Origin of the sequence: Alkalihalobacillus sp. MEB130, assembly GCF_032335535.1 — a bacterium.
Classification (GTDB): Bacteria; Bacillota; Bacilli; order Bacillales; family Bacillaceae_D; genus Halalkalibacter.
Genome location: NZ_JAOANA010000001.1, coordinates 286400 through 377791, shown reverse-complemented (window position 1 = coordinate 377791; position 91392 = coordinate 286400). Strand labels below are relative to the sequence as shown.

Genomic DNA, 91392 nt, shown 5'->3' with positions numbered 1-91392 from the left:
CTTTTGACTTCTATAGATGTCGTTAAGTTCAACTGTACATGCATCTTCTCCACCTCAGACTTAAGTATGCATGTACACCAGCAAACTGTACATTCTTATGTAATCATATCTGTACATTATTAAATTAGCATTTATAGTTATGATTCCCAAAACTTTGGTGGAGTGAGTTTTCGAGAAACATTAGGGTAATATGATTCCTGAAATTTTGAAGGAGAGTGTTTTCGGGAAACATAAGGGAATTATGATTCCTGAAATTTTGATGGAAAGTGTTTTCGGGAAACATAAGGGGATATGATTCCTGAAATTTTGAAGGAGAGTGATTTCGGGAAGTAAAGGGGAGATATGATTCCTGAAATTCTGATGGAGCTTTTTTTCGGGAAACAAAGGCGAGATATGATTCCTGAAATTTTGGTGGAGTGAGTTTTCGGGAAACAAAAGTGGGGTGTGATTCCTGAAATTTTGGTAGAGAGAGTTTTCGGGAAACAAAAGTGGGTTATGATTCCTGAAATTTTGGTGGAGTGTGTTTTCGGGAAACAAAAGTGGGTTATGATTCCTGAAATTTTGGTGGAGTGTGTTTTCGGGAAACAAAAGTGGGTTATGATTCCTGAAATTCTGATCGAGAGTGATTTCGGGAAACAAAAGTGGCGTATGATTCCTGAAATGCTGATGGAGAGTGTTTTTCGGGAAACAAAGTGGGTTAAGCTTCCTGAGACTCTGAGGGAGAGAGTTTTTGAGAAACAAAAGTGAGATATGATACCTGAACTTCGATCGTAATTAAAAAAGACGACTTATTGTTAGATTTTTTGCAATATTTGAAAATAACTCTTTTCTAAAACTTGCATCTATGATAAAGTGTACCTATCAAACTACTTCTATGAGAAATACAATATTCCATCAACAACCCTTCACCTTAGTAAAACTCACCTTATACATCTCAAGTTAATCCAAATAAAAGATTATTTAATATTTATCATGCATATTTTTTACTCAGCAACTGTATAGTAGATTATCAAAGTTTTTATTAACCTTTTTTTTTGAAACCGGTTTATTACTTGCCTTTACCTCTTTCCGGTAACGTTACCGGAAAAGGAGAACGACGATAATTATTTTTTTACACAATCCTGGAAACGTTCTCGGTAACGTTTCCGGTCGGACCGGTAACGTTACCGGAATAACAGGAGAGGAATTCGTTTATGGTAACGATAAAAAATATTGCAAAGGAATTAGGCGTTTCGGTTTCTACTGTTTCGCGTGCGATTAATAATCATCCAGATATTAATTACGATACGAAACAAGAAATCTTAGAAACAATTAAACGTTTGAACTATACACCTAATGCGTTGGCTAGAAGTATGATCCAAAAGAAAACGTACACCATTGGTTTGATGGTTCCTGATATTACAGATCTCTATTTCTCCGCAATTGCTCATGATGTCGAGGAAGTATTATCAGAGGTAGGGTATCAGATCATCTATGGAAACACAGGGAGAAACCCTGAGAAGGAAAAGAACTTTCTTTTTAATTCGTTAGCTAGGAAGATGGATGGGTTAATTGTGACACCGGATTTTGTTGATGACGATATGATCAAATGGTTTCAACAAATTGAAATACCGGTCGTGTTTTTAAGACGTCGGCCGCCAGCTGAGTTAAACATTCCGTTTGTGGATGTGGATCATTATAAGGGTGCTTGCCAGGCGATGAATTATCTTCATTCGCTCGGTCATACGAATATTGGGTTTATCCGAATGCCTGAATACTCTTTTACAGGTCTTGAAAGGTATATGGGATTTAAAGATTCACAAGAACAAAAGGGGATCGCTCCTCCGTACCATGTGGCTATAGCAGAAGGGAAAGGCATGGAAGACGGGGCAAGAGCAATGGAACAGTTGCTAGAAATGAACCCTGATCTCACCGCTGTTTTTGCAGGGAATGACCAGTTGGCCATTGGAGCGATGGAGTGGATGGAGCGAAACGGGATAAAGGTACCTGAGCAGATTAGTATTGTTGGGTTTGATAATCTTGAATTAGCGAACCTTCACTGGGTGCAATTAACGACCGTAGCGCAACCGTGTCAAGATATGGGGAGAAAGGCCGCCTTGCTATTATTAGATATGCTAAATGAGAAAAATGAGAGACCTGATTCAGAAATTTTGGCAACAAGTTTAGTTGTAAGACGATCCTGTAAATCATTAGTTTGAGTATATAACCCTGTGAATAGATCATTGAAGGAGGTGCTTCCAATCGAGTAGGTATCGCAGGGTTTTTGCTATAGATATAGGCTTAAAATGTAAACGCTTACCAAATTAAAGGGGGATATTGCAGATGAGGACTAAAAAGCTAGGTATGGTTATGATGGGAATTATTTTAAGTATGTTATTGGCTGCTTGTGGATCAAGTTCAAGTTCAGAACCAACGGATTCAAATAGTACGGGTGCAGAGACAGAAACGAAACAATCTGATAGCTTAACGATTTATACCGCTTTCCCGGAGCAAGAAGTTTTGGCTTATGTTAGTGAATTTGAAAAAGAAACAGGAATTAAAGTGAATTTTGTTCGACTGTCAGCTGGTCAAATTTTAGCAAGAATTCAAGCAGAAGGAAATAATCCTCAAGCTTCCGTTTGGTACGGTGGACCATCTGATACGTTAATTGCGGCAGCGAATAGTGGATTGCTTGAGCCGTTTGAGCCGAGTAATTCAGATATTCTTCCAGAGGAATTCTCTGATAGTGAGTGGAACTGGACTCCGATCTATGTTGGGGCATTAGGGTTTGCATCGAACTCTGATTGGTTGGAAAGAGAAGGAATTGATCCACCAACAAGTTGGGCTGACTTATTAAAACCTGAGTTTGCTGATAATGTAAGTGTGGCTCATCCTGCATCATCTGGAACGTCGTATACGGTATTAGCGACTCTTGTTCAACTGATGGGAGAAGAAGATGCAATCGATTACTTAAAACAATTGGATGGAAACATTCGTCAATATACTCAATCAGGATCGGCTCCTGCTAATAATGCAGGTCTTGGAGAAGTGGGTGTAGGGATTGCCTTTGCTCATGATATTTTAGCACCTATGAAAGAAGGCTATCCTATTACACTATCGTTCCCTGAAGATGGAACAGGGTATGAAGTAGGGGCTGTTGGGATAATTAAAGGTGGCCCAGCTGATGAAGTGGAAAATGCGAAGAAATTTATCGAATGGTCTGTAAGCAAGGAAGCGCAAGATTTATATGATAAGGGTGGACATTACCGTCTTCCAATTAACCCAGAAGCAATTGTTCCAGAAGGGGCTACTCCTTTAACAGAGCTTGATGTGATTGAATACGACGCTGTTTGGGCTGGAGAGAGCCGTGAAGAATTGATTAATAAGTTTGAAAACGAAATTAGAAATCAAAGTGCCGCGCAGTAAGAAAAAGAATCCGTAAGTGGTTCATTTCAAGAAGAACATGTAAATGAAAATTCACATCACAAAAGAAGGAATCTAGCTCCTTCTTTTGTGAGAGGAGGTAGGAACTTGCTATGGCAGAATTGTCATATGAACCACAAAAGAAACTAAACAAACAACCAAGCAAAACGAAACAGCTTTTAAAACAGCCATTTTTATTAATGATTATCCTTTCGATTTTTGCCTTCTTCATTATCTTTGCTGTTTATCCTCTCTACCAAGTACTAAAGGTTGCCGTAACTGGTCAAGAAGGGTTTAGTTTCTCTCATTTCTTCGAGATGGTGACGAATCAATTCTTTTTGCAAACGATGTGGAATAGTGTTCGCTTAGGAATTTTCTCTGCCGTATTAGGTACAGCTGTTGGGTTTCTCTTTGCCTTTGCGATAACGAGAACGGAAATGAAGGGAAAGAAATTCTTTCATTTAATCGCGTTACTTCCGATTATTTCTCCTCCTTTTGTTATTGCTCTATCAATGATTTTATTATTCGGTCGAAATGGAGCGATTTCAAATGGAATCTTTGGATTAACGAACTCAAATATTTACGGGTTAAGTAGCTTGGTTTTCATTCAGACTCTAGCGTTTTTCCCGATTGCTTATCTTAGTTTACGAGGGGTATTAGAATCAATTGATCCAGCCTTGGAAGACGCAGCTCTTAACATGGGGGCTTCAAGGTGGAAAGTGTTTCGGACAATTACGTTTCCATTAGCATTGCCAGGTATTTTTAGTTCATTGTTGCTCGTCTTTATTAAGTCGATTGAAGATTTCGGAAATCCGATGATTATCGCAGGAGAGTACGAAACATTAGCCGTTCAGGCTTACTTACAAATAACAGGAATGTATAACTTAAATACAGGTGCCTTTCTAGCGCTTGCCTTGCTTCTTCCGTCTCTTACGGCATTCCTTGTTCAGAAATACTGGATTAGCAAAAAGTCGTATGTCACGGTTACGGGGAAACCGAGCCAGGCATCGATTAAAATACATGAGAAATACATTGTGTATCCGCTATTTGGCTTATGTATCCTTGCTACAGGAACGATTCTATTATTCTACGGATCTGTTGCATTTGGTTCTTTCGTAAAAGTGTGGGGTGTGGATCATACGTTAACATTAGATAATTTTAGATACGTGTTAACACTAGGATTTAACTCGATTAAGAACTCGTTAATTCTAGCAACCGTTTCTACTCCTATCACAGCTATATTAGGGATGGTGATTGCCTACCTTATTATCCGGAAGCAATTTATCGGGAAAAAGGTATTGGAAGTATCAACGATGTTATCGTTTGCGGTACCAGGAACCGTTATTGGTATTGGATACATTTTAGCGTTCAACCAATCTCCATTTTTACTTACGGGAACAGCGGCTATCTTGATTATTGCCTTTACTGTTCGAAATATAACGGTAGGGATTGAAGCAGGAACGAATAGTTTAAGACAGGTTGATCCGTCGATTGAAGAAGCTTCTACTAACTTAGGGGCAAATGGATTTCAAACCTTCTTTAAAATTTCCTTGCCATTAATGCGTTCAGCTCTATTCTCTGGGCTTGTCTATTCATTCGTTAAGTCCATGACACAAATTAGTGCGGTTATCTTCTTAGTTTCGGTGCATTGGAACTTAATGACAGTTTCCATTCTTTCTCAGATTGAATCAAGCCGAATGGGTGCTGCAGCTGCGTATGTGATGATCCTAATTTTTATAATCTTAACGGCCATAGGAATTCTTCAGCTATTTGTTAATAAGCTAGGGCCAAACCAAAAGAGGAGGAAGTAAATATGTCTACGATTAAATTAAAAACCTCACCAGTTAAGATGAGCAATCTAGTGAAAATTTTCCCTGCCCATACAGGTTCTGATGAACATGTGGCGGTCGATAATATTGATTTAAACATTGAATCAGGGGAATTGGTTACCTTATTAGGTCCGTCCGGTTGTGGAAAGACAACAACATTACGAATGTTGGCTGGATTTGAAATTCCGTCAAGTGGAAGCATTTATATCGGCGATGAAGATGTGACGAATGTTCCCGCTAATAAACGAGACGTCGCGATGGTCTTTCAGAGCTATGCCCTCTTTCCGCATTTAACAATCTATGAAAACATCGCGTACGGGTTGAAGATTAAGGGAGTTCCTAAAAAGGAAGTCATTGAACGTGTCGATCGTGTGATGGAGCTGATGCACTTAGAAAGATTCCGTGATCGTCAGCCATCTCAATTATCAGGTGGACAGCAACAAAGGGTCGCTCTTGCGCGTGCAGTTGTAACAGAACCAAAAGTATTGTTATTTGATGAGCCCCTGTCCAACTTAGATGCCAAATTACGTGTGTATATGCGTGAAGAGTTACGAAAATTGCAACAACGATTAAATATTACGAGCCTCTATGTAACCCATGATCAAACCGAGGCAATGGCGATTTCTGATAAGGTTGTCATTATGAACAATGGGGTAATTGAGCAAATCGGATCTCCAGTTGAAATCTACACGAAGCCTGTGAATCAATTTGTTGCCAACTTTATGGGGAAAGCCAATTTCTTAAAGGCAACCGTTAAAGAGATCAACAATGAAAAAATCGTCCTAGACTTTGAAGGCTATACGATCGAGATTGCTAACGACCATAGTCATAAATGGAGCGAAGGAAGCAATGTTCATGGAGTATCGAGGCCTGAGTTTTGGTATGTGAGCGAAACTGGCTACTATCAAGGGATCATTAGAAGAGCGATCTATTTTGGAAACTTTGTTGAGTATGAAGTGGAAATTGGAAATCAGCGTATTACCTTTGAAGACTACAATCAGAGTGTGAACGGAATTTATCAAGAGGGAGACTCCATTTCATTGGATCTTAAAGAAAATACAATCAACGTTCTCCCGGTGGATGTGGCTTATGAGGAAGAGTGAGGTAGCATTGGATCATAAGGATCTAGCTCTTAGTGTAGCTAGAGAAGCAGGGGAACTCATTAAGAACTATGTGGGAGGGCAATTTCAAGTAGAAGAGAAGTCATCTGTTTTTGACTTAGTAACAGAAGTGGATCGGGAGTCCGAGTTGCTTATTAGGAAACGGATTAACGAATACAATCCTGCTCACAAAATAATCGGAGAAGAAGGCGTGGATCAAGAGGATATCTCCATCCTTCTTGAGTCAGATGATTACATTTGGGTAATCGATCCCATTGATGGCACAACGAATTTTGTTCATGGGTTACCTGGATATTCTGTTTCGATTGCTCTTGTCCATAAAAAAGAAGTCATTCTAGGTGTGGTGTATGATCCGAGTTTAGATGAAATGTTTTCTGCGGAAAAAGGGAAAGGCGCCTTTTTAAACGGGGAAAGTATCCACATTTCCAACATTCATCTATTGGAGCACAGTGTCTTGTCGACGGGATTTCCGTCTGATATAGAAGGGGCACGAGCAAACGTGATAAAAGGGATCGATGAAATTGCGCCTGTCTGTAGCAATTTACGCTCGTTTGGCTCAGCTGCCTTGCATTTAGCGTACGTAGCGACAGGGAGATTAGAAGGTTTTTGGGAATACAATTTAAATGCGTGGGATATCGCTGCTGGTTATTTATTAGTGAAAGAAGCTGGAGGTAAGGTATCCGATCTATCAGGATCCCCTTACCACCTCACAACAAGAAATATTCTCGCCACAAACGGTCAAGTCCATGAGCAATTACTGGGACGCTTATAGCGAGAAATGAGGGAGGAGTAGATGAAGGGATACTTATTTATTACGGACTTAGATGGAACGTTACTAAACTCGAAACAAGAAATTAGTCTCGAAAATAAAAAGGCAATTCAAGAGTTTCAAGAAAACGGTGGCTTGTTCACCATAGCGACAGGCCGTATGGAAAAAGCCGTTGAAACGTTTGTAAAAGAGTTGAACATTGATATCCCGATGATTTTATACAACGGAGCGAAAGTCGTTTGTCCTTTATCGGGTGAAACGTTGATGGAAAAACATTTGGATGTCCCTAGCGAAGTGATGCAGAACGTGAATGAGCTTGCTAAGGATGAGGTAGGAATGTTGTTTTATCAAGATAAAAAGGTATATACAACGACGAAAAACCAATACATCTATGAATATGAAGCAAAAGAAAAAGTGACGGTTGAAATCAATGAGGATGTTTTTGAGAAGCCAATCACCAAGGTGCTCTTAATTGGAGAGTGTGAGAGATTGAGAAGCGTGGAAACTACCATTGAGGAGTGGAATGTGCCAGTTGACTTAATCTACTCTGAAGCTACTTATTTAGAAATTTTGCCAAAGGGTAGCTCAAAAGGCGAAGCGGTTCGTTTTTTGAAAAACCACTTAAATCATTCGACCATCTATACGATTTGTATTGGTGATAACTTAAATGATTTATCGATGATACATGAGGCAGATCGAGGAATTGCGGTCGAGAATGCCCATCCGGAACTGAAAGAAAAGGCTGATCATGTCACAGTTCATCATGAGCAGCATTCTCTAGCAAATGTATTAATGGGGTTAGGCAAGTAAACTATTCAGAGATTAGGAGAGGGTTATATGTCAAGTTTACGAGTAGGAATAATCGGTGCGGGCCGGATCGGTCAGCTACATGCGAAGAACATTTTACAATCTAGTTCAGTGGAATTAAGAGCGATTTCAGATGTTTTCTTGGACGGAGTGAAAGGATCCAGCTTAGAAAAAGAGGTTGCTTATTTAACGACTGACTACAAGGATTTGATTAAAGATCCCGAAATTGATGCGGTCCTGATCTGTTCTCCGACGGATACGCACGTCGATATTATTGTAGAAGCGGCAGCTGCGGGTAAGCATATTTTCTGCGAAAAGCCGATTAGCTTTAGCATCGATGAAACGAAAAGAGCTCTTCAAGCTGTGGCAAAAGCAAATGTGAAGTTCCAAGTAGGTTTTAACCGTCGATTTGATAAGAACTTCCGTAAAGTTTCTGACACCGTTCGAGCGGGCCAGATTGGAGATCCGCATATCATTCGCGTAACTTCAAGAGATCCTGAAGCCCCACCTGCTTCCTATATTCAACGATCAGGCGGCATGTTCATGGATATGACGATTCACGACTTTGATATGATTCGCTATCTATCTAATAAGAATGTAGTGGAGGTCTATGTGAAAGCTGCCAATCTTGTAGACCCAGTCATTGGGGAATGTGGAGATGTGGATACCGCTATTATCACACTTACATTTGAAGATGGCTCACTTGCTGTTATTGATAACAGTCGAAAAGCCGTTTATGGATATGATCAACGTGTCGAAGTATTCGGCAATAACGGGGCTGTATCCGCTAATAACGAAAGACTTTCCAGTGTTGAAATTAGTACCGACCAATCGGTCCTACTTGATAAGCCGAAAAACTTCTTCCTTGATCGATATGAGGATGCGTATGTGGATGAGCTGAACTCTTTTGTAGAAGCCATTCTTGGTAATAAAGAAGTAGAGTGTACGGGGGAAGATGGGTTTCAAGCTGAGATTTTGGCACATGCAGCACGGAAATCATGGGAAGAAAAGCGAGCTGTGGTGGTGAGTGAGTTGGTGGAAGAGGTGGTTGGGTAGGTAGGGGTGCCCTTTTGGGGGTGCCTTTGGGGGTGCCTGTCACCACCCGAACTTCCTCGATTTTTGTCGATACGTTCTACCTCAAATTGTCTATGAAAAAGCTGACTGCATGTGTGTGCAGTCAGCTTTTTGTGGATAGCGCAAGACAATAGGAGGTGTCGGGCACCAGGGACGTTATCGATCGAGTATGTTTTCTGGAACGAAAGCCAGATATGATTCCTGAAATTTTGATGGAGAGTGATTTCGGGAAACATAAGGGAGTTATGATTCTTGAAATTTTGATGGAGAGTGATTTCGGGAAGCAAAGGTGAGATATGATTCCTGAAATCTTGATGGAGAGTGTTTTCGGGAAACAAAAGCCAGATATGATTCCTGAAAATCTGGTGGAGAGTGATTTCGGGAAACATAAGGGAGTTATGATTCTTGAAATTTTGATGGAGAGTGATTTCGGGAAGCAAAGGTGAGATATGATTCCTGAAATCTTGATGGAGAGTGTTTTCGGGAAACATAAGGGAGTTATGATTCTTGAAATTTTGATGGAGCGTGTTTTCGGGAAACAAAAGCGAGGTATGATTCCTGAAAATTTGGTGGAGAGTGATTTCGGGAAACGAATTGGAATATCAGAATGCGTGTGCACCAATGGATTATAGAGGACACATGGTTTAAATTTTTATTGCAAAAGTCCTCAGCATGAGTGGATTCAGGGATTAGGTACAAGGAACTTGTATCTCTGTACAGGACATAGATATCTGTCCGCTCCTGACATAAAAAAGAGTGCATATAGCACTCCTCTAGTTATTGTTTTTATTTTTTAAAATATATAATTCTTTCTCCATTTTATTTACTTTATCGGCGATAAAATCTACGTCAATAATCCTTGATTCATTCATTAATTCAAATTGTCCGCCAACACCTTCGAGTTTTGCTTCAATCGTATCAAATCGATTATGCATGTCTAATTTTAAATCATAAACATCTGATTTCATATTTTTCATTTCTGATTTTAAATCAGTCATATCCAATTTCATACTTTTCATTTCTTTACTCATTTCTTTAAGTAAATCAAGAATTTGCTTATCCACGTTATCACCTCTACCATGATTATAATAGATGTTTAATAAACAAGCATCACATTTCTGTTATATAGAATTGCTGCTTTGTAGCGTGGCGATTTTTAGGAACTCGTTACAAAATATGAAGTATAAGTAGTTAACTCAATTGTTGATTGTTCACAATAATGCTGTAATTAGGTCAAAATAATGTCGATAAAAGGAGATGTTAATTTGCCTGAAATACGTCCAATAAAGGTTTTGAGAAATACAACAGAGATCTCTGAATTGTGTCATAAAGTAAAAGAACCTATTTTTATTACGAAAAACGGCTATGGAGATTTAGTTGTGATGAGTATGGGAACGTACGAAAAATCTTTAGGAAAATTGGAATTATATCAAAAGTTAGCTGAAGCGGAGACGCAAATCACAAACGGAGAAGAACTTTTAGATGGGGAAGAAGTCTTTAAAGACCTAAAGAAAAAGCATGGTAGAAAATGAGTACAAAATTAAATTTACACAGATAGTATAAATTTTTGAATAGCCGGAGAAGCATGGGGACGTTTTGGTTCTCATGCTTCCAAAGCTGATTTTAACAAAGGGAGCAAGACTAGATTTTTGTTAGGGGTAGATAGCATAAACAGTGCAAGAACGTCCCTTGTCATTACAGAACATAGTCAGCTAAAACACTTTGAACTTCATAGATATTTAAGCTTTTATTAAATTGTTTTTGAAGAGGCGCTGAACTTCCAGAGACCCAAATTTTTAATTCCGCATCTAAATCAAAGTTTCCAGCTGTTTCAATACTAAAGTGGGTGATGTTTTTATAGGGGATGGAGTGAATCTCAACTTTCTTTCCTGTAACACCTTGTTTGTCGACTAATATTAAGCGTTTATTTGTAAAAATAAATAAATCACGGATCAGTTTATAAGCCTTTTCAATTTTTTCATTGGCAGACAACACCTTGCTAAATTCTTTCTCTACTTCATTCACATTCACTTCTGACGCATTACCCATAATTCCATCAAAAAATCCCATAAATATACGCCTCCTAAAAAATAGTAACCTTTTTGAAAATAATACCATACTTCTGAGTCCTTGGGGGCGGAGGGACAGAGCATTCAATCTCGTTTGTGGATTAATAAAAACCATTAAGTATAAAGGAGATACATCTTCATAAGCAAAAAAGTGGATAAACTCTTATTTATACAGAGGGTTATCCACCTTTTTGAGTTATGCACAAGAGTTTTCTCGATTTTTTGCTGAAAAAGGTAGATATCCACACAGATTCAATGGGACGATGGGGATAGGTCCGACGTCCCCTTATTTTGCTTATGACGAATAAATTTCTAGTTGCGTTTAAAGGGTGTCATCTATATTTGGGACCTCCTCCTCTACTGTAACAATTGAAGAATCCCTTGTGGCAATTGATTTGCTTGGGCTAACATAGCTGTTGCTGATTGGTTAAGAATGTTTCGTTTTGTGAACTCCGTCATCTCTAAGGCCATATCGGCATCTCTAATTCTTGAATTTGCTGCGGTTATATTTTCAGTATAGTTAGCAACATTACTGTGAATGTGTTCGAGTCTATTATGATAGGCTCCAAATTTAGCTCGTTCAGAGGAAATCCGTTGAAGAGCTTGATCAATTAATTCAATTGCTTCATCGACATTGGCTTCAATTGTTAGATGTTCCAATCCTAATGCTTCTAATCGCACATCTGCTAAAGGAATCTCGAGATGATTTCCCTTATTAGCCCCCGTTTGTATGACAACAAATGGCAAGTCTAAAAGTTCAGAAGAAGATGAATCAGCTCTGATGTAATCAGCTAATTGTTCCAGATTTTCACTAAAATTACTACGGATATCAAAGTATCGATTTGTGCTATCGGTAGCTGAAATCGGACTAGATAACTGTGAAAGTTGAGCGAATTCATCTGAGGATGGGTCTGTATCACTAATAATTGTAGTATGGACACCTGAGAATTGGAGTGTCTCTGCTACTTGGGAAGTCGAATAAATGGACCTACCTGTACCTTCAAGATCATGATTTATGGCATCAGTTATAAGAATAAACTGTTTTGAGGCACCTTCGGAAAAATCAAAAGACATCGCTCCATAAGTAGGATCCATTATAGCTTCTAAGCCTGATTCTGGTAAGTCTCCACCCCAAGATAAATTGATGTTATTTATTTGTTGTTGAAACAGTTCAACATTATCAGTGAAATCATATTTTATTAACGGAGGTTCTTCTTCAATATAGTTAATATCTGAATAAGTGACTAGTCCGTAACGAGCTTGAATGTTATGATTAGCTAAGCTTTGAGTGAAAGCTTGTAGGTTGTTAATCACATTATTAATAGGTCCACCCATACTTCCTGTTCGATCAATAATAAAGATGATATCTGCTTTTCCTGTCCCACCCGAGCTCCCTTCTCCAATTCTTTGTGCTTCGATAAGCGGTAAAATCCCATTAAACTCGGTGTTATATGCTGTTTCATCAATTCCCTTTTTTAATTGATCAATCTCAAGTTGGATTTGTTGCTTATCAAAATCGGTTAACGTGTCGTTTCCTGCCTGTATAGCTAATTCTCTTATTCTTTGCAACTTGTCTTGAATGGAATTCAGGCCACCCTCTGCTGTCTGAATAAGTGATATGCCATCTAGAATATTTCGATCTGCCTGTTTTAAACCTCGGATCTGTGACTTCATTTTTTCTGATATGGCTAAACCTGCAGCGTCATCAGCTGCGCGATTAATTCGTAAACCTGAAGATAATTTTTCTAGTTTTTTTGCAGTGTTAAAATTATTTTTATTTAACTGATGATATGTGTTCAAAGCCACGACATTATTGTTTATTTTCATAAAGCACCTGCCTATAATATCTACTCTTTTATATATCGGTTTGTCTTTTTAGAAATTTAGGAGAATTGGCTTATAAGATTAAAAATTTTTTCCATGTTTGACTAAGTTATAAAATTAAATGTTCAGCGTAAAATAAGTTATTTATTGGGGGCTTTAATGGTGCCTGTCCCCCCCGAACTTGTATTGCTTTAGTGGCTGTTCCTACCCGAATTACCATCCGAAATACTCAACGACTTACCTGAAACTGGGACGAGGAACCTGTCCCTATGACCCAAGGAACCTGTCCCTATGACCCATACAGCTAGGGAGTCCTGTTTTGTGCTGAGCACAAAACAATTTTCATAGAAATGATGGTATAATTATGAAAACCTTTTCTTATATTTAAATAATCAGTTAAGAAAAAATGAAAATTTGTCATGTTATTAAAGTTGAGTTAGTACACGTGCTTAATTTCCTGAATATTGGAATAATTAGGGAGTTGAAGGGTGGAGGGTATATGAGTAGAGGATGGAAAAAAGAGATCTATGTATTTATTGTGGTTCTGGTTTTTGCTGCACCTCTTATAACTGCTTGCGGGACTACCGAGGGTGTAAACGCCCAACCGGTGAATAGTAGAGAGTCAACTGGACCGAGTTACACTCTCAGATTAGCTGAATCCCAGACAGAGGATTATCCCGTTACGTTAGGGAATAGAAAGTTCGCTGAAATGGTTCATGAACAAACAAATGGAAGAATTAAAATAGATGTGTATCCATCAGGTCAATTGGGGGATGAGCGTTCAACGATTGAGCAGCTTCAGTTAGGGGTGCTTGATTTTTCTCGTGTTAGCTCGAGCCCGCTTGCTGAATTTAATCGTGATTTTGGTGTATTTAGCTTGCCGTACGTTTTTGAATCAGGTGAACATATGTGGGCGTTTCTTGACGGGGAGACTGGAACGGAGCTGTTAACAAGTTTGCATACATCGAGTTTAGTAGGACTCACGTATTATGATGCTGGTGGCCGTAGCTTTTTTACAAAGGAGCCAGTAGAAACAGTGGAAGATTTAAAAGAATTAAAGATACGGATTCCACAAAATAAAATTAATATTGACTTAATGACAGCTTTTGGTGCGGAGGCCGTTCCTTTGCCATATGGTGACGTCTATCAAGCACTACAAGAAGGCGTGATTGATGGCGCTGAGAATAATTTGCCAAGTTATTATTTCACGCGGGCGTATGAAGTTGCCCCGAACTACATTAGCAATGTCCATCAAACACCACCTGATGTTCTCCTTATGAGTAAAACAACCTGGGACAAACTGACAGAGGAAGAACGGATGATTTTGAAAGAAGCTGCACATCTATCTTCTCTTTATCAGCGAGAAATCTGGAAGGAAAGTGAAAAGAAAGCTATAAAAAAATTAGAGGAACATGGAGTGACGATTATGGAAGTTACTGATTCCTCCTCATGGAAAGAAGCGGCAAAACCAGTAATGGAAAAGTACCAACTTCACTTTCTAGAGGTGTTAGAAGGGGTTGAAAGAGCGAAATAACGAAAAATGGATAAGGTGGACCTGCAGATGAAATGGAAGGAAAAACTCAATTCAATAGTGCGCATTATTCTTTTACGAGATTTTTCCCTTATGGTCAAGCTCTGTATTTATTTTGCTCTATTAATTCTGATTCCCATGTGTACCGTTGCGATTATTTCTTATAAGCATTCTGCAAACATACTAGAAAAAGAAGTAGAACAATATAATAGTCAAATTATCGAGCAAGTACAGAAGCATGTTGAGTATTATGTTAGGGATTTGAAGCTTGATACGTTAAAAGTCATTCATCAGCCCGATGTGTTGCGTTTTTTAGAAATGGGTTCTAAGGAGGAAGTGGAGGCAAGCGGGATTGCCAAATCGATCCGAGCCTTGTTCAGAGATGCGGCAGGGTTTCGTGCAGATATTAATAATATAACGATTGTCTCAGAAGGAATGGAAACCATTGATCTAATGGGAAGTACTTTTTCAAATGCAGATCTTGAGGAAGAATTGTGGTATTCTTCCGTACCTTTGACAGGAGAAACGATTCTTTTCAGTCGAAATATACCGTGGCATAATCGGATGGAACCTGTTGTTTCAATTGCCAGACGGGTAGCCAATCCACAAACGTTAGAGCTAACGGGCATGATTATTGTGGATGTTAATTATAAACGATTTCAAGAAATAGCTGAACGCGTTCAGGTCGGGCAAACTGGTTTCATGTACATTCTTGATTCTCAAGGAAATTATCTTTATCATCGAAATCTAGCAAGTTTGGGTCAGCAAGCGGAAGTTGAGGATTCTGGACGCTTATTAGATGGACAAGGTTCTTTGATTGTTAACAATGGAGAAAGACAGTTTCTTACGTACAGTCACTCTTCTTTTTTAGGATGGACGCTTGTCATCTCAACTCCTTATAAGGAAATGACTAAAGGAATAAGAGAGATCGGGAGAACCATTCTTTTCACCTCTATTATTGCCCTTGTTGTTGCCAGTTTACTAGGGATGGCCCTCTCAAGGAGTGTCATTCGCCCGATACGTAAGCTGCAAAGCTTTATGCAACGGATTGAAAAAGGTGACTTTTCTTCAAGATTAAAGGTAGAGTCTAGAGATGAAGTAGGTCAGTTAACAGAAGGTTTTAATGTTATGGTTTCGAAGTTAGCTCAATTATTAGATGAGATTTATATCTCTAGGCTAAATGAAACACAAATGTCTTTAAGACATAAGGAGACCGAACTGAAGGCCCTTCAGTCACAAATCAACCCTCATTTCCTATACAATTCTTTAGATACAATACGGGGAATGGCTCTTGAACAAGACATGGATGATATTGGAGATATGGCTGGCTCATTAGCACGTTTGCTCCGCTACAATTTAAAAAATCGTTCTTTTCTCGTTCCTGTGAAAGAGGAGGTACGTGCTTGTGAAGTCTATTTGCGTATTCAAAAGTATCGTTTTGGTGATCGCTTAGACTATCAGTTTCATATAGATGAATGGGCACTGGAACAATCAATTGTGAAGTTTTGTCTCCAACCTTTAGTTGAGAATAGTATGATTCATGGAATTGAACCATCCACTGGAAAGGCAAAACTATCGATTGCATCAAGACTGGACACTTCCTCTTCTTTTATCATAGAAATTGCTGATACTGGGGTAGGGATGACAGAGGAGAGTCTTCAAAAAATAAACGAGAATCTAAGTAACAATGAAATGTCGCATGAAGGAAAGCATATTGGGTTAATAAATGTCCATAAAAGGATCGTTTACTTGTTTGGTGAAGACTATGGATTACAAATTGAAGGGAAAGAACAAGAAGGAACCACGGTGAAAATCCGACTTCCTTTGAATCGATCTTTAGAAGATAATGAGTAGAGGCTGTCTCAAAAGGTCTAAGTACGGACCTTTTGAGACAGCCTCATTTTTTTAGCTTGCTAAGACGTAAGTCCCGAACAAAACCTAAAATATATACAAATTAATCTAAAAATTATGTCTAATGATTCATAAGTTAACGAGGTTACAATAACAAATGTAAACACTTTCATTAATTGAGTAATTGAAAAGTCAACGGTTATCATGTTGTGTATTTCTAACACAATTGAGATAATCTTGCTGACGTGGTTTGTGAACAGTAAAAACGTCAATTCCTAAAAAAGAATGAGGTTCCTATGTATACAATCCTATTAGTTGAAGATGAAAGATGGGTACGTACAGCCATTAGAAAAACTATTGAGAAAACGAACTTGCCCTTTAAAACCGTTCACGAATGTGAAAATGGGTTAGAAGCGATTGATTGGCTAAAAGAGAATTCAGTAGATTTAATTATGACCGATGTGAAGATGCCGGTAATGGGGGGGATCTCTTTTGTTCAAGAAACTCGCAATAAGAACGCGAATCTAGACATTATATTTGTAAGTGGGTATGACGATTTTCCATATGTTCAATCAGCCTTAAGAAATGGTGCAATCGATTACTTGTTAAAACCTGTAGACCTAGAAGATATGACGTTATGTCTAGAAAAATGGTTGTCTAAACGACCGCGGATAGAAGAAAAGCCTAAAACGAAGCTTATGCCATCAGACATGTCAACCATTGAAAAAGTCATTCAATATATTGAAGAATCGATGCCAGGTGAGGTTACATTATATGAGGCTGCCGAGAACGTTCATTTAAATCCAAGCTACCTTAGCCAGATGTTTAAGCAGAAAATGAACATGAACTTTTCCGATTATGTTCAAACGCAACGTATGAACGAAGCAATTAAACTATTATGCCATACGTCTCTTCCGATAGCAGAAATCGGTCATCGGCTTGGTTATACAGATACCGCGCATTTTAGTAACAAATTTAAAAAAGTCACAAGCCAAAGTCCATCTGCGTATAGAAAGTCTTATTTGCTTTCAGAAAGTCAAAAATAAAGCTTATTCTTTGAGGGAGGTGATAACTTTATCTTTGACCAGGACCAGCGTTAGTAGTTGTTGACAATTTTATAAAAGGGGAGAAGTTATGATGAAAAAGTTATTTCTAGTTTCACTTTTTATGTTGAGTATGATTATGATGTTAGCTGCATGTGGTAGTAGCTCTTCATCCAATTCCGCACCAGAATCTACGGAATCTGAAAATGAAAGTAGCACACCTCAAGAAACAACAAATGAGCAAACGGTAGATGAGGTTACATTTGATATTAGTCTAAGCTTAGGTGAAGGTAGCTTTGCAGATGTTGGCGTACAAAAATTTAAAGAAGAATTGGAAGCGCTTTCCGGTGGGGCGATGTCTCTAAACCTTCATTATAACAATACATTTGGTGGAGAACGTGAAGTTATTGAAATGATGGGGATTAATTCATTAGATATGGCAACAACATCAAGTGGTGCGTTAGGCACATGGTCAAAAGAGTTTAATATGTTTGACTTGCCATTCTTATTTAGAGATCACGAGCATGCGTATCAAGTGTTTGATAGTGAAATTGGAGAAGAATTGGCAACGAACTTCGAGCAGAGCTCAAATGTAAAAATTTTAAGCTTCTGGACTGCTGGATATCGTTACTTATCAAGTGCTGAAGGACCAATTAAACATGTTGACGACGTAGCTGGGATGAAACATCGCGTTCAAGAAAATGAGGTTCAAATTGATACTTGGAGAGCTTACGGAGGAAATCCAACTCCAATGGCATGGCCGGAAGTTTACACGGGATTACAGCAAGGAGTTATTGAAAGTCAATCAAACCCATTAGATTCCATTTATACGATGAAGTTTTTCGAGGTACAAGACTATGTATCGAAACTACCAGAAATCTATCAACCTTATTTATTACTCATGAGTGAGACACTGTTTGATTCCTTGACCCCGGAACAACAAGCAATCGTCCTGGAAGCAGCAGATAACTCAGTTCAACATGCTAGAGAAGGTTTCGAAAAATTAGATGCGGAAGCAACGGAAATCTTGAAGGAAAAAGGGATGGAGATCACAGAGACGGAAGACATTGATGTAGAATCCTTCAAAGAAAAAGTGGAGCCGGTTTATGAGAGATTTGCTCCTGAATTTGGAGAAGAATTGATCAATAGTATTAGAAACTCTTAACGAGGTGAAAGGACAGTTGAGATCTTCTCAACTGTCCTTCAAAAAAAGGAGTTGAGAAAATGAGAATGCTGTTTAACACATACGTAGGAGCAGTTGACTTTATCAACCGAATGGTAGGCTACGTTTTAGCGTTGATGTTATCACTAATGAGTATCTTTATTTGCTGGCAAGTATTTGCACGTAAAGTGATCGGATCTTCGCTTTCCTGGTCAGAAGAAGTTTCACGCTTTCTCATGGTGTGGGTTGTTCTTTTAGGTGCAGCCTATGCACTAAAGCGGGGAGAGTTAATTGCCGTTGAAATCTTGCCAGAGTACTTAAGTGACAAAGGGAAGAAAATCATTTTTTTAATTGTGAGCCTAATTTCCTTGGTCTTTTATGTAGTGCTTATGTTTTTCGGTTGGCAAATCACTCAGTCAGTGGCTGTTCAAATTGCTCCAGGTACGGGCATCTCGATGTTTTGGGTATACCTCTCTTTACCAGTAGGAGGAGCTTTGCTGATCTTAAATACACTCTATTTAATGATAAAGAAATTCACATAGAAAAGAGGGGGTTCGTTTGCTACCATTATTTTTCCTTTCGCTCTTTATTCTTTTATTTTTAAGTGTTCCAGTAGCCGTAGCGCTAGGATTGGCTACGACCATTGGAATTATGATGCATGATACGATTCCATTAATGACAGTGGCACAAAGGATCTTTATTTCCATTAACTCGTTTCCTTTAATGGCGATTCCATTTTTTATTCTAGCGGGAAATCTCATGCAAGTTGGGGGATTGTCCAAACGTTTGGTTACATTTGCTAGTTCCTTAGTAGGTCATATGACAGGGGGATTGGCAATGGTTGCGATTTTAACTTCTATGTTTTTTGCTGCCATTTCTGGATCGGGAGCAGCAACGACAGCTGCTATCGGCGCCATCTTAATTCCTGCAATGGTCGCACAAGGGTACAGTAGGGAATTTGCAAGTGCAAACCAAGCTGTTTCGGGGGCATTGGGTGTTATTATTCCTCCAAGTATCTCACTTATTTTATTTGGGGTATCGGCTAATGTCTCTGTAAGTGATATGTTCATCGCAGGATTTATGCCCGGACTACTCATTACCTTCTCTTTGCTAGTTATGGCTTACTTTGTAAGTAAAAAGAGAGGGTATATAGGAATTGAAAAAAGCACAACGAAAGAAGTGTTAATCTCGTTCAAACAAGCTATCCTAGCTCTTTTAATGCCAGTTATTATTTTAGGAGGGATTTATGGAGGCATTTTCACTCCAACAGAAGCAGCTGTAGTGGCTGTGGCGTACTCTCTTCTTGTGGGAGTTGTGATTTACCGTGAGATTACGATGAAAAAGTTGGTATCTACACTGATCGATTCAGCTGTTACAACGGCGATTGTCATGATTATCATTGGAACGGCGGGGCTATTTAGCTTCTTTGTAAGTATCACTGGGGTTCCAGGTATTATAATGGATTCCATATCTGGAATTATTACAAATGCGATTATTTTCATTTTGATCCTGAATCTCATTTTACTGATAGCAGGGATGTTTCTAGAAGGAGCAGCAGCCATTCTTATTTTTACACCATTATTGCTTCCAGTGGCGGTCAACCTTGGAATTGATCCTATTCACTTTGGCATTATCATGGTTGTCAATTTAGCAATTGGATTGGTCACGCCACCAGTTGGGATTAATTTATTTGTTGCTGCGCAGATATCGAATCTAACCTTTAATAAGTTATCAAAGGCCGTTATTCCATTCCTTTTCGTGTTAGTTATTGATATTTTAATTATCTCTTATATACCAGCGCTCTCTACTTGGTTGCCGGAATTGTTGAAGTAGGAGGGACGGGGGGACAGGTCCCTCGTCCCACCGTCTAATAAATTAATCGATGAACAAGAAGGTTTTTCGTTAAGAAAATCGAAATTATTTTTAAGCTTCTCATTTTTTAGCTCATCCTCTGATAGTCATCTTCTTTCTTGACAACCCACTAGGTAGAGCAGCATGAATTTCATGCCCTCTTTACGGTATTTAGCCTCCCTATATCTAGAAACTTCGAATACTCCATCCTATCTTTTATCCAGATGCAAATAAAATCATCAACCTTGAGGTGATTCAAATATGCCAAGAAAAGCAAGGACAAAAAGCAGAAGTGGCATCTATCACATTATGCTTAGAGGAATTAATAAACAACTGATCTTTGAGGACGATGAAGACAAAAGAAGGTTTCTTGAAGTATTAAAACGATACAAAGAACGGTGTCATTTTCAACTTTATGGTTACTGTTTGATGAACAATCATGTTCATCTCTTAATGAGAGAGGGAGATGAGCCTCTTTCCTTGATTTTAAAGAGAATCAGTTCAAGCTATGTTTACTGGTACAATAATAAATATGACCGGTTTGGGCACCTTTTTCAGGAACGCTTTAAAAGCGAGAATGTAGAGGATCGTGCCTATTTTCTTACCGTTCTTAGATATATCCACCAAAACCCCCTCAAGGCAGGCCTCTCCCCAGATGTCTTCGACAGTAGTTGGACAAGTATACAAGAATATACTCAAAAGGCGACCATAGTGGATGTCGATCTCGCACTTAATCAATTCTCAGCAAATAGAAAAACAGCCTTGGTAGGATTTAAAGCTCATATGCAGCAAATCACTAATGACCGATGTTTAGATGAAAAAGTCATAGTCAGAATCTCTGATAGCGAAATCATGAGTTATATGCGCGAACTTGGGATTTCAAACAGTAGTGTTTTGCAACAACTAGATAGAGAAAGCCGAAATGACATACTGCGGGAACTAAAAAAGCTCAATGGTATATCGATCCGACAATTATCGAGAGTTACTGGTGTGTCCAAAAGTGTTATTCAACGACTCACCTGAAGTTGGGACGAGGAACCTGTCCCCCCGTCCCACCCGTCCCACCGAAGAAATACTGTAACTAAATCTTACAGATCTACTGATAAAGATTTAGGTGGATGGTATCTTCTAAATAACAAATAAATTAATGGAACCGGTCCCGCGATACGGAACCAAGGTTGAGGAGGTGGAGAAAATGAGTTCTGAAGAAAAAGATATTGTTAAATCTGTTGAAAGGTCGTTAGATATTTTAGGGTGCTTTACGATGGAACAACAAACTTTAACTATTAAAGAAATAACAACAAAACTTTCGTTACCTAAGAGTACGGTATTTAGATTACTAAATACATTAAAGTCTAAGAATTTTATAGAGCAGGACCCTGAGACACAGAAATATCAACTAGGTTATAAATTATATGATTTGGGTAACATTTACGCTGATAAATTGGATTTACGTAAACTTGCGTATCCTATCATGATGGAGCTTAGTAAGAAAACAGCTGAAACTGTACATTTAAATATTTTAGATATGGGCCAGAGGGTATGTATAGAAAAGGTTGAAAGTACCCACCAAATTCGAAGTTCTATTAAGGTAGGAGCAAGAAGTTCTCTATGTTTTGGAGCAGCTGGGAAAGTACTATTAGCATTTCTACCTGAAAATGAAATTAAACAAGCTATTATAAATGAACAATTAAGTTCTGAACAAGAGGAAATACTTAGAAAGGACTTAAAGAAGATTCGTGATACAGGGTTTATTGTAACAGTTGGAGATCGTGTTATAGATAAAACTTCTATATCAGCCCCCATCTTTGACTCTACAGGAAAAGTCATTGCAGGTCTCTCGTTATCAGGTCCAATCGAACGACTTAAGTCAAAGGTTGGATGCTTAGTAGAGGAACTAATTGCTGCAGTTGAGTTACTTTCCTTAAAGTTAGGTGGAAATTATCATTTGTCTAGTTTTGCTTCAATTAAAGAGAAGACGTGGGAATTGTATTAAGGGGGGTAGAGATTGGAGTAGATAATGATCTATGAATAAAAATCAGAAACCTTGGCAGTTGCTGTTAGTAACAAGTTTAGGAGTATTACTTGTTATGCTAAATATGAGCACATTAAATGTTGCTCTCCCGGAGTTAGCTACACATTTTCAATCTGGACCAACAGAGACAAGTTGGATATTACTTTCCTATATGTTATTTAATACCGTATTAATATTAGTCTTTGGGAAGATATCTGATGTATATGGAAGACGGAATTTGTACTTAGTTGGTCTTGTTAGCTTTACAGTTATCAGTTTATTGTGTGGCTTCGCTCCTAATGTTTGGTTTCTAATCATTCTGCGAATATTACAAGCAGCTAGTGGAGCCCTTATTATAACAAATACAACCCCTATGATAGCTGATGCATTCTCAAAAAAAAATTTAGGAACAGCGTTAGGAGTCAATGTTCTTGTTTCCTCTGTTGCCCAATTACTAGGTCCTGTTATTGGAGGGTACCTAACTTATGTTCTTGATTGGAGATGGCTATTTTGGTTTAATGTCCCGATTGGAGTTATTGGTATTCTATGGGCGCTATTCGTCATTAAAAAGACCTCGAGTAATGGGAAGGGGGAAAAAATTGATCTTTTAGGCAGTTTATTTATCTTATTTGGCCTTGGAGGATTAATTATTGCTTTCTCACAAGCCGGAACGACGGGGTGGTTACACTCAGTTGTTATTGGAGGATTTGTGGTATTCCTTGTATGTTGTATTTGTTTTATATGGGTTGAGAGAAAAGTGGAGTTTCCTATTGTTGATTTCTCTATGTTTCAAAATTGGGAGTACTCAATGGCTAATCTAGCAACTTTTTTAAATTCATTAGCTCGCTCATCCATCGTTTTGTTGATTGCTCTATATTTTCAATTGATTCATCAGGAAAATACGTTTGTTGCTGGATTGTTTGTCCTTCCGATTACGGGAGGGGTTATTCTGGCATCAGCTATTATCGGTTTTCTGAGTGGGAAATTCAGTATATTCGCACTTTCGACATCTGGATTACTTTGTTCTGCGTTGGGGATGCTGCTTCTTGTTTTTAATACGGACGCTAACTCTTCAATATACTATATGCTCATTGGACAGTTGCTTATAGGTTTTGGTTCAGGAATGTTTATGACCCCCAATACACAATCGATTATGTTAACTGTTGATAGAAAAAAGAGAGGCATGGCAAATGGCTTACGTTCTATGCTGCAAAATATGGGAATGGTCATAAGTACGGCCTTATCACTTATGCTTGTCACATTTAATTTGCCAAGTCACTTACAGAGTGAAATCTATGCAGGGGCCAATGCTCAAGTCTCAGGTAACGAGCTACATTTAATTTCTCAAGGCTTTCAGCTTGCCTTTGGGGTGATGTTATTTATAACAATATTGGCCATCATATCATCTTATCTACGCAAGGGTAGGCAAAAGGAAAATATTGAAGTGGAAGTAGAGAAAAAAACCGTCAAGCAAAAGGCGCTATAAAAGATAAACCATAGATGGAGGATAAACATGAATATTGAAGAGATCTGGAAAGATGTGTTGCTAGAAGATGATGAACAAGTTATTAGCAAAGGGGGATTCGGAAAACCGAGAGGATTAGGGTCACGACCAGCTTTAATCGTGATTGATGCGCAGCCTAATTACGTAGGCGATAATAAGCCGATTCTTGACCAAATTGAACAATTTCCTACTGGAGTTGGCGAGAAGGCTTGGACTGCTTTAGAGAAAACACTGCCTGTCATTAAACTGTTTCGTGAAAAGGAATTGCCTGTTATTTTCACTCGTCAGATTGCAAAATACACACAATTTGATAATTTTGCTGGAAAGAAAGCTTTACGTGATCGTTCTATTTATGAAGCTGGACATTCTTATACAGAGATAGTGTCAGCAATAGAAAATCATCTTAGTGATATTATCATAGATAAGTCTTACGCAAGTGCTTTTGTCGGGACCCCGCTTGTGAACTACTTAATTAAATTACAAGTGGACACTCTTATTTTCTGCGGTGGGGTTACATCCGGTTGCGTAAGAAGTGCCGTGGTCGATGCGGCATCCCTTAATTATAAAGTCGGCATCTTACATGAATGCGTCTTTGATAGAATGGAAATTTCTCATAGAATTAGTTTGTTAGATATGTGGATGAAATATTCTGATTTACTATCTGTAGATCAAGTGTTTGATTATATAACTACTGGGAGGGATCAGTAATGGATACGATAATTAGAGGTGGCAAGGTTGTTATTCCTTATGTAGGGGTGAAGGAAGTAGATATTGGAATCAAAGATGAAAAAATAGTCGCCTTTGGAAAAAATTTGGACTTCGCAGGGGCAAGTATGATTGATGCTACTGGTAAACATATCTTTCCTGGAGCAATAGATGGACATAGTCACTATGGTCTATATAGAGAGTTAGCTCAAGACTACCATGTTACATCAAGATCTTCTGCCATAGGTGGTGTTACAACCGTTATTAACTTTATTAGAAGTGGGAGGTCTTACTTAGAACAACAACCGGAAGAGTTGGCGATCGCAGAAAAAGAAAGTGTAATCGATTTCTGCTTTCACTTAGGGATTGTACTGGATAAGCATGTCAAAGAAATGCGAGACTATGTGGAGAAACTAGGAACGACTTCTTTTAAATTATTCTTGGGTTATAAAGGAATGGAAAAAGAAAGATATGGAACGGATCGAACGATAGATGATGAATTAATGCTAGATATCTTTCAAGAAATGAATGATATCTCTCCTGATCTAACTTTAGCAATTCATTGCGAAAATGTAGAGATGGGAAGGCACTACTATAAGAAGTATCAACATATCGAGGATCGAAACGAATTAGTTTTTTGGGATAAATACAATCCTGATATTGTTGAAACTGAGAATGTTGTAAGAGTTTCATATTTAGCGAAGCAATTTAATAGTAGGATTAGCATCGTTCACTGCAGTGCAGGAACGAGTGTTAATACTTTAAAAGGAATGCCTTGGTTTGATCCAACGTTAGTTCATGTTGAAACGTGTCCGCATTACTTAACAGAGACAGTTGATAATAAGAAAGGTTTAGGAGCAATTGTTAAGCCGCCTATTCGCTATAAGCATGATAATGATCAGTTATGGGATGGTATTAAAGATGGGATCGTAACTTTTATTGGGACGGATCATGTTTCTGTATCATGGGACGAAAAGTTTAAAAAAGGAAATCAGATTGACCAAATCCAATTAGGATTTGGTGGGGCTGAGTTTATGTTTCCTTTAGTACTAAGCGAAGGGCATTTCAATAGAGGATTGCCGTTAGAGAAAATTGCAGAAATTACATCTGCTAATACAGCCAAAACATATGGACTCTTCCCGGAAAAGGGAACGATTGATATAGGTTCAGATGCAGATTTAGTCATTGTGGATTTAGATAAAATGGTCACGATTGACCCGGACACGATCCCAATTAATTCCGACTACTCAATTTATGAAGGCCGTGAAGTAAGAGGATGGCCAGTGATGACAATCAGAAGAGGAGAGGTTATCGCTGCCGATGGGAAAACGATCGAACCAAAAGGGAAAGGGAAATATTTAAGAAGAGAAGCAACTCCAGCAAAGGAACATAGAGTTATAGAAGAAACCACTGTTTTTTCTTAAAGTAATAAAATAATAGAAAAAGAAAAGATGAAAATGGATAGGAAAACCACTTATAAAAGGAGAGAATCCAATGAGAAAAATTTCAAAATTAAAAATGTTTTCACTTTTATCTGCCCTGCTAATCATGTTAACTGCTTGTGGAGCGGAGGAATCAAGTTCAGAAAGTTCAACTACAGAAGGTAGTGACAGTAGCACGGAGCCAGCAGAAGAGTTAATTTCATTTAAAATTGGAATTAACAAAATTGGGGCTTTAACAAATGTTTGGGCAGCTGAGCAATTAGGAATCTTTGAAGAATATGGACTAGATGTTGAGTTGATTGAATTTAGGTCTGGAGCAGAGGCAATTAACGCACAACGTTCAGGAGAGGTACATGTAGTAAATTCATTTCCGGGTGCAGCAATGGTAGCCAATGAGCAAGGCTTTGATTTAGTTGCAGTAGCTCAAAATGAAACGGCTAAGGCTGAAGGACCAGATTCAGGGGCCATCATTGTACAAGAAGATTCTGAGATCCAAAGTTTAAGTGACTTAGCTGGGAAAAAAATAGCTGTTTATAACTTACGCAACCAGTTAGTCATCGCGTTAAATAATCTTATAGAAGAGGCAGGGGTTTCACCGGATGATGTTGAGCTTGTTGAAGTTCCTTTCTCCAGTATGTATGATACCTTGATCAATAATCAAGTTGATGCTGTATCCACAGTAGATCCTTACACTACACAAATTCTTACCAGCGGTGAAGGCAGAGTGATTTCTTGGAACTATGTTGAGAGTATCCCTGAACAACCTCTTGGAGCATGGTTTGCAAGAGCGGATTACGTTAATGAAAACGAAGAAGCCATTTCAAGATTTAATGCTGCAATTTCAGAGTCAATGGAGTATATGTTAGAAGATGAAGATCGTGCTAGAGAGCACATTGTAGAGTTTACGGGAATTGATGCTGATTTAGTAAATGAGATGCCGATGATTGGCTGGAGCAATAATATTAACGTTGACGTTTGGCAAGAGATCGTTGATATGTTTGTAGAGGCAGGCGAGTTAGAAGAACAGCTCAATGTAGAAGATTATATAGCTAAAATCGCAAAAAACAAATAACTCTCTAGGGAGAAAGGGTGGATAAGAATGTCTTTACAAAATTCTCTTGCCTTATATCCGAAAACTGAAAAAGCAGACGTAAAGAAGATTATAGAAATAAATAATATTACTAAACAATTTAATGTTAATAAAAAAAGGATTACTGTATTTAATGAGTTTTCATACGGAATTAAGGAAGGGAGTTTTTTATCCATTGTGGGCCCTTCTGGGTGTGGAAAATCGACATTGTTAAAAATGATTTCAGGTTTGGAGCAACCAACAGACGGAAAAGTCATGTTTAATGGAAAAGCCATCTCAGGGCCACCTAAGGGAATGATTTATGTTTTTCAACAATATTCAAAATCTATCTTTCCATGGTCTACAGTGCTAGAGAATATAGAATTTGGATTGAGAAGCCATAAAAAGGTTAAAAGCAAGCAAGAAGCAAAAGAGAAGTGTATGGAATACATTCGATTAGTTGGCCTGGAAGGATATGAGCATCATTATCCTTCCCAGCTTTCGGGTGGAATGCAACAACGTGTGGTGATAGCAAGAGCATTAATCTGTGAACCAGAAGTATTACTCATGGACGAACCATTTAGTGCAGTCGATGCAATGACCCGTGCGATTTTACAAGAGCTATTATTAAAGATTTGGGAGTCCATTCCTATTACAATTTTGTTTGTTACTCATGATGTAGACGAAGCGGTTTTTCTGTCTAGTCAAATTATCTCTCTCGGAAAAGGAGATGAGGGAGTGAAAGAAGATTTAGAAATTACATTGCCTTATCCTCGTGATCAAGTTGAAACGCGCAAGAACAGTAAATTCACAACTATTCAGAGTAAGTTATTCTCAAGTATTTTTGAACAGGAAAAACAAGCATAGTCTCTTTAGAATCTTGTTATAAAAAAAGGGGGAGGCAATTTGAAGAAGAGTTGGTCAGGTTTTTTATTAATTATTATACTATTAATCCTATGGGAGTTGTCTTCACGTAATGGATGGGTAGATTCAGTGAGTGTTCCTCAAGTAAGTCAGATTTTAAAAGCTTGGGGAGGCTTAATTATCACCGGTGAGTTATTCAATCAACTTCTACCAAGTTTGGCACGAGTGTTTATTGGATTTTTACTAGCTGCTGCCGTAGCAATTCCATTGGGGATTATTATGGGCATGTTCTCTCCAGTATATCGCTTGCTAGAACCGATAACTGAATTTATCCGTCCGATTCCAGCTTCTGCATACATTCCCATTGCTATATTATTTTTAGGAATCGGGGATGAAATGAAGGTGTTTGTTATCTTTCTCTCTTGTTTCTTTCCGATATTATTAAACACGTACAGTGGGGTGCGTGGGGTTGATCCAGTGTTAATTGATACTGGTAGAACGTTCGGTGTACCAAAAGTTCAATCTCTCTACCAGATCATCTTACCGGCTTCCTTACCAACTGTCCTTACTGGGTTACGAATCTCTATAGGGATTGCCATAATGGTTGCTGTTGTGGCCGAGATGATTTCTGGAAATAACGGCATTGGTTATTATATTCTTGATATGCAACGTATATTCCGTGTAGCAGAAATGTTTGCAGGTATCTTTACATTAGGAATCTTAGGGTATACGATCAATTATTTATTCTTGGTGTTGGAGAAATATTTACTAAGATGGAGAACAAATGAAGTTTAGAAAGTCGAATGGGTAGTGAATTGTAATTTCCTACTGGGACTTAAATCTATTAAAGTGATAAGTACCTATATTTTGATCTGGAGAGAAGGACGATTCGTATTGGAGTCGTCCTTTTCTCAATTAGTAAGAGACTTGAACAGGTAATTGTGAGACGATCCTTTACCCTGTGCCTTATCCTGTGCCTGTCACCACCCGATATTTGTCGACAGGCATTTTTATATGGAATGAAATTGTAAAATGATGTATACATATGAAAAGGTTTATGAGATTCTGAATGTAATTAAAGCGTTTTAATTTTGTTGTTGGGGGGAGGGCGAAAGATGATTCGTGTGTATCAGGTGTGTTTAATTCTGCTTTTGACAATGGTAGTGGGGTGTTCATCTACGGGAGAAACGACAATTAAGGTAGAGGTTAGTCCGGAAAATCAAGTGCAGGCAAATTGGATCTTTCAAGGGACAGAGGAAAATTATACACCTTCTGCTGGTGTGGTTGAAGAGGGGATTCTTTACATTGGAGATTCTAACAAGAATTTTTATGCGCTTGAGCAGGACACGGGAAATGTTGTTTGGATGTATGAGAGTCACACAATTAATCCATTTCGTCCAGTAATAGCGGGGGAAATTGTTTTGTTTTCGAATTATGGAGGCCGATTATACGCGTTAAATAAGCGAAATGGAGAGCGTATATGGGATTTTCAAACGGAAACGGGAATGAGTAATCAAGCAACGGTGATTCAGGATAGTGTGTTTATCGGTGATACGAGCGAAACAATATATGAACTTGATTTGAAGTCAGGAGAAGTACTGAGTAATCAACCAGGGTACATAAAAGATGAAGGAATACAAGTGGTAGACGGTCTTTTTTATCTTTATGATAACTTTGACAATCTCATCTACTCTATGGAGCCGGAGACAGGAGAGCGAGTTTGGGAGTTTCAATTGGAGGAAGATCTGACACCGAGCAAACCTATCATTCATAATGGGAAAATCTATGTAACAGCTGGAGACATATTCGAGAAGGTTGGGAGTTTGTTTGTGCTGGAACTGGAGACAGGAGAGGAACTTTGGAGAAGTGATTATGATGGGGTGATTTATTCCTCACCTGTTGTTACAGACGAGTCTATTACGTTCGCTGTTGGAGAGAAGGTGGTTACACTCTCTCACGAACGAGATGTTTTATGGGAAGTAGCGCTTGATGACGAGGCGTATACATTTGCAGGTAGCCCGTTAGATGGGGTTATTTTTGTTGGGACAGAAGGAAAAGTTACGGAGTTTCTTTTGAAAGATGGAGAGGTTCAGTCTACTTATTTATTTGATGTTCCGTATATTGAGAGATTCACTCTTAGTAGAAAAACTCTTACTCTGTCAGGGAAAGGAAAAGTGGCAACTTTTTATAGTGAATTATTAGGGCAGCAGGATCGCGATTATTATGAGGGCTTCGAAGATGTGGAGCTTATGCTTGAGGAAAGGAAGCCGGAAGAAGAAGAGGCAGAACAAGAAGAGCCAGTGAGTCAGGTTCCTGCGAAGCAATTTGAAGCAGGGGAGTATGTCTCTTATCTTGGTACCCTTGTTATCTCGAATGTGACAGATGGCGAATTGGATTTTGATATTTATGTGAGTTCCAATTTGCATACAGGGGAACTTGCCGGTAGGGCCCAAATTAACAATCATAAAGCCGTTTTTTTTGACGATGAACATGCGGAGTTTATGAGTGGAGAAGCGTGTGAATTAACGCTAACCTTGATGGAGGGGTATATTGAAGTGAGCCAAAATTTTGGATGTACCGCTTATCATGGCGTGGCTGTTTCGTTTGAGGGGAGTTTTTATAAAGAGGAAAGTCAGGCAGTAGAGGAAGAGGAGCCTGTAGTTTCGACTAATTCCGGCGCGAAGAGTTCTGATGATAGCTTTTTAACAGCTGCTGCTAACGGTGCAATGACAGGGTGTGAGTATTCATTAAACGCTGGCGTTACAGGTGAGGACATCATTGATGAAAAAGGGGTCCCTGAATGGGAAGGATACTTTGATGGAGGATACGGAATTAAGTATGGATCATGTATTTACTATGTTGCTAGTTATTTAGATGAAGTGATTAGTACGATTGATATGGCTGGAGCATCCTTGGATCTAACGCCTACTCAGGCTAGGGATCGATTTGGATTGCCTATAAGTGAGGGAGTTAGCGATATTGATGGTAGTTATATAATGATCTATGAGTCCAATGGGTTTAGGGTGTATCTGTATTTTGCGGATAGTGAAACAAAGTTGGAGATGGTGAGGTTACAGTAGGTGGGGAGTGTGAAAGAGACGAGGGAGCAGGCACCTCGTCTTTTTTGCTTGAGAAAATAACAGGCCTCTGACATTCCGAAAACTAGGTGCAGATACACGAAAAATAGTTTATAATAAGTTGTAAGTAGTAGTTCTTTTTACCTAATTAAAATCAAGTGGAAAGCAGGAGCTCTGTATGAAAAAGAGTAGCAATAAGGTGATTCTACTAAGTATTTTTGTTTACATATTCGTGTATTATGCTGTTATATTATTTGGAAATGATGAAGCTTCGTTTACTCGCCTGACTCGTAACGTTATATCGTCCGTTGGTCCATTCATATCAATGATTTTATTATATTTAGCATATAAAAGAACGACGGGGAAGGAACGGACATTCTGGTTATGGTTAACGTTAGGATCAGCCAGTTATTTTCTAGCCGAGTTAGTTTGGATGTACTATGAAAGTATATTGCAAGTGGATGTACCTTTTCCAGGCTTAGCTGATGTCTTTTATATATTTCAAATCTTCTTCTACTTTACCGCGCTTATTTATTATTTTTCTCGTTTTACTTCGTTTGCGAAATCAATTCAGTTTGTTTTTGAGTTGTTGATTATTATGGTTGTTACAACGACCTTAAGCTATTATTTTATCATTGAAAAATTGCTTATCGATCCTGAACTAACTGGGTTGTTTCTTTTTGTTTCCTTGGGGTATCCACTGGGGTGCTTGGCTTTAATTTTTCCAGCTTTGTTGTTGTTCTTTGGGTTGAGAGAGATCCGTTATAAAAAGGCTATGTCTATTATTTTACTAGCTGTCAGTATTCAGGCTGTTTCCGATTCAGGTTATATGTATCTTCAATTAACAAATCAATACAAAACGGGGAGTTTAGTTGATCCGTTGGTTACGCTTGCGATTTTGTTAGTTGGGTATTCTAGCTTGCAAACGAGGAAAGAAGCTGCCATTATTGATTCTCATAATATAGTTAGAATAAAGATATTTAGATTTCTTCTTCCTTATGTGAGTTGTCTTGGGCTTATTTTGTTCATTATATTATTTGACAGGGAGCATACGGTTTTAACGATTGGTGGTTTTCTATCTGTTGTGTTGGTCATGGTCAAGCAAATCTTCGTTCTCCTTGCAAATAAGCAGCTAGTTGCTGATTTAAATGAAAGCAACCAAAGGTTTCAGTCTCTCTTTTATAAGCATCCTGATGCAGTCTATTCTTTGAATCTAGATGGTGAGTTTATTAAAGTGAATCAAACGGCTGCTGAATTGGCTAATATGACTCAAGACGAATTGTTAGGTCAATCCTTCTACTCTTTTCTAGAAGAAATAGATCGGGATAAAGGAGTTGAGCATTTTCGCAGAGCTTGTGCAGGGGACCATCAACATTTTGAAGGTAAAGTGAAAAGTGGAATTGGCAATTTGTTAGATGTTTCATTGACCATGATTCCTACGTATGTAGAAGAAAATGTGGTTGGGGTTTATTTGATTGTTAAGGACATTACCTTGCTGAAAAAAGCCGAAGCGAAAACAAACTTTTTAGCTTATCATGATTCGTTAACTGGATTGTCTAATCGAGTCTTTTTTGAAGGATGCTTGCAACATGAATTGGGTAGGAGGAAGGAAGATGGTAGTGGGTTCGCTGTCTGTCTAATTGATCTTGATCGGTTTAAGTTAATTAATGATACACTTGGACATGATGCCGGGGATGAATTGCTGATTGAGATTGCGAATCGACTCAGGTCTAGTGTGAGAGATGGGGACGTTATCGCAAGACAAGGTGGAGATGAATTTACCTTATTGCTTAAAAATATTACTCAAAAGGAAGACATCTTGACGATTGTAGAGAGATTAATGGTTCATTTAAGTGCTCCTTATGAGATTCGAGGATACGAGTTTTTTACGACCCCGAGTATTGGGATTTCCTTTTACAAAGAGGGAAATGAGACGGCAGTAGATGTTATGAAACAAGCAGATGTCGCGATGTATGAATCAAAAAGAAATGGGAAAAATCAATTTACGTTTTATCGGGAAGGGATGGGTGGGGGTGCCTGTCACCACCCGAAATTACTCGATAATTGTCGAAAGTAGATATGTCTGATTTGGAGGCAATGAAAAAAGAGTGAACCAATGAGGTCCACTCTTTTTGTGATTGATTTTTACTCTTATCAATCTTCTTCCATAATTCTTTCGCAAAGGCTTGATAACCCTTCTTCGCTAAATGGATATTTTCAGGGTTCGGGAGCGGGAAGTGTGTTTCGTAATTTTTCGAAATGACTTTATCGGTTGGGATGTACGTGTAGCCGTTGGCTGTTGTAACTGCCTTAAGGATGGTTAGATTTAATAGAGGAGAGTCCGAACAGGTCTGAAACGCATAAATTTCTGATTATCCGCATTGGAAGGCGATTTATCCGCATAAATTTTTAGCTAGCCGCATATTACTTCGAATTTGCCGCATATGATCTTCGTTTTGGCGCAAATCTACTAAATTGATGCTAGTGCCTTCAGATTCGGCGCGACTATTGAGGTTTTTTTTGCATATTTCCAATATTATAATCATTGCAGAGATGGTTTTTCCTAAAATACGAACACATACCACCTTCTCTTTTACTGTCATACAACAAATTATTTCTCAGGTAGATAAAGTTGATAACTCACACTTTATACACGCTTTTTTCCACATTACGGAGATATTCACAGATGAAAGCTGCATGAAGATTAATGGTGACCAATTATTCATCATAATTAGAATTTATATTCTTGAGCGAGTTAAGGAAGGGACGAGGAACTTGTCGCCTGGCTCAAATATATCAAATTGTTGCATTTTTATAAAAATAAGTTCCGGACATCCTATTTTTTTGATATATTTATAATAAGATGTTTAAAAACGCAACAGAGGGTGATGACGTGAAGATTGTAGCAATTGCACCTTATCCAGGATTGAAGGAACTGATTGAATCTACCGTAAATGAAGAAGTGAATATAGAAGTGCAGGTTGAAGTAGGTGATTTGCAACAAGGTGTGGAGATTGCCAAAAGGGCAGAAGCGAATGGTGTAGATGTTATCATTAGCAGAGGAGGGACCGCAGCTCTTATTCGGGATGAAGTCAACATTCCGGTAGTCGAAATTGAAGTTTCGGCTTTTGATTTGTTGCGGATTTTCACACTATTAAAAGATAATCCGGATAAAAAGGGGATCGTTGGGTTTCAAAATGTTATAGAAAATGCAACAACGATTTGTTCATTATTAGATATTGATATAGCTGCATTTACCGTTTATCGAGAAGAGGATGTTCTACCTAAGTTAATGGAGTTGCAGAAAAATAACTACCATATAATTGTTGGTGATGCGATCACCGTTCGGCATGCTGAGAGCTTAGGGATGAACGGGTTTTTGCTTACATCGGGAAGAGAAAGTGTTGTAGAGGCTATTGAAGAAGCTAAAAAGGTGAGTAATCTGTTCTTTCCTTTTATGACGGAGGCAATGATACCTAAAGAGATTGTGGAGCAAAGTGAAACGGCGTTTGTCGTCATTGATCATAGTGGTGTTATTGTATATTCGAATAGCTCGGCGGACCGGATAAAAGACGCTCTTGAGCAGTCGAACATGATAGATTGGTTCAAACAAGTCATGGCTAATGGTGAAATGACTATAGTCGTCGAAGTGAACAAGGAAGCTTGGGAGCTTAAGGGGACTATATTAAAGTTGCCAAAACAAACATTTGTCTTACTTTCTTTAGCTCTTATTACTAATCTACAAGGTAAGAAATTAGAAGGAGTACGGATTAATACTCCATTTCATGGTGCTTCGCTGAAATCCTTGAATTGGTTTTCTGCTCAGAATCGTTTTATGAAGCAAACGATTGAAAAGGCAAAGGCGCTCAGTCTTCAAGATGAACCAGTTTGGATTTTGGGAGAAAGTGGAACGGGAAAGGAACAGATGGCTTATTTAATGCATCTTGGAAGCGAGAGGTCAACTTATCCTTTTCTAGTTGTAGAATGCGATTTAGTTTCTGAGGAAAATTGGGACGTATTGCTTAGCGGGGGGATGAGCAGTAGAGGAGTCTTTGGTGCTAACGAAAATGGAACGATTTACTTAAAGAAAATGGATCAGCTTACAGTGAATGTTCAAAGCAAGCTGATAGATTTTCTTAGGCAGGATCGTACGCCGTACCGCATGATAGTTTCTTCTACGGTCGACATTGAAAAAAGAGTAGAACAAGGTGAGTTTAACCATGAACTTTATTATCAATTATGCGAATTGAAACTAATCATTCCTCCGTTACGTGAACGGGTTGAAGATTTGGATGGTTTGACTCATCTATTTATTAATAAATTTAACTATGAATTTGGAAAACAATTGGCTGGTATTCGCGCTGACGCTATGCAAGAGTTGAAAGATCATAGATGGCCTGGTAATGTCGATCAGCTAAAACAGGTTTTGAAAGAGTCGGTCATCCTAGCGGAAGGTCCTTTTATTGAAAAAGAAGAAATCGATCATATTCTTCAAACGAACTCATTTGATGAGAGCTACGGGGCTTCTGTTAATCTGACTGGAACGTTGAAGGAAATTGAAATGGACATTATCAAACAAGTATTCACTGAAGAAGGAATGAATCACTCAAAGACGGCAGAAAGGTTAGGGATTAACCGATCGACATTGTGGCGTAAGTTAAAAGGTGAGTAGGATTTTTAATAGAAGACCCTTTCAGCTAATAAGTTGAAAGGGTCTTCTATTTTTGGTGCAGTGGTTAAGTGGTGTGATGCAAAAAAGCACACGTTTTTTATTTGTTACGAAATTATTAAATTTATAGTTGTAAAATAAAACGTTTTCAAATATAATGAGCTTATAAACAGGTTTTCAAGATAAGTTTTGTTTAAAAATGAAACAAATAAGTATCGTGAATTGTTTTGTGATGTGATCGGTTGAAAGGTTGCGGTTACATTGTATTGGAGGTGGAACATGCTTTTAAAAAACAGAGTTGCTATAGTAACAGGTGCTAGCAGAGGGATTGGAAGAAGCATTGCTTTAACATTAGCTAATAATGGAGCTTCTCTTATCATCAACGGCACGAATTTAGATTTATTAGATGAAGTCGCTGAGGAAGTGAGCAGTCTTGGACACCAGTGTTTCATTCATTCCGGGGATGTTACGGATCCGGAAACAGCAACAAAAGTAGTTGAAAAGGCGATTGACCAATTTGGAAAAATCGATATTTTAGTCAATAATGCAGGAATTAATAAACGAAGTTCTACTTTAGATATGGACTTAGAAAGCTGGCAACAAGTAATGGATGTCAACTTAAATGGAAACCTGTATTTTTCTAAAGCTGTATTGCCTCACATGATGAAGCAGAATTACGGGAAGATCGTGAATATGAGCTCTACCAAAGCGAAATCCGGCCACCAAAATGCAGCTCCATCCTACGGGGCGTCTAAAGCTGGCGTGAATTATTTGACACGTCATCTCGCTTTGGAAATGGCTAGCTATAACATTTATGTAAATGGTGTGTGCCCTGGCCCTATAGAAACAGACATGATTACACAATGGTCTGAAGAATACTATCAAAAAGTAACTTCGAGCATACCATTGAAAAAACTAGGAACACCTCAGAATGTAGCTGATACGGTTTTGTTTTTGGCTTCTGATATGTCTGATTTTATTACTGGTGAAATTATTAACGTAAATGGTGGAACCTATATGGACTGATACTTAGTGCGTTGCAAAAAGCAAGAAAATTCTAAAAAAACTTGTGGAATTATGCATGTTTCCTTTATAATTGACTAAGTTTTTACAAGCGCTTTCATACCCATAAAGTGGGAAGTGAAAAATGTTGCAAAAAGAAACGGATATGATTAGCCTTGGATAAGTTAAAGAGAGATGAAGTGCAAGCCACTCAAAATCTCTTGATCTTATAAAAAATAACTAGGGAGTCGGTGAATCATGAATAAATTAGAAGAATTAGGTACGAAAATTCCAAGTTTGTTTCCGCACAATCATGCATCTAACATCCTGCCACTCGGCAATGGAGATCTGTTATGTGTATGGTTTGGAGGATCGAGGGAGGGGAAGCCAGATATCTCTATTCTTTGTTCGAGATTAAAGCAAGGTGCAACGGAATGGAGCAAACCAGTGGTCCTATCCGATGATTCAGAAAGGTCAGAACAAAATCCCTTACTCTTTGAAAATCCGAATGGGGAGCTTTGGTTAATTTATACTGCGCAAAATGCCGTCCATCAAGACTCTGCAGTTGTACGCTATCGTACATCGATTGATAATGGTGAAACATGGAGTGGGATAAAGACCTTATTTGATAAACCAGGTTCGTTTGTTCGCCATCCTCCTGTTATTTTAGAAAATGGAGATCTATTACTTCCGGCTTACTATAGTTTGAAATCGGAAACAGGATTTTTAGGAAATGACTATAGTGTAGTGAAAATATCCTCAGATAATGGTACGACTTGGGAAGAGTATGAAGTGAATAACAGTAACGGACTCGTCCACATGAGTGTGGTGAAAGTAGATGATGGAAGGTTAGTAGGTTTCTTTAGAAGTAGAAAAGCTGATTATATTTATAAAAGTGAATCAAACGATAATGGAAGAACGTGGAGCGAGCCTAAAAAGACCGACCTCCCAAATAACAATGCTTCCATTCAATGTGTCAAACTGAAAAATGGCCATCTTGCTATGATTTTTAACAACATCAATGCAGAAATGGCTCCGCCAGAAGAAAATAGACCACCATGGTTTGATAAAAGCGATATGGATGAAGTCGGAGTGAGGAAAGATATCAAACATGATTCTATTTGGGGAGTTATCAGAGCTCCTTTAGCAGTAGCGATTTCCGAAGATAATGGAAACACATGGCCATATATGAGAGATATTATAGCAAAGGAAGGCTTTGAAGGTTCACCGGAATTTTCCTACCCTTCTATCAAACAAACAGAAGATTTACAAATTCACATTACCTTCACATACTTACGACAATATATTAAACATGTAACGATCACTGAAGATTGGTTGAAAAATAAGTAGAACTACAAAAAAATTAGTGAAAATTGAGGGAGGTAGAAAGAATGAAAGGTCTCAATAAGAAAGTTTTGAAAGGGTTATCATTCACACTACTAAGTATTATGCTTGTCTCTTTAATGGCGTGTTCGCAAGGTACAGCGGAAAACTCATCTTCTGAAGATGGAAATGAAGGAACGGTTGAATTAGTGGCAGCAACGATAAATCCAAGTGATTCACATCTGGCACAAACTTTAACTGCCTTTGCAGAGGAGATTGAAGAACAAAGTGATGGTGCAATCACAGTGAGGGTTCATACGGGTGGTACAGTTGGAAACGCTTCAAGTTTATATCAGTCTGTTATCTCTGGTGACATCGATTTCATTTATTCAGATACGGGATGGTTTGCGGAGCATAATCCTGTTTTCAATATTTTAAGTACAAACTATTTGTTTGAAGGTCAAGAGCATTTTGAGTCAATTGTGAATAATGACGGGAAATTAGCTTATTTTGAAGATGCACTCGTTGAAAATCCAGGACTAAAAACAATTATGTACGCTGGAGGATTAGAAAGAGACATTATTAGTACATTCCCAATTGAATCGGTTGAAGACCTAAAAGGGAAAGCGATGCGTAGTGGTGGGTCTTCTGCAGAGTTAGATTGGTGGCAGAACTTAGGGGCAAATCCTACGTCAATCGATTTCAACGAAGTTTATTCAGCTATGCAAACAGGGGTAGCGCAAGGTTCGCAAAATAGTTTAGATGCCATGATTGAACAACGTTTTGGTGAAGTGGGAAAGTATGTAGCAAGAACACAACATAATTTAACACTTGGATTTGTTGTTATGAACAACGATCGCTATGAATCTCTTAGCCAGGAGCATAAAGATGCGATTCAAAGAGCAGCAGACATTATACAACCAGAATATATTAGCAAAGCATTTGATTTGGCAGATGAAAGCATGGAGACATTAGAGAATGACTTTGGTGTAACGTTCACGAATCCGGATCGAGAAGAATTCATTGAAAGATCACGAATCCAAACAATGGAACTAGCCGAAGAGTACGGTGTTGTGGATATCGTTGAGGAGATTTTCTTTAAATAACGTAACAACTGAACTGAGACTGTCTTATAAAGTTCTGTCCCCCGTTCTGAGATACAAGATATGGTATGGATATTATGGTCATACACACGGTCGATCGTATCCTTGGGGGTCAGAAACTCTCAGACAGAAACAGGTCAACTAAGTGATTGCTGGAGGGGTCCTAATGGTTAGAAAAGTGCATTCTGCTATAACAAAGATTGCAGAATCAATAAGTATAGTAACGTTAATTTTACTCGCAGTAGCCCTTTTCGCTGGTGTTATAGCACGATATGTGTTCTCTTATTCTATTCCTGAAATAGAAGTCATCCGGAAATTTTCAATCATGTGGCTTGTTTTTATGGGATCAGCTATTGCTTTGAAAGAAAAGGTGCATTTGGAAATTGATATTTTTTCAGATTACTTAAGCAAAAATGCGATTAAAATCAAAAACATGATTGTCTATATCCTAGTATTGTTCAGTCTTATTATTCTCGTCTTTGTTGGGATTGCTGCTTTTGAATCAGGATTAAATAGAAGAGAATTGGTTTCCATTCGATTTCTTACCTCTCCTCCATCTTTAATTTACTATTATTCAGCATTTTTAGTAGGAGTCCTATTCATGCTTTATTTCCATCTTGCAAGTGCTAAAGAATTGTTTATGAAAGAGAGAAAAGAGGTGAAAAAGAAATGATTCTCCTATCGGTTGTAGGGATTTTCCTTTTCTGCTTATTATTGGGTGTTCCTGTTGCGTTTAGTATCGTAATTGCTTCAGCTATTCCCATCCTGTTAGAGCCATTGGTCAGTTTAACACAAGTGAGCTCGGTTATGATTGAATCGTTTTCTAGTTTTACCTTATTAGCCATTCCCCTTTTTATTCTTTGTGGGGGGCTTATGAATTTAACCAAGGTAACCGATGACTTAATTTATATTTCAAAAGCTTTGGTCGGGAAAGCTAAAGGTAGTTTAGCTCATATGAACATCCTGACGAGTATTTTCTTTGGAGCTATTTCAGGTTCATCCGTTGCAGATGTCGCCTCATTAGGGAGAATCTTAATTCCTGCTATGATTAAGGCGGGTTACAGTAGGGAGTTTGCTGCTACTGTAACAGCAGCATCTTCAACGATAGGTTCGATTATTCCTCCAAGTATTTTATTAATTGTCTATGGTGCATTGGCTCAGACATCTGTTGCCGCTTTATTCATAGCTGGAATAATTCCTGGTATTCTGATCGGTTTAACGCAAATGGCCTATGCGTGGTATTATGCTTCGAAAAACAATGTGGGTCCGATTGACAACGAATTAATCGGTTTAAGTAATGATGATAAGTTATCAAAAATAGTGGCAATAAAGAAATCTGTTTTTCCGTTAAGTTTATTTTTAATCGTAATTGTTGGGATTATGGCAGGAATATTTACCGCTACGGAAGCTGCTGCAATTGCTGTTTTTTATGTATTCATTGTCGCTTTCTTTCTTAAAAAGCAAAGAAACTTCAAAGAGTATATGGAGGTTATTAAGAAAGCAGCTACGGATTCAGCAACAATTTATATATTAATTGCTGCAGCCGCACTTCTTTCTTGGGTACTAACATACTACGAAGCAATGCAACCATTAATTGATTTCTTATTAGTAAATGAATTTAATCCAATTCTTTTCTTATTAATATTAACGGTTTTATATGTCATTTTAGGAACGTTTATGGAACCAAACTCAGCTATGCTGATTTTCGTACCGTTACTACTTCCGGTTATCCAGGGATTAGGAATTGATCCGGTTGTTGCCGGGATTGTGACGGTAATGGCGATTCGACTTGGAACCGTTACGCCGCCATATGGATTATCAAGTTTATTGGCAGCAAAGGTAGCGGGAACAAATGTATTAAAAATGATGAAGCATATTCTGATCTTTGTCGCCGTTTATTTGGTTTCGATTATACTCATTATTCTTATTCCTAGCATTGTGACGTTCTTACCAAACTTAATGATGAAATAAATAATAGATCAAAAGTAGCAAGGAGGTGACGTGTTGAAGATTGCATTAATAGCCGATGATTTAACAGGTGCTAATGATACAGGTGTGCAATTTGCTAGATCTGGATTAAAAACATCGGTTCTCATGCAAAGAGAGGATGTTTCTCTATCAGATTTAGATGTCGTTGTCATGGATACTGACAGTAGGTCCGTCTCATCGGCCGATGCCTATGACAGAGTGAGGCGGGCATCAGAATTTCTCAATCGCTTTTCCTTCGACCTCATCTATAAAAAGGTGGATTCAACGATGAGAGGGAATGTCGGTAGGGAGTTAGATGCGGTCTATGACGTGTTCCAACCGGATTTTGTTTTAATGGCCCCTGCTTATCCTAAGAATCAACGGAAGGTAAGGGATGGGAACCTTTATGTAGGACAAAAATTGCTACATGAAACAGAAATTGCCCATGATCCGAAAACACCCGTGAACGAATCTTTTATTCCGGATATCTTATCAAAAGGTACAAAGAGGAAAATGGGTGTGATCACAAATGGAGATTTGGCTCAGGGCAAAGATTTTATAAAAGAAAAGCTAGCTCTTTATTATGATGAGAATATTCCATATATCGTTTTTGATTCAACAACTGAGGAAGACCTAGCACAAATCGTTGAATGTGTGAAGGAAACACCGTTTCACGTAGTTTGGTCAGGTTCTGCAGGCTTAGCAAACTATTTAACTAGTTGTGGTCAAAGGAAAAATCATGTGTTCAATGTTGAACAACTTGACCAAGAAAAGTCAATTTTAATGGTAATTGGTAGTGTTAATATCCATTCACGTCAGCAATTGGAGCGTGTGTTAAAGGAACCTTCTACGATAGGAATTAAATTGTCTTCTCACCTTGTAGTGAGAGATGAGAAATCGTTGAATAATGAAATGGCACGAGTTCTTAGAAGAGTAGAAGAGGCCATTCAGCAAAACTTAAATATTGTTCTTTTCTCATCTGGAGATAAGGAAGAGATTCATCTAGCCAATCACTCAGGCAGTGAATATGGACTCACGCCTAAAATGGTCAGTGATCAAATTTCTCACACTTTAGGGTTGTTAACAGCAAAAATAGTTAGTGAGTTTCAGATTAGAAGGCTTTTCCTCACAGGTGGAGATACGGCTAAAAAAGCATGTATTTCGATGGGAGTACCAGACTTTAGATTAATCGACGAAGTAGAGATCGGGATTCCAATTGGAAAACTTGTGTGTAAAGGGGAAACGATATTAACGATTACAAAAGCAGGTGGCTTTGGGTCACAAGATGCACTCGTGCAATCATTACGAATATTGAGAGGAGAGGAAGAAACATGCGTCCAATAATTGGAATAACTATGGGAGATGCGGCTGGAGTGGGTCCGGAGATCATTCTAAAAGCATTGCAAACTCCAACAGCATTTGAATTGGCAAGACCCGTCGTGATTGGAGATTTGAAAATTCTACAAAGAGAGGCGAAGCAATTAAATCTTGCTGTGACCTTTAATGCCATCGAAGATCCTAAGGAGGGAACGTATGAGTTAGGAACGGTTGATTGTATTGACTTAGATTTAATCCCAATTGACCTACCTTATGGAGCTGTATCGAAAGAAGCTGGTCATGGGGCCTATTGCTTCATTGAAAAAGCGGTACATCTGGCGTTGGATCACAAGATTGATGCGATTTGCACGGCTCCATTAAATAAAGAAGCATTGCATAAAGCGGGACATATGTATCCTGGTCATACGGAAATTTTAGCAACATTGACAGAGACAGAAGATTACTCGATGATGCTATCAGCACCAAACTTGAAGGTGATCCACTTAACGACACATGTTGGTTTAATTGAAGCAATTCATCGAATTAATCCAGAGCGTACGTATAAAGTGATAAACTTAGCTCATGAAACCCTAACAAGAGCAGGCTATCAAAAACCGAAGATTGCCGTATGTGGGATTAATCCACATGCAGGGGAAAATGGACTTTTCGGAAATGGAGAGGAAGAGGAAAAATTAGTTCCTGCCATTGAAAAAGCAAAAGCGGAAGGAATTGAAGTAACCGGTCCTTACCCAGCGGATACGTTGTTTTTCCGAGCGGCTCGGGGTGACTTTGATGTAGTGGTTGCGTGCTATCATGACCAAGGACATGGACCTATTAAAGTACTTGGCATAGAAGCAGGTGTCAACATTACTGTAGGATTGAAAGATGGAGTGATTCGCACGTCAGTAGACCATGGAACAGCCTTTGATATTGCTGGAAAAAATCTAGCAGATGAGCGTTCGCTTTTAGAGGCGCTTTCTATGGCAGCAGATCTTGCGCCAAGACGACTTGTAAAAGGAGAGAAGTCAGATGTTTAAACCTGAAGGAGTAGTACCCGCTTTAGTCACGCCGTTTGATGAAAAGGGTGAAATCAATGAAGGGGTGCTTAGACAGTTAGTAAGAAGAACCATTGATAATGGTTGCCATGGCATTTTTGCGCTGGGAAGTAACGGGGAATTCTTCGCCTTGAGTTATGAGGAAAAAGTGAAAATCGCAAATATTTGCGTTGATGAAGCCAAAGGTCAAGTTCCTGTTTACGTGGGAACGGGTTGTAATAGTACAAAGGAAACGATTGAGCTAACAAAAGAAATGGAACAGTTAGGGGTAAGCGCTGTTTCTGTTATTACACCATATTTTGTTAAGTTATCACAGAGCGAGTTGATCGCTCACTATGAAGCTCTTTCTGAAGCAACGAACGTGCCGATTATTCTTTATAATATTCCTGGATTAACACAGAATGCTTTAGCTCCGGAGACGGTTGCTCATCTATCAAAACGCTCTAATATCGTGGCAATTAAAGATAGTAGTGGGAATTTCGATAATATTTTGCAGTATATTGAATTAGCCGATCCTGACTTTTCTGTTATGGCCGGTACCGATTCTCTTATTCTTGCAACCCTTATGGCAGGTGGAAAAGGGGGCGTAGCAGCAACGGCTAATTTCCTACCAAAAGCCGTCGTATCCATTTATGAAAAATGGAAAGCTGGAGACATTGAAGGGGCTGAACAGGAACAAAGAAAACTACGAGCCATTCGGAACGCATTTAAATTAGGTTCACTTCCTTCGGTTCTGAAAGAATCGTTAAATGAGATTGGGTTAAATGTTGGAAATCCTAGATTGCCAGTTTCTCCATTGTCAGGACAGACAAAAGCACAAGTACAAACTATTGTGAAAGGCTATATAGAGGCCGGAGAATTCGAATTATTAGAAACAAAGTAATAGATAAAGAGAACTTAAGGAGGGAACCATGAATCAACTTCATCAATTTCAGACGGCAAAGCGTATCGTATTAGGTGACGGTGTAATCAAGAATATAGGGGATCAATTAGGAATGTTTGAGGGAACCAAGCATGTATTACTTGTTACCTCTCCTTCCGTGATACGAAATAAGCATATCGAAGTGATTGGAGAACAGTTAGATCAATTGTCGATTTCTTATCAAGTCATCAATGACATTACTCCTGAACCAACAGTTGAACAGATTGAAAGCATTCAGGAGCAATTATCAGAAGAATCCTTTGATTTAATGATCGGAATCGGCGGTGGCAGTGTACTCGATGCGACGAAACTATTTTCTGTATTACAAACAAATAAGATTCCTCTAAAAGAGATGATTGGAATTGAAAAAGTTCCTCAAAAAGGAATTCCGATGATTTTAATTCCAACCACGTCAGGGACTGGATCAGAAGTAACACCAAACTCGATTGTTACCATCCCTGAAGAAGAATTAAAAGTGGGGATTGTCAGCCGACACTTTTTACCAGATCTTGTTTTGTTAGATCCATCATTAACGATCACATTACCTAAAAAGGTGACTGCTGCCACAGGAATGGATGCATTTACTCATGCGTTCGAATCATTTATTTCAAACAAAGCCAATCCAATTAGTGATATGTACGCTCTCGAATCGATGAGGCTTATTTCTGGAAGCGTTATTCAAGCCTATGAGGATGGTTCCAACTTACAAGCACGTCAAGATATGCTACTAGGATCTGTTTACGGAGGAATGGCGCTCACAAGCGCAGGAACGGCTGCTGTCCATGCATTAGCTTACCCGTTAGGTGGAAAGTTTCATATAGCTCATGGTGAAGCCAATTCCATGCTCCTTCCACATGTGACGCAATTTAATCTTGATCATATAGAAGACCGCATGGCCACGATTGCAAGAACCATTGGGATAGCAGATCAAACGGTTTCTGCTCACGATGCGGCGAATCGACTGATCGAGCAAATCGTGGAGTGGACGAAAGCACTCAATATTCCACAAGACTTGAAGGAATTTGGTGTGAAAAAAGAAGACGTTCCTGCCCTAGCTGAGGCGGCTTCAAAGGTGACAAGGCTGATGAATAATAATCCGAAAAAAGCAACCGTTTCAGACATTGAGAAGATCTATGAGAGGTTGCTATAGATAGATGGATACAAAAGATGGAAGGTTGCTACAGAAAGTAGCCCTTCCTTTTCTATTATGCGGAATATTGGATAAGAGGGAATGCGAATGATTCATATTATATTTTGTATAAGTGTAGTTTCATTTCTTTTATTACATTATCTAAACCAATTAATCTCTTTTGATCTCCAGATATGGCAATCTGTTATAGGGTTATTTATCTTGATGTATTCGTTGCGGATGGTGAAAAGAAAATCCATATTTCCGCTATTCTTGCTTAGTTTTGCGTTTTTTATTCTGATTTTTAATAATAGGGTAAGCTGGGTTGATGTGCTGTGGTATGGTCCTTTAGAAATAGCAAATGTCATCGTTTTGGTTCTGATCATTCCGATGGTGGGCTGGGTCATTAAGCATGAACCATATACAGATGCGCTTTTTATAAAAGGAAAATCCTTTTTGACAACGGGTGTGCGTTATTTCGGTGGGACTTTGGCATTCACGCAGTTACTTTCCCATTTTTTGTTAGTCGGTTGTGTTCCGTTAATGTATTACTTTGCTAATTCCAATGTGAAAAATGATAACGAGACCATTCACTATTTGAAAAACACGAGTATATTAAGGGGCTTTGCGATTGCGACCCTCTGGGTTGTAACGATTCCGAGTTTCTCCTATGCTGTTGAGGTTAGTGGAGCGCCGTTAGTGAGTGTCATGATCCAAGGCTTCATAGCTGCTAGCATCGCTTTTGGAATTTCCTTGATTTTCTATCGAGTGAAAGAGAAGAAACTAGGACGAGAAGGTTTGGAAGCGATGACTCATGATTTACTAAGCGAGAATCAAGTTGTACCTTGTAACGTAAATAAGCTTTTGCTTGAGTTTTTCTTGCTTTTCATTTTATTTGTTGGTCTTTCAATTGGATTGCATGTTTACGCAGCATTGCCGTTACTAACGGTTGTTCCGTTGGTCACACTTGTTGGTGTCACGGTCTACTTTTTCTTAAAGAAGGCCTTCGGAGAATTAATGCAGAACACAAAGCAATATTTCTTTCATGATGTGTCTAAAAAAACGGAAGAGTTATCTATTTATTTTTCGGTGGGAATTTTTATTTACGTAGTTAAGGTCTCCGGGTTAGGAGTGCTTTTAATAGAAGCCATCAATGTAATTTCATCGTTAAAGTTTATCAACGTGTATATGTTATTTCCGTTTTTGATGATTATACTAGGATTTCTTGGTTTGGGACCATTAACTTCGATGATTCTCGTCGGTGGCTTGTTACAAACGGTTTCCATTGATTTCATCCCTGAATTGTTCGTGTTGTCGATTACAGTAGGAAGTGCCATGAGTACTATGCTTTCACCCGTCAGTGTTCCAGTTGTTATGATTAGTTCGCTCAGTTCACGTGGAAAATGGGAATTGAGTGTGGGGAATAACTGGGTGTACTCGTTTATTATTTATATGATGGCTCAGATGTATATTTTGGTTTGGTTGTTGTAGGTGCCTGGTGTAGTGCCTGGTGTAGTGCCTGTCACCGCCCGGAATTACTCGATAATTGTCGAAAGTAGATATGTCTGATATGGAGGCAATTAAATATCCCAAAATAAAAGAGTGAACCAATGAGGTCCACTCTTTTTCTGATTAATTTTTACTCTTATCAATCTTCTTCCAAAATTCTTTCGCAACGGCTTGATAACCTTCTTCGCTTAAATGGATGTTCTCGGGGTTCGGAAGGTATGTTTCGTAATTTTTCGAAATGACTTTATCGGTTGGGATGTATGTGTAGTCGTTGGCTGTTGTAACGGCCTCGATTTTCTGATTCAAGCTGGCTAATAGTTGTAATAGTGCTGGTTGATGATCTTGAGGTGCATATGGGAATGGATTGTAATATCCCATCACATACACATTTGCATTAGGATTCCTTGTTTTAATTGTGCTGAGTATACTTTGTAGGTTCGTTTCTAAATTGTTTAATGCGATGTAAACTTCTTCGGGGGCTGTTCTAACTGGTAAAATATCATTTGCGCCGATACTTATGGTAATAAGATCAGCTTTTTGAATTTCACTAACGACGAGAGGATCGATGTCTATACCTCTTTGTAAGAGTTGAGATGTTAAGCCAGGATATCCTAAATTGAGAAACTTAACTTTATACTGAGATTGCTCAAAACGGCTCTTTAAGTACTCAGGATACCCTAGCCCCTTTATAGAAGGTTGAAAAGGTGACATGCCCCATGCCAGTGAGTCGCCTAACGCTACATAGTGGATTGCCTTTTTTTCTGGTCCTTTTGCCAGTGTCGTCATCGGTAAAGAAGTGAGTAGAACAAATACAAATAAAAGCATGGTAAGTTTTTTGCCCATGTTCATGTGTAAACACCTCTTTCTGTTCGTTATTAAGATCGATTTTATCATAGCAGAATGTACAATTATGTGTAAATAAAATTCGTTCTACATATTTCAACTTGGGATGGGGAGGAATTGAGAAATCTAACTTTAGGGTGGTGCCAGTAAGAGGGAGAACCTGAACAGTTCTGAAACGCATATATTTCTGATTAGCCGCATAGGATGGCGATTTTTCCGCATAAATTTTTAGATAGCCGCATATTACTTGGAATTTGCCGCATATGGTCTTCGTTTTGGCGCAAATCTGCTAAATCGCTGCTGGTGGCCAGGGGTTCTGCGCAACCTTTGGTGAATTTTATTAGGTTGGCTTACAGATTTCATGTTGTGTAGTTCGATTTGAAGCATGAACCTGTCTTCAATATATGAAAAATCCTCCTCTTGTATCAGTAGGGACTATATGACTATGTAAAAGAGATGGTATGAGTTGTCTATTTAATACAGTATGAATTCTATCTTTATAAGAAGGAACTATCTAATGTCCTTTAATATAGTAGTGTTTGGGGTTATTTAACTTGTCTCGTATGTCTAAATCGTGATGGAATTCGGTCTTTCTTTTTTGTTATTGAATATAGACAAAAATTAATAATTTGGGTAATATTAACTATATATTTACTAGAAAGAGGAATCTTTTACACAATTATCTGTGAAGGGGTTCGAACGCTAGTTTATAAGGAAGCGATAGTTAAAGAAGGAGACGACAACATGAAGAAAAGCAGCAAACTATCTTTTATTAGTGGATTCACAGCATTTTCCCTGATCGTTGCTTCGTTTGGCGCAACAACTGCTTTTGCCATTACGAGTACTTCTGGTGAAAGTGTGCGGGCAGACGTATACGGTGGAGTAACGGATGACGTATATGAAAGTGTCGGGGTGAGGGATGACGTTTATTCTGGAGTGACAGAGGACGTTTATGGAGGAAGTAGAGAAAACGAAGATGTGTATGAACAAGATGTAGCAGATGATGTTTATGAAGATGACGGTGTAACGGACGATGTCTATGAAACTGGTGGAGTTGCCGACTATGTTTATGCAGATAATGAATATGATTTTATATACGATGAGTCTACGAGAGTATATGTGTTAGATCAACAAGGGAGAACGATTGAACTATCAAGAGAAGTTTTAAGACTATTGGAAGAGGATAGTTCTATTTTACTGAACCGTGTCTCTGTAATAGCACGAGTACCTGTTGCTCCATTATTGGTAGATTGGAACGTTATAGTTCACTTTGGAGATGTTTTTGAGGAGATCAAAAATAAAAATAATGAGGGTCTTCTAAGTAATTTATATGATATTTCTATCTTTTATGAGACAGATTCAGGCCTTGCTTCTATTAATGAATTTGAAGCAGCGCCTGTCACGTTAACGTTTATGATTAATCCTAGTGGTGTAACGAACTGGGATAACATAAGAGTGGTATATATCGATGAAGAAGGAAATCAACAAGAAGTTATGGTCCCTGTTTCATACGATCAAGAAACGGGCGAAGTAACCGTAATTGTAAACCGCCTTGGTATTTATGGGGTGTATGAGATAGAAAATGTAGAAGAACCTGTAACAGGGGGAACTGGTGGCTCAGAAGGATCTGAAGAACGTGAAGAACGTGAAGAACCTGAAAATGGGGGTTCTGAACCGAGAGAATCAGACGAATCGGGAGCGGATGGTTCTGAAGCGGGAGGATCTGCTGAAGGTGGTTCTAACGCAGGAGGTTCTAATGCAGGTCAAGGTGTAGCTGGAGCAAATGGCTCTCAGAGTGAGGCTGGAGGATCAGCTGTTGCAGGGGCTGGACAAGCAGGAGGAGCAAAGGATGTCTCTGCTACTGCGGCAACCGTGAAACGCGTAATCAATGATCAAGTATTACCTGCTACTTCAACCAATGCTTTCAATAACATGATGATTGGATTTGGATTTGTGTTAGTAGGCTTTTTGATCTTTTTGATTGTGAAGACGAGGGAGCTAGCGTAAGCCGGTACCTGGTGTATTAGATAATAGATGTCGAATCATCTAATACTAGTTTTGGAGAGGAGCAAGAGGACAAAAAAGACCCCAGCGACTTCATGTAGTAAGATAAAGCTACCTGACGGGAAGCCTCATCACATACTAAAAACTGGAGTGTGAAGTCACATGGGGCGTAAATATAAAGCTAAGTCTAATCATATTAGAGGAAAGAAAGGAAGTCAATTCCGATCTGAGTTAAGAGGTGTGGATCTAGAACGGGTATTAATTATAGCCATAGATGCCGCCAAGTTTTTTCAAAAAGTAATGGTGTGTAATTACTTTGGAGATGTGTTAATGAAGCCAATGTTCTTCGGAGTTAATAATAGAAGCAACAGGTCATTATTATGAGGATATTGTGAGAGAGTTGGGAGCTTTAGGTTATGGAGTGACCATAATCAATGCGGCTACAACTCATGAGGAAAGAGCCAGTTCGTTGAACTGGAGTAAAACGGACGACCTTGACCTCGAAGCAATCTCACAAGTGATCATCCAAAACAAAGGTACTGAGAACCGATTACCAACAGGGAAACATCAGCAATTAAGGACTCTAACAAGGGCAAGAAGGAAAGAAGTTCAAAAACGAGCGAAAGTCAAAGTGGAGATTCGGACACTTATGGATAAGATCTGGAGAGAGTACCAGGGTTATGTGAGGGTTGAGAATAACCGACCTAGTAAGACGCTTTTGTTTAGTGATTTTTGGGGAAAGTCTTCGTTGTTTTTCATGGAGAATTATCCTCATCCAGAAGACATCTTATCACTAAGTCATGAGGATATTCGTAATCTTTCTGTGGATCATAATTTGAAGCTTAGGGAGTCAACTATAGAAGGTCTACTCTATGTAGCCAGAGAGAGTTTATCTAGGCCGAAGGACGAAGTTCGAGCAGAATTATTATTACTGAACCTAGCTTTGAAGAACATAGGATATCTTAATGAAAGTGTAAAGCTATTAAACAAGGAAATTGAACAAGTTCTTTTACAAACCGAAGGCCGGTTACTACTTAGTGTTCCAGGGATAGGTGTCACTACAGCAGCTGAATTTTATAGTGAAGTTGGCGATATTTCTCACTTTGATCACGCCGGACAAATCATAAAAAAAGCTGGGACCAACCCGATTGTCATACAATCGGGTGGTCTAGAAGACTTCTATGGCCGAATTTCTAAACAGGGCAACAAGCACCTTCGCTTTATCGTTTATACAATTGGAAAAGGGTTAGCTCAACATAATAAAGACCTACGGCCTTATTATGAAGAGTTAAGAAATAGAGGAAAGCATCAAAGAAAAGCTTATATTGCATTAGGGAATAAGTTTATACGTATCGCATTTGCGATGCTAAAAAATCGAATGGTCTATGAAACAAAAGATCAATCTTATCAGTATTTGAAAATGATGAAAGACAAGCTGCGGTATACGAAAATGTCAACGTTCTATGAAATTGTAACTGCAGCATAGTAATCACCTAAATAATGAGTCTTCTCCTTTGGGACTGAGGAAAATCGACTGGGTGCCGGAGGCAGTGACCTCGAGTGACAGCATGATTCATCTCGTCCTACAAATGCGAATTGTACGTTACGACTAAGATTCCTGAACTAACCAGGTTGCATCCCTGTAGTATTGAAGCGAGGAAAGATTCCTTTCAAGTCCGAGAAGAGTGAGACTCATTTATAAAGCTTTCTGTCAGTTGCTTATTGGATTTTTTTTGAAATTATAACGTGAGTTTATTAAGTTTGCGCATTTTTCGCTAAAAACTTATTGACATAGTACGCTGTCACCACCCGAGTTTTGTCGGGAATTGTAGAATGGAGAGTGACTCAAGAATCGAGTCACTCTTTTCGTATTTCCCTTTATCTATCAAGTTTCAATCCAATAGAGAACAGCGAGGTTAGAAGGTAATCTACCATACTGCGAAGCAAGAAAGATATAGGTCAGGCAATGATAATTGAGAGTTAGTAGGCAAGGAACTAGGAACTAATCTTGCCCGTTCTTCTAAAAGAATTAATGTGACTAAATCTTCCAGAACTAATGATAGAGTTTCCGCCGAATGGTACTCTTCTTTACAACGGTAAGAGCTGTCCCATTTTGACTTGTACTATAAAAAATATAGGGAGCATAAGTTTTTATTGTGTACTATTGATTTTCACACTCTGCCAGAAGTTATATCAATTAAGATGAGGCGATATCGTCGTGAGGAGGTCACCATGCCTAAGATTTTATTAGCGCAAATAACACCTGTTTTACATGATAAGGAGGCAAATCTGAGAACATTTGAAGCGTATATGAAAGAAGCTTCAGAAAAGGGAGCAGATTTAGTTTTGTTTCCGGAGTTGGCGTTAACTGGTTATTTTACAAGAGACAAAACCGTCGATTTGGCTGAGTCGATTGAGGATGGAGAAAGCATAAGGCAAGTTTGTCAGTGGGCAAAGCAGTATCAAGTGAAAACCGTTTTTGGTTTTCCGGAGAAGAAGGATGGAACTGTTTATAATTCTGCTTGTATGATTGACTCGGAGGGGTCGGTCATTGGGACCTATCAGAAAGTCCATTTGTGGGATGAGGAGAGCAAGTATTTCTCGGCTGGCGAGGATTATTATGTGTGGGAGACGGATATCGGGAAGATTGGGATGATGATTTGTTATGATTCAGAGTTTCCTGAAGTGGCTAGAACATTGGCATTAAAAGGGGCGGACATAATCTTAGCTCCAACGGCTAATATGTCGCCACTTGAACATTCTCAGCAAATTTATATTCAAAGTAGAGCAGCAGAGAATCAAGTTTTTGTGGCAACGACGAACCAAATCGGTTTGGAGGAATCCACTTATTTCTTTGGTGAAAGTGCTGCAGCTAACCCTTTTGGGAAATTACTTGTATTAGGAAATCAGACGGAATCAAGCTATTTAGTTGAGATGGATCTTCAGCTAATTTCTAAAGCTAGAACGGATTTTTATTATCATAAGGATCGCAAGCCGAGTAGCTACAAGGATTTAACGAAAAAAATCTAATTTTTTTAACTGTAAATGACAGAATTTTCAATCATAAGGAGGTTGTCTATGAGTGCTGGCTTAGGATATCTCATTTTGGTGTTGTTTACCGTCATTCTAATTGGGATCGCATTGCGGATTCATAAGAAAAATGCGTTAGGAAATGTGGATGAGTTGTTAACGGCAGGGAGACGAGTTCCTTTTGGTTTTGTTGCGGCAAGTGTGTTTGTCGCTTGGGTATGGACGGGGACCATTATGGCATCTGCGGAAGCGGGAGTATGGTTTGGGGTTAGTGGTGGGTTTAACTACGGATGGGGAGCGATTGTTCCATTTTTAGTATTTATTCCGATTGCTTTACGTTTGCGAAAAATTATGCCGAAAACGACAACGTTTATTGAATTTGTAAGAGAGCGTTATGGGACCAAGCTAGCGAATGTCTTTTTTGTTTTTGGTGTGGCGTTGGTTCTTTATGTTTGTGTGATGCAGGCGGTTGGAATTGCTTATTCTTTTGAGTATGCTTTTGGCATTAATTATAAATTTATTGCTTTTGTTTGTTCGATTTTATTTGCAGGGTTCATTGCAATTGCGGGGCTTAGAGGTTCTATTTACAATTCTCTTTTTCAGTTTTTCGTTATTATGTTAGTGGTTTTTATTACGGTTCCTTTTATTATTAAAGAAATTGGACTTGAGACAATTTATCAAGGCCTTCATAGTGCAGCAACTGATCCAACGAATCCTAATTATAATCCAGATGCATTGAATTTCTTTGCACCTTCAGGACTTCGGTACGGGATGGCAGCTGTTGTGATTGCGATGGGGCAGGTTGTTTTAAGTCAAGGGTATTACTCTACGGCCCAAGCTTCTGCTAGTTCTAGGAATTTATTTTGGGCTTATTTAATTGGAACGATTGTTGCGTGGCTTCCAATTCCTATTATCTTTGGAAATGTAATTGGTGGTAGTGTGTTTGCGCTTAATGTTTCCGCGGATGAATTGGCTGTTGCAACAGGGGCAGCACCGTACATTTTTCATTATTTCTTAGGGAATTATGGGTCCGTATTGTTCGTTATCCTCATTTTTATGGCGGGTTTAACAACTGGTGGGAACGGATTAGCTGGTGTTCAGGCGATGTTTACGATTGACTTTTATAAGAGATACATCAACAAAAAATCAACAGAGAAACAACAGGCGAAGTTTGGAAAATACATCACGCTTCTTTGTGGGGTTGTGATTGGTGTTAGTGCAATGATGCTTGATGGAGTATCACTTTTAGAAATTGATATTTTTAGTGGAATTTTATTTGCCGCACCTACGGCATCATTAATTCTCGGATTATGGCTTCCGAAGCTCAATGCCAAAGTCGCGTTTCTTTCCATGGTGGTCGGTTTAACTGCTGGTTTGCTAGCTTACTTTATGATACCAGATGATGAGTTGAATTGGTTTGTTGGGAACATTCTTGCGTTGGGATTGCCGTTTGTCATCATTTTGGCTTCTCTTCCGTTTGTAAAACAAACCTATGATTACAGTAAATTGAAAGATTATACACCTGAACATGAAGTGAAAACTATTGGGTAGGGGTGGATGCAGATGATGTCATTTGAGGCTTTTACGTTTTATTATTGGGTTGTTTTTATTTGGGGCGGGTTAGGTATGCTCTTTATCGCCGTTGTTTCATTGAAGGAATTGTTTTCTCAGATAAAGGGTGTGAAGAAGGGTCGCGATAAGACGATAGATGTGTAAGGGAAAGGGACGTGAATGGAGGGAGTGAACCGGAGCAATAAAGCAAGACATGAATTAGAAGGAAGCTCCTATGCATGAGTTCGATCGTGAATCGGACTCATGCCTTTTTGTTTTTCCCTGACTTCGTTTGGAATAAATGTTTAATAAGTGAAAATGTTAGAAATTAATTGACAAATCCGAACATTTTAACTAGAATTTATATGTCGATAGAATATCTAACTATTCAGATAAGTAGTATCTCTTACATAATAGCTAGACAAGCTGTTCTCACGAATAAGGAGGCCAATCAGAGCCAGATGGCATGATGTCAAACAACTAGAATAGGCAATCGATCTTAATGAGTATAAGGGTTAGAGAATGACTCTATTTTTAATAAGAATGAGAGATGATTGCTACCTATTGTGTGGCGGTCGTCTCTTTTTTGATAGAAACATGGATTACATACCGAGGGAATCACACTGCTTCTAGTGGTGATATCAAACATAAAAAGAGATTAGGGGAGAGAATCATGAAAAAATTATCAAAGTGGGTCATCTTGTTAGCGCTTGCAGTTGTGTTGACGGCATGTGGTAGCTCTGATGAGGCGACAGGTGAAGACAGTGTCTCAAATGAAGGTGCTGAAGGAGAAAGCTATGATTTAAAAATGTCGATCACAGTAGGAAATAACACATCATGGTATGAGGGTGCTCAAAAGTTAGCTGATGATGTAAAAGAAGCATCTGATGGTCGTATTAACATTACGGTTTATACAAATGAACAATTAGCTGGTGGAGATTCTGCTGGGACTGTTGAACAATTGATGAATGGTCTCATTGATATGTCATATAACTCTACCATTATTTACTCCATTATGGATGAGAGATTTGGCGTGTTAAGTGCACCATTTTTATTTACAGATTTGGAAGCTACGGATGAAGCGTTAGCTGGAGCTGGTGGAGAAGCGATTAACGAAATTTTACGAGAAAACAACGTAGAGCCACTTGGATTTGGGCAAAATGGGTTCCGACAAATTTCAAACAGCCAACACCCAATCCAGACACCTGCTGATCTAGAGAATATGAAAGTCCGTATCCCTGGAATTAGCATGTACACAGATTTGTTTAGAGAGCTAGGAGCAGACCCGACGACGATGACATTCTCTGAAGTATTCACGTCATTGCAACAAGGAACGATTGATGCTCAGGAAAATCCAATCGATGTGTTCCACTCTGCACAGTTAGCTGAAGTGCAAGATTACATTACTCTATGGAACTATTCGTATGATCCAATTGTTTTAGGAATTAATAAAGATCTATTTGAATCAATGAGTGCCGAAGATCAAGAGATTTTACGAACAGCAGCAGTAGAAGCAAATGCTCTTCAAATTCAAGTTGCAAGAGAAAGAGAAGCGGATCAAATTGCTGAGTTACAGGAACAAGGCGTTGAATTTTATGAGCCAACAGAGGACGAGCTAGAATTGTTCCGTCAAGCGGTTGAGCCTGTTTATGAAAAATATGAAAGTGTTTGGGGAGCGGACTTATTAAATTCGTTCCGCTAAAAAAGAGCAGGATGAATGAAGCGATTCATTCATCCTTTTTTTAGAAAAAAGGCTAAAGGGGAGTGAAGAGAATGAGCAGAATGCTTAGTTATGTAGAATATACATTGGTTGTTTTAGCCTTAGGAACGATGTCCGTTTTGACCTTTGCCAATGTTTTGTCCCGTTATTTTCTTAATTCGTCTATTTCCTATACAGAAGAGATTACGGTCAATCTTTTTGTCTTGCTTACCTTTGTAGGAGCTTCGATTGGTGTGAAGCGGGGGGCTCATTTAGGGTTTACGTTAATTTACGATCGTCTTATCGGTTTTAAGAGAGTGTTCCTGGCGCTCTTTAGTTCAGCGCTAGTGCTTTTGTTTTTTAGTGCGGTTCTTTATTTTGGGATTGATTTGGTCATGACGCAAATGGCTAGAAATCGGATGACGCCTGCTTTAGGGTGGCCGCAATGGATTTTTACAATTATGATGCCGATTGGTTGTTTGCTTTGTATCATCCGGACGATTGAGGCAACGGTTTTATCCCTTAAAGAGCAAATTAAAGGAGAGGAGAACACGACGACATGACAGCGATCTTATTATTTGGACTCTTTTTCCTTCTTGTATTTTTAAATATTCCGGTAGCGATTGCGCTTGGTTTATCATCGTTGTTTGTGTTGTTGATCAATAATGGATTTGATTCACTTGCGCTTTTGCCAAGTGTCATGTATTCCTCCATTTCTTCCTTTACCTTGCTCGCCATTCCTTTTTTCATTTTAGCTGGGGTCATTATGGAGTATGCAGGTATTTCAAGGCGTTTGATTGATTTTGCGAATGTTTGTGTCGGACATCGAAAAAATGGAATCGTATTGGTTACTGTGATTACAGCGCTTTTCTTTGCTGCCATTTCTGGATCAGGTCCAGCGACCGTTGCGGCGATTGGGACGATTCTCATTCCGGCTCTTGTTAAAAGCGGTTTCCCTAAACACATATCTGCAGCTCTTGTCGCAAGTTCGGGTTCGATTGGAATTATCATCCCTCCGAGTATTGCGTTCATCGTTTTTGCAGTAGTAGCCAATGACATAGTTCCGATCACCATTAGCCGCTTGTTTATTGCAGGGATTATCCCAGGACTCTTATTAGCAGCTGCGCTTGTTGTTGCAGCAATGTTTGTGAAGCGTAGTTACGGCCAAGGTGAGAAAGAATCAGAAGGTATCGAGGTTGCAGCAACCGTGCCTGTGGAAAAAGCATCTTGGAAAGAAGTGTTTAAAGCATTATATAGAGCGATTTGGGGTTTGTTAATTCCCGTTATTATTTTAGGTGGAATTTACGGAGGAATTTTCACACCAACAGAAGCAGCCGTTGTGGCGGTGTTCTATGCTCTTGTTGTCGGTCTGTTTTTATACCGTGATTTGAAGTTGACGCATTTACCTAAAATTTTGATCGATGCGTCAGTCCAAACAGCCGTTGTTATGCTCATTGTTGGTGCCGCTTCGGTGTTTTCGTACATGGTAACAACGAATCAAATTGCCCAAACGATTTCAGAAGCGATGCTGTCGATTACGACGAATAAAATTATTATCTTATTAATGGTCACGATCTGCTTACTCGTCATCGGTGCCTTTATCGATGCAATTTCAGCGTTTTACTTACTTGTCCCAATCTTACTTCCAATTATGCTTGAAATTGGGGTCGATCCAACGACATTTGGTGTATTTATGACCGTCAACTTAGCAATTGGGTTATTCACTCCACCAGTTGGACTGAATTTATATGTAGCTAGTGGGATAGCCAAAGTTCCTCTGAAGGATATAACGAGGGGGATTCTGCCGTTTTTGGTGGCTTCCATTATTGTGTTATTGATGATAACGTTTATTCCGGCGCTGTCGAACTGGCTGCCTGATTTGTTGGGGATGTAGAGGGTGTTATTGGGGTGCCTGTGGTTGGTCAAGCTTCCTATTAGGACACTACTTGAAGCTTGCTTGTTGATTTTGTGTTGAAAGAAAAAAGGCTTAAGAAGGGAAGGGGAACGAAACAATTTTGTTCTCCTTCTTTAAATACCCATTCGCTAGGTCTATGATGACCTGGTTTTTTTGGCTCACATCAGATTCATTGTTAGAGATATCGCCGAGTTTCCCTAATTTTTATGAAAAAGTGAATCCTAGGTTCGAAAAGATACGTCATATCTTCAAGAGAGTGAGTGGATTATAGGAAGAGAAACAAGTCCCCTTGTCGCTCTGATTGATTTTTGACAAATTGGGGAAGGTAATATATATATATAAGAAATTTTGTGCCTGTGCTTCCGATTTATGGCAACCATATTGTCAAAAGCTGAGTAATAAAGTACGATCTAAAAGGGTTAAAATGTGGAATTTTCTATTAAAGGGAGTAAAATTATGTGCGGATTTGTTGGACTGATTGGGGCTGAAAACGTTAGCCAAACAGAGTTAGAAAAAATGGGCAGCTTAATTACTCATCGTGGCCCTGATGATACCCGTTATTATAGTGATGATATTTGTAAATTTGTGTTTAAGAGATTAAGCATTATTGATTTAGAAGGAGGACACCAGCCTCTATCTTATGAAAATGAGCGCTATTGGATCATTTTTAATGGTGAAATATACAATTATGTTGAGTTAAGAGAGCAACTCATCCAAGAAGGTTATACGTTCCAAACATCATCTGATACAGAAACGATCATTGCCATGTATAGTGCAAAAGGAAAAGAAGTTGTTCAACATTTGCGTGGGATGTTTGCCTTTATTATTTGGGATAAGGAAAAGAAAGAAGCCTTTGGTGCGAGAGATCACTTTGGTATCAAGCCTTTTTTCTATCGGGAAGAAGGAGATTCAGTTTACTGTTCATCCGAATCAAAGTCCCTTATGTACTTAGACAAAACAACGAAGGTGAATAATGGAAGTTTGCAACATTATATGACGTATCAATATGTGCCTGAACCGAATACCATTGCCGAGGGTATTAAAAAACTTGAGCCGGGTTCTTATTTTACGAAAAAAATGAACGAGCCAATGGAAATCAAGAAGTATTGGCAGCCGACGTTCAAGCCGGTTAACAGTGATTTTGAAGAAAAGAAAAAGTTAATTCTCGAAACAATGAAAGAATCGGTTGGGATTCATATGCGGAGCGATGTACCAGTTGGTTCGTTTTTATCTGGCGGCATTGATTCATCCTGTGTGGTTGCTTTAGCGAAACAACTAAATCCGAAAATCAAAACGTTTACAGTCGGGTTTGAACGTAATGGCTTTAGTGAAGTTGATGTGGCAAAAGAGACCGCTGAAAAGCTCGGTGTCGAAAATATTTCGTACACCATTACACCAGACGAATACATCAAGGAATTACCGAAAATCATCTGGCATATGGATGAACCTTTGGCAGACCCGGCTGCTATCCCATTATATTTTGTTGCGCGAGAAGCGAGAAAGCATGTGAAAGTCGTGTTATCTGGAGAGGGCGCAGATGAGTTATTTGGCGGCTATAACATTTATAGAGAGCCGCAATCTTTAAGAGGGTTTTCATATTTGCCTCACAAAGGAAAAGACATTTTAAAATTAATTACGCAAAAGTTTCCTGATGTAAAAGGGAAAAGCTTTGTTGAGCGAGGCTGTACGCCGATTGAAGAACGATATTTTGGAAATGCCAAAATCATGACCGAGTTTCAAAAGTCGATGTTGTTGAAACAATATGATCCAACTAACAAATATACGAATGTTACGGCTCCGATCTATGCGAGAGTAAAAGACTACCATGACATTGAGAAGATGCAATATATCGATATGCACACATGGTTACGCGGAGACATTTTGGTCAAAGCCGATAAGATGACGATGGCCAACTCGCTTGAATTACGTGTTCCGTTTTTGGACAAGAAAGTGTTTGATGTTGCTTCGACGCTTACGATTGGAGATAAGGTGACAAAACATACGACCAAGCTAGCATTGCGTGAGGCGATGAGAGAAGTGGTCCCTGAACATGTATTAATGAGACGTAAGCTAGGCTTCCCAGTTCCAATTAGACACTGGCTTAAGGATGAGATTCATGACTGGGCAATGAATCTGATTCAAGAGAGCAATACGGACTATCTTATTAATAAGAACTATGTTCTGCAGCTGATGGAGTCTCACTGCCAAGGAAAAGGAGACTTTAGCAGAAAGATTTGGACGGTCCTTTGTTTTATGCTTTGGCATCAAATTTTTGTTGAGGGTAAATATGACTTTAATCAAGGGAAAGAGTCTAAGTCGTTAGTTTATGTTTGATGAGGAAGAGCACTGATGTTTATCGGTGCTCTTTGTTTAGTTCGTATAGGTGATTGCCTGACGACCCATTTGGATCCATGCTTCCTTGAAGGGGTCTATTTTGGCTTTTCGGTTTTTCTTTGGTTGCAGCGGATCATTGAAGTAAATATAGTCTTGATCGTATCCTGTAATGACTACAGAATGTTCGTGATACGTAATATCGATTGGACCATCAGGTGTTTGCCACGTTTGAAATGCACTGTCAGGAAGCTTTGAATACCTTGTGTTTGTAATAATCCATATGGGTCTTCCTTTTAATAAAGGATAAAGAATTTGGTCGAACTCTGCTCCTGTCATATCAACGACTTGACTCGGTTTATATTGTTCGGCAAGCAAGGCAATGGGTTCATGGTACACTCCGTACCCAGGATTATTCCTATTGTACATATCGCCGACAAATCCACGGTACGGATTTCCAAAGTGCGTCTCGCCATTTTTTACTTCATATGGAGTCTCATCTTTCACCACTTCTTCGGCTAACACCATTTTATCTACTTCATGACCTGCGTAAGTTAAAAGCATTGCTAAGCTTGTTACTTCGCAGCCTCGAGGCAATTCAGGCAGCTGACTAATGAGTGGGACATCGAGCATGACTGTTTGGGGCTTTTGTTTAATATCCTCCCAAACAAGGGAGCCGATTGTATCATAATGAACTTGACGCCCTTCTTTTTGACTCGCCCAGTTAACAGCCTCTTCAAAAGTAGAAAACCCTTCTAAATAATTGCCTTGGTGATAAACGCTATAAGACGTTTTCTTTTCATCAAAGTGGAAGACATTAGCTAAATTGAACTGTTCAAATGTAGGTAGTTCAAACTGATAATCGCTGCTTTTCATATGATAATACAAAGCAATACAACTAACACACAATGTGAGAAAGGAAAAGACGAGTATGCTTTTCTTTATGAGGACATGTGCTTTTAATACATTACTAAAGAAAATGAGTAACAGGACACAAATTGTAATAATGATAATAACGAGAATAGCTAAGAACAAAAATAGATCACCTCAGTAGGATCGAAGGTTAGCATCAGGATCATTATACGCAGATGAGGGGGTGCCTGTCACCACCCGGAATTTGGCGAAATTTGTAACGTGGGGCCATGTTTGCCAACGTTCAAAGGGGGGACACAAAAAATAGAGATTAAGTAGAGCATTTTGACTTTGGTGAAAGAGAAAAAGCAATGGCTTCGTTTGAAGAGTGGGGAATCAAAGAGGCAGTATGATTCCCGAAATTTCGCTTGAGGCGAGTTTGGGGAATCAAAAGGGCAGTATGATTCCCGAAATTTCGCTCGAGGTGAGTTTGGGGAATCAAAGGGGCAGTATGATTCCCGAAATTTCGCTTGAGGCGAATTTGGGGAATCAAAGGGGTAGTATGATTCCCGAAATTTCGCTCGAGGCGAATTTGGGGAATCAAAGGGGTAGTATGATTCCCGAAATTTCGCTTGAGACGAGTTTGGGGAATCAAAGGGGCAGTATGATTCCTGAAATTTCGCTTGAGGCGAGTTTGGGGGAATCAAAGGGGTAGTATGACTCTCAAAATTTCATTCGAGACAAGTTTCGGGAATCATAAGCGCCAAATGGTTCCTAAAATCCCCCTCGAGCCTAATTTCAGGAATCAATAGAGCCCAATGACTCTCCATATCCCCCCCTTATAACCAGTTTCATAAATCACATAACCTAGTCCACCACCCACTGCTCCACACACCCCAGCAATCTGTGGATTACCGCCAAAGTCACCGCTCAAAAAAACAGCCTCATTATAAACAAAAGGTGGATAAACCCCTATTTATACAGAGGGTTATCCACCTTTTTTGAGATATACACAGCATTTTCTATAGATGAATGCCATGGATCCCGACATATCCACAACTATACCATCCATCAAAGTAGAAAGTAGCTAAGGTCCTTCCGCTGTTCTACTCCTGCCCCACAAACTCCATTAACCAATCTTTCTCTCTACAGAAGCTACTTTCGCATTTTCATAGAAGTTGTTAAAGTAGTCATTTGTTTCTGCGACAATGACTTTCCATAGAAGGAGAAGAGCGACTAAGTTTGGAATCATCATTAAGGCATTAGCCATATCCGCAAACGCCCAAACGGTAGCGAGGTTTGCGATGGTTCCAACACCACAAGCTCCGATGTAAACTAGGCGGTAGCCTGCAATTCCTTTTGAACCAACTAAATATTCAAAGCACTTCTCTCCGTAAATGTACCAACCAACAATGGTTGAGAATCCGAAGAAGATAACTGAGAAGGCAACAATGTATTCTCCGACTACACCAAGAACGGATCCGAATGCTGCACTTGTTAATGCTCCGCCTTCAAGAGTTCCATCGTGAGCGACGCCAGATAGCAATCCGCCTGAAGGGTCCCAGAATCCTGTAATAAGAAGGGTTAATCCTGTCATCGTACAAACAATGATGGTAACGATGAACGTACCTGTCATCGCAACAAGAGCTTGTTTTACAGGATGATCAGCACGTGCGTTACCGGCAATTAGTGCGGCTGTACCAAGACCTGCTTCGTTAGAGAAAATCCCGCGAGCCACACCGTTACGAATGGCTTCAGAAACAACGACACCTAAGAAGCCACCTGCTGCCGCAACAGGGTTAAATGCATAATAGAAAATAAGTTCAAATGCCGGGAAGATCATATCATAATTTAAAATCAAAATTAAAATCGCTCCACCCATGTAAAGGAAAGCCATGATCGGAACGAAGAAACTAGCAACTGCACTAATTCGTTGAATTCCACCAAAAATAATGATACCAACAAGCAAGACTAAAATGACTCCCGTTAGCCAATTCGGCATACCAAAGCTATTGCTCGTTACATCCGCGATCGTGTTTGACTGTACACTATTTCCGATTCCTAAAGCAGCAAATGCACCGAATAAAGCGAATGCGATAGCCAACATTTTAAACTTCCGACCGAGCCCTCGCTCAATGTAGTACATTGGTCCACTTGAGTATTCGCCATTTTCATTTTTCACACGGTATTTTACAGCAAGCAAGGCCTCACCGTACTTTGTCGCCATACCTAGCAAACCAACAATCCACATCCAGAAAATCGCACCAGGTCCACCGAGTGTGATCGCGGTTGCTACTCCGGCGATATTTCCGTTACCGATTGTTGCAGCAAGTGCGGTCATTAGTGCTTTAAAATGACTAACATCGCCCTCAGCTGCTGCGTCTTTGCTATCTTCTTTTCCAAATCCAATTTTAAACGCATAAATAAGTCTGCGAAACTGTAATCCTTTTAGAACGATGGTCAAAAATAAGCCTGTCCCAAATAATAAAATTAAACTGGGCGGCCCCCATAACACACCATTGATTCTTCCTAGTATCTCTAAGATATCCATAAAACTCCTCCTATAAGATAACGCTTTCAATTGCTGTGATGTTCCTGCTTATGCTATTCTAACATAGTAAGAATGGTAACAGTTTGTGAATTTTTACAAAATGAAAGCGTTTTATTTGTCTTTTTTAAACAAACAATGAGATTTTTCAACAATTGGAAGAAGGTGTTTTACATAGATGAGCGGCGAAAATAGGCAGAAGTTTTATCGTCCATTTGATTCATTAGAGGAGTTTGTTGATGCAATTAGCGAACGGTTTCAATGTCCTGTGACCATTGAAGATGCGAATCATCACCTCCTAGCCTATAGTTCTCATGATGAGGGGACGGATGCGGCTAGGATCTCAACGATCATTGGCCGGCGTGTTCCGGAGCGAGTGATTCATCGTTTCTGGAAAGAAGGTGTCATCCCCACTCTTAATCAAAGTGATGAACCACTTGTCATTCCTGAAATCGGTGATATCGGTCTAGGAAACCGAGTGGCTATTTCCATTCGTTCCAACCAAGAGGTACTCGGCTATATTTGGGTATCAGAAGTGGGATGTACATTAAATGAACAAGACCTTGCTGATTTAAAGCTAATAGCGAGCAAAGCGAAGAACCAACTGCTTCAACTAAATCTTCAAAAGAAGAAAAAAGAAAAAAATCACCAAGAACTGCTTTGGCAAATCATTACCGGAGATATAGAGAGCCATCAAATGATTGCAGATCAACTTTCAAATATCGGGCTACACGGAAATAAGCCTTTAGGAATCATCATAGTTACCTTTGAGTCTATGAATCAAGAGTTATATAAGAAGGTAGTTTATACGGCGAAAACGATTCAAAAAGTGACGATTCTCATCGAGACACTTGATGAAAATCAACTCATCTTGCTTATTTCGCCTTCTTCACCAAAAAAGGAAGTGAGCGATGTAACAGATTTTATTGATACCTTTAAGGCTCAAGTAAAAGAGCGATTCGGAATTGCCAATCTCCAGTCAGGGTGCGGATATATCTATGAAAATTATAACTATATTAAGAGAAGTTACGATGAGGCGGCCAAAGTGATTGCATTTAAACGAGCGTTTCCAGAAGAGCTCCCACATGTGAGGTTTTACCATGAACTAGGTGTGTTCCGTTATATTGATCTATTGAAAAAAACAGAGGAAATTCGCGACTATCCTGTGAGTCCAGTGATTCAAAAGCTTCAAAGCTATGACGAAGACAATCGAACGAATTTGCTAGAAACATTAGAAGTGATCTTAAATAAAGATGGCAATATGAATGAAGCAGCCAAAGCACTTCATTGCCATGTTAACACGTTAACGTACCGTCTAAAAAGAATACAAGAAATTACATCGATTCAATTAAAAGATCCTGTACAAAAGTTTGGTCTTTATTTAGATATAAAGCTTTTCAAGTGCGAATAGCGGTTAGCTAAGACGATTTGTCAAAATCAACAAATGAACGCTTTCATGTTTTGGTATTGCCCACAATGCGCTCTTCTCCTCTACGATTTATACTAGCGATATAGAAACTAAATCCCTTTGAGGAGGACGACAGAATGATTATTGGTATTCCAAAGGAAATTAAAAATAACGAAAATCGTGTAGCGATCACGCCAGCTGGTGTGGTTGCACTTACAAAGAGCGGGCATGAAATTTTAATAGAAAAAAGCGCAGGAATTGGCAGTGGCTTTGAAGATGCTGATTATACAGCTGCTGGTGCGACGATGATTGATGAAGCACAAGATGTGTGGGCGAAAGCCGACATGGTTATGAAAGTAAAAGAACCATTAAGCTCAGAGTACGGCTATTTCCGCAAAGGTCTGATTTTATTCACATACTTACACTTAGCTGCCGAGCCAAAATTGGCGCAAGCGCTTGTTGACAGTGGCGTTATTGCGATTGCGTATGAAACGGTCGAAGTGAACCGCACTCTACCATTGCTCACTCCAATGAGTGAAGTAGCTGGTCGTATGGCAGCGCAAGTAGGGGCTCAATTCCTAGAGAAACCTAAAGGTGGAAAAGGCATTCTTTTATCAGGCGTACCTGGAGTAAAACGTGGAAAAGTAACGATTATCGGTGGCGGTGTTGTTGGAACGAATGCAGCTAAAATTGCGATTGGACTTGGTGCGGATGTAACGATCATCGACTTAAGTGCAGATCGTCTTCGTCAACTTGACGATCAGTTCGGAAATGACATTCAAACATTAATGTCGAACCCACTAAACATTGCAGAAGCAGTGAAAGAATCGGATCTTGTGATCGGTGCGGTCCTTATTCCAGGGGCAAAAGCGCCTAAGCTTGTAACGGAGGAAATGATTAAATCGATGGCACCAGGTGCTGTTGTGGTTGATGTAGCTGTTGACCAAGGCGGAATCATTGAAACAGCAGATGAAATCACGACTCATGATAACCCAACCTACACAAAGCATGGTGTTGTTCATTATGCTGTAGCGAATATGCCAGGTGCTGTTCCGCGTACGTCAACGCTTGGGTTAACAAACGTTACGATTCCTTATGCTTTGCAAATTGCAAACAAAGGGGTCGCGCAAGCAGTAGCAGAAAACCAAGCACTAGCACTTGGAGTGAACGTAGCAAACGGGCATGTCACGTACAACGCTGTTGCTCGTGACCTTGGGTATGAGCTTGTCTCTGTTGAGGATGCGCTTTTCAGTAGCGAAACAGTTTTAGCATAATAAAAAGTTCATGTAGGCCCTCTCTAATTTTTGTTGGAGAGGGTCTGTTATTCAGACAGTGAGGAGTTCCACGACATGAAATGGAGCAGCTATCGAAAGACATTTGCCGAGGTCTCATTGGAGGCGATCGAAAAAAACGCAGCGACTTTTAAAAACTGGTTACATCCACCAAATTGCCAGCTGATGGCGGTCGTCAAAGGAGACGGCTATGGCCATGGGGCGACCGAAGTAGCGAAGGCAGCCTTACGCGGCGGTGCTACGTACTTAGGTGTCGCGATTTTAGATGAAGCATTAGAGCTTAGGAACGCAGGGATAGACGCACCCATTCTTGTTTTAGGCTACACGGCACCAGACGCGCTGAAAGAAGCGATCAGAAATAATATTTTAATTACAGTCTTCTCATCTGACGTACGTGATGCGTTAATCGAGCTTGCTAACATAGAGCAAAAGTCTATTAGCGTTCATATAAAAGTGGAAACAGGCATGGGACGAGTCGGTGTTCAAACGACGGGGGAATTGCTCGATCTCGCTTTACCGCTTTTTTGTCATAAAAATATTGAGATCGAAGGGGTATTTACTCACTTTGCTGAAGCGGACAACCTTTCCTCAACCTATACGGATCAACAATTTGATCGGTTCACTTCCTTTATTCGGACACTAGAAGATGAGGGAGTATCGATCCGACTAAAACATTGCTGTAATAGCGCCGGCACTCTATTACATAAAGATAAACACCTTGACATGGTTCGAGTTGGCATAAGTTTGTACGGGTTAAAACCGGATCCGTCCCTACAAATGCCGATCACACTAAAGCAAGCGATGCGACTTTTTTCTAGTATTGTGTCAGTACGAGAGCTGGGTGAAGGACAGTTTATTAGTTATGGCCGTACTCATAAATTGCCAACCCAACGTACCATTGCTACTCTGCCTATAGGCTACGCTGATGGATTGTCGCGAGCTTTGTCTAATAAAGGCTTTGCTTTAGTGAAGGGGGAAAAAGCTCCGATTATCGGGCGAGTTTGTATGGATCAAACGATGATTGATGTAACCGATCATGCTGATGTCCAGGTGGGGGAACGTGTTGAATTTCTAATTGATGATATGGCTGAAATAGTGGGAACGATCAATTATGAAGTAGTTTGTTCGATTAGTAAACGCGTGCCAAGGTATTATGAAAAGCTCTTAGTGCATAACTAAGGGTTTTTTGTTGTTGTTAATTTATTAATTAGATTTTATTATAAAGAAAAAGGTAGGAGGTATGTGCTATTGATGATGAAACAACGCTCTGAATCGTTAGAACTATTGATGCTAAGGTCATTATACGCTCGTATGGATTTAGGGGCTCAAACTGAACAGTACTATATGAACCTTGAAAAAGGCTACGAAGGTGAGTTGATTTTTGATGAGTGGATGAAGCCCCTTTTTGATGGCGGGAGGATTTTTTTAAATGATTTGTTACTTGAATGTAACAACACGCTTTTCCAGATTGATTCCTTCATGCTAACCTCCACTACTTTGTACCTCTTTGAAATTAAAAATTACGAAGGCGACTTTATTATTGAAGAAGAAAGATGGTATTCAGCCGCCAAAAAAGAAATGAAAAACCCCCTCCTTCAGTTAAGAAGAAACGAATCGCTACTGAGGCAACTGCTTCAGGAACATCGAATAACCTATCCTATTGAATCATACCTAGTCTTTGTCCATCCCGAATTTACTTTGTATCAAGCACCCCTTAATTTACCCATTATTCATCCAAATCAGCTTAAACGCTTCATTACGAAGCTAAACAAAAAGCCAACAAAATTAAAAGACACCCATTCCAAATTAGCGGAAAAACTATTATCTCTTCATCTCCCGGAATCACCTTACACCCGGCTCCCCGAGTACAACTATGCTTCCTTACAAAAAGGAATCCCATGCCCACATTGTCAAACTTTCTATACCTCTTTTGCCAGCCGAAAAACATTTCTATGTACCAGTTGTGGTTGGACAGAGAACATTATTGCAGCAGTATTACGAAATATAGAAGAATTTACAAGACTGTTCCCGGATAAAAAAATAACGACAGAAACTATTTATGATTGGTGTAATGAAATTTGTTCTAAAAAAGTAATTTGGACGGTTCTATCAAAAAACTACAAGTATATGGGACATGGTAGATCGGCTTATTATGTTAATCATGATTGAGTAGGAGCCTGGACGTATGATTCCTGAAATTGAGCTAGCGGTGGATCTCGGGAAACGGAGAGGGCGTATGATTCCTGAAAACGAGGTTGCTGTGAATTTCGGGAAACGGAGAGGAGGTATGATTCCCGAAACTGAGCATGTGGTGGATTTCGGGAAACGGAGAGGAGGTATGATTCCTGAAAACGAGGTTGCTGTGAATTTCGGGAAACGGAGAGGAGGTATGATTCCCGAAACTGAGCATGTGGTGGATTTCGGGAAACGGAGAGGAGGTATGATTCCTGAAAACGAGCATGTGGTGGATTTCGGGAAACGGAGAGGAGGTATGATTCCTGAAATGGAGCTAGTAGTGGATTTCGGGAAACGGAGGGGACGTAAGATTCCTGAAATGGAGCTAGTAGTGGATTTCGGGAAACAAAGGAGACGTACGATTTCTGAGTTCCCGCTTGTGCTGTATATACCAACCATATATTGCATTTTACTTGTTTCAGAGACAAGAATATAATGAACTGTAGCTTAAAATAAGAGTAGTTTACTCATCGTAAATAACTATTGTGGGATAATTCTGGGTCGGAGTAGAGGTAGCGTGATGGAAAAAGAAGCAATCATATTCTTACATGGAATGATAGGAAATCAACATGCTTTCAAAAGGGAAATAGATAGGTTGGAGGAGCAGTATCATTGTATCGCGTATGACTATTATGATCCTGCTGATCTAGAGTCTAAAGAGCCGTTGGTTTTGGATTTTTTCATTGAACAGCTTTATCGGCAATTCAGGAAAGCAAACATTGAAAAAGCTCATTTATGTTCCTTGAGCTACGGCTGTATCGTGGCCGCTGCTTTTACGGAGAGATATCCTGATATGGTCATTAGTTTGACGTTTGTTGGGGGCTATTGTTGTCAGGCTCCTTCGCAATTTTATACGAATGTAGTAACGTTGTTGGAAGAAAAATCACTTTTCGAATATAATGTTTGGGTGAAGCGATGCGCGCGCTTGCTGAATCCGAATAAAGAGCATATTCCGGAAGACTCGGAATCTATTTTTATAAAATATACGTTACAGTTAGATCCAGTGCTTTTTGAAACAGCGTTACGCGTTCACTTAGATTTTGATTCAAGAACGGTTTTGTCGAAAATCCGGGTACCGATTTTATGGGTTATGGGAGAATATGATGATTTGTATAAAGCAACTCTTCCAGATTTAAAGACATTGAACCCATATATTGAGTACGCGGAGATCATGGGTGCTGGACATGTTGCGCATGTTCATCAGCATGAGCAGTTTCTTTCTGTTTTTCATAAATATTTGCAAGGCATGTCGTTACAAGTGATTGCTTAAGATGGCGAGGTGGCCTTTCCTTTGCGCTGACGAAATATGGACCCATCGTTCTAAGTCAGTGTAGGGGATTTTTTTGTTTAATACGTTTATTAGGAGGTACCATTTTGTCTATCAAGAAAAAACTACCTTTGCTGTTTACCTCGTTGGTACTATGTGTATTAATTGCGAATAGTGTTCTGCATTATGAGCGGTCGAAGGCGAAATTACTAGATTTTAATGAAAGAGAAATTAACCTGATTACTCAAGAAGTTTCGTATCAGGTGGAAAACGCGAAAAATGGTGCCCTTTATGTCGAGGATATGTTAGCGAGGGAGTTGCGTACGGCGTCAATTGCTGCAAAATACGCCCTGCCTCCTAACTATGAAGATGTGACAAATGAACAGCTTGTCCAGCTGGCTGACGAGCTGATGGTCTCTCATATTACGTTATTAGCGGAGACAGAAGATGATATTATTGGTGTAAAATCGTCTGATCTTCATGAGATTGATATGTCTACGAATCAGTGGGAATTTTGGTATGAGGCTTTTCAGCAATTGTTCTTGGTGACGCCTGTTTCTGTGGAAGAGGGGCTAGCCCTAGAGAACTATTGGTCCGGTCCAACGGAGGTAGCTTCGAGCAATCCGGATCATACGGATAAATGGGGTTATTTTCATGATGGAACTACGAATTATATAATTAATCCTTATTTTAGGGACGAGCAAGTTTTAGAATATGAGAAGTTGTTTGGTCCGGCCAATATTATGGAACGTTTCACAGATAAATTAGATGGTGTTCTTGAGTTAACGGTTTTTAATCCGGAAAATTTTGGCCAAGAAACGATTGTACGGAATTTTAGTGGAGGGAATTTTATTCGAATAGCGGATCAGCCGATCTGGTATGGAACGTACGAATTTGAAAATCAAGATGCCGATGTGGCGATGGTGGAGCAGGCGGTAAAAACAGGACAACCTCAAAATTATACGGATGAGATGAATGGAAAACTTGTTGCTAAAACGTTTGTTCCGATTGATACAGATTCGCAAGATCCGTATGTGATTGGGATTTCGTACGATTATGGTTTGATTCAGGCAGAACTTCGAGACGAGCTGATGCAGCACATTCTACTTTCGATTCCGTTTATTGTTCTTGTGTTAGTGACGAGCACAATCTTCTCGCGTTCGATTACGAGGCCGATTGGCTATATTGACGAAAAGGTTAATGACATTGCACAAGGGAACTTTGGGGGAGAAGTGATTTTGAAGCGGAAAGATGAACTAGGACATCTTTCGCAAAATGTAAATGCATTATCCAAGTCGTTGCAAAGCTATATTACAGATTTGAAAAAAAGCCAGGAAGTGATTCAGTTTCAAGCGGACCATGATCCGCTAACAGGGCTCTATAACATAAGGTATTTTCAAGAAGAATTAACAGAGCGTATGGATCAAGCGAAACAAACGGGAGAGATGCTCGCTGTTTTGTTTATTGATATTGATCGGTTTAAAGATGTAAACGATACGTTAGGTCATGCGAAAGGCGATCAGTTAATTCAACTCATTTCAGAGCGGATTAAGAGCTGTCTACCGAGTGAGAGCAGTATTCTGACGAGACAAGGTGGAGATGAGTTTGTTATATTATGTAGCGGCCTTGATGAAGAAAAAGTTATAGAAAAAGCGAATAGATTGGTCGCTTCGATCAACCAGCCGTATGTGATCGGCGAGCATGAAGTTTTTGTTAGTGCTAGTTGTGGTATAAGTTTGTATCCAGACCATACAGATCAGGTGGACACGCTCATGGTGTATGCAGATCGTGCGATGTATGCCGCGAAAAAACTAGACGGAAATCAGGCTGTTATTTATGATGAAGAAATTAGTATAGAAAAAAATAGAAAGCTTCGGATTGAAGCAAGGCTCAGAAAGGCGATTAAAGAAGAGTTGGTTGAGGTGTTTTATCAGCCGAAAATCGATGCCCGGACGAATCAGCTTACAGGAGTGGAAGCTCTCCTAAGGTGGACGGATGAGGAGCTAGGGTTTGTTTCGCCGGATGTGTTTATTGGTGTCGCAGAGGAAACAGGATTAATTCATCCGTTATGGGAAATAGCGATGAAGAAAGCCTGTTTTCAAGTTGCAAAGTGGAATAAACAACGAGAAGAGCCTCTAAGTTTAGCAGTGAATTTTTCCGCTAAACAATTTCAAGATCCTTGTTCTTTGGTCAAGCAGGTGAAAGACATTCTAGCAAAATATCAATTAGCACCGAACTATTTTGAAGTTGAAATAACGGAGAGTACGTTGCTTTTTAATACGAAGGAAACGATTAGAGCGCTCGAGAATTTGCAAGAGCTTGGGATTTCTATATCGATTGATGATTTTGGAAAGGGCTACTCGTCATTAAGCTACTTGAAGTCGTTGCCGATTAATTGCTTGAAAATTGACCGATCCTTTATTCAGGATATCAATGAGGATCAAAGCAATTCTGAAATTGCCGAGGCGGTTATGAGTCTAGCGCGGACTTTGCACCTAGATGTGATAGCTGAAGGTGTAGAAAAAGAGTACCAAAAAGAGCTTCTGATGAAGAATCAATGTTATTATATGCAGGGGTATTTATTTAGTAAGCCTGTTAGCGCAGAAGAGTTTGAGCAATGGTGGGGCGGGGGAACAGATTCGTCGTCGTTAAGCGGGGTCTAGTCTTTAGCTTTGTCTTGTTGAAACGGATTGTGCATGTAAGGTAAGAAAGGTTCGCTATGCTATGTTACTAGAGTTCGTTTTTGTGTTTTTAATCCTGTTATTTGGGAGTTTTATTCAAGGAGTTAGTGGGTTTGGGTTCGGTCTTTTGGCTATGGGCTTTCTGCCATTACTGTTTACGGTAAAAGAAAGCACGCTTCTTGTGGTCTCGCTCGCTTTTGTGTTATCGGTGAGTATCGCCGCGCAATTGTATAAGCATATTCAGTGGCGTTCGCTGATTGTGATCTTGTCTGCTGCGTTAGTAGGGCGAGTTGGTGGATTTTTTGTATTGAATTCGTACGGAGAAGAGGACATTTTAAAGGTGTTTCTCGGAATATTTTTAATGGGTGTTGTCATGTATTTGTTTTGTAGCAAGCCGCCGAAACCGGATGCTGCAAAGGTAAATGGAACATGGCTGCCGATTGCACTTGGATTTTGCGGAGGGCTGGTAGGTGGTGTTTTTGCTGTAGGGGGGCCGTTCTTTGTGTTTTACTTTCTTTTGGTCTTTCACAGCAATAAGTATGCGTATAGTGCCAATCTTCAAGTAACGTTTGTGATGACAGCTATGATCACGATTGTGATGCATGGGGTTAATGGTGACTTTTCGTGGGAGTTTTTCGGTTATTTCTTGGTCGGGCTTGTGAGTGTCCTTATCGGTTCGCGAATAGGGGTGCACTTTTTTGCGAAGCTGTCACAAGCAAATATTAAGAAGATCGCTGCGGTTGTTGTGGCGATAGCGGCTGTGAATTTGGTGTTATAAAGGTGCCTGTCACCACCCGAGATTTGTCGAGCCCAGTTTGTTGTGGATAGGTACGATTTTGTGATACGAAAAAATATCGGTTTTCTCCACCATTAGTGGATAATTGTGAGGTTATCCAGCCTTTTTTCCACATAATAAAGGTATCCACAGCTTGAGTTCGAGTTTTTACGATTGAAAAGATGAGATATTCACATAAATATGGCGACCGGGTGTTTGCGCACTCGGTTTTTTTAGTATAAATTTATATTAATAAAGGGGCAGGAAAGTGTAATCATGATTGATCATTCATTTTATTGTCTATGATGAAACTATAACCCTATTAAAAGGAGATTGGATATGAGTGTAACAATCCTACGAAACGATCCTTGTCTTTGTGGAAGTGGAAAGAAGTATAAAAAGTGTTGTATGAATAAGGAGAATGTTGTTCAAATTCAGCAGGCAAAGGAAGAACGCTTTTCACAGAAAAAACATCAATTAACCGAAAAGGTAAGAATGTTTATTGATTCAAAATTAACGTATAAACAAGATCAAAACCTTTTTACTGAATTCAGAAATCGCACCGATCGCACCATTAATGAGCATGTTGAGCGGATGTTTTTTGAGTTTTGGCTTTATTTCTTCCACCGATATGAAAATGGTTTGCGCGGGATTGAATGGTTTGCAAAAGAGAGAGCTTCTAGGTTATCAGGAGCAGAGAGGGAGCTTGTAAAAAAATGGGCAAGCTTACAGCCAAAGCTTGTTGAAGCGGTGGAGAAAAGACAGTCAAGCATTGTGTTTAGAGATGTTTTGACAAATGAAGCGCTGGCAGTACCTTTTCCATCAGAACAGCTGCGTACATTCGCTCCATGGTATGGGACGTTTGCGTTAATCGAGCCATTGGGTGATCAGTATTTCTTTCATGGTGTCAATGTCATGATTGCACCAGATGGAATCGAGCGTGCCAAAAGAAAGATAGAAAAATTGCAAGCTGAGAGCGAAAACAAGGATTCATTCTTATACGATTACTATCCTGAAATATTGGCAACTTCTATTCGGAACCTAGAAAAAGAAGAGCATACAACGAAAGAAATTTCTGTCTATAAAATCCACGCTGATCTATTAGATGAGAGAAAGGTGGGAACCTTTTTTTACGAACTAGAGGAGTTGGCAATTAATGAATGGACTGAGACGAAGAAGGAAGCAGCTTGGCTTAAAAACTGGAAACTCTATCAAGATAGTGAAGTCAAAGGAGACGTTGTTCTGGCTGATGTCTTTGGCAACCTTGAAATAGAGGATGAGTATGCAACGTTCACGTGCTATAGCGAGGAAGCTAGGGATGCGTTTTTAGAAAAGTTAGGGGAAGTACACCTCTATGTTGCCAATGTGACAGAGGAAAGAGAGTCAGTAACGATTCCGTTTAATGCTGAGATACAAAATGCAATGGTTCAATTGAGTGAGCAAGTTCCACGATATGTTTCCGTTTATGCGCAAATGGTTGGACTTATTGATATTCATGATAAAATACCAAAATATGATCATCTCTCTTTACAGGAGTTAGTTGAACAAAAACGTGCAGATGAAGCAGATTTATGGTTGAAACAAATGGAGTATCGCACGTATTTGATGATTCAGGAAGACTTTGGGGAGGTTGAGTTTACCGCTGATTATAATTCGTTTAGGAAAAAACTTGGACTGCCACTTTCTCCCTTTGTTACGGGAGGAGCATTACGAAAATCAACTGTTCAAGAAACTAAACCGAAAAATCCGAAGCCAAAGTTTGTTACTGATGAAGAAGCGATTTTGTTTGAGAGCTTAGGGTTTACTCCTCAAACGTTTCAGACGTTTTATACGGAAGACGCTGTTACCTTTTTCAATGAAAAGACGAATGGAAAAGGGGAAAATACGGTTAGGAAATATCGCAACAGCCTCTTTGATATCCGCGAAATGCTAGAGAAATCTGCTTTCGAGAGCTGGGCTGAAGTGGATGACGAGTTTTGGGAGAAAGTAATTGTCTATGATTTCTTTGAGATCAACGGGCCTGCTAGTAAATCTCATATTAAAGAGTTTTTATCGACGATCAAGGTGTTTACCAAGTGGCTTGAGAAAAGGAAGAAAACAAAGGTCGCTAAAGAAGTGGCGGAATTTATTTCTAAGGTTGAGCGAGAATTACTTGATGGGGCTGAGTTAGTGGCGCATTTCACACCATTTCACCGCAGCAGAAGTGACGTAAATGATGTTATGGCTGACCTCTCAAAAGTTCTCCGGAAAAAAGATAGAGATTACAATGAGGTTATTGAAGGAAGATTTCAAGTTACGAAAAAGAATAAAAACAGCATCGAGTTAAAAGATGTAGGAGGCGAACTTGATCCATTTACTGCCAGGGTGTCATCAAGATTCATCCCCTTAATTCATGAAGGCATGTTCTTGGATATAGAAATTGAACAGAAGAATAAGACGGAGTTTGAAGTAGTTGATATTTATCAAGTGTATTCGAAGGAAGCGGAATGGTTGATGTAGGTGGTGCCTTGGGGGTGCCTGTCACCACCCGGTTTTTGTCGAAAAGAACCCCTCTCTTTATTGTAAGGAAGGGTTCCTTTATATAGCTTATGGAAGATCAAGGAGTTGATCTCTCAGTTCATTGAGCTCAATGATAAGGTCTGTTGCGGGAGAGGTTAGAGGAGTGAGGTCCTCCTTATAAACGTATTCTCCCTGATCTAATGCTTCTTTCATATAATTTTGTAAGTCGACGTATAAATTGCGTGATTTTTCTATTGTGCTTTCGATTTTGGAGATGATGGTTTGGTCTGCTGAATCAAATTGACTCGTATCATAAGGAACATAATTGTTATGTGCCACCTCAGTTGCTGCAACATGCTCTTCAATCTGTTGTAAGGCACTTTCTCTAGTAATGTTTCCGTCTGAATAAGCGTACAAGATAGTGGCTGAGACTGTCATCCGTCTATCCAAATCGCCAATGATATGATAGACATAGTTTATATAATTCTCAGATTCAGACAACTCTTGTATGGGAGATTCTTGTTGATTGGTCGTACTTGTGTAAGATTGGTAGCTGTGATAGACGGCGTACCATATTCCGATAGAAGTACATAAAAAGACAACGATTAATAGCTTTTTGATCATGTTTTGTGCTCCGCTCTTGGTGGATTTTGATGTTGTTTGATTGTAGTATACATCAGCGGGGGTGCCTGTCACCACCCGGTTTTTGTCGAACGTTGTGAATGCACTAGAAAAAAAGACAGAATCGTTATGATAACGGTTCTGTCTTTTCCTTTAACGTAATTGAATTGTAAGTCCTGGATCTTCATAGTCGAACATGTTCTCTATATGTAAATCTATTTTATGATCGTTGTCTTTCAACTTTTCTGGTACTTCAAAATAGAGATACATATCGATTTCTTCGCCTAAGGCTAATTCATAATCAAATGCAAAGTCACTGGCATTGTTGATTAAGTATAGAAACCCTGGGTAGAACTCATAAAAGTCATCTTCTACTAGAGTAAAACGGATAGGGACGTCAAAAAGCATATCTAGATTTTCATTAGAGAGGTTAGTTGTGGTCATCTCTACTACATAGTAGAGAATATTGTCATCAGGTTCTATGTTGAAAATCGTTGGGTAGTCTCGATCGTAATTGGGTGGTTCAATGTTATCTGTGAAGTACGAATCTCCTATTTGATACTGAAGCAATTCCTCTACTGTTACCGTGCTATTCTCGACTTGGATATCGTAAATGGGATAGTCTATGTCGGCATAAGGGTCGATTTCGTCAAAAGCTTCGACCGCCTCGATAACCTCGTATTCTTCGGCATACTCTTCATCTTCAAAGATGGCAGCAATAACACCAATGATGAATAAGAACGCCATAATCCCAACAACGGTGTAAATGCCACCTTGAAAGAAACGATTTCGCTTTTTAGGTTTCTTATAATCCTTAGCTTTTCTAATGGAAGCGTAGTGGGTGATGAGTGAAACGAGTGTACTCGAAACGGATTGATTGATTTTTTGAAAAACAACGGATTCTTGGAAGGAACCATTATATTCAAAGGTTAGCTTGGAATACGTCGATGTATCAAATAGGGAGGAAACTTGAGATATCGCGTAGTACTCGTAATATTGTAAGAAGTCTAATCCCGTTTCGCCTTTTGCTTCATCATAAGAGAAAAAGAGAACTCGGTAGTTTGTGAAAACTAGCAAACCTTCGAAAGTTTGGTTTTCATCCTTATAAAAGTACTCAGCTCGAACGATCCCTTGAATTTCTTCCCCTTCCATATCTAAAAAGGATAGACAAACAACGGCCTCGTGATCGGTTAATATAATACTTCCGTTCGTTATGTACTTTACTGTGTTTCTCATGTTGTCGATTTCCCAGGTTGATACAGTCGTCATGAATGATCCCTCCATTATGCGGTGATGCGATGTTCGTATTCGTGAACGTGAGCAAGTCATTTCATATCATACAACATTTTCCATTTCGGAGGATGAGGAGAAAATACTGGGTGGAAAGTTCCGGTTCTGGTGCCTGTCACCACCCGAAGTTTGTCGGTTATTGTCGCTGTTTCGAGTTGCAAAAACAGGTCGAAAATAGTGATCCTTTCCTCCGATCGGGAATATCCTGTAAAAAGGGGGAGAGGATTTATGATTCTTCTTAAAAAAGTGCAAGCTTGGTTCGTAAAACAAATGAATACAAATGAGCTAACGTACTATGATGTCATGCATTTTAAAGCAATTGGATACAAGGAAATGTATAAGAAGAGCTTTCCTCGTCAACATCGTTACTAAAAAAACCTCCAATCATGTACGTTGTTACCGCATACATGATTGGAGGGTGTTTTTTTTATTTGCTTTTCGTGCGCTGGATGACTTTAGTTCGATCAAAGTCCACTAGGGAAGATTCAGAGGTTACGAATGAGTACTCCTCATGTTTTTGTTTTCCTGATAATTTATGTTTGATATTCATTTTTTCTAGAGGTTCCGATTTTTCTTCTACTAAAGAGGTCTTTTTCATTCCCGAAAGCCAAGTCTCGAGCTTGTATGTTCCCCGATCGGTGATGTGGCACAAGTCCTCAAACGTATCAACTAACTCAATTAAACAGTCTAATCCGCTACGTAACTCGGCAACCCCCGTCCCTTTTGCTTTATCAGAAGAATGCTCCATTTTATACATCGTCTCTTTATATCTAAATTCAATATAACAACTGTGACGATCCCAGTTGTAATCGAAATAGGCAACATTTAAACGTTTCATAATTCGAACAAGTCTTCGTTCACACATATCTTGTTCTTTAGTGTAAGATGTTTTGAAAATTTTGAACAATTTGAGCATACCAATCATCCTCCGTTTTTTATGATCTTTTCACCCATCGTTTGACATCCGTTTTTCCAATACCTTTCACTTCTACAAAATTAGCTAGTCCCCTTTATAAATCGTTCGACTTCTGGTGCCTGTCACCGCCCGGGTTTTGACGGTTTTTGTCGAAGGGGGATGATGTGGTTTGGCGGGAAATGGGGTAAAATCGGAGTAATAGATTGATCGAGATCAAGGGGGCGTATGGATGACCATGTATTTAACAGAACAGCTTGCTCAAGAAATTGTGAATCGGACCATGGCGATTCTTCCATATAACATTAATGTGATGGATGGGGAAGGAAGGATTATTGGTTCTGGGGATAGACAGCGTATTTCGACGAAGCATGAAGTGGCAAGTGAGGTATTAAGGAGAAAAGAGACTGTGGAGATTGGAAAGTTGGACACAGAACAGTGGAATGGGGTAAAAGAGGGAATCAATTTGCCGATTGTATTTCAAGGTGAGATTTTAGGCGTTGTTGGGATTACGGGAGCCCCTGACGAAACGAGAGGATATGGGGAATTGGTCAAGATGACGACTGAAATGATCATTGAGCAGGCTTTTTTACAAAAACAGTTACAACTAGATGAACGAATTAAAGAGGAGTTTGTACACCAATTGCTTAACGGCAGCGATCTTGAGGATAATTTGTTTTATGAAAAGGCAAAGTCACTACAGATCGATTTAGCTGTTCCGAGGGTTGTGATCATTGTAAAAGGCGGAGCTCTTGAGTTAGAGCACAATCGAAATTTGGAATTAATGATCAATGAGCTTCTTGAGAAGGAAGATCTAGCAGTCTCAACATTTACAGGAGAAATGGTCATTGTTAAAAAGGTGTATGAAAAAGATGGCCAGTGGGAGAAGGATCGCACTGTAAGCACGATTCGAATTTGGCTTCAGTCCTTACATAAAATCGATTCTACATTGAAACTAGCAGTTGGTGGTTATTACTCGAGTTTTCGTCAAATGTATCGTTCATATGAAGAGGCAAAAGACACATTACTAGTTGGGCAGAAGCTGGCGCCTGAACAACCTTTTTTCATGTTTGATGATTTTTCGATTTACGTATTAATGAATAAATTAGCGAGCGAAATCGATAATAACCCATTTTCCGAATTGGTCAATAAGTTGAGGGCAGAGGATGAATTAGGAGAACTTCAAAGGACGCTACAAGTATACATAAAAGAAAATGGCAAGGCGAGCAATACAGCAAATGAATTGTTTATCCATCGCAACTCTTTACAGTATCGGTTAGAAAAAATCAAAGAGATAACCGGAAAGGACCCTAGAAATTACAAGCAATTATTTGAGTTGTACCTGTCACTAGTGATCGATATGTTTGCTACTAGAGAAAAATGACTGTTCGAATGAACAGTATATCGTTATTGAATGCGCTTTATTTTAGTCATCTGACCAATGAAACATAAAAGTAAAACGCTTACAATGAGTATTACATTCAGTTCAACTAGGAGGGACAACAATGGATATTCAAGTAAGCGCTTTAGGCGCACTAGTAGGTTTAGTATTAGCAATTGTTCTTATATTTAGAAAAGTACCACCTGTCTACGCGTTAGTAGGAGGAGCTATGGTAGGTGGGTTAGTCGGCGGAGCGTCGGTTACGGAAACCGTTGACTTAATGATGGGCGGAGCACAAGGAATTATCCCAGCTGTTCTGCGGATTTTAGCAGCGGGTGTGCTTGCTGGGGTGTTAATTGAATCAGGAGCTGCTGCTTCCATAGCGGAAAGCATTGTTAAGAAAATAGGAGAAAGAAAAGCATTGTTCGCACTAGCGATCGCGACGATGATTTTAACAGCTGTCGGGGTGTTCGTTGATGTCGCGGTTATTACGGTTGCGCCGATTGCCTTAGCGATTGCAAGTCGTGCCAATTTATCAAAAACAGCGATTTTGCTCGCGATGATTGGTGGAGGTAAGGCAGGAAATATCATGTCACCGAACCCGAACTCGATTGCGGTGGCAGAAGCATTTGAAGTACCGTTAACGTCGGTCATGGCTGCGGGAATTATTCCGGGATTATGCGGACTTGTTGTGACATACGTGATTGCGAAAAGGTTAGCTCAAAAAGGGTCGATGGTTTCTCTTGATGAAATTACACAAACAAAAGAGCAAAAGTTGCCAGCTTTCGGGCTTGCGATTATTGCGCCACTTGTCACGATTGTGTTACTTGCTTTGCGTCCGTTATTCGATATTGTTATCGATCCGATGCTAGCTCTTCCAGCAGGTGGACTTGTCGGGGCATTAGTAATGGGGAAGATTACATCGATTAATAAGTATATTGTTTCTGGTTTAAATAAAATGTCAGGTGTAGCTGTTTTGCTTCTTGGAACAGGGACAATCGCTGGAATCATTTCGAATTCTGGACTAAGAAATGTGCTCATTGATGGCATTGATGTGCTTGGGTTGCCAACGTTTGTGTTAGCGCCTGTATCAGGTATTTTCATGTCAGCAGCAACAGCTTCAACTACGGCTGGTGCGGCTGTAGCAAGTAGTGTGTTTAGTGCAACGTTAATAGAATTAGGGGTAGCCGGTCTTGCGGGTGCAGCGATGATTCATGCTGGTTCCACTGTTTTGGATCACCTCCCACACGGAAGCTTTTTCCACGCGACAGCGGGAAGTGTACTAATGAACTTTCAAGAGCGTTTAAAGTTGATTCCATATGAGTCACTAGTTGGGTTAACGATTGCGATTGTCTCAACATTAATCTTTGGCGTGTTTAAGTTATTTTTATAGGGGAGGGAAAGAGCGTGAAAAAAATTGTGATTGCACCAGATTCGTTTAAGGAGAGTATGACCGCATTACAGGTTGCTAATGCGATTGAAGAGGGTATGAAAGAAGTTTTGCCTAACGTTGAGTATGTAAAAATTCCGATGGCTGACGGGGGAGAAGGAACGGTTCAATCGTTAGTCGATGCAACAGGCGGAACGGTGGAGTATACGACTGTTACCGGCCCATTAGGGGATAAGGTAGAAGCATTTTATGGACTATTTGGAGACGGGAAGACGGCTGTTATTGAAATGGCGGCAGCTTCGGGGCTAGAGCTTGTGCCGAGTCAAGAGCGCAACCCGATGGTGGCAACGACTTATGGAACCGGCGAACTGATTTCGATTGCGTTAGATCAAGGTGTGGAGCGAATTATTATCGGAATTGGTGGAAGTGCGACCAATGATGGTGGAGCTGGGATGATTCAGGCGTTAGGCGGGAGATTACTAGATGCAGAGGGTAATGCAATTCCGTTTGGCGGAGCAGGTCTTGCAAGGCTAGATCGAATCGATTTAACTCACCTTGATAAGCGTCTTGCTCATGTGACTGTGGATGTCGCGTGTGATGTGGATAATCCATTAACTGGTCCAAAAGGAGCATCTGCTATTTATGGTCCTCAAAAAGGAGCAACAAAAGAACAAATTGAGGTGCTAGACGCGAATTTGGCTCATTATGCACGTGTGATCAGTCGGGACGTAGGGAAAGACATTGAAGAGGTGCCAGGGTCAGGAGCGGCTGGTGGATTAGGAGCAGGACTGCTTGCCTTTTTACCAGCGGAGCTAAGACGTGGCGGAGACCTTGTGATTGAAGCAACTAAACTAGAAGAGGCGGTTCGGGATTCTGATTTGGTTATCACAGGAGAAGGGGGCATTAATCATCAAACGATTCACGGGAAAACCCCTATTTGTGTGGCGAAAACAGCGAAAAAATATGATGTACCAGTCATTGCGCTTGCAGGTAGTTTAACAGACGATTATTCCAATGTATATGATCACGGGATTGATGCGATCTTTAGTATTGTGCCGGGAGCTGTAACGTTGGAAGAAGCTCTTAAAACAGGTTATGAAAATACGAAAAATACAGCTCGGAATCTAGCAGCTGTGATGGCAGTGCGGTAGACGGTGCCGCCTTTGGCGGTGCCCTTTGGCGGTGCCTGTCACCACCCGGTTTTTGTCGAAAATCTTCCCTTAAAAAGGGGAGGTTTTTTTGTTTGTGGGGGTGCGTGTCACGCATGGGGAAATACGGGGTTGTTGTTCTTAAGTGAGCGATGGAGTATCGGAAGAGGTGATTCTAGAAATGAAAAAATGGGACAAGGAACCTAACTGGTTCCTGTGCCCCATGGCCTTACATCTTCGCTATTTCTTCTTGAAATTCACCTGATTTAATCCGGAAATTTGGATTCGGTCTCCGGAATTTAATGTTGTTGTCACACTTGTTACGGTATAGGAATCGGATTTGTTTGAAAGGATCTCATTTACGAGCAAACGATTTCCTCTGTAAATGATTAAATTGCCAGATCCTCGAGGTGTTGTAATTTGGTATCTACCTGCATTAATATCTTTGCCTACGGTCCAGTATCCTGCATGTAGGGTGTTGGATTTCACATTGGAAACCTTAGTAAATTGGACACTGTTTAGCCCCATTATTTCTATTTCATCCCCAGATTTTATATCGGTAGTAACGACTTTCACACTATAGGTGTTATCGCTACTTGAGAGGATTTCATTCACGAATCGGTTGGTGCCCATACCAATAATTAAATTTCCGCTACCAGAAGTTGTTGTAATTTTATAGCGTCCCTCTGGTAAATCCCTTCCGGCTTTCCATGTCCCGGCACTTAGGTTTTTTACATACGGAACCGTTACGGTCATAGAGCTAGATTTGCCATTTGTTGTTGTGGCTGTAATTTGAGCAGTACCGTTGTTGACGGCTGTCACGATACCTTTGCTGCTGACAGTCGCTACTTTTGTATTCGACGATTTCCACTTCACTGTTTTATCTGTTGTATTACTAGGGCTAATAGTAGCAGATAGTGTTAGTGTTTTTCCTTTATGGAGTGTTGCTGACGTTTTATCGAGCTTAATAGATTTTGCCGCAACTGGGGCAGTAACGGTTACTTTTGCACTGGCATCTTTCGCATCTTTCACTGTCGCTGTAATGGTTGCTGTCCCTTTTGCTTTTCCTGTGACTTTGCCGTTGTTATCGACGGTGGCTACTTTTGTGTTTGATGATTTCCACTTTACAGCTTGTTCTACACTGTCAACAGGGGAGACGGTCGCTTTAAGCGTTTCGCTTTGGCCTGCAGTAATCGATAAACTCGTTTTATTTAGTTTTACCGTTTTAGTAGAAACCGTTACGTTGATCTTTTTAGAGACGTTCGTGTTGGCTTCTGCCGTTGCTGTAATCGTGGCAGTGCCGTTGGAAATTCCTTTAATGTTTCCTTTTGAATCAACAGTAGCCACCTTCGTATTCGAACTCTTCCAGGTTATGTTTTTATTTGCTGCATCAGATGGAGAGACGGTTATAGTTGGTTTGACTGTTTGATTTTTTGTAATTTGATACGTAGATTTGCTTACTTTTAAGTCCGTTGGCACAATGTTTGTGACTGTTACAGGAATGGTCGTAGTAACCGACGTATTTCCTTTGGCTGTCGCGGTGATTGTGGCACTTCCAGCTTTTATTGCTTTTACATTTCCTTTTGAATCGACTGTTGCGATATTAGGGTGACTGCTAGTCCAGGTAATGCTCTTATTTGTTGCCGTAGCAGGATGAACTGTAGCAGTTAGTTGTTCAGAACGGTTCACCATTAGGGACAATTTTGATTTGTTTACTGTAATACTTTGCGGGATGAGCACTTTCTCTTTGAAGTGTAATGTACCTATTAACATGGAGAGATACAACTTATCTCCTTTTGATACTTTTAACTCAATTGAGTCATCATCAGCAAATAGTAGGTGAAAGTCTTTTTCATTATAGTATTGATCATAAATATCGATGAAAGCTAAATCATCACCATATGCAGGCTTGTCAAACGTAACTGTATAGGTTCCAGCAGGAATATCGGTTCCGACTTCATAGAAACCGAGCGAGACTTTAGATAAGTCGACTTTTGAAACCTTCTTCACGCTAACGTTCGATGCACCATAGAATTTGTAAATCTCTATTTCGTCTCCGCTTTTTAAATTGATTGTAAATTGGTTAGAAAAATCGAATTTATTACTCTCGATACTCTCATAAAATTCAATATCTGTACCTCTACTAACCTGGATGGAAGCGGACCCTTTAGAAATAGTAAATGTGTGTAGTCCAGTGGAAAGGTCTTTGCCTACAATATAGGTGCCATTACTCAATGAAGACGTACTTTCAGCCTGTACAACCTGGCTTATCCCAAGCGGTAGAAGTAGAGTTATCAACATCAATATCTTTATCCATAATTTATTTTTCATAGGTAATCCTTCTCTCGTTTATGATAGAAAAATGAGCATTTAAGGAACCCACGACGAAAGATAGTATCTGTCATGGGTTCATAGATTAATAGAGTTTTGATTTACAGAGTTTTAAAGGATTTTTTTGGTCCTTTGCTTGTCCAGTTCCCGGCCTTATCTCCTGCTTCGATACGGAAACGGTAAGTTTGGGAAGCGGCTAAGTTTTTAACGGTAAAAGATTGTCGGTTCCCTGAAACGGTGGTCAGCAATTCATCACCAAGATAAATACGATAATGAGAAACAGCGGCATTATCTGTGGCTCGATTCCAGTTAAGGGTTAAACTAGTTTTTTTAATATTGGAAGCTGAAATTTGACTTCCCTCTGGCCATTTAGGTGACGTTGTATCGGTTGTCTTGGCAGTAAGTCTTAAGCTTTTAGAAGACCAATTTCCGGCTTTATCCCCAGCTTCAACACGGAAGCGGTAGGACTGAAAAGGGGATAAATTTTTAACGGTAAAGGACTGCTTACTTCCTGAGACCGTAGTTAGTAAGTCGTCACCTTGGTAAATCCTGTAATGAGAGACGGCGGCATTATCGGTAGCCGGAGTCCAGTTTAAGGTAAGGCTTGTTTGTTTCGTGTTTGTAGCTGTTAACTGGCTATTTTTCGGCCATTTAGGTGGCGTGATATCCGTCGTTTTCACAGAGAGCTTTACACTTTTAGAAGACCAATTCCCGGCTTCGTCCCCAGCTTCAACACGAAAGCGATATGTTTGAAAAGGTGCTAGTTTTTTGACGGTAAAAGACTGTTGGCTTGCTGGTACAGTAGCGAGTAGTTGGTCTCCTTGGTAAATCCGGTAATGTGAGACCATTACATTATCACTAGCAGCGGTCCAGTAGAGGGTAAGGCTCGTTTCCTTTATGTCAGAGGCGAAAAATTCAGAGTCCTCGCGCCACGTTGGCTTTGTCGTATCTGTCGTTTTAAAAGACTGTTCTATCGTTTCTTTGGACCAATTTCCTTCTTTATCTCCTGCTTCTATTCGGAAGTGATACGCCTGAAATGGATCTAGATTCTTTACATGAAGCGTATGCGTTTTTCCTGAAACCGTAGTAAGTAACGTATCATTTTGATAGATACGATAATGTGTAACAGCTACATTGTCTGAAGCTGGAGTCCATTCTAAATGCATGCTAGTTTGCCCGATTTTTGATGCTCTGAGCTGGCTGTTTGTATGCCAGGTTGGTGCTGTAATGTCTAAAAAAGGCGTTCGACTATGCGGCTGGCTTAAACTAGGCTGATAAGAAATGAAATCAGCTGATGCCAGATCATCTTCTTGATCATAAATCATCGACTCAATTATGTTTGGATCTGTAGTATTCCAATAATTGTTTGAGGCGGTCATTTTACTATTTTGGTAACCGCTTGGTAGTCTTAGAGCGATCCGATCTGTTGATAGAAAACTATTGTTTTCAACAATGGTCTCTGATTTTCCGTAACTAGCCCAGTTCATAATAGCGTATTGCTCATAGGGAGAATTCTGCTGATAAAAGACATTGTTTCGAATATAGACTTTAACATCATCACTTGTGCCAACACTAATTCCACCAGCATGTTTAAAGATATTACGTTCGATATATACGTCACTAGTAGGATACCAAATGTAGAGATAGGAAGTGTTTATCAGTTTGCTATCTCTTAGGATTAAAGAACCATAAATGGCATTGCCGGTAGGAGAATAAATACTACCGCCTGTCACTTCTGAGTGTTCTATATGAATTAGATAGGGCTTGTCCATTGCATTGGATCCTGGCTTCACATGAACGTTTTTAAAGATTACGTTTGAATTTTTTGAACCCTTTGCTTTTAAGGTGCCAAAAGCTTGAATGGAATGGTTTCCTCCTTCAATAACAACACCAGGTTCCACCACTAATGAACGGCCATAACTTATTTGCAGATCCCTAGTTAATAGATAAGGAGATTGCTCCTTCGTCCAAACCGTATCAGAACGGATCATGCCGCCAACCTCTGTCGGTTTTTTTTCTGCAAAAATCGTGTCCATTGAAAGGACTTGAAGCAAAAGAATGGAAAAAAAGATCATAGAAACCCTCGTCAGTGACTGCTTCATACTAGTTCCTCCAGCTATTCAATTTTTAAAACTGCTTTTTTATTTGAAGTGTAATCCCTATTACCTGTTTTTGTCATTAAAAATTTTGTATTTGTCGAACGAAAGTTGTAGGATGAAGGAACGGGTGATACGAGAAGAAGATATTAGGGTGAAAAGTTAGATAGAGTGTGATCCGATCATTTACTAGATAATTTGGGGACAATGAATCTCTTCCCATCGTTCCGCCAATTACAATACTTACCATCAGGTAAATTTTTCCCCTATGCCTTTTGAGTTAGAAAATCTGCTATGATACTACAGTCATAGCTTCATAGATTACTAACAGGGTGGGGAATTTATTGGTAAAACTAACATCTAAGATTGTCCTTTCAATGATTTTGGTATTGTCGTTATTAGCAGTAGAATCGAAGTCAGCATATGCGGCACTTTTTGATCCGCTTCCGTTTGAAGATAGAGTGTCAGGTCGAAATAGTAACGCTTATCTACCAATGAAGGTTAGACCAACTACTCAAGAGCAAGAACGATTCATACAAGAAATCGCTCCACATGCTGTACGAGCAAGTGAAAGATGGGGAATCCCAGCTAGTGCGATCATCGGAATGTCTATTATCGAGAGTGGGTTTGGGACGACAAGAACCGCTCATTTTGCGAATAATCTTTTTGGAATTAAAGTGTGGGGAGGCAATTCTTCTAATGCTTGGCAGTTGCAAGGCCAGCCAGATGAGGACTTTGAACCCATTCCTATTATTGAAAACTTAGGACCAGACCGAATTATTTTTGACGAAACGAAAAGAAGAGATAACTGGTACCGTCAATTTAGTTCATATGAAGAATCAGTTAATTTCTTAGCAGGAACTCTTTTGCTGAACCAAAGATATGGGTTTGCTAGAGATCAATATCGCACGAGAATTAACAATGGCATGAGTATTGAAAATGCCTCAAGAGAGTACTTATTTGATATTGCTCACGCAGGATACAACCATTTAGGTGGGAACTATTACCGTGATACAGTCGGAAGAATTATGACTCAATGGAATCTATTTCAGTACGACCGTCGAACTGAGGAAAAAACGGGTAATACGAATACCAATACGAATAATAATACCAACACAAACACAAACACAAATGGATCGGTATTCAGAGATATTAATGGTTATTGGGCGGAAGAGTCCATTTTACTTGCGGCTGAAAAAGGCTGGATCAATGGGCATTCGGATCAAACATTTAGACCGAGTAACCACTTAACGAGAGCGCAAGCAGCTACCATTCTTACTAACTTTTTAAAACTAGAATCTACTAATAGAACGGTTCAGTTCCATGATGTTTCTAATAATTTTTGGGCGTTAGACTCTATTAATCTAGTAGCGCAAAATAGGATCATGAATGGAAATAGTAGTGGAAACTTCTCGCCTGGAACTAACGTGACAAGAGCACAAGTCGCTCAGATTTTTTACAATGCTGGATTTTATAGTCAGTCATCATCAAATAAATCAAGTGCTTTTACTGATGTGAGAAATGATCATTGGGCAATAACTGCAATTGAAACGATGAGACAAGAAGGCATCATTACAGGTTTTTCTGATGGGACATTTAAGCCGAATCAACCAATAACGAGAGCACAGATGACTGTGATTATTCACCGTTTGTATGAGAATAATGAGGAATTGCGGAAGTAGAGGGAGTGTGTAGTGTGGGTGGTGCCTGTCACCACCCGTTTTTTGTCGAATGATTAGTCGGAATTTTGCATTTAATCGTTTCTTTTTGTAGATAAGCATGTTACGATACGTTTATATTTAGTTTCAGCTTTTCTTCTTTCCACAAACAACGCTTTATTCTTCTGTTATTCTTTGAGTTACCTCTTTAACCTTATTAATTAAAACCACACAAACTTTTTTTAAAAACTATTATATGGGTCAGCCAAGGAGGAGTGCTATGGGCAGAAAAAGACGAGATTGGCTTCCGCATGCCTTTTATCATATTGTTTCTAGGGGAAACAGGCGTGATGCTTTGTTTCTTGATTCAAGTGATTTTGTTGTGTTTTTGCAAATTCTTGAGAAAGTTTACGAGAGAATCCCGTATCAGCTGGTGTCTTACTGTTTGATGACCAATCATTTTCATCTTCAGTTGAGGTCTCCTGAACACATCTCAAAAGTGATGTCACTCGTCAATAAGCGCTACGCAAACTACTTTAATACTAAGTACAAATTAACCGGCCATGTTTTTGAGAAGCGTTACTTTTCACAAATGATCCAAGACCGCGCAGGAATGCTTGAAGTTAGTCGGTATATCCATCTTAATCCACTGAAGGCCAATCTAGTGACACACCCAGCTGTTTACCATTGGAGCAGTTTTCGATTTCTGTATTCCCCTCAAATCTCTCCACCTCACTTTATCGATCCCAACCATATAACGAGCTATTTTACCGGAACAAATGAGGCGAAACGGAAGGAGTATGTGAAGTATTGTCTAACGCTGCCAAGTTCGCCGGAGTGGCAGGCTGAAGGAAGAGTGTCGTCTGCTGTTGATTGAGTGACAGATTTGAAAGGCAAGTTCTCGGAATGAAAACGAGGTGAGTTATCAAAGAAGAGATAATGAGGCAGTTCCTTGGGTAGATGTGCCTCAACGAGACAAAGTGTAAGCAACATCATTGTGATGTTGCTTCATTTGTTATGTACTTGTCTTTACATCAAAGTCAAACTTCTGAACAAAGTTACAATGAGAGCAAGCTCTGCCAATTTGTTTGTTCGTAGATGGGTCTTTATAGTATATTTCTTCGAGTGAGCAGACAGGGCATTCGATGATATGTAGAATTTCTCGTTTTCCTAAGACAATATCTAACAGAAGATTAAAGTGCATGGTAGATCACCTCAATTTGTTGTTTGTATTACAGTAACAAAAATGGAAGGTGAAAATGCTCGAAATTTATGGGGGATAGGTGTTTTTTGTTCGACAAGGTTGGTGCCAAGGTTGGTGCCTGTCACCCCCCGGTTTTTGTCGCTTTGTATGTTATGATAGTTATAACAAGAAAAGAATATAGGAGCGCTAATTATGCTAATTCAATGTACCAAAAAGTTGTTAACGGAATTGAAGATGAAACCATCCCCTCCGACAGAGGAAGAGGAGTTGTTTTCTTGGCATGCAAATATTGTTACCGTGGCTCGGAGAAAAACGCTGGTTTTTATGAATAATAGCAATCGTTATGTGATTATCATTCATGGAGTGAAGGGAAAGGATCTCAAGAAGATGGACGAGCTACTTTTACAAGCGATTCGTGAAACATTTCATGAAGAGAACATTAAGGATGAGGTGGCTGAGGCATTTCTTTCTCAAGCGAAAGCTCAGGAATTTACTTTCTCGACAACGAAAGACCGGACATCGGTTGCCAGACTGAATAAGGCGTGTGAGAACCCGTTGATTTTTGAACGAGATTTAAATCCCGATTCTCATTACCAAGCGCCTGTGAGTAAAAGGGCGAGTCGATTTCTTGTTGGAAATGGAAAGAATGACTATATTGTCCCGAGTGATCTATTTTTTCGTGATATAGAGGAATGGTATGGGGCTTCTATTTTTAATTCAGAAGCGCTGGTTCTTCGTATTACTTTAGGCATGGGGAATCATCATGTTTGGCGAAAAATTGTAGTTCCTAAACAAATTAGCTTTGTTGATTTACATGAAACTATTCAAATTGCCTTTGACTGGCATGACTCTCATCTGCATGAATTTCGTGTTTTTGTACAGAAACCATTTGATCCTATGAACAGGCAACAGGAGGAAGACAAACGAAAGCCAATCGTGACGCTGGTCTGTACAGAAGAAGCTTTAAGCTACGTAAACGATGTACCGATGAAGATGGAAACATATGAGAAGCTAGCAGACTACCTTCCTGCAGAAGTGACCTATTATTATGATTTTGGCGACAACTGGGCTCATCATATTATTGTTGAAGAGATGATCAATGATTATGATCAGAACTACCCAGTTTGCCTAGCTGGAGAGGGAAATGCCCCACCTGAGGATGTCGGTGGAGAGCCTGGCTATGAGGAGTTTTTGGCAATTCTTGCAGATAGAACTCATCCGGATCACGCTGAAATGAGGGACTGGGGGATAAGTCAAGGGTATAAAGACTTTGATGTGGAGTATGTGAGTAGAAGGATGAAGAGGATGTAGCTGGTGCCTGTCACCCCCCGGGTTTTGTCGCTTTTTGGCAGGGGCGAAGCGTGTAGGATAAATCTGGGCAGTCCAAACCCCTAGCCCTGACTGAAAGTACCTGTTACACTACAC

The 91392-nt window shown here is 39.5% G+C and carries 73 protein-coding genes; 61 read left to right on the top strand and 12 right to left on the bottom strand.

Features of this window, described 5'->3' with window-relative positions; genetic code table 11:
• Positions 1-1193 precede the first annotated feature (1193 nt).
• The 7 genes from N0O92_RS01795 to iolG all read left to right on the top strand — a co-directional run bounded on the left by N0O92_RS01795 (position 1194) and on the right by iolG (position 8984).
• Positions 1194-2198: a LacI family DNA-binding transcriptional regulator gene (locus N0O92_RS01795; protein ID WP_315612891.1), complete on the top strand. Its 1005-nt coding sequence runs from the start codon at positions 1194-1196 to the stop codon at positions 2196-2198.
• Between the two features lie 124 nt (positions 2199-2322).
• Positions 2323-3405, top strand: a complete 1083-nt coding sequence (locus N0O92_RS01790) for an ABC transporter substrate-binding protein (RefSeq protein WP_315612890.1) — start codon at positions 2323-2325, stop codon at positions 3403-3405.
• 110 nt (positions 3406-3515) lie between these two features.
• Positions 3516-5213 carry an ABC transporter permease gene (locus N0O92_RS01785; RefSeq protein WP_315612889.1) on the top strand — a complete coding sequence of 566 codons (1698 nt, stop codon included), beginning with the start codon at positions 3516-3518 and terminating at the stop codon, positions 5211-5213.
• 2 nt (positions 5214-5215) lie between these two features.
• The gene (locus N0O92_RS01780) at positions 5216-6334 is read left to right on the top strand and encodes an ABC transporter ATP-binding protein (protein WP_315612888.1); all 1119 of its coding nucleotides are present in this window, start codon (positions 5216-5218) and stop codon (positions 6332-6334) included.
• The gene (locus N0O92_RS01775) at positions 6321-7124 is read left to right on the top strand and encodes an inositol monophosphatase family protein (protein ID WP_315612887.1); all 804 of its coding nucleotides are present in this window, start codon (positions 6321-6323) and stop codon (positions 7122-7124) included. Before N0O92_RS01780 ends, N0O92_RS01775 begins: the two co-directional genes overlap by 14 nt.
• Positions 7125-7145: 21 nt before the next feature.
• Positions 7146-7931 (top strand): HAD family hydrolase, encoded by a 786-nt coding sequence (locus N0O92_RS01770; protein WP_315612886.1) that lies wholly within the window; start codon positions 7146-7148, stop codon positions 7929-7931.
• A 27-nt stretch (positions 7932-7958) separates the two neighbouring features.
• Positions 7959-8984: an inositol 2-dehydrogenase gene (iolG, locus tag N0O92_RS01765; RefSeq protein ID WP_315612885.1), complete on the top strand. Its 1026-nt coding sequence runs from the start codon at positions 7959-7961 to the stop codon at positions 8982-8984.
• A 791-nt stretch (positions 8985-9775) separates the two neighbouring features.
• On the opposite strand, the gene N0O92_RS01760 is transcribed toward iolG, so the two are convergent.
• A complete protein-coding gene (locus N0O92_RS01760; protein ID WP_315612884.1) occupies positions 9776-10066 on the bottom strand; it encodes a hypothetical protein in 291 nt (96 codons plus the stop codon).
• A 201-nt stretch (positions 10067-10267) separates the two neighbouring features.
• On the opposite strand from N0O92_RS01760, the gene N0O92_RS01755 reads away from it, so the two are divergent.
• Positions 10268-10534, top strand: coding sequence for a type II toxin-antitoxin system Phd/YefM family antitoxin (locus tag N0O92_RS01755; protein ID WP_315612883.1), 267 nt, complete (start codon positions 10268-10270; stop codon positions 10532-10534).
• 163 nt (positions 10535-10697) lie between these two features.
• On the opposite strand, the gene N0O92_RS01750 is transcribed toward N0O92_RS01755, so the two are convergent.
• Together N0O92_RS01750 and N0O92_RS01745 are read right to left on the bottom strand one after the other, a co-directional pair.
• Positions 10698-11072 carry a PH domain-containing protein gene (locus tag N0O92_RS01750; protein ID WP_315612882.1) on the bottom strand — a complete coding sequence of 125 codons (375 nt, stop codon included), beginning with the start codon at positions 11070-11072 and terminating at the stop codon, positions 10698-10700.
• Between the two features lie 356 nt (positions 11073-11428).
• Positions 11429-12898, bottom strand: a complete 1470-nt coding sequence (locus N0O92_RS01745) for a flagellin N-terminal helical domain-containing protein (RefSeq protein ID WP_315612881.1) — start codon at positions 12896-12898, stop codon at positions 11429-11431.
• Positions 12899-13394: 496 nt separating this feature from the next.
• Between N0O92_RS01745 and N0O92_RS01740 the strand changes: the two genes are divergently transcribed.
• From N0O92_RS01740 to N0O92_RS01610, 27 genes are all read left to right on the top strand, one after another.
• Positions 13395-14429, top strand: a complete 1035-nt coding sequence (locus N0O92_RS01740; RefSeq protein WP_315612880.1) for a TRAP transporter substrate-binding protein — start codon at positions 13395-13397, stop codon at positions 14427-14429.
• Positions 14430-14456: 27 nt separating this feature from the next.
• A complete protein-coding gene (locus tag N0O92_RS01735; protein WP_315612879.1) occupies positions 14457-16280 on the top strand; it encodes a sensor histidine kinase in 1824 nt (607 codons plus the stop codon).
• 293 nt (positions 16281-16573) lie between these two features.
• The gene (locus N0O92_RS01730; RefSeq protein ID WP_315612878.1) at positions 16574-17323 is read left to right on the top strand and encodes a response regulator transcription factor; all 750 of its coding nucleotides are present in this window, start codon (positions 16574-16576) and stop codon (positions 17321-17323) included.
• Positions 17324-17414: 91 nt separating this feature from the next.
• A complete protein-coding gene (gene dctP / locus N0O92_RS01725) occupies positions 17415-18485 on the top strand; it encodes a TRAP transporter substrate-binding protein DctP (RefSeq protein ID WP_315612877.1) in 1071 nt (356 codons plus the stop codon).
• 59 nt (positions 18486-18544) lie between these two features.
• The gene (locus N0O92_RS01720) at positions 18545-19024 is read left to right on the top strand and encodes a TRAP transporter small permease (RefSeq protein WP_315612876.1); all 480 of its coding nucleotides are present in this window, start codon (positions 18545-18547) and stop codon (positions 19022-19024) included.
• A gap of 16 nt (positions 19025-19040) precedes the next feature.
• Positions 19041-20315: a TRAP transporter large permease gene (locus tag N0O92_RS01715; protein ID WP_315612875.1), complete on the top strand. Its 1275-nt coding sequence runs from the start codon at positions 19041-19043 to the stop codon at positions 20313-20315.
• A 279-nt stretch (positions 20316-20594) separates the two neighbouring features.
• Entirely contained in the window at positions 20595-21356 is a 762-nt protein-coding gene (locus tag N0O92_RS01710; RefSeq protein WP_315612874.1) for a transposase, read from the top strand.
• Between the two features lie 172 nt (positions 21357-21528).
• Positions 21529-22329 carry an IclR family transcriptional regulator gene (locus N0O92_RS01705; RefSeq protein ID WP_315612873.1) on the top strand — a complete coding sequence of 267 codons (801 nt, stop codon included), beginning with the start codon at positions 21529-21531 and terminating at the stop codon, positions 22327-22329.
• A gap of 31 nt (positions 22330-22360) precedes the next feature.
• Complete coding sequence (locus N0O92_RS01700; protein WP_315612872.1) at positions 22361-23833, top strand: MFS transporter; 1473 nt, start codon at positions 22361-22363, stop codon at positions 23831-23833.
• A gap of 27 nt (positions 23834-23860) precedes the next feature.
• Positions 23861-24559, top strand: a complete 699-nt coding sequence (locus N0O92_RS01695; protein WP_315612871.1) for a cysteine hydrolase family protein — start codon at positions 23861-23863, stop codon at positions 24557-24559.
• Entirely contained in the window at positions 24559-25980 is a 1422-nt protein-coding gene (locus N0O92_RS01690; RefSeq protein ID WP_315612870.1) for a dihydroorotase, read from the top strand. Before N0O92_RS01695 ends, N0O92_RS01690 begins: the two co-directional genes overlap by 1 nt.
• Before the next feature lie 70 nt (positions 25981-26050).
• Positions 26051-27070: an ABC transporter substrate-binding protein gene (locus tag N0O92_RS01685; protein WP_315612869.1), complete on the top strand. Its 1020-nt coding sequence runs from the start codon at positions 26051-26053 to the stop codon at positions 27068-27070.
• Between the two features lie 27 nt (positions 27071-27097).
• Positions 27098-27934, top strand: a complete 837-nt coding sequence (locus tag N0O92_RS01680) for an ABC transporter ATP-binding protein (RefSeq protein WP_315612868.1) — start codon at positions 27098-27100, stop codon at positions 27932-27934.
• 39 nt (positions 27935-27973) lie between these two features.
• Positions 27974-28726, top strand: a complete 753-nt coding sequence (locus tag N0O92_RS01675; protein WP_315612867.1) for an ABC transporter permease — start codon at positions 27974-27976, stop codon at positions 28724-28726.
• 320 nt (positions 28727-29046) lie between these two features.
• Entirely contained in the window at positions 29047-31011 is a 1965-nt protein-coding gene (locus N0O92_RS01670) for an outer membrane protein assembly factor BamB family protein (protein ID WP_315612866.1), read from the top strand.
• A 175-nt stretch (positions 31012-31186) separates the two neighbouring features.
• On the top strand, positions 31187-33085 hold the full coding sequence (locus N0O92_RS01665; RefSeq protein WP_315612865.1) for a sensor domain-containing diguanylate cyclase: 1899 nt from the start codon (positions 31187-31189) through the stop codon (positions 33083-33085).
• A gap of 816 nt (positions 33086-33901) precedes the next feature.
• Positions 33902-35680 (top strand): sigma-54-dependent Fis family transcriptional regulator, encoded by a 1779-nt coding sequence (locus N0O92_RS01660; protein WP_315612864.1) that lies wholly within the window; start codon positions 33902-33904, stop codon positions 35678-35680.
• Between the two features lie 276 nt (positions 35681-35956).
• On the top strand, positions 35957-36703 hold the full coding sequence (locus tag N0O92_RS01655; protein ID WP_315612863.1) for an SDR family NAD(P)-dependent oxidoreductase: 747 nt from the start codon (positions 35957-35959) through the stop codon (positions 36701-36703).
• 234 nt (positions 36704-36937) lie between these two features.
• Positions 36938-38029, top strand: coding sequence for a sialidase family protein (locus N0O92_RS01650; protein ID WP_315612862.1), 1092 nt, complete (start codon positions 36938-36940; stop codon positions 38027-38029).
• Positions 38030-38070: 41 nt separating this feature from the next.
• Entirely contained in the window at positions 38071-39108 is a 1038-nt protein-coding gene (locus N0O92_RS01645) for a TRAP transporter substrate-binding protein (protein WP_315612861.1), read from the top strand.
• A 163-nt stretch (positions 39109-39271) separates the two neighbouring features.
• A complete protein-coding gene (locus N0O92_RS01640) occupies positions 39272-39778 on the top strand; it encodes a TRAP transporter small permease (RefSeq protein ID WP_315612860.1) in 507 nt (168 codons plus the stop codon).
• Positions 39775-41076 (top strand): TRAP transporter large permease, encoded by a 1302-nt coding sequence (locus N0O92_RS01635; RefSeq protein WP_315612859.1) that lies wholly within the window; start codon positions 39775-39777, stop codon positions 41074-41076. Before N0O92_RS01640 ends, N0O92_RS01635 begins: the two co-directional genes overlap by 4 nt.
• Positions 41077-41109: 33 nt before the next feature.
• A complete protein-coding gene (locus N0O92_RS01630) occupies positions 41110-42417 on the top strand; it encodes a four-carbon acid sugar kinase family protein (RefSeq protein WP_315612858.1) in 1308 nt (435 codons plus the stop codon).
• Positions 42405-43427 carry a 4-hydroxythreonine-4-phosphate dehydrogenase PdxA gene (pdxA, locus tag N0O92_RS01625; RefSeq protein WP_315612857.1) on the top strand — a complete coding sequence of 341 codons (1023 nt, stop codon included), beginning with the start codon at positions 42405-42407 and terminating at the stop codon, positions 43425-43427. Before N0O92_RS01630 ends, pdxA begins: the two co-directional genes overlap by 13 nt.
• Positions 43420-44328: a 4-hydroxy-tetrahydrodipicolinate synthase gene (gene dapA, locus N0O92_RS01620; RefSeq protein WP_315612856.1), complete on the top strand. Its 909-nt coding sequence runs from the start codon at positions 43420-43422 to the stop codon at positions 44326-44328. The genes pdxA and dapA overlap by 8 nt, the downstream gene beginning before the upstream one ends.
• Positions 44329-44356: 28 nt before the next feature.
• Positions 44357-45517 carry an iron-containing alcohol dehydrogenase gene (locus tag N0O92_RS01615; RefSeq protein WP_315612855.1) on the top strand — a complete coding sequence of 387 codons (1161 nt, stop codon included), beginning with the start codon at positions 44357-44359 and terminating at the stop codon, positions 45515-45517.
• Positions 45518-45604: 87 nt separating this feature from the next.
• Positions 45605-46987, top strand: a complete 1383-nt coding sequence (locus N0O92_RS01610; RefSeq protein WP_315612854.1) for a hypothetical protein — start codon at positions 45605-45607, stop codon at positions 46985-46987.
• Positions 46988-47128: 141 nt separating this feature from the next.
• Here the strand turns inward: N0O92_RS01610 and N0O92_RS01605 are convergent, their stop codons facing one another.
• Positions 47129-47854, bottom strand: a complete 726-nt coding sequence (locus tag N0O92_RS01605; protein WP_315612853.1) for an SGNH/GDSL hydrolase family protein — start codon at positions 47852-47854, stop codon at positions 47129-47131.
• Positions 47855-48592: 738 nt separating this feature from the next.
• Between N0O92_RS01605 and N0O92_RS01600 the strand changes: the two genes are divergently transcribed.
• The 10 genes from N0O92_RS01600 to asnB all read left to right on the top strand — a co-directional run bounded on the left by N0O92_RS01600 (position 48593) and on the right by asnB (position 60381).
• Positions 48593-49855 (top strand): hypothetical protein, encoded by a 1263-nt coding sequence (locus tag N0O92_RS01600; RefSeq protein WP_315612852.1) that lies wholly within the window; start codon positions 48593-48595, stop codon positions 49853-49855.
• A 159-nt stretch (positions 49856-50014) separates the two neighbouring features.
• Entirely contained in the window at positions 50015-50236 is a 222-nt protein-coding gene (locus N0O92_RS01595) for a hypothetical protein (RefSeq protein WP_315612851.1), read from the top strand.
• A gap of 7 nt (positions 50237-50243) precedes the next feature.
• The gene (locus tag N0O92_RS01590) at positions 50244-51338 is read left to right on the top strand and encodes an IS110 family RNA-guided transposase (protein ID WP_315612850.1); all 1095 of its coding nucleotides are present in this window, start codon (positions 50244-50246) and stop codon (positions 51336-51338) included.
• A gap of 746 nt (positions 51339-52084) precedes the next feature.
• Positions 52085-52882, top strand: a complete 798-nt coding sequence (locus N0O92_RS01585; protein ID WP_315612849.1) for a carbon-nitrogen hydrolase family protein — start codon at positions 52085-52087, stop codon at positions 52880-52882.
• A 48-nt stretch (positions 52883-52930) separates the two neighbouring features.
• Positions 52931-54433 (top strand): sodium:solute symporter family transporter, encoded by a 1503-nt coding sequence (locus N0O92_RS01580; RefSeq protein ID WP_315612848.1) that lies wholly within the window; start codon positions 52931-52933, stop codon positions 54431-54433.
• Between the two features lie 12 nt (positions 54434-54445).
• Positions 54446-54598 carry a hypothetical protein gene (locus N0O92_RS01575; protein WP_315612847.1) on the top strand — a complete coding sequence of 51 codons (153 nt, stop codon included), beginning with the start codon at positions 54446-54448 and terminating at the stop codon, positions 54596-54598.
• Between the two features lie 508 nt (positions 54599-55106).
• Positions 55107-56135, top strand: coding sequence for a DctP family TRAP transporter solute-binding subunit (locus tag N0O92_RS01570; RefSeq protein ID WP_315612846.1), 1029 nt, complete (start codon positions 55107-55109; stop codon positions 56133-56135).
• Positions 56136-56206: 71 nt separating this feature from the next.
• Positions 56207-56695 carry a TRAP transporter small permease gene (locus tag N0O92_RS01565; protein WP_315612845.1) on the top strand — a complete coding sequence of 163 codons (489 nt, stop codon included), beginning with the start codon at positions 56207-56209 and terminating at the stop codon, positions 56693-56695.
• Positions 56692-58026: a TRAP transporter large permease gene (locus tag N0O92_RS01560; RefSeq protein WP_315612844.1), complete on the top strand. Its 1335-nt coding sequence runs from the start codon at positions 56692-56694 to the stop codon at positions 58024-58026. The genes N0O92_RS01565 and N0O92_RS01560 overlap by 4 nt, the downstream gene beginning before the upstream one ends.
• A gap of 477 nt (positions 58027-58503) precedes the next feature.
• Positions 58504-60381, top strand: coding sequence for an asparagine synthase (glutamine-hydrolyzing) (asnB, locus tag N0O92_RS01555; RefSeq protein ID WP_315612843.1), 1878 nt, complete (start codon positions 58504-58506; stop codon positions 60379-60381).
• A gap of 36 nt (positions 60382-60417) precedes the next feature.
• On the opposite strand, the gene N0O92_RS01550 is transcribed toward asnB, so the two are convergent.
• From N0O92_RS01550 to N0O92_RS01540, 3 genes are all read right to left on the bottom strand, one after another.
• A complete protein-coding gene (locus tag N0O92_RS01550) occupies positions 60418-61413 on the bottom strand; it encodes a C39 family peptidase (protein ID WP_315612842.1) in 996 nt (331 codons plus the stop codon).
• 622 nt (positions 61414-62035) lie between these two features.
• Positions 62036-62164 carry a hypothetical protein gene (locus N0O92_RS01545; RefSeq protein WP_315612841.1) on the bottom strand — a complete coding sequence of 43 codons (129 nt, stop codon included), beginning with the start codon at positions 62162-62164 and terminating at the stop codon, positions 62036-62038.
• Positions 62165-62359: 195 nt separating this feature from the next.
• Complete coding sequence (locus N0O92_RS01540; RefSeq protein WP_315612840.1) at positions 62360-63781, bottom strand: alanine/glycine:cation symporter family protein; 1422 nt, start codon at positions 63779-63781, stop codon at positions 62360-62362.
• A gap of 175 nt (positions 63782-63956) precedes the next feature.
• Here N0O92_RS01540 and N0O92_RS01535 point away from each other — a divergent pair, with 175 nt between their 5' ends.
• The 9 genes from N0O92_RS01535 (at position 63957) to N0O92_RS01495 (ending at position 75935) form a co-directional block, all read left to right on the top strand.
• A complete protein-coding gene (locus N0O92_RS01535; RefSeq protein ID WP_315612839.1) occupies positions 63957-65189 on the top strand; it encodes a PucR family transcriptional regulator in 1233 nt (410 codons plus the stop codon).
• 134 nt (positions 65190-65323) lie between these two features.
• Entirely contained in the window at positions 65324-66460 is a 1137-nt protein-coding gene (gene ald, locus N0O92_RS01530) for an alanine dehydrogenase (RefSeq protein ID WP_315612838.1), read from the top strand.
• 75 nt (positions 66461-66535) lie between these two features.
• Positions 66536-67657 (top strand): alanine racemase, encoded by a 1122-nt coding sequence (gene alr, locus N0O92_RS01525; protein WP_315612837.1) that lies wholly within the window; start codon positions 66536-66538, stop codon positions 67655-67657.
• Positions 67658-67729: 72 nt separating this feature from the next.
• Positions 67730-68647 carry a nuclease-related domain-containing protein gene (locus N0O92_RS01520; RefSeq protein ID WP_315612901.1) on the top strand — a complete coding sequence of 306 codons (918 nt, stop codon included), beginning with the start codon at positions 67730-67732 and terminating at the stop codon, positions 68645-68647.
• Positions 68648-68663: 16 nt separating this feature from the next.
• Entirely contained in the window at positions 68664-69149 is a 486-nt protein-coding gene (locus N0O92_RS01515; protein ID WP_315612836.1) for a hypothetical protein, read from the top strand.
• Positions 69150-69233: 84 nt separating this feature from the next.
• Positions 69234-69983, top strand: a complete 750-nt coding sequence (locus N0O92_RS01510) for an alpha/beta fold hydrolase (protein WP_315612835.1) — start codon at positions 69234-69236, stop codon at positions 69981-69983.
• Between the two features lie 104 nt (positions 69984-70087).
• Positions 70088-72643: a putative bifunctional diguanylate cyclase/phosphodiesterase gene (locus N0O92_RS01505; protein WP_315612834.1), complete on the top strand. Its 2556-nt coding sequence runs from the start codon at positions 70088-70090 to the stop codon at positions 72641-72643.
• Positions 72644-72704: 61 nt separating this feature from the next.
• A complete protein-coding gene (locus N0O92_RS01500) occupies positions 72705-73439 on the top strand; it encodes a sulfite exporter TauE/SafE family protein (RefSeq protein WP_315612833.1) in 735 nt (244 codons plus the stop codon).
• Between the two features lie 336 nt (positions 73440-73775).
• Positions 73776-75935 (top strand): SEC-C domain-containing protein, encoded by a 2160-nt coding sequence (locus tag N0O92_RS01495; protein ID WP_315612832.1) that lies wholly within the window; start codon positions 73776-73778, stop codon positions 75933-75935.
• Between the two features lie 87 nt (positions 75936-76022).
• Here the strand turns inward: N0O92_RS01495 and N0O92_RS01490 are convergent, their stop codons facing one another.
• Both N0O92_RS01490 and N0O92_RS01485 read right to left on the bottom strand, forming a co-directional pair.
• Positions 76023-76559, bottom strand: a complete 537-nt coding sequence (locus N0O92_RS01490; protein WP_315612831.1) for a hypothetical protein — start codon at positions 76557-76559, stop codon at positions 76023-76025.
• Positions 76560-76709: 150 nt separating this feature from the next.
• Positions 76710-77825, bottom strand: coding sequence for a hypothetical protein (locus tag N0O92_RS01485; RefSeq protein ID WP_315612830.1), 1116 nt, complete (start codon positions 77823-77825; stop codon positions 76710-76712).
• A gap of 249 nt (positions 77826-78074) precedes the next feature.
• Here N0O92_RS01485 and N0O92_RS01480 point away from each other — a divergent pair, with 249 nt between their 5' ends.
• Positions 78075-78218 carry a hypothetical protein gene (locus N0O92_RS01480; RefSeq protein ID WP_315612829.1) on the top strand — a complete coding sequence of 48 codons (144 nt, stop codon included), beginning with the start codon at positions 78075-78077 and terminating at the stop codon, positions 78216-78218.
• A 55-nt stretch (positions 78219-78273) separates the two neighbouring features.
• On the opposite strand, the gene N0O92_RS01475 is transcribed toward N0O92_RS01480, so the two are convergent.
• Positions 78274-78762, bottom strand: a complete 489-nt coding sequence (locus tag N0O92_RS01475; protein WP_315612828.1) for a hypothetical protein — start codon at positions 78760-78762, stop codon at positions 78274-78276.
• A gap of 229 nt (positions 78763-78991) precedes the next feature.
• Between N0O92_RS01475 and N0O92_RS01470 the strand changes: the two genes are divergently transcribed.
• The 3 genes from N0O92_RS01470 to N0O92_RS01460 all read left to right on the top strand — a co-directional run bounded on the left by N0O92_RS01470 (position 78992) and on the right by N0O92_RS01460 (position 82681).
• Entirely contained in the window at positions 78992-80143 is a 1152-nt protein-coding gene (locus tag N0O92_RS01470; protein ID WP_315612827.1) for a sugar diacid recognition domain-containing protein, read from the top strand.
• Positions 80144-80264: 121 nt separating this feature from the next.
• Positions 80265-81533, top strand: coding sequence for a GntP family permease (locus tag N0O92_RS01465; protein ID WP_315612826.1), 1269 nt, complete (start codon positions 80265-80267; stop codon positions 81531-81533).
• Between the two features lie 56 nt (positions 81534-81589).
• Positions 81590-82681 (top strand): glycerate kinase, encoded by a 1092-nt coding sequence (locus N0O92_RS01460; RefSeq protein WP_315612900.1) that lies wholly within the window; start codon positions 81590-81592, stop codon positions 82679-82681.
• Positions 82682-82918: 237 nt separating this feature from the next.
• Here the strand turns inward: N0O92_RS01460 and N0O92_RS01455 are convergent, their stop codons facing one another.
• Together N0O92_RS01455 and N0O92_RS01450 are read right to left on the bottom strand one after the other, a co-directional pair.
• A complete protein-coding gene (locus tag N0O92_RS01455; RefSeq protein ID WP_315612825.1) occupies positions 82919-85009 on the bottom strand; it encodes an Ig-like domain-containing protein in 2091 nt (696 codons plus the stop codon).
• A gap of 101 nt (positions 85010-85110) precedes the next feature.
• Positions 85111-87111, bottom strand: coding sequence for a fibronectin type III domain-containing protein (locus N0O92_RS01450; protein WP_315612824.1), 2001 nt, complete (start codon positions 87109-87111; stop codon positions 85111-85113).
• Positions 87112-87449: 338 nt separating this feature from the next.
• Between N0O92_RS01450 and N0O92_RS01445 the strand changes: the two genes are divergently transcribed.
• The 3 genes from N0O92_RS01445 (at position 87450) to N0O92_RS01435 (ending at position 91278) form a co-directional block, all read left to right on the top strand.
• Positions 87450-88787 carry an S-layer homology domain-containing protein gene (locus tag N0O92_RS01445; RefSeq protein ID WP_315612823.1) on the top strand — a complete coding sequence of 446 codons (1338 nt, stop codon included), beginning with the start codon at positions 87450-87452 and terminating at the stop codon, positions 88785-88787.
• 256 nt (positions 88788-89043) lie between these two features.
• Positions 89044-89640 carry a transposase gene (locus tag N0O92_RS01440; protein ID WP_315612822.1) on the top strand — a complete coding sequence of 199 codons (597 nt, stop codon included), beginning with the start codon at positions 89044-89046 and terminating at the stop codon, positions 89638-89640.
• 519 nt (positions 89641-90159) lie between these two features.
• Positions 90160-91278 carry a plasmid pRiA4b ORF-3 family protein gene (locus tag N0O92_RS01435; protein ID WP_315612821.1) on the top strand — a complete coding sequence of 373 codons (1119 nt, stop codon included), beginning with the start codon at positions 90160-90162 and terminating at the stop codon, positions 91276-91278.
• The last annotated feature ends 114 nt before the right edge of the window (positions 91279-91392 follow it).

What these genes read in the sequence shown, in the direction of transcription:
- N0O92_RS01580 (WP_315612848.1), top strand. Translation starts at nt 52,931, where the DNA reads ATGAGTGCTGGCTTAGGATATCTCATTTTGGTGTTGTTTACCGTCATT.
- N0O92_RS01435 (WP_315612821.1), top strand. Translation starts at nt 90,160, where the DNA reads ATGCTAATTCAATGTACCAAAAAGTTGTTAACGGAATTGAAGATGAAA.
- N0O92_RS01695 (WP_315612871.1), top strand. Translation starts at nt 23,861, where the DNA reads ATGAATATTGAAGAGATCTGGAAAGATGTGTTGCTAGAAGATGATGAA.
- N0O92_RS01745 (WP_315612881.1), bottom strand. Translation starts at nt 12,898, where the DNA reads ATGAAAATAAACAATAATGTCGTGGCTTTGAACACATATCATCAGTTA.
- N0O92_RS01520 (WP_315612901.1), top strand. Translation starts at nt 67,730, where the DNA reads ATGATGAAACAACGCTCTGAATCGTTAGAACTATTGATGCTAAGGTCA.
- alr (WP_315612837.1), top strand. Translation starts at nt 66,536, where the DNA reads ATGAAATGGAGCAGCTATCGAAAGACATTTGCCGAGGTCTCATTGGAG.
- N0O92_RS01450 (WP_315612824.1), bottom strand. Translation starts at nt 87,111, where the DNA reads ATGAAGCAGTCACTGACGAGGGTTTCTATGATCTTTTTTTCCATTCTT.
- N0O92_RS01785 (WP_315612889.1), top strand. Translation starts at nt 3,516, where the DNA reads ATGGCAGAATTGTCATATGAACCACAAAAGAAACTAAACAAACAACCA.
- N0O92_RS01690 (WP_315612870.1), top strand. Translation starts at nt 24,559, where the DNA reads ATGGATACGATAATTAGAGGTGGCAAGGTTGTTATTCCTTATGTAGGG.
- N0O92_RS01750 (WP_315612882.1), bottom strand. Translation starts at nt 11,072, where the DNA reads ATGGGATTTTTTGATGGAATTATGGGTAATGCGTCAGAAGTGAATGTG.
- N0O92_RS01440 (WP_315612822.1), top strand. Translation starts at nt 89,044, where the DNA reads ATGGGCAGAAAAAGACGAGATTGGCTTCCGCATGCCTTTTATCATATT.
- N0O92_RS01665 (WP_315612865.1), top strand. Translation starts at nt 31,187, where the DNA reads ATGAAAAAGAGTAGCAATAAGGTGATTCTACTAAGTATTTTTGTTTAC.
- N0O92_RS01480 (WP_315612829.1), top strand. Translation starts at nt 78,075, where the DNA reads ATGATTCTTCTTAAAAAAGTGCAAGCTTGGTTCGTAAAACAAATGAAT.
- N0O92_RS01570 (WP_315612846.1), top strand. Translation starts at nt 55,107, where the DNA reads ATGAAAAAATTATCAAAGTGGGTCATCTTGTTAGCGCTTGCAGTTGTG.
- N0O92_RS01670 (WP_315612866.1), top strand. Translation starts at nt 29,047, where the DNA reads ATGATTCGTGTGTATCAGGTGTGTTTAATTCTGCTTTTGACAATGGTA.
- N0O92_RS01615 (WP_315612855.1), top strand. Translation starts at nt 44,357, where the DNA reads ATGAATCAACTTCATCAATTTCAGACGGCAAAGCGTATCGTATTAGGT.
- N0O92_RS01740 (WP_315612880.1), top strand. Translation starts at nt 13,395, where the DNA reads ATGAGTAGAGGATGGAAAAAAGAGATCTATGTATTTATTGTGGTTCTG.
- N0O92_RS01470 (WP_315612827.1), top strand. Translation starts at nt 78,992, where the DNA reads ATGACCATGTATTTAACAGAACAGCTTGCTCAAGAAATTGTGAATCGG.
- N0O92_RS01720 (WP_315612876.1), top strand. Translation starts at nt 18,545, where the DNA reads ATGAGAATGCTGTTTAACACATACGTAGGAGCAGTTGACTTTATCAAC.
- N0O92_RS01485 (WP_315612830.1), bottom strand. Translation starts at nt 77,825, where the DNA reads ATGACGACTGTATCAACCTGGGAAATCGACAACATGAGAAACACAGTA.
- N0O92_RS01560 (WP_315612844.1), top strand. Translation starts at nt 56,692, where the DNA reads ATGACAGCGATCTTATTATTTGGACTCTTTTTCCTTCTTGTATTTTTA.
- N0O92_RS01735 (WP_315612879.1), top strand. Translation starts at nt 14,457, where the DNA reads ATGAAATGGAAGGAAAAACTCAATTCAATAGTGCGCATTATTCTTTTA.
- N0O92_RS01790 (WP_315612890.1), top strand. Translation starts at nt 2,323, where the DNA reads ATGAGGACTAAAAAGCTAGGTATGGTTATGATGGGAATTATTTTAAGT.
- N0O92_RS01710 (WP_315612874.1), top strand. Translation starts at nt 20,595, where the DNA reads ATGCCAAGAAAAGCAAGGACAAAAAGCAGAAGTGGCATCTATCACATT.
- N0O92_RS01515 (WP_315612836.1), top strand. Translation starts at nt 68,664, where the DNA reads ATGATTCCTGAAATTGAGCTAGCGGTGGATCTCGGGAAACGGAGAGGG.
- N0O92_RS01650 (WP_315612862.1), top strand. Translation starts at nt 36,938, where the DNA reads ATGAATAAATTAGAAGAATTAGGTACGAAAATTCCAAGTTTGTTTCCG.
- N0O92_RS01680 (WP_315612868.1), top strand. Translation starts at nt 27,098, where the DNA reads ATGTCTTTACAAAATTCTCTTGCCTTATATCCGAAAACTGAAAAAGCA.
- dctP (WP_315612877.1), top strand. Translation starts at nt 17,415, where the DNA reads ATGAAAAAGTTATTTCTAGTTTCACTTTTTATGTTGAGTATGATTATG.
- N0O92_RS01460 (WP_315612900.1), top strand. Translation starts at nt 81,590, where the DNA reads ATGACCGCATTACAGGTTGCTAATGCGATTGAAGAGGGTATGAAAGAA.
- N0O92_RS01645 (WP_315612861.1), top strand. Translation starts at nt 38,071, where the DNA reads ATGAAAGGTCTCAATAAGAAAGTTTTGAAAGGGTTATCATTCACACTA.
- N0O92_RS01510 (WP_315612835.1), top strand. Translation starts at nt 69,234, where the DNA reads ATGGAAAAAGAAGCAATCATATTCTTACATGGAATGATAGGAAATCAA.
- N0O92_RS01585 (WP_315612849.1), top strand. Translation starts at nt 52,085, where the DNA reads ATGCCTAAGATTTTATTAGCGCAAATAACACCTGTTTTACATGATAAG.
- N0O92_RS01490 (WP_315612831.1), bottom strand. Translation starts at nt 76,559, where the DNA reads ATGATCAAAAAGCTATTAATCGTTGTCTTTTTATGTACTTCTATCGGA.
- N0O92_RS01605 (WP_315612853.1), bottom strand. Translation starts at nt 47,854, where the DNA reads ATGAACATGGGCAAAAAACTTACCATGCTTTTATTTGTATTTGTTCTA.
- N0O92_RS01770 (WP_315612886.1), top strand. Translation starts at nt 7,146, where the DNA reads ATGAAGGGATACTTATTTATTACGGACTTAGATGGAACGTTACTAAAC.
- N0O92_RS01685 (WP_315612869.1), top strand. Translation starts at nt 26,051, where the DNA reads ATGAGAAAAATTTCAAAATTAAAAATGTTTTCACTTTTATCTGCCCTG.
- asnB (WP_315612843.1), top strand. Translation starts at nt 58,504, where the DNA reads ATGTGCGGATTTGTTGGACTGATTGGGGCTGAAAACGTTAGCCAAACA.
- N0O92_RS01595 (WP_315612851.1), top strand. Translation starts at nt 50,015, where the DNA reads ATGGGGCGTAAATATAAAGCTAAGTCTAATCATATTAGAGGAAAGAAA.
- iolG (WP_315612885.1), top strand. Translation starts at nt 7,959, where the DNA reads ATGTCAAGTTTACGAGTAGGAATAATCGGTGCGGGCCGGATCGGTCAG.
- pdxA (WP_315612857.1), top strand. Translation starts at nt 42,405, where the DNA reads ATGCGTCCAATAATTGGAATAACTATGGGAGATGCGGCTGGAGTGGGT.
- N0O92_RS01780 (WP_315612888.1), top strand. Translation starts at nt 5,216, where the DNA reads ATGTCTACGATTAAATTAAAAACCTCACCAGTTAAGATGAGCAATCTA.
- N0O92_RS01610 (WP_315612854.1), top strand. Translation starts at nt 45,605, where the DNA reads ATGATTCATATTATATTTTGTATAAGTGTAGTTTCATTTCTTTTATTA.
- ald (WP_315612838.1), top strand. Translation starts at nt 65,324, where the DNA reads ATGATTATTGGTATTCCAAAGGAAATTAAAAATAACGAAAATCGTGTA.
- N0O92_RS01540 (WP_315612840.1), bottom strand. Translation starts at nt 63,781, where the DNA reads ATGGATATCTTAGAGATACTAGGAAGAATCAATGGTGTGTTATGGGGG.
- N0O92_RS01600 (WP_315612852.1), top strand. Translation starts at nt 48,593, where the DNA reads ATGAAGAAAAGCAGCAAACTATCTTTTATTAGTGGATTCACAGCATTT.
- N0O92_RS01575 (WP_315612847.1), top strand. Translation starts at nt 54,446, where the DNA reads ATGATGTCATTTGAGGCTTTTACGTTTTATTATTGGGTTGTTTTTATT.
- N0O92_RS01500 (WP_315612833.1), top strand. Translation starts at nt 72,705, where the DNA reads ATGTTACTAGAGTTCGTTTTTGTGTTTTTAATCCTGTTATTTGGGAGT.
- N0O92_RS01475 (WP_315612828.1), bottom strand. Translation starts at nt 78,762, where the DNA reads ATGCTCAAATTGTTCAAAATTTTCAAAACATCTTACACTAAAGAACAA.
- N0O92_RS01705 (WP_315612873.1), top strand. Translation starts at nt 21,529, where the DNA reads ATGAGTTCTGAAGAAAAAGATATTGTTAAATCTGTTGAAAGGTCGTTA.
- N0O92_RS01775 (WP_315612887.1), top strand. Translation starts at nt 6,321, where the DNA reads ATGAGGAAGAGTGAGGTAGCATTGGATCATAAGGATCTAGCTCTTAGT.
- N0O92_RS01565 (WP_315612845.1), top strand. Translation starts at nt 56,207, where the DNA reads ATGAGCAGAATGCTTAGTTATGTAGAATATACATTGGTTGTTTTAGCC.
- dapA (WP_315612856.1), top strand. Translation starts at nt 43,420, where the DNA reads ATGTTTAAACCTGAAGGAGTAGTACCCGCTTTAGTCACGCCGTTTGAT.
- N0O92_RS01795 (WP_315612891.1), top strand. Translation starts at nt 1,194, where the DNA reads ATGGTAACGATAAAAAATATTGCAAAGGAATTAGGCGTTTCGGTTTCT.
- N0O92_RS01495 (WP_315612832.1), top strand. Translation starts at nt 73,776, where the DNA reads ATGAGTGTAACAATCCTACGAAACGATCCTTGTCTTTGTGGAAGTGGA.
- N0O92_RS01640 (WP_315612860.1), top strand. Translation starts at nt 39,272, where the DNA reads ATGGTTAGAAAAGTGCATTCTGCTATAACAAAGATTGCAGAATCAATA.
- N0O92_RS01465 (WP_315612826.1), top strand. Translation starts at nt 80,265, where the DNA reads ATGGATATTCAAGTAAGCGCTTTAGGCGCACTAGTAGGTTTAGTATTA.
- N0O92_RS01655 (WP_315612863.1), top strand. Translation starts at nt 35,957, where the DNA reads ATGCTTTTAAAAAACAGAGTTGCTATAGTAACAGGTGCTAGCAGAGGG.
- N0O92_RS01700 (WP_315612872.1), top strand. Translation starts at nt 22,361, where the DNA reads ATGAATAAAAATCAGAAACCTTGGCAGTTGCTGTTAGTAACAAGTTTA.
- N0O92_RS01535 (WP_315612839.1), top strand. Translation starts at nt 63,957, where the DNA reads ATGAGCGGCGAAAATAGGCAGAAGTTTTATCGTCCATTTGATTCATTA.
- N0O92_RS01730 (WP_315612878.1), top strand. Translation starts at nt 16,574, where the DNA reads ATGTATACAATCCTATTAGTTGAAGATGAAAGATGGGTACGTACAGCC.
- N0O92_RS01455 (WP_315612825.1), bottom strand. Translation starts at nt 85,009, where the DNA reads ATGAAAAATAAATTATGGATAAAGATATTGATGTTGATAACTCTACTT.
- N0O92_RS01635 (WP_315612859.1), top strand. Translation starts at nt 39,775, where the DNA reads ATGATTCTCCTATCGGTTGTAGGGATTTTCCTTTTCTGCTTATTATTG.